The organism is Enterobacter sp. MF024 (genome assembly GCF_005843915.1).
GTDB classification, from domain to species: domain Bacteria; phylum Pseudomonadota; class Gammaproteobacteria; order Enterobacterales; family Enterobacteriaceae; genus Enterobacter; species Enterobacter barmai.
In genome coordinates this window covers 222,544-337,886 of sequence record NZ_VCBB01000001.1, presented here as the reverse complement: position 1 = coordinate 337,886, position 115,343 = coordinate 222,544, and the positions used below count along the sequence as shown (strand labels likewise).

Annotated in this window: 105 protein-coding genes, 2 pseudogenes and 1 other annotated feature (2 of these 108 only partly in view); of the genes and pseudogenes, 43 read left to right on the top strand and 64 right to left on the bottom strand. The window is 57.0% G+C overall.

The features are described from left to right. Positions 1–1,881: the 5' portion of a phosphoenolpyruvate synthase gene (gene ppsA / locus FFB58_RS01780; RefSeq protein WP_039029089.1), read on the bottom strand. 498 nt of this gene lie to the left of the window's left edge; the window shows 1,881 of its 2,379 coding nt (coding positions 1–1,881); the start codon lies at positions 1,879–1,881; its stop codon lies off the left edge, out of view. A 338-nt stretch (positions 1,882–2,219) separates the two neighbouring features. Here ppsA and FFB58_RS01775 point away from each other — a divergent pair, with 338 nt between their 5' ends. The 8 genes from FFB58_RS01775 to FFB58_RS01740 all read left to right on the top strand — a co-directional run bounded on the left by FFB58_RS01775 (position 2,220) and on the right by FFB58_RS01740 (position 10,364). Beyond that, positions 2,220–3,053, top strand: a complete 834-nt coding sequence (locus FFB58_RS01775; RefSeq protein WP_039029088.1) for a pyruvate, water dikinase regulatory protein — start codon at positions 2,220–2,222, stop codon at positions 3,051–3,053. A 153-nt stretch (positions 3,054–3,206) separates the two neighbouring features. Beyond that, positions 3,207–4,253: a 3-deoxy-7-phosphoheptulonate synthase AroH gene (gene aroH / locus FFB58_RS01770; protein WP_138368794.1), complete on the top strand. Its 1,047-nt coding sequence runs from the start codon at positions 3,207–3,209 to the stop codon at positions 4,251–4,253. Positions 4,254–4,416: 163 nt separating this feature from the next. Then, positions 4,417–4,653, top strand: coding sequence for a hemin uptake protein HemP (gene hemP, locus FFB58_RS01765; protein WP_039029087.1), 237 nt, complete (start codon positions 4,417–4,419; stop codon positions 4,651–4,653). A 69-nt stretch (positions 4,654–4,722) separates the two neighbouring features. Further along, positions 4,723–6,708: a TonB-dependent hemoglobin/transferrin/lactoferrin family receptor gene (locus FFB58_RS01760; protein WP_138368793.1), complete on the top strand. Its 1,986-nt coding sequence runs from the start codon at positions 4,723–4,725 to the stop codon at positions 6,706–6,708. 45 nt (positions 6,709–6,753) lie between these two features. Beyond that, positions 6,754–7,782, top strand: coding sequence for a hematinate-forming heme oxygenase ChuS (gene chuS / locus FFB58_RS01755; protein ID WP_138368792.1), 1,029 nt, complete (start codon positions 6,754–6,756; stop codon positions 7,780–7,782). Beyond that, positions 7,779–8,600, top strand: coding sequence for a hemin ABC transporter substrate-binding protein (locus tag FFB58_RS01750; protein WP_138368791.1), 822 nt, complete (start codon positions 7,779–7,781; stop codon positions 8,598–8,600). The genes chuS and FFB58_RS01750 overlap by 4 nt, the downstream gene beginning before the upstream one ends. Then, positions 8,600–9,592 (top strand): iron ABC transporter permease, encoded by a 993-nt coding sequence (locus FFB58_RS01745; RefSeq protein ID WP_138368790.1) that lies wholly within the window; start codon positions 8,600–8,602, stop codon positions 9,590–9,592. Before FFB58_RS01750 ends, FFB58_RS01745 begins: the two co-directional genes overlap by 1 nt. Next, positions 9,585–10,364: a heme ABC transporter ATP-binding protein gene (locus tag FFB58_RS01740; protein ID WP_138368789.1), complete on the top strand. Its 780-nt coding sequence runs from the start codon at positions 9,585–9,587 to the stop codon at positions 10,362–10,364. The genes FFB58_RS01745 and FFB58_RS01740 overlap by 8 nt, the downstream gene beginning before the upstream one ends. Here the strand turns inward: FFB58_RS01740 and selO are convergent. From selO to thrS, 14 genes are all read right to left on the bottom strand, one after another. Further along, positions 10,361–11,803 carry a protein adenylyltransferase SelO gene (gene selO / locus FFB58_RS01735; protein WP_138368788.1) on the bottom strand — a complete coding sequence of 481 codons (1,443 nt, stop codon included), beginning with the start codon at positions 11,801–11,803 and terminating at the stop codon, positions 10,361–10,363. The two genes, FFB58_RS01740 and selO, sit on opposite strands and share 4 nt — an antisense overlap. A 61-nt stretch (positions 11,804–11,864) precedes the next feature. Continuing rightward, the gene (locus FFB58_RS01730) at positions 11,865–12,578 is read right to left on the bottom strand and encodes an EAL domain-containing protein (RefSeq protein ID WP_138368787.1); all 714 of its coding nucleotides are present in this window, start codon (positions 12,576–12,578) and stop codon (positions 11,865–11,867) included. A gap of 286 nt (positions 12,579–12,864) precedes the next feature. Next, positions 12,865–13,329 carry an NlpC/P60 family protein gene (locus FFB58_RS01725; RefSeq protein WP_138368786.1) on the bottom strand — a complete coding sequence of 155 codons (465 nt, stop codon included), beginning with the start codon at positions 13,327–13,329 and terminating at the stop codon, positions 12,865–12,867. Between the two features lie 72 nt (positions 13,330–13,401). Then, on the bottom strand, positions 13,402–14,157 hold the full coding sequence (btuD, locus tag FFB58_RS01720) for a vitamin B12 ABC transporter ATP-binding protein BtuD (protein ID WP_138368785.1): 756 nt from the start codon (positions 14,155–14,157) through the stop codon (positions 13,402–13,404). Further along, complete coding sequence (locus tag FFB58_RS01715) at positions 14,157–14,708, bottom strand: glutathione peroxidase (RefSeq protein ID WP_138368784.1); 552 nt, start codon at positions 14,706–14,708, stop codon at positions 14,157–14,159. The genes btuD and FFB58_RS01715 overlap by 1 nt, the downstream gene beginning before the upstream one ends. A gap of 35 nt (positions 14,709–14,743) precedes the next feature. Beyond that, positions 14,744–15,724: a vitamin B12 ABC transporter permease BtuC gene (gene btuC / locus FFB58_RS01710; RefSeq protein ID WP_138368783.1), complete on the bottom strand. Its 981-nt coding sequence runs from the start codon at positions 15,722–15,724 to the stop codon at positions 14,744–14,746. A 101-nt stretch (positions 15,725–15,825) separates the two neighbouring features. Continuing rightward, entirely contained in the window at positions 15,826–16,125 is a 300-nt protein-coding gene (ihfA, locus tag FFB58_RS01705) for an integration host factor subunit alpha (RefSeq protein WP_006820203.1), read from the bottom strand. A gap of 4 nt (positions 16,126–16,129) precedes the next feature. Next, the gene (pheT, locus tag FFB58_RS01700; RefSeq protein WP_138368782.1) at positions 16,130–18,517 is read right to left on the bottom strand and encodes a phenylalanine--tRNA ligase subunit beta; all 2,388 of its coding nucleotides are present in this window, start codon (positions 18,515–18,517) and stop codon (positions 16,130–16,132) included. Between the two features lie 15 nt (positions 18,518–18,532). Next, complete coding sequence (pheS, locus tag FFB58_RS01695) at positions 18,533–19,516, bottom strand: phenylalanine--tRNA ligase subunit alpha (protein ID WP_039029074.1); 984 nt, start codon at positions 19,514–19,516, stop codon at positions 18,533–18,535. Between the two features lie 40 nt (positions 19,517–19,556). Beyond that, positions 19,557–19,680: a sequence feature (Phe leader region), on the bottom strand. After that, positions 19,631–19,675, bottom strand: a complete 45-nt coding sequence (gene pheM, locus FFB58_RS01690; protein ID WP_001386830.1) for a pheST operon leader peptide PheM — start codon at positions 19,673–19,675, stop codon at positions 19,631–19,633. (Overlaps the previous feature by 45 nt.) 117 nt (positions 19,681–19,797) lie before the next feature. Further along, positions 19,798–20,154, bottom strand: a complete 357-nt coding sequence (gene rplT, locus FFB58_RS01685; protein WP_000124850.1) for a 50S ribosomal protein L20 — start codon at positions 20,152–20,154, stop codon at positions 19,798–19,800. Between the two features lie 52 nt (positions 20,155–20,206). Next, the gene (gene rpmI / locus FFB58_RS01680) at positions 20,207–20,404 is read right to left on the bottom strand and encodes a 50S ribosomal protein L35 (RefSeq protein ID WP_003030583.1); all 198 of its coding nucleotides are present in this window, start codon (positions 20,402–20,404) and stop codon (positions 20,207–20,209) included. A gap of 97 nt (positions 20,405–20,501) precedes the next feature. Next, the gene (gene infC / locus FFB58_RS01675) at positions 20,502–21,044 is read right to left on the bottom strand and encodes a translation initiation factor IF-3 (protein WP_023616141.1); all 543 of its coding nucleotides are present in this window, start codon (positions 21,042–21,044) and stop codon (positions 20,502–20,504) included. A 3-nt stretch (positions 21,045–21,047) separates the two neighbouring features. After that, positions 21,048–22,976 carry a threonine--tRNA ligase gene (thrS, locus tag FFB58_RS01670; RefSeq protein ID WP_138368781.1) on the bottom strand — a complete coding sequence of 643 codons (1,929 nt, stop codon included), beginning with the start codon at positions 22,974–22,976 and terminating at the stop codon, positions 21,048–21,050. A gap of 333 nt (positions 22,977–23,309) precedes the next feature. Between thrS and yncL (FFB58_RS01665) the strand changes: the two genes are divergently transcribed. Together yncL (FFB58_RS01665) and yniD are read left to right on the top strand one after the other, a co-directional pair. Continuing rightward, a complete protein-coding gene (gene yncL / locus FFB58_RS01665) occupies positions 23,310–23,402 on the top strand; it encodes a stress response membrane protein YncL (RefSeq protein ID WP_072036629.1) in 93 nt (30 codons plus the stop codon). A gap of 100 nt (positions 23,403–23,502) precedes the next feature. Beyond that, positions 23,503–23,610: a small membrane protein YniD gene (gene yniD / locus FFB58_RS01660; protein ID WP_138368780.1), complete on the top strand. Its 108-nt coding sequence runs from the start codon at positions 23,503–23,505 to the stop codon at positions 23,608–23,610. A gap of 189 nt (positions 23,611–23,799) precedes the next feature. Here yniD and FFB58_RS01655 read toward each other — a convergent pair whose 3' ends face one another. Then, positions 23,800–24,033, bottom strand: a complete 234-nt coding sequence (locus FFB58_RS01655; RefSeq protein WP_072036628.1) for a hypothetical protein — start codon at positions 24,031–24,033, stop codon at positions 23,800–23,802. A 255-nt stretch (positions 24,034–24,288) separates the two neighbouring features. Next, positions 24,289–25,047, bottom strand: a complete 759-nt coding sequence (locus FFB58_RS01650; RefSeq protein WP_039029072.1) for a YdiY family protein — start codon at positions 25,045–25,047, stop codon at positions 24,289–24,291. Positions 25,048–25,339: 292 nt separating this feature from the next. Between FFB58_RS01650 and pfkB the strand changes: the two genes are divergently transcribed. The 3 genes from pfkB to FFB58_RS01635 all read left to right on the top strand — a co-directional run bounded on the left by pfkB (position 25,340) and on the right by FFB58_RS01635 (position 27,618). Continuing rightward, positions 25,340–26,272 carry a 6-phosphofructokinase II gene (gene pfkB / locus FFB58_RS01645; protein WP_039029071.1) on the top strand — a complete coding sequence of 311 codons (933 nt, stop codon included), beginning with the start codon at positions 25,340–25,342 and terminating at the stop codon, positions 26,270–26,272. An 89-nt stretch (positions 26,273–26,361) separates the two neighbouring features. Continuing rightward, a complete protein-coding gene (gene ghoS, locus FFB58_RS01640) occupies positions 26,362–26,652 on the top strand; it encodes a type V toxin-antitoxin system endoribonuclease antitoxin GhoS (protein ID WP_039029070.1) in 291 nt (96 codons plus the stop codon). A gap of 105 nt (positions 26,653–26,757) precedes the next feature. Then, a complete protein-coding gene (locus tag FFB58_RS01635; protein WP_039029069.1) occupies positions 26,758–27,618 on the top strand; it encodes a fructosamine kinase family protein in 861 nt (286 codons plus the stop codon). Positions 27,619–27,660: 42 nt separating this feature from the next. On the opposite strand, the gene FFB58_RS01630 is transcribed toward FFB58_RS01635, so the two are convergent. Then, positions 27,661–28,197, bottom strand: a complete 537-nt coding sequence (locus tag FFB58_RS01630) for a YniB family protein (protein WP_039029068.1) — start codon at positions 28,195–28,197, stop codon at positions 27,661–27,663. A gap of 145 nt (positions 28,198–28,342) precedes the next feature. Between FFB58_RS01630 and hxpB the strand changes: the two genes are divergently transcribed. From hxpB to FFB58_RS01610, 4 genes are all read left to right on the top strand, one after another. Beyond that, a complete protein-coding gene (hxpB, locus tag FFB58_RS01625; protein ID WP_039029067.1) occupies positions 28,343–29,011 on the top strand; it encodes a hexitol phosphatase HxpB in 669 nt (222 codons plus the stop codon). A 148-nt stretch (positions 29,012–29,159) separates the two neighbouring features. Continuing rightward, entirely contained in the window at positions 29,160–29,921 is a 762-nt protein-coding gene (kduD, locus tag FFB58_RS01620) for a 2-dehydro-3-deoxy-D-gluconate 5-dehydrogenase KduD (RefSeq protein ID WP_138368779.1), read from the top strand. Positions 29,922–30,013: 92 nt separating this feature from the next. Then, positions 30,014–30,604, top strand: a complete 591-nt coding sequence (locus FFB58_RS01615) for a metal-dependent hydrolase (protein WP_039029065.1) — start codon at positions 30,014–30,016, stop codon at positions 30,602–30,604. A gap of 129 nt (positions 30,605–30,733) precedes the next feature. After that, the gene (locus FFB58_RS01610) at positions 30,734–32,125 is read left to right on the top strand and encodes an L-cystine transporter (protein ID WP_039029064.1); all 1,392 of its coding nucleotides are present in this window, start codon (positions 30,734–30,736) and stop codon (positions 32,123–32,125) included. Positions 32,126–32,187: 62 nt separating this feature from the next. Here the strand turns inward: FFB58_RS01610 and FFB58_RS01605 are convergent, their stop codons facing one another. Further along, positions 32,188–42,036 (bottom strand): autotransporter outer membrane beta-barrel domain-containing protein, encoded by a 9,849-nt coding sequence (locus tag FFB58_RS01605; RefSeq protein WP_171029917.1) that lies wholly within the window; start codon positions 42,034–42,036, stop codon positions 32,188–32,190. Positions 42,037–42,475: 439 nt separating this feature from the next. After that, the gene (gene cedA, locus FFB58_RS01600; RefSeq protein WP_072036627.1) at positions 42,476–42,730 is read right to left on the bottom strand and encodes a cell division activator CedA; all 255 of its coding nucleotides are present in this window, start codon (positions 42,728–42,730) and stop codon (positions 42,476–42,478) included. A 197-nt stretch (positions 42,731–42,927) separates the two neighbouring features. Between cedA and katE the strand changes: the two genes are divergently transcribed. Continuing rightward, positions 42,928–45,186 carry a catalase HPII gene (katE, locus tag FFB58_RS01595; RefSeq protein WP_138368777.1) on the top strand — a complete coding sequence of 753 codons (2,259 nt, stop codon included), beginning with the start codon at positions 42,928–42,930 and terminating at the stop codon, positions 45,184–45,186. A gap of 97 nt (positions 45,187–45,283) precedes the next feature. Here katE and chbG read toward each other — a convergent pair whose 3' ends face one another. The 7 genes from chbG to osmE form a co-directional block, all read right to left on the bottom strand. Continuing rightward, on the bottom strand, positions 45,284–46,039 hold the full coding sequence (gene chbG / locus FFB58_RS01590) for a chitin disaccharide deacetylase (protein ID WP_138368776.1): 756 nt from the start codon (positions 46,037–46,039) through the stop codon (positions 45,284–45,286). 11 nt (positions 46,040–46,050) lie between these two features. Further along, positions 46,051–47,406, bottom strand: coding sequence for a 6-phospho-beta-glucosidase (locus tag FFB58_RS01585; RefSeq protein WP_138368775.1), 1,356 nt, complete (start codon positions 47,404–47,406; stop codon positions 46,051–46,053). 103 nt (positions 47,407–47,509) lie between these two features. Beyond that, positions 47,510–48,328: a transcriptional regulator ChbR gene (gene chbR, locus FFB58_RS01580; protein ID WP_039029058.1), complete on the bottom strand. Its 819-nt coding sequence runs from the start codon at positions 48,326–48,328 to the stop codon at positions 47,510–47,512. Between the two features lie 28 nt (positions 48,329–48,356). Beyond that, complete coding sequence (gene chbA, locus FFB58_RS01575; RefSeq protein WP_039029057.1) at positions 48,357–48,710, bottom strand: PTS N,N'-diacetylchitobiose transporter subunit IIA; 354 nt, start codon at positions 48,708–48,710, stop codon at positions 48,357–48,359. A 46-nt stretch (positions 48,711–48,756) separates the two neighbouring features. Further along, positions 48,757–50,115 (bottom strand): PTS N,N'-diacetylchitobiose transporter subunit IIC, encoded by a 1,359-nt coding sequence (gene chbC, locus FFB58_RS01570; RefSeq protein ID WP_039029056.1) that lies wholly within the window; start codon positions 50,113–50,115, stop codon positions 48,757–48,759. Positions 50,116–50,199: 84 nt separating this feature from the next. After that, positions 50,200–50,517 (bottom strand): PTS N,N'-diacetylchitobiose transporter subunit IIB, encoded by a 318-nt coding sequence (chbB, locus tag FFB58_RS01565; protein WP_039029055.1) that lies wholly within the window; start codon positions 50,515–50,517, stop codon positions 50,200–50,202. Positions 50,518–50,792: 275 nt separating this feature from the next. Further along, a complete protein-coding gene (gene osmE / locus FFB58_RS01560; RefSeq protein ID WP_039029054.1) occupies positions 50,793–51,134 on the bottom strand; it encodes an osmotically-inducible lipoprotein OsmE in 342 nt (113 codons plus the stop codon). 231 nt (positions 51,135–51,365) lie between these two features. Here osmE and nadE point away from each other — a divergent pair, with 231 nt between their 5' ends. After that, the gene (gene nadE, locus FFB58_RS01555; RefSeq protein ID WP_039029053.1) at positions 51,366–52,193 is read left to right on the top strand and encodes an ammonia-dependent NAD(+) synthetase; all 828 of its coding nucleotides are present in this window, start codon (positions 51,366–51,368) and stop codon (positions 52,191–52,193) included. Between the two features lie 85 nt (positions 52,194–52,278). Beyond that, positions 52,279–53,166, top strand: coding sequence for an excinuclease Cho (gene cho, locus FFB58_RS01550; protein WP_138368774.1), 888 nt, complete (start codon positions 52,279–52,281; stop codon positions 53,164–53,166). Here cho and ves read toward each other — a convergent pair. The 7 genes from ves to FFB58_RS01515 form a co-directional block, all read right to left on the bottom strand. Beyond that, on the bottom strand, positions 53,135–53,692 hold the full coding sequence (gene ves, locus FFB58_RS01545; protein WP_138368773.1) for an environmental stress-induced protein Ves: 558 nt from the start codon (positions 53,690–53,692) through the stop codon (positions 53,135–53,137). The two genes, cho and ves, sit on opposite strands and share 32 nt — an antisense overlap. Positions 53,693–53,986: 294 nt before the next feature. Then, a complete protein-coding gene (gene spy / locus FFB58_RS01540; protein WP_039029050.1) occupies positions 53,987–54,475 on the bottom strand; it encodes an ATP-independent periplasmic protein-refolding chaperone Spy in 489 nt (162 codons plus the stop codon). Between the two features lie 338 nt (positions 54,476–54,813). Beyond that, complete coding sequence (gene astE, locus FFB58_RS01535) at positions 54,814–55,779, bottom strand: succinylglutamate desuccinylase (RefSeq protein WP_138368772.1); 966 nt, start codon at positions 55,777–55,779, stop codon at positions 54,814–54,816. Positions 55,780–55,789: 10 nt separating this feature from the next. Next, positions 55,790–57,115: an N-succinylarginine dihydrolase gene (gene astB, locus FFB58_RS01530; RefSeq protein ID WP_138368771.1), complete on the bottom strand. Its 1,326-nt coding sequence runs from the start codon at positions 57,113–57,115 to the stop codon at positions 55,790–55,792. Next, positions 57,102–58,589, bottom strand: a complete 1,488-nt coding sequence (gene astD, locus FFB58_RS01525; RefSeq protein WP_138368770.1) for a succinylglutamate-semialdehyde dehydrogenase — start codon at positions 58,587–58,589, stop codon at positions 57,102–57,104. The genes astB and astD overlap by 14 nt, the downstream gene beginning before the upstream one ends. Beyond that, a complete protein-coding gene (gene astA / locus FFB58_RS01520) occupies positions 58,586–59,620 on the bottom strand; it encodes an arginine N-succinyltransferase (RefSeq protein ID WP_138368769.1) in 1,035 nt (344 codons plus the stop codon). Before astA ends, astD begins: the two co-directional genes overlap by 4 nt. Then, on the bottom strand, positions 59,617–60,837 hold the full coding sequence (locus FFB58_RS01515; RefSeq protein ID WP_138368768.1) for an aspartate aminotransferase family protein: 1,221 nt from the start codon (positions 60,835–60,837) through the stop codon (positions 59,617–59,619). Before FFB58_RS01515 ends, astA begins: the two co-directional genes overlap by 4 nt. 444 nt (positions 60,838–61,281) lie before the next feature. Between FFB58_RS01515 and xthA the strand changes: the two genes are divergently transcribed. The 6 genes from xthA (at position 61,282) to FFB58_RS01485 (ending at position 67,498) form a co-directional block, all read left to right on the top strand. Next, positions 61,282–62,091, top strand: a complete 810-nt coding sequence (xthA, locus tag FFB58_RS01510; RefSeq protein ID WP_138368767.1) for an exodeoxyribonuclease III — start codon at positions 61,282–61,284, stop codon at positions 62,089–62,091. Between the two features lie 6 nt (positions 62,092–62,097). Beyond that, on the top strand, positions 62,098–62,778 hold the full coding sequence (locus tag FFB58_RS01505; RefSeq protein WP_171029930.1) for a VTT domain-containing protein: 681 nt from the start codon (positions 62,098–62,100) through the stop codon (positions 62,776–62,778). A 33-nt stretch (positions 62,779–62,811) separates the two neighbouring features. After that, entirely contained in the window at positions 62,812–63,963 is a 1,152-nt protein-coding gene (locus tag FFB58_RS01500; RefSeq protein ID WP_286172533.1) for an ABC transporter substrate-binding protein, read from the top strand. Continuing rightward, complete coding sequence (locus FFB58_RS01495) at positions 63,936–65,471, top strand: thiamine ABC transporter permease (protein WP_138368764.1); 1,536 nt, start codon at positions 63,936–63,938, stop codon at positions 65,469–65,471. Before FFB58_RS01500 ends, FFB58_RS01495 begins: the two co-directional genes overlap by 28 nt. Next, positions 65,471–66,103 (top strand): ATP-binding cassette domain-containing protein, encoded by a 633-nt coding sequence (locus FFB58_RS01490; protein WP_138368763.1) that lies wholly within the window; start codon positions 65,471–65,473, stop codon positions 66,101–66,103. The genes FFB58_RS01495 and FFB58_RS01490 overlap by 1 nt, the downstream gene beginning before the upstream one ends. Positions 66,104–66,190: 87 nt before the next feature. Beyond that, on the top strand, positions 66,191–67,498 hold the full coding sequence (locus FFB58_RS01485) for a sulfurtransferase (RefSeq protein WP_138368762.1): 1,308 nt from the start codon (positions 66,191–66,193) through the stop codon (positions 67,496–67,498). On the opposite strand, the gene FFB58_RS01480 is transcribed toward FFB58_RS01485, so the two are convergent. Both FFB58_RS01480 and FFB58_RS01475 read right to left on the bottom strand, forming a co-directional pair. After that, complete coding sequence (locus FFB58_RS01480; RefSeq protein ID WP_138368761.1) at positions 67,499–68,122, bottom strand: CDP-alcohol phosphatidyltransferase family protein; 624 nt, start codon at positions 68,120–68,122, stop codon at positions 67,499–67,501. Then, positions 68,115–68,615, bottom strand: coding sequence for a carboxymuconolactone decarboxylase family protein (locus tag FFB58_RS01475; protein ID WP_138369233.1), 501 nt, complete (start codon positions 68,613–68,615; stop codon positions 68,115–68,117). Before FFB58_RS01475 ends, FFB58_RS01480 begins: the two co-directional genes overlap by 8 nt. A gap of 139 nt (positions 68,616–68,754) precedes the next feature. Between FFB58_RS01475 and FFB58_RS01470 the strand changes: the two genes are divergently transcribed. Next, positions 68,755–69,180, top strand: a complete 426-nt coding sequence (locus tag FFB58_RS01470; RefSeq protein ID WP_138368760.1) for a pyrimidine (deoxy)nucleoside triphosphate diphosphatase — start codon at positions 68,755–68,757, stop codon at positions 69,178–69,180. Here FFB58_RS01470 and FFB58_RS01465 read toward each other — a convergent pair. Then, positions 69,131–69,406, bottom strand: a complete 276-nt coding sequence (locus tag FFB58_RS01465) for a YnjH family protein (protein ID WP_138368759.1) — start codon at positions 69,404–69,406, stop codon at positions 69,131–69,133. The two genes, FFB58_RS01470 and FFB58_RS01465, sit on opposite strands and share 50 nt — an antisense overlap. A 236-nt stretch (positions 69,407–69,642) precedes the next feature. Here FFB58_RS01465 and gdhA point away from each other — a divergent pair, with 236 nt between their 5' ends. After that, entirely contained in the window at positions 69,643–70,986 is a 1,344-nt protein-coding gene (gene gdhA / locus FFB58_RS01460; protein ID WP_039029036.1) for an NADP-specific glutamate dehydrogenase, read from the top strand. Positions 70,987–71,079: 93 nt separating this feature from the next. On the opposite strand, the gene FFB58_RS01455 is transcribed toward gdhA, so the two are convergent. The 3 genes from FFB58_RS01455 to FFB58_RS01445 form a co-directional block, all read right to left on the bottom strand. Next, on the bottom strand, positions 71,080–72,984 hold the full coding sequence (locus tag FFB58_RS01455) for a DNA topoisomerase III (RefSeq protein WP_138368758.1): 1,905 nt from the start codon (positions 72,982–72,984) through the stop codon (positions 71,080–71,082). A 4-nt stretch (positions 72,985–72,988) separates the two neighbouring features. Next, entirely contained in the window at positions 72,989–74,032 is a 1,044-nt protein-coding gene (gene selD / locus FFB58_RS01450) for a selenide, water dikinase SelD (protein WP_138368757.1), read from the bottom strand. Between the two features lie 117 nt (positions 74,033–74,149). Then, entirely contained in the window at positions 74,150–74,701 is a 552-nt protein-coding gene (locus FFB58_RS01445; RefSeq protein ID WP_039029033.1) for an NAD(P)H nitroreductase, read from the bottom strand. Between the two features lie 165 nt (positions 74,702–74,866). On the opposite strand from FFB58_RS01445, the gene sppA reads away from it, so the two are divergent. The 4 genes from sppA to FFB58_RS01425 all read left to right on the top strand — a co-directional run bounded on the left by sppA (position 74,867) and on the right by FFB58_RS01425 (position 79,943). Further along, complete coding sequence (sppA, locus tag FFB58_RS01440; RefSeq protein WP_138368756.1) at positions 74,867–76,723, top strand: signal peptide peptidase SppA; 1,857 nt, start codon at positions 74,867–74,869, stop codon at positions 76,721–76,723. A 59-nt stretch (positions 76,724–76,782) separates the two neighbouring features. After that, positions 76,783–77,799 (top strand): asparaginase, encoded by a 1,017-nt coding sequence (gene ansA, locus FFB58_RS01435; protein WP_039029031.1) that lies wholly within the window; start codon positions 76,783–76,785, stop codon positions 77,797–77,799. Positions 77,800–77,808: 9 nt separating this feature from the next. After that, entirely contained in the window at positions 77,809–78,450 is a 642-nt protein-coding gene (gene pncA / locus FFB58_RS01430; RefSeq protein WP_039029030.1) for a bifunctional nicotinamidase/pyrazinamidase, read from the top strand. A gap of 239 nt (positions 78,451–78,689) precedes the next feature. Then, the gene (locus FFB58_RS01425; protein WP_039029029.1) at positions 78,690–79,943 is read left to right on the top strand and encodes a glycoside hydrolase family 18 protein; all 1,254 of its coding nucleotides are present in this window, start codon (positions 78,690–78,692) and stop codon (positions 79,941–79,943) included. A 47-nt stretch (positions 79,944–79,990) separates the two neighbouring features. On the opposite strand, the gene FFB58_RS01420 is transcribed toward FFB58_RS01425, so the two are convergent. Together FFB58_RS01420 and msrB are read right to left on the bottom strand one after the other, a co-directional pair. Beyond that, a complete protein-coding gene (locus FFB58_RS01420) occupies positions 79,991–80,269 on the bottom strand; it encodes a YeaC family protein (RefSeq protein WP_039029028.1) in 279 nt (92 codons plus the stop codon). Positions 80,270–80,311: 42 nt separating this feature from the next. Continuing rightward, positions 80,312–80,725 (bottom strand): peptide-methionine (R)-S-oxide reductase MsrB, encoded by a 414-nt coding sequence (gene msrB, locus FFB58_RS01415; RefSeq protein ID WP_039029027.1) that lies wholly within the window; start codon positions 80,723–80,725, stop codon positions 80,312–80,314. Between the two features lie 341 nt (positions 80,726–81,066). Here msrB and gapA point away from each other — a divergent pair, with 341 nt between their 5' ends. Together gapA and FFB58_RS01405 are read left to right on the top strand one after the other, a co-directional pair. Then, positions 81,067–82,062, top strand: coding sequence for a glyceraldehyde-3-phosphate dehydrogenase (gapA, locus tag FFB58_RS01410; protein WP_039029026.1), 996 nt, complete (start codon positions 81,067–81,069; stop codon positions 82,060–82,062). A gap of 75 nt (positions 82,063–82,137) precedes the next feature. After that, positions 82,138–83,022 (top strand): D-hexose-6-phosphate mutarotase, encoded by an 885-nt coding sequence (locus FFB58_RS01405; protein WP_138368755.1) that lies wholly within the window; start codon positions 82,138–82,140, stop codon positions 83,020–83,022. Between the two features lie 41 nt (positions 83,023–83,063). Here FFB58_RS01405 and FFB58_RS01400 read toward each other — a convergent pair whose 3' ends face one another. Together FFB58_RS01400 and FFB58_RS01395 are read right to left on the bottom strand one after the other, a co-directional pair. Beyond that, entirely contained in the window at positions 83,064–83,918 is an 855-nt protein-coding gene (locus tag FFB58_RS01400) for an aldo/keto reductase (protein ID WP_138368754.1), read from the bottom strand. A 90-nt stretch (positions 83,919–84,008) separates the two neighbouring features. Further along, a complete protein-coding gene (locus FFB58_RS01395; RefSeq protein ID WP_039029023.1) occupies positions 84,009–84,755 on the bottom strand; it encodes a MipA/OmpV family protein in 747 nt (248 codons plus the stop codon). A gap of 434 nt (positions 84,756–85,189) precedes the next feature. On the opposite strand from FFB58_RS01395, the gene yeaG reads away from it, so the two are divergent. Both yeaG and FFB58_RS01385 read left to right on the top strand, forming a co-directional pair. Next, entirely contained in the window at positions 85,190–87,124 is a 1,935-nt protein-coding gene (gene yeaG / locus FFB58_RS01390) for a protein kinase YeaG (RefSeq protein ID WP_039029022.1), read from the top strand. Positions 87,125–87,245: 121 nt separating this feature from the next. Then, positions 87,246–88,529 carry a YeaH/YhbH family protein gene (locus tag FFB58_RS01385; RefSeq protein ID WP_039029290.1) on the top strand — a complete coding sequence of 428 codons (1,284 nt, stop codon included), beginning with the start codon at positions 87,246–87,248 and terminating at the stop codon, positions 88,527–88,529. A 47-nt stretch (positions 88,530–88,576) separates the two neighbouring features. Here FFB58_RS01385 and FFB58_RS01380 read toward each other — a convergent pair whose 3' ends face one another. Together FFB58_RS01380 and FFB58_RS01375 are read right to left on the bottom strand one after the other, a co-directional pair. Then, positions 88,577–90,607 (bottom strand): TonB-dependent copper receptor, encoded by a 2,031-nt coding sequence (locus tag FFB58_RS01380; protein ID WP_138368753.1) that lies wholly within the window; start codon positions 90,605–90,607, stop codon positions 88,577–88,579. Between the two features lie 242 nt (positions 90,608–90,849). Next, positions 90,850–91,746: a diguanylate cyclase gene (locus FFB58_RS01375; protein WP_138368752.1), complete on the bottom strand. Its 897-nt coding sequence runs from the start codon at positions 91,744–91,746 to the stop codon at positions 90,850–90,852. A gap of 311 nt (positions 91,747–92,057) precedes the next feature. Between FFB58_RS01375 and FFB58_RS01370 the strand changes: the two genes are divergently transcribed. Beyond that, positions 92,058–92,504, top strand: coding sequence for a DUF441 domain-containing protein (locus FFB58_RS01370; RefSeq protein ID WP_039029019.1), 447 nt, complete (start codon positions 92,058–92,060; stop codon positions 92,502–92,504). Here FFB58_RS01370 and FFB58_RS01365 read toward each other — a convergent pair. Next, complete coding sequence (locus FFB58_RS01365; RefSeq protein WP_138368751.1) at positions 92,488–93,276, bottom strand: helix-turn-helix transcriptional regulator; 789 nt, start codon at positions 93,274–93,276, stop codon at positions 92,488–92,490. The two genes, FFB58_RS01370 and FFB58_RS01365, sit on opposite strands and share 17 nt — an antisense overlap. Positions 93,277–93,375: 99 nt before the next feature. On the opposite strand from FFB58_RS01365, the gene FFB58_RS01360 reads away from it, so the two are divergent. After that, on the top strand, positions 93,376–94,563 hold the full coding sequence (locus FFB58_RS01360) for a CynX/NimT family MFS transporter (protein WP_138368750.1): 1,188 nt from the start codon (positions 93,376–93,378) through the stop codon (positions 94,561–94,563). 7 nt (positions 94,564–94,570) lie between these two features. Here the strand turns inward: FFB58_RS01360 and FFB58_RS01355 are convergent, their stop codons facing one another. Then, positions 94,571–95,281: a CTP synthase gene (locus tag FFB58_RS01355; RefSeq protein ID WP_138368749.1), complete on the bottom strand. Its 711-nt coding sequence runs from the start codon at positions 95,279–95,281 to the stop codon at positions 94,571–94,573. A gap of 100 nt (positions 95,282–95,381) precedes the next feature. On the opposite strand from FFB58_RS01355, the gene FFB58_RS01350 reads away from it, so the two are divergent. Next, a complete protein-coding gene (locus FFB58_RS01350; protein WP_138368748.1) occupies positions 95,382–95,726 on the top strand; it encodes a DUF488 domain-containing protein in 345 nt (114 codons plus the stop codon). A gap of 1 nt (position 95,727) precedes the next feature. On the opposite strand, the gene FFB58_RS01345 is transcribed toward FFB58_RS01350, so the two are convergent. Then, positions 95,728–96,033 carry a hypothetical protein gene (locus FFB58_RS01345; RefSeq protein ID WP_039029014.1) on the bottom strand — a complete coding sequence of 102 codons (306 nt, stop codon included), beginning with the start codon at positions 96,031–96,033 and terminating at the stop codon, positions 95,728–95,730. A gap of 353 nt (positions 96,034–96,386) precedes the next feature. Between FFB58_RS01345 and FFB58_RS01340 the strand changes: the two genes are divergently transcribed. From FFB58_RS01340 to yoaJ, 3 genes are read left to right on the top strand one after another with little or no spacing between them, the layout of a single operon-like run. Further along, positions 96,387–97,415, top strand: a complete 1,029-nt coding sequence (locus tag FFB58_RS01340) for a sensor domain-containing diguanylate cyclase (protein ID WP_138368747.1) — start codon at positions 96,387–96,389, stop codon at positions 97,413–97,415. 44 nt (positions 97,416–97,459) lie between these two features. After that, positions 97,460–97,558: a YoaK family small membrane protein gene (locus FFB58_RS01335; RefSeq protein WP_032617670.1), complete on the top strand. Its 99-nt coding sequence runs from the start codon at positions 97,460–97,462 to the stop codon at positions 97,556–97,558. Next, the gene (gene yoaJ, locus FFB58_RS23125; RefSeq protein ID WP_073885218.1) at positions 97,559–97,633 is read left to right on the top strand and encodes a protein YoaJ; all 75 of its coding nucleotides are present in this window, start codon (positions 97,559–97,561) and stop codon (positions 97,631–97,633) included. A gap of 50 nt (positions 97,634–97,683) precedes the next feature. Here yoaJ and FFB58_RS01325 read toward each other — a convergent pair whose 3' ends face one another. Next, complete coding sequence (locus FFB58_RS01325; protein ID WP_032617669.1) at positions 97,684–97,932, bottom strand: GlsB/YeaQ/YmgE family stress response membrane protein; 249 nt, start codon at positions 97,930–97,932, stop codon at positions 97,684–97,686. 261 nt (positions 97,933–98,193) lie between these two features. On the opposite strand from FFB58_RS01325, the gene yncL (FFB58_RS23120) reads away from it, so the two are divergent. Then, positions 98,194–98,388, top strand: coding sequence for a stress response membrane protein YncL (gene yncL, locus FFB58_RS23120; protein WP_353620492.1), 195 nt, complete (start codon positions 98,194–98,196; stop codon positions 98,386–98,388). A 36-nt stretch (positions 98,389–98,424) separates the two neighbouring features. Here yncL (FFB58_RS23120) and FFB58_RS01315 read toward each other — a convergent pair whose 3' ends face one another. From FFB58_RS01315 to FFB58_RS01255, 14 genes and pseudogenes are all read right to left on the bottom strand, one after another. Then, the gene (locus tag FFB58_RS01315) at positions 98,425–98,682 is read right to left on the bottom strand and encodes a hypothetical protein (protein ID WP_138368745.1); all 258 of its coding nucleotides are present in this window, start codon (positions 98,680–98,682) and stop codon (positions 98,425–98,427) included. 68 nt (positions 98,683–98,750) lie between these two features. Further along, positions 98,751–98,921: pseudogene (locus tag FFB58_RS01310) on the bottom strand (isocitrate/isopropylmalate family dehydrogenase); the annotation flags it as partial. 306 nt (positions 98,922–99,227) lie between these two features. Then, positions 99,228–100,019 carry a hypothetical protein gene (locus FFB58_RS01305; protein ID WP_138368743.1) on the bottom strand — a complete coding sequence of 264 codons (792 nt, stop codon included), beginning with the start codon at positions 100,017–100,019 and terminating at the stop codon, positions 99,228–99,230. Positions 100,020–100,070: 51 nt separating this feature from the next. Beyond that, a complete protein-coding gene (locus tag FFB58_RS01300; protein ID WP_138368742.1) occupies positions 100,071–102,047 on the bottom strand; it encodes an alkyl sulfatase dimerization domain-containing protein in 1,977 nt (658 codons plus the stop codon). A 623-nt stretch (positions 102,048–102,670) separates the two neighbouring features. Beyond that, the gene (locus FFB58_RS01295) at positions 102,671–103,669 is read right to left on the bottom strand and encodes a tail fiber domain-containing protein (protein WP_138368741.1); all 999 of its coding nucleotides are present in this window, start codon (positions 103,667–103,669) and stop codon (positions 102,671–102,673) included. Positions 103,670–103,678: 9 nt separating this feature from the next. Next, positions 103,679–103,981: a hypothetical protein gene (locus FFB58_RS01290; RefSeq protein WP_138368740.1), complete on the bottom strand. Its 303-nt coding sequence runs from the start codon at positions 103,979–103,981 to the stop codon at positions 103,679–103,681. Beyond that, positions 103,981–105,729, bottom strand: a complete 1,749-nt coding sequence (locus FFB58_RS22925; protein WP_138368739.1) for a LamG domain-containing protein — start codon at positions 105,727–105,729, stop codon at positions 103,981–103,983. The genes FFB58_RS01290 and FFB58_RS22925 overlap by 1 nt, the downstream gene beginning before the upstream one ends. A 150-nt stretch (positions 105,730–105,879) precedes the next feature. Further along, the gene (locus tag FFB58_RS22990) at positions 105,880–107,010 is read right to left on the bottom strand and encodes a DUF1983 domain-containing protein (protein ID WP_286172532.1); all 1,131 of its coding nucleotides are present in this window, start codon (positions 107,008–107,010) and stop codon (positions 105,880–105,882) included. A gap of 1,326 nt (positions 107,011–108,336) precedes the next feature. Beyond that, positions 108,337–110,877 (bottom strand): annotated as a pseudogene (locus tag FFB58_RS22985) (phage tail protein); the annotation flags it as partial. Positions 110,878–110,930: 53 nt separating this feature from the next. Then, complete coding sequence (locus FFB58_RS01275; protein ID WP_138368737.1) at positions 110,931–111,545, bottom strand: tail assembly protein; 615 nt, start codon at positions 111,543–111,545, stop codon at positions 110,931–110,933. Continuing rightward, on the bottom strand, positions 111,523–112,269 hold the full coding sequence (locus FFB58_RS01270; protein ID WP_138368736.1) for a C40 family peptidase: 747 nt from the start codon (positions 112,267–112,269) through the stop codon (positions 111,523–111,525). Before FFB58_RS01270 ends, FFB58_RS01275 begins: the two co-directional genes overlap by 23 nt. A gap of 2 nt (positions 112,270–112,271) precedes the next feature. After that, entirely contained in the window at positions 112,272–113,009 is a 738-nt protein-coding gene (locus tag FFB58_RS01265) for a phage minor tail protein L (protein WP_138368735.1), read from the bottom strand. Positions 113,010–113,066: 57 nt separating this feature from the next. Then, positions 113,067–113,405, bottom strand: a complete 339-nt coding sequence (locus tag FFB58_RS01260) for a phage tail protein (RefSeq protein WP_138368734.1) — start codon at positions 113,403–113,405, stop codon at positions 113,067–113,069. 2 nt (positions 113,406–113,407) lie between these two features. Continuing rightward, positions 113,408–115,343 carry the 3' portion of a phage tail tape measure protein gene (locus FFB58_RS01255; protein WP_138368733.1) on the bottom strand. It continues 560 nt past the right edge of the window, so the window shows 1,936 of its 2,496 coding nt (coding positions 561–2,496); its start codon lies beyond the right edge, outside the window — the gene reads right to left on this strand; it ends in the stop codon at positions 113,408–113,410.

Here is a 115,343-nt window from a genome sequence, read left to right as displayed (position 1 = left end):
CTCGCACTCCAGGGCAAAACAGTCGCGGAAGCTGTCAGAGACATAACGACCGGCGCCACGGAAGCCCAGCATCGGGTTCTCTTCTTCCGGCTCGTAACGCTCGCCGCCCACCAGGTTGGCGTATTCGTTCGATTTGAAGTCAGAGAGACGCACGATCACGCGTTTCGGGAAGAACGCAGCGCCAAGGGTCGCGATCCCTTCGGTCAGACGGCCGACGTAGAACTCTTTCGGCGAGTCGTAGCCCTTCATCATCTCGCGAATTTCTTTCTGCAGCTTCGGATCCTGGTCATCGAACTCCAGCAGCGCACGCGGGTGGACCCCGATCATACGGTTGATGATGAACTCCAGACGCGCCAGGCCAACGCCTTCGTTAGGCAGACAGGCGAAGTCGAACGCGCGGTCCGGGTTGCCGACGTTCATCATGATCTTCAGCGGCAGATCCGGCATGGTATCCACGCTGGAGCTCTTCACGCTGAAGTCCAGCAGTTCCGCGTAGACGTAACCGGTGTCGCCTTCGGCACAGGAGACGGTGACGTTCTCATCGTCTTTCATGCGTTCGGTGGCGTCGCCGCAGCCAACAACCGCCGGAATACCCAGCTCACGGGCGATGATTGCCGCGTGACAGGTACGGCCGCCACGGTTGGTGACAATCGCTGCCGCCTTTTTCATGATCGGTTCCCAGTCCGGGTCGGTCATGTCGGTGACCAGCACGTCGCCCGGCTGGATACGGTTCATTTCGCTGATGTCGTGGATCACTTTCACCGGACCTGCGCCGATGCGGTGACCGATGGCACGGCCTTCAGCGATGATTTTGCCCTGCGCATGCAGGGTGTAACGCTCCATCACCTGGCCGCGGGAGCGGACGGTTTCCGGACGCGCCTGGACGATAAACAGCTTGCCGGTGTTACCGTCTTTGGCCCATTCGATATCCATCGGACGGCCATAGTGCTTCTCAATCTGCACCGCCTGCTTCGCCAGCTCCTGCACTTCGGCATCGGTCAGCGAGAAGCGATCGCACTGTTCCTGCGGCACATCTTCAATCCGGACCTGCTTGCCGTGCTCCTGGGTCGGGGCGTAGATCATGCGGATTTTTTTCGAACCCATGGTGCGACGCACGATAGCCGGGCGATCTGCTGCCAGGGTTGGCTTGTGTACATAGAATTCGTCAGGGTTGACCGCACCCTGCACCACCATCTCGCCCAGACCCCAGGCGGAGGTGATAAAGACCACCTGATCGAAACCCGATTCGGTATCAATAGAGAACATCACGCCTGACGAGGCCAGATCCGAACGCACCATGCGCTGCACGCCCGCCGACAGCGCAACGCCGCGGTGGTCGTAGCCCTGATGCACGCGATAGGAGATGGCGCGGTCGTTAAACAGGGAAGCAAACACGTGTTTAACCGCCACCAGCACCGCATCGTAGCCCTGTACGTTAAGGAAGGTCTCCTGCTGACCGGCAAAGGAGGCATCCGGCATATCTTCTGCGGTGGCGGAGGAGCGCACGGCAAAGGAGGCCTGAGCATCATCAGCGGAGAGCTGGTTATAGGCGTCGTGGATGGCTTTTTCCAGTTCAGGCTGGAAAGGTGTGTCGATGATCCACTGGCGGATCTGCGTCCCGGCTTTGGCAAGCTCGGAGACATCATCAATGTCCGTGTTATCCAGTAGTTCGTAAATGCGCTGGTTTACGCCGCTTTGATCCAGAAAATAGTTAAAAGCATCGGCGGTGGTAGCAAATCCATTCGGTACGGAGACACCCATACTGGACAGATTTGTAATCATTTCACCCAGGGAGGCATTTTTGCCTCCAACTCTGTCTACATCATTCATGCCGAGTTGGTTATACCAAAGCACCAGCGGTGACGAGCCATTGTTGGACATCGAAACAATCCTTTTATGATATATGAACGGGTTTTAAGAAACTCCTTACTGCGTATTTATACTGTCATATTTAATCGCGCTAAAAAAACGGTGAATCGTGTAAGCACTTTTATTTTTTCGCTTTTCAGACTGTTCCCGCTTAAATGCTAACCCGATGATTCCTATGGATTCCCACAAAAAAACTCAGACTTTAGGGTGATTTTGAAAAATGAAACACCCCTTTCATTAAAAATAAAAATAGCGTTTCATTTTGAATTTCCCGCCCCCGTTGACTGTTGTAATTTACTTTTTTAATTTATGCTTTCAGTCAATTACATCTGATATACCGAGTGTGCAAAATGGATAATGCTGTCGATCGCCACGTTTTTTATATTTCCGATGGTACGGCGATCACCGCCGAAGTGCTGGGCCATGCGGTGATGTCGCAATTCCCGGTTTCCATCAACAGCATCACCCTGCCGTTTGTGGAAAACGAGAGCCGCGCCAGAGCGGTGAAAGATCAAATTGATGCCATTTTCCAGCAGACCGGCGAGCGTCCGCTGGTGTTCTACTCGATTGTGATCCCGGAAATCCGCAATATCATTCTGCAAAGTGAAGGTTTCTGCCAGGACATCGTCCAGGCGCTGGTGGCCCCGCTGCAGCAGGAGTTGAAGCTGGACCCTACCCCGGTGGCGCACCGTACCCACGGTCTGAACCCGGCGAATATCATTAAGTACGACGCCCGTATCGCCGCCATTGATTACACCCTCGCCCACGATGACGGCATCTCGATGCGTAACCTCGATCAGGCCCAGGTCATTCTGCTCGGCGTTTCGCGCTGCGGCAAAACCCCCACCAGCCTCTATCTGGCGTTGCAGTTCGGCATCCGCGCGGCAAACTACCCCTTTATTGCCGATGATATGGATAATCTGGTTCTCCCGGCGGCGCTGAAACCGCTCCAGCACAAGCTGTTTGGTCTGACCATTAACCCGGAACGTCTGGCGGCCATCCGCGAAGAGCGCCGGGAAAATAGCCGCTATGCGTCGATGCGCCAGTGCCGGATGGAGGTGGCTGAAGTGGAAGCCCTGTACCGGAAGAACAACATTCCGTGTCTCAACAGTACCAACTATTCGGTAGAAGAGATTGCCACCAAGATCCTCGACATAATGGGGCTGAACCGCCGCATGTACTAACAGGCTAGTACATTGGTTCGCAATCCTTTATACTCGCTACCCATAACAGGGCACGCTTGTGCCCTGCACTTGAAATCAGCGGGGATTGGTTTAAGGTGATGCCCATCACTTCCCGGTAAGTTACCGATGAAGCACTACATTCTGAGAAATACCATGAATAAAACCGATGAACTCCGCACAGCGCGTATCGACAGCCTGGTGACGCCAGCAGAACTGGCCCAGCGATACCCTGTTTCTGCGGCAGTGGCCGACCACGTGACAACGTCACGTAAGCGTATTGAAAAAATCCTGAACGGGGACGATCGCCGCCTGCTGGTGATCGTAGGCCCCTGCTCCATTCACGATCTTGATGCCGCGATGGATTACGCCCAGCGCCTGAAAGGGCTGCGGGATAAGCACCACGCGCGTCTGGAGATCGTGATGCGCACCTACTTTGAGAAACCGCGCACCGTGGTGGGCTGGAAAGGGCTGATCTCCGATCCCGATTTAAACGGCAGCTACCGGGTCAATCACGGCATTCAGCTGGCGCGCAAACTGCTGTTGCAGGTTAACGAACTTGGCGTGCCGACCGCCACCGAATTCCTGGATATGGTGACCGGACAGTTTATCGCCGATCTCATCAGCTGGGGGGCGATTGGCGCACGCACTACGGAAAGCCAGATCCACCGTGAAATGGCCTCGGCGCTCTCCTGCCCGGTGGGCTTCAAAAACGGCACCGACGGCAATACCCGCATTGCGGTGGATGCCATCCGCGCCGCCCGCGCCAGCCATATGTTCCTGTCTCCGGACAAGAACGGCCAGATGACCATCTATCAAACCAGCGGCAACCCGTACGGCCACATCATTATGCGCGGCGGTAAACAGCCGAACTATCATCCGCAGGATATCGCCGAAGCCTGCGACACCCTGCGCGAGTTCGACCTGCCGGAGCAGCTGGTGATCGATTTCAGCCACGGCAACTGCCAGAAACAGCACCGCCGCCAGCTGGACGTCTGCGACGAGGTGTGCCAGCAGATCCGCAACGGCTCCAGCGCCATTGCCGGGATTATGGCCGAAAGTTTCCTGCGCGAAGGCACGCAAAAAGTGGTGGTCGGCCAGCCGATTACCTACGGTCAGTCCATTACCGACCCCTGCCTGAGCTGGGAAGATACCGAAGTGCTGCTGGATAAACTTGCGGTGGCGGTGGACTCTCGCTTCTGACATTTCGCCCGGTGGCGCTTCGCTTACCGGGCCTACGTACCACACTTTGTAGGCCGGGTAAGCGAAGCGCCACCCGGCTTTTTTCATCCCGCACAACCCTTTAACGTTCCCTCAGTCACTGTTTTTTCATAAAACGCTTGCCGTTAAAAATGATTTGTTGATAATGATTATCATTGTTACATTGATTGCTATTTTGAAAAACATTATGTCACGTATGGATAACACCGCAGCAACGCTCACTCGTCCTGAAGACAAAACACAGCCTGCCCCGGACGCGAACGATCGTCGCATTAACAGTAAACAGCTGTTGGGCGAGGAAGGACGCGTCATTATCGAGCATGACGGCCAGCACTACCTGTTGCGCCAGACACATGCCGGAAAATTAATCCTCACAAAATAAGCACCTTCGCCAGCCACCCAGGTTCCCCCAGGCAGCCAGCGCTTTTCACTTTTAAATGGAGAGTGGCTCATGCCATACCTGAATACCGCGTCTTTACGCCCGTCGCTGCTGGCGCTGGCCATTACCACCGCCCTGCCGGGAATAGCCCTTGCCGCCACCGACGACATGACGGTGACCGCCACCGGTAACGCCCGCAGCGCCTTTGAAGCGCCGATGATGGTGACCGTCATTGACGCCACCGCCCCGGAAAATCAAACCGCCAGCTCTGCCGCCGATCTGCTGCGCCACGTCCCGGGCCTGACCCTTGACGGCACCGGGCGCACCAACGGCCAGGACGTCAATCTGCGCGGCTACGATCGTCGCGGCGTGCTGGTGCTGGTGGACGGCGTCCGTCAGGGCACCGATACCGGCCACCTGAACAGCACCTTCCTTGACCCGGCGCTGATCAAGCGCATTGAGATCGTGCGCGGCCCGTCCGCCCTGCTGTACGGCAGCGGTGCGATGGGCGGGGTGATCGCCTATGACACCGCCGATGCAAAAGACCTGCTCCAGCCCGGCCAGAGCAGCGGCTTCCGCGTGTTTGGCACCGCCGCTACCGGCGATCACAGCCTCGGCATGGGGGCCAGCGCCTTTGGCCGGACCGATACTCTCGATGGTCTGGTGGCCTGGTCGAGCCGGGATCGCGGGGATATCCGCCAGGGCGGCGGCGAGACCGCGCCGAACGACGAATCAATCAACAATATGCTGGCAAAAGGCAGCTGGCAGATGGATCAGGCCCAGTCCCTGAGCGGCTCGCTGCGCTATTACAACAACGCGGCGCAGGAGCCCAAAAACCCGCAGACCATCGAGGCCGACGACAGCAGCAACCCGATGACAGACCGCTCCACCATCCAGCGTGATGCGCAACTGGGGTATCACATCGCCCCGGAAGGCAACGACTGGCTGAACGCCGATGCCCGGATCTACTGGTCTGAAGCGCGAATTAATGCCCAGAACATCGACGGCACCGGGGAGTACCGCGAGCAGACCACCAAAGGCGGCAAAGTGGAAAACCGCACTCGCCTGTTTGCCGACTCTTTCGCCTCGCACCTGCTGACCTACGGCGGCGAGTATTACCGTCAGGAGCAGTCGCCTTCTGGCGCCACCACCGGCTTCCCGGATGCGAGCATCGACTTCAGCTCCGGCTGGCTGCAGGATGAGATCACCCTGCGCGATCTGCCCGTCACCCTGCTGGGCGGCACCCGCTACGATAATTACCGCGGCAGCAGCGACGGCTACGAGGACGTGGACGCCGATAAGTGGTCATCACGCGCCGGGATCACCGTCTCCCCGACCGACTGGCTGATGATGTTCGGCTCTTATGCCCAGGCCTTCCGTGCCCCGACGATGGGCGAGATGTACAACGACGCGAAGCACTTCTCCATTGGCCGGTTCTACACCAACTACTGGGTGCCGAACCCGAATCTGCGCCCGGAAACCAACGAAACCCAGGAGTACGGATTTGGCCTGCGCTTTGACGATCTGATGCTCGCCAACGATGCGCTGGAGTTCAAAGCCAGCTACTTTGATACCAACGCCAAAGATTACATCTCCACCACCGTCGATTTCGCCGCCGCGACCACCATGTCGTACAACGTGCCGAACGCCAAAATCTGGGGCTGGGACATGATGGCGAAATACTCCGCCAGCCTGTTCAGCCTGGATGTGGCCTATAACCGCACCCGGGGCAAAGACACCGACACCGGGGAGTACATCTCCAGCATCAGCCCGGATACCGTCTCCAGCAAGCTCGACATCCCGCTGGCGCAGAGCGGCTTCAACGTGGGCTGGATTGGCACCTTCGCCGATCGCTCCACCCACGTGAGCAGCAGCTACAGCCACCAGCCGGGCTACGCGGTGAACGATTTCTACGTCAGCTATCAAGGCCAGCAGGCGCTGAAGGGCGTCACCACCACTCTGGTGCTCGGCAACGCCTTCGACAAAGAGTACTGGTCGCCGCAGGGCATCCCGCAGGATGGGCGCAACGGCAAGATTTTCGTAAGTTATCAGTGGTAATCCCCTTGCCCCGGCTGCGGGGCATTTATCCGGAAGGAAGAGACAATGAATCACTACACACGCTGGCTTGAACTAAAAGAAGAAAACCCGGGGAAATACGCGCGTGATATCGCCGCGCTGATGAACATCAGCGAAGCCGAACTGACCTATGCGCGGGTGGGCCACGATGCCTGGCGTCTGCATGGCGACATTCGTGAGATCCTCGGCGCGCTGGAAGCGACGGGCGAAACCAAATGCATCTGCCGCAACGACTATGCGGTTCACGAGCAGGTGGGCACCTTTACCAACCAGCACCTGAATGGCCATGCCGGGCTGGTGCTCAACCCGCGCGCACTGGATCTGCGCCTGTTCCTCAACCAGTGGGCGAGCGTGTTCCATATCAGCGAAACCACTGCCCGCGGCGAACGTCAGAGCATCCAGTTTTTTGACCATCAGGGCGATGCGCTGCTGAAGGTTTACACTACCGACAACACCGATATCTCCGCCTGGGGCGACGTGCTGACCCGCTTTATCTTTGCCGATAACCCGCCGCTGGCGCTGAAGGCTGCCGAGGTGAGCGCTGAGGTGGCAAACGCCGATGCCGCAACGGTAGACAGCGAGTGGCGCGCCATGACCGACGTACACCAGTTCTTCGGCCTGCTTAAGCGCCACGGCCTGACCCGTCAGCAGGCGTTCCGCCTGGTGGGTGACGATCTGGCCTGTCAGGTGGATAACCGCGCCCTGGCGCAGCTGCTGGACACCGCCCGTCAGGACGCCAACGAGATCATGATCTTCGTCGGCAACCGCGGCTGCGTGCAGATCTTCACCGGCAAGGTGGAGAAAGTGGTGCCGATGAAAGGCTGGCTGAACATCTTTAACCCGGCCTTCACCCTGCATCTGCTGGAAGAGACCATCGCCGAGACCTGGGTGACGCGTAAACCGACCGCCGACGGCCACGTTACCAGCCTTGAGCTGTTTGCCGCCGACGGGACGCAGATCGCCCAGCTGTACGGTCAGCGTACGGAAGGCGAGCCCGAGCAGCGCCAGTGGCGTGCCCAGATTGACGCCCTGACGGTGAAAGGGCTGGCCGCATGAGAAAACTGCTTGCCCTGATTGCCGCGCTGCCGCTGGCCGCTTTTGCCGCCCCGCAGGAGAAGATCGTTGCCCTTGGCGGGGACGTCACGGAGATTGTCTACGCTCTGGGCGCCGGGGATTCACTGGTGGCGCGCGACAGCACCAGCCAGTGGCCGGAACAGGCCAACTCGCTGCCGGACGTGGGCTACCTGCGCCAGCTCAATGCCGAGGGGATCCTGGCGATGCGCCCGACGGTGGTGTTAGCCAGCGCCCAGGCGCAGCCTTCCCTGGCGCTCAAACAGGTCGGGCAAAGCAACATCAGGGTGGTGACGGTGCCGGGCAGCAATGCGCTCAGCGTCATCGACGAGAAAGTGCGCCTGATAGCGCAGGCGACGCACCGCGTCTCCGAAGGGGAAGCCCTGCGCCAGCGTCTGAATCAGGAGCTGGCCGCGATGCCCTCCTCCCCGCTTAACAAGCGGGTGCTGTTCATTCTCAATCACGGCGGGATGACCGCCATGGCTGCCGGGCAGAATACCGGCGCCGATGCGGCGATCCGCGCCGCGGGTCTGCAAAACGCCATGCAGGGGTTCTCCCGTTACCAGCCGCTCTCTCAGGAGGGCGTGATCGCCAGCCAGCCCGATTTGGTGGTGATTTCGCAGGCCGGGGTAAAAGCGATGGGCGGAGAAGAGAATCTGTGGAAGCTGCCAGGTCTGGCGCAAACCCCTGCCGGGCGTAATAAGCAGGTGTTACAGATTGACGATATGGCGCTGCTCGGGTTCAGCGTGCGTACCCCGCAGGCGATTGGCCAGCTGCGCAGCAAAGCTGAGCAACTGCCCTGATGCCTCGCCGTATTCTCTGCTCGCTGTGGGGGCTGGCGCTGGCGCTGGCCCTGATGACGCTGCTGGCCACCGGTTTTGGCGCGTTGCGCCTGCCGGTGAACCTGCTCTGGAGCGGCACCGACGAGGCGCTACGCCAGATCTGGCTCACCATTCGCCTGCCCCGGGTGCTGCTGGCCCTGGTGATTGGCGGCTCGCTGGCGCTGGCGGGCTGCGTGATGCAGGGCCTGTTTCGTAATCCCCTCGCCGACCCCGGGTTGCTTGGGATCAGCAGCGGTGCCGCCTGCGCCGTCGCCCTGTGGGTGGTGCTGCCCATCACCCTGCCCGCCCTGCTGATGCTCTATGCCCCGATGCTGGCGGCCTTTCTTGGCGCGCTGGCGGCAACGGTCGTCATTTTTCTGCTTAGCCAGCAGCGGGAGAATTCCCTCTCGCGCCTGCTGCTGGTGGGGATCGCCATCAATGCCCTGTGCGGCGCGGCGGTGGGCGTGCTCTCCTGGGTAAGTAACGACGCCCAGCTGCGCCAGCTCTCCCTGTGGGGAATGGGCAGCCTCGGCCAGGCCCAGTGGTCCACCCTGCTGGCGGTGACCTCGCTGATGATCCCGACGGTGCTGGTTATCTGGCGGCTGGCGGCAGCCCTGAATCTGCTCCAGCTTGGCGAGGAAGAGGCGCACTATCTGGGCGTCGATGTGCGGATCGTCCAGCGCATCCTGCTTTTATGCAGCGCCCTGCTGGTGGCCGCCGCGGTGGCGGTCAGCGGCGTGATCGGTTTTATTGGCCTGGTGGTGCCGCACCTGATCCGCATGTGGCTGGGGTCGGATCACCGGGCGGTGATCCCCGGCTCGGTGCTGGCGGGGGCTTTTTTGCTGCTGATCGCCGATACCGCCGCGCGCACGCTGGTGGCTCCGGCGGAGATGCCGGTGGGATTGCTGACCAGCATTCTTGGCGCGCCCTGGTTCCTGTGGCTTATTTTTCGTCGTGGAGGCCAGCATGGCTGAATCCCTGGTTGCCGACGGTTTGACCTACAGGGTGGCAGGCCGGACGGTGGTGCGCGACGTCTCGCTGTCCCTTTTGCCGGGAGAGCTGGTGGCGCTGATCGGCCCAAACGGCGCGGGCAAATCCACCCTGCTGCGCCTGTTAACCGGATTTCTCAAACCGGATTCAGGGCGCTGCCTGCTGGACGATAAAGCGCTGGACGGCTGGAGTACACAGAGTTTATCCCGGATGCGGGCGGTGATGCGCCAGCAAACCCAGCTCGGTTTTGACTGGCCGGTTGCGGCGGTGATCGGCATGGGGCGCTCGCCGTGGACGCAACATCCCGAGCCGCAGATCGTCAGCGAGGTGATGCAGCTTACCGGCTGCCAGCCGCTTGCCGGTCGCCAGTATGCGGCCCTCTCGGGGGGAGAGCAGCAGCGGGTGCAGCTGGCCCGGGCGCTGGCTCAGCTCTGGCATGGCGGCGCACCGCGCGGCTGGCTGTTTCTCGATGAGCCCACCTCGGCGCTGGATCTCTATCACCAGCAGCATCTGCTGCGCCTGCTAAAGGCTCTCGTTCAGGAAGGAAAACTGCACGTCTGCGTGGTGCTGCACGATCTCAATCTGGCGGCCTTATGGGCAGATCGGATCGTGCTCCTGCACGACGGCAGAATCGTGTCGCAGGGGACACCACAGGAGGTGTTACAGGCTGACGACCTGACGCGCTGGTACGGCGCACAGGTGCAGGTGGGGCAGCATCCGCTTAATGCCAGCCCCCAGGTTTTTCTCAAACCTTAACTGGAACAACTTACTTCCAGCCGTTTGCCCCAGTCCGGCGGGCGGCTGATGTAGTCGTCATTACGATCGGCAAACGGCGTACGCAGGGCTTCGTGCAAGCGGTGAAGCTCGGCGTAATCGCCTTTCTCCGCCTGCTCGATCGCCCGCTGCGCCAGCCAGTTGCGTAATACCATGGCCGGGTTGACTGCGTTCATCTGCGCCTGACGCACCTCGTCCGCCACGTTCTCCTGCTGCAGACGCGCGCGGTAGGTCGCAAACCAGTCATCAAACGCCTGACGATCGATAAACTCATCGCGCAGCGGTGAGGCGGCGCTGTGCTGCTCGGTCTGGCCCAGCATGCGCAACGTACGGGTGTAGTCGCTGCCTTCCCGGGCCATCAGCGCAAACAGGTTATTCAGCAGCTCGTTATCGCCCTTCTCCTGCGTCATCAGCCCCAGCTTGCGGCGCATCAGCTTGCCGTACTGCTGGAGCAAGACGTCCTGATAGCTGTCCAGCGCGTCGTTAAGCGCGTCAACGTCGATAAAGGGTGAGAGCGATTGCGCCAGACGCTGCAGGTTCCACAGGCCCACCGCAGGCTGGTTATCAAAACTGTAACGCCCCTGATAGTCGGAGTGGTTGCAGATATAGCCCGGCTGATAGTCGTCGAGAAAACCGTAAGGACCGTAATCGATGGTCAGGCCGAGGATCGACATGTTGTCGGTATTCATCACGCCGTGCGCAAAGCCCACCGTCTGCCAGCAGGCGATAAGCGATGCGGTACGTGCCACCACGTCGCGGAACCAGAGGATGTACTTATCGGCCTCGTCCTGCCACTGGGGCCAGTGATGGCGAATGATAAAGTCCGCCAGCTGGCGCACTTTCTCCGGCTCGCGGCGATAGTAGAAGTGTTCGAAATGGCCGAAACGGGCGTGGCTCTGAGCTACGCGGATCAGCATCGCGCCCTGCTCCATGCTCTCACGCGCCACCGGGGTGTCGCTGGTGACAATCGACAGCGCGCGGGTGGAGGGAATTCCCAGGGCGTGCATCGCTTCCGAGGCCAGGCTTTCGCGGATGGTGGAGCGCAGAACGGCGCGGCCATCGCCCATACGTGAGTACGGCGTGAGCCCGGCGCCCTTCAGGTGCCAGTCCATGGTTTGTCCGTTGGCGAGCTGCTGTTCGCCGAGCAGGATCCCTCGCCCGTCACCTAATTGACCGGCCCAGACGCCAAACTGATGTCCGCTGTACACCTGCGCCAGCGGCTGCATGCCGGGCAGCAGCGTTTCGCCGCCAAAAACGCCAGCACCCTGCTCCGGCCTGAACAGCGATTCCGGGATCGCCAGTTCGGCGGCCAGCGCCGAGTTATGCCAGATCAGGCGGGCATTATTCAGGGGAGTGGGTTTCAGTGCCGTATAAAAACCGGGTAATTCATCATGCCAGTGCGCGGTAAAAGACAGGGTCATAGGTCCTCCTGCTTTTAGTGTAGTGGGTTTGTCAGCGGTTAAACACCGGGTAAGACAAGGGTTATACCTGCACCAGGGAGGTTATACGCTCAAGGGGAACGGCAGGCCACAGGCTGCCCTGCATGGCGCTAAAGCCGTACACCGACAGCCGCCGCAGCGCAACGTCATCATCCACGCCCGCCACCATCAGTGACTGACAGTACGGCGATATCTGGATAAAGATCGCCCGTAAGAAAGGATCGAAGGTATTTTGAGTGAGCTGTTGCTGAATGAAGTTTTTATCCAGCGCCACGCGTTTAAACATGCCGTCAAAAATGGCTTTGGTTGAGGCATCCCCGGCACCAAAATTGCCCAGCACCAGCGGAAAACGCAGTGCGAAATTCATTAGCGAGGTATTCAAATTGCCTTTATTGAGATCCGGATAGTTTTCATAAATGGTGAACTCCAGCCACGGATGACGTTCACATATTGAAACACCTTCTTCTTCTGTTAGCAGATATTCAACAATCACCGGGGAGATATTTATCCACGCCAGGAGCTGTTGCTGAATAAAAAAGAGTTTGCAGGTTTCAAGCAGCGCAAGTTGCTCATGAAAAAGCATCAACTCTTGCGCAGGCGTTAACAAAGGACGCACCAGTTCAGTAGGAATGCGCACAAGGCTGTTAACACCAACAAAATTGACGTTTATTTCAAGACCTTTAAGCGCCCCTGAATCATGGCGCGCGGGGACTAATAAAAATTCTGTTTGATAAGCAATATCCAGCATCACAATCATGGCGTCCGTCCTGATTTAAAGACGATACAAGACATCCTGAGACATATGCTGAAGTAATTCAACCATTTGGATTTTATAAAGAATAATCTCATTCGTTCCATTTAATTTTCGGATTTTCCTTAGTCCTGAAAATAATCTTATCCTGGATAAAGCTTAATAGCCAGTTTTCCCTAACTGCCAGAATTGATTCAAATTAATTCCACCTGCTGCAGATTCAGAATTAATGTCCTGAAACGAATCTCATTTAAACAAAGGATCGGCGTCGCGCCAGGCCGGCGCGACGAGATTAAATGCGTCGGGCTTGCCAGAAGTTTTTGCGCCAGTAAACATTATTGAGAGAGGAGCGCATCACGCCGCGACTGGTCGAGGCATGAATAAATTGATTATCGGTATCGTATATCCCGACGTGCAGGCCGCTTTCGCCAGAGCCGGTTTTAAAGAACACCAGATCGCCAGGCAACAGATCGTCTTTATCAATCTCGGTGCCTATTGTCGCCTGCTGGCGCGTTTCTCGCGGCAACTGCAACGCAAACTGGTCGCGAAACGTCAGCAAGACAAACCCCGAACAATCAATACCACCGCGCGTCATGCCACCGTAGCGGTAAGGCGTACCGCCCCAGTTGTGCAGTTGATCGTTGAGACCCGCAATCACCGCGATAGAATCAGACAGCCGCGCGTTCGGCGGCGGTGCGCGATGGCTGCTGCATCCTGCAAGAAATAGCGCGGCTACCAATAGAAAACAGAATCGCATTCCCGACGAATCCTCTGATTTTTTGGATTTTCCGTAATTTAGCCTGTGAATATGTCGCTGTGCAACAAGCGGTTATTCCTGAGACGTCGAAATGATCATTCTGTGACCTTCGATGTCCAGACGGCGGAAAGACATATCATAAGCTTTAGCCAGATTGGGCGGCGTCAGAACGCTGTCACGCGCCCCGCTGGCAATCAGCTGGCCCCGCTTCAGCAGCCAGACGCGATGCGCATGACGCAGGGTATGGTTGAGGTCATGACTGCTCATCACCACCGCAATACCCTGCTGCGACAGAGCGCTTAACGCTCTGTCCAGCGCCACCTGCTGGGCAACATCGAGACTGCTCATCGGCTCGTCCAGCAACAGCAACTGACCGTGCGGATTGCCCTGGGGATGAATTTGCAGGATCACCGCCGCCAGCCGCACGCGCTGCCACTCTCCGCCGGAGAGCTGGCTGACGTGCCGGGACAGTTTATCCTCAATACCCAACATGGCTGCGACGTCACTTAACAGCGCTTTTTGCTGACTATGGTGCTGATGCAGCGTCAGATAGTGCCAGACCGGCATGGCGAACGGCGCAGTTTGCTGCTGCGCCAGATACGCCCTGCGGCTCGCCAGCGACGCGGAGGACCAACGGGATAGCGATTCCCCCTGCAACAGGATTTCGCCCTGCCCGCTACTCAGCCCGGCCATACGGGCAAGCAATGTGCTCTTACCTGCCCCATTCGGGCCGACCAGGTGCAGGATCTCCCCCGCATTAACCTGTGCGGAAAGCGGCTGCAGACGACCGGATTCCGACACCCCATTGAGCTGCATCAGGATCGACATTACTTCGCGAGCGCCAGCTTGATCGCTTCCATCAGGATCGGATCTTCAGGCGTCATATCCGGCGCAAAACGCTGAACCACTTCGCCATCGCGACCGATCAGGAATTTTTCAAAATTCCATAAAATGTCATCAGGATAGAGCGGCGCACGGCCTTTGCTCGCCAGACGCTCATAAAAACCGCTGCTTTCAGGCGCAACAGCCACCGGGGCTGCGGCAATCAGCTTTTGATACAGCGGATGACGCGCTTCGCCGTTGACCTCGACTTTGCTGAACATCGGGAAGGTGATGCCATAGGTGGTGCTGCAGAAGGTTTTGATCTCCTCTTCGCTACCTGGCTCCTGGCCGAGAAACTGGTTACACGGGAAACCGAGCACGGTAAAACCGTCCTTTTCCCATGCTTTGTGAATGTTTTCGAGCTGCTCATACTGCGGCGTCAGACCGCATTTCGATGCCACGTTCACCACCAGCAGAACCTTGCCCTTATAGCCTTCCAGGGTGGTCTTTTCTCCATCGATGGTCGTCACTTCGGTGTTCAGAATATCGTTCGGCATAGCATTCCCTCAGGTTGTGGTTCAGACTGGCAGCCTTAGCGGCCAGCTTTTAATAATAGCCAGATAAATACCGGTGCACCCAGCGTAGCGGTGACAACACCGATCGGCAACTCTGCCGCCGTTAACGCCAGGCGCGCGATGATGTCGGCGATAAGCAGCGTCGCGCCGCCCGTCACGGCCGCAGCAGGCAGCAGCAGCCGGTGATCGGTTATGCCGCATAAACGCAGCATATGGGGGATAACGAGGCCGACAAAGCCGATGGCACCGGCCAGCGCCACGCTTACGCCCACCATCCAGCCGATAGCGACCACCAGGATGTTGCGCCAGAAGGTGAGCGGCAGCCCCAGCTGGCGGGCCGAAATCTCACCCAGCACCAGGACGTTCAGGGGGGCGGCCTGAAAACAGGCCCAGACGATAACCGGTACCAGCAGCAGCATCAGCCAGCCCTGCCCCCAGTCCACGCCGCCGAAGCCGCCCATCATCCAGTACATCAGCTGGCGCAGATCAAAGGAGGTGGAAAAGTAGACCGCCCAGGTCATCAGGGCGCTGCAGATAATTCCCAGCGCCACCCCGGCGAGCAGCAGGCGACTGACCGAGAGATGACGGCGGGCAAAGCGCAACAGAATAAGGGTAACAATCAGCGCCCCGGCAATGGCGCAGAGGCTCAGTTCCCATCCGGACAGCACGCCTCCGCCCAGCATGACGGCGGCAATCAGCCCGACGCCTGCCCCGTTTGATACGCCTAACAACCCCGGCTCGGCGAGTGGGTTATCAAACAGCGCCTGCATGATGGTGCCGCTCAGCGCCAGCGCCGCTCCCACCAGCACCACGGCCAGGGTCCGCGGCAGACGGATCTGCCAGATAAACAGCTCCCCCTGCGGGCTAAACCACGACGGCGGCCCGATCCATTGATCGCCCGCGCACAGGCTCAGCCCCAGCGCGAGAACCAGCGCCAGCAGCAGGAAGAGCACTTTACGCAGGTCGGAACGGTACTGCAGACGGGCAAATTCAGGCATTGGAATCATTTTGCGGGTGAATGATGTGATTGATTTTACGGTGGGTTCAGAGCAGCGCAAAGAAAAAAGGCCGCGAATGCGGCCTTTTTGGTTAGATCATCTCACTCTGCTTTGGGTGAAGCGTTTTCGACACGGCTTTTTAACTTCTGTCCGGGTCTGAAGGTCACCACGCGGCGAGCTGTAATGGGAATATCCTCACCCGTCTTCGGGTTACGACCCGGACGTTGATTTTTGTCGCGCAAATCAAAGTTACCAAAGCCGGAGAGTTTTACCTGCTCACCATTTTCCAGAGCGCGACGGATCTCTTCGAAAAACAGCTCAACCAGCTCTTTGGCATCCCGTTTGCTAAGCCCAAGCTTATCAAACAGATATTCGGACATTTCAGCTTTTGTAAGCGCCATAGGTTCAATCCCTCAATGATGCCTGGAATCGCTCTTTTAATGCCTCTACACATTTGGCGACGGTAGCGGCAATCTCCTCTTCTTCGAGTGTACGGCTGGTATCCTGAAGGATCAGGCTGATAGCCAGGCTCTTAAAGCCCTCTGCTACGCCCTTGCCGCGGTACACGTCAAATAAGTTTACGCCAACTACCTGATTTACGCCAACTTTCTTACATTCGGCCAAAATATCTGCGGCAGGCACATTTTCGGCCACCACGACGGCGATATCACGACGGTTTGCCGGGAAGCGAGAAACCTCCTGAGCCTGAGGAATGACGCGGTCTGCGACCTTGTTCCACTCCAGCTCAAACGCCAGCGTGCGGCCATTGAGATCGAGCTTGCGCTCCAGTTCCGGATGCACAACACCAATGAAACCAACGCGTTCACCTTTCAGATAAATCGCGGCGCTCTGGCCCGGATGCAGGGCCGGAATGGCTTCTGCGCGGAACTCAATTTCAGACAATTTACCGGTCAGATCGAGGACTGATTCCAGATCGCCTTTCAGATCGTAGAAATCAACGCTGTTTTTGCTCAGATCCCAGTGCTCTTCATAGCGGTTGCCGCAGATTGCACCCGCCAGCATCAGATCCTGACGGATGCCGAGGTTTGCCTGGGTATCCGGAACAAAGCGCAGACCGGTTTCGAAGATGCGCACGCGGCTCTGCTGACGGTTCTGGTTGTAGACGATGGTGCCCAGCAGGCCGGTCAGCAGCGACAGCCGCATGGCGGACATTTCGCTGGAGATAGGGCTTGGCAGGATCAGCGCTTCCTGGCCTGGATGGATCAGCTGCTGCACCTTCGGGTCAACGAAGCTGTAGGTGATCACTTCCTGGTAGCCTTTGTCGTTCAGCATGGTTTTCACACGCTTCAGGGAGAGGTCGGCTTCGCGATGGGAACCCATCACCAGGCCTGCCTGTACCGGCTCATCAGGAATGTTGTTGTAGCCGTATACGCGGGCCACTTCTTCCACCAGATCTTCTTCGATCGAAATGTCGAAACGCCAGCTCGGCGCGACAGCGGTCCACTCATCCTGACCTTCGGTCACGTCGCAGCCCAGACGGCGCAGAATGTCGCTCACCTGCGCATCGGCAATGTGATGACCAATCAAGCGGTCCAGTTTGCTGCGGCGCAGGGTGATGGTCGCAGGCTTCGGCAGATGCGCCTCGCTGGTCACATCGATAACCGGACCGGCTTCGCCGCCGCAGATGTCGATCAGCAGGCGGGTAGCGCGCTCCATCGCTTTGTACTGCAGGGCTGGATCCACGCCGCGCTCATAGCGGTGAGAGGCATCGGTATGCAGGCCGTGACGGCGCGCGCGACCGGTAATGGACAGCGGGCTGAAGAAGGCGCACTCCAGCAGCACGTTCTGGGTTTCATCATTCACGCCAGAGTGGTCGCCACCGAAGATACCGCCCATGGCCAGCGCCTGGCCTTGATCGGCAATAACCAGGGTATCGGCACCAAGTTTGGCTTCGCTACCGTCGAGCAGAACCAGGGTTTCGCCCTCTTTCGCCATACGCACCACAATGCCGCCTTCGATACGATCTTTATCGAACGCGTGCATCGGCTGACCCAGCTCCAGCAGGACGTAGTTAGTCACGTCAACCACCGCATCGATAGAGCGGATGCCGCAGCGGCGCAGCTTCTCTTTCATCCACAGCGGAGTGGGCGCCTTAACGTTGATGCCTTTGACCACACGGCCGAGGTAGCGCGGACAGGCGTCTGGCGCGTCAACCTGAATCGGCAGCGTGTCGTTGATGGTGGCGGCAACCGGGGCAATCTCTGGCGCGTTCAGTTCGGTCTGATTCAGGACCGCCACGTCGCGGGCCACGCCGATGATGCCTAAGCAGTCGGCACGGTTCGGGGTCACGCTGATTTCGATGGTGTTGTCATCGAGATTCAGGTATTCACGCAGATCGGTACCAATTGGCGCATCCGCTGGCAGCTCAATGATGCCAGAGTGGTCGTCGGAAATACCCAGCTCAGAGAAAGAGCACAGCATGCCTTCAGACGGCTCGCCGCGCAGTTTCGCCGCTTTGATTTTGAAATCGCCTGGCAGCACCGCGCCCACGGTCGCCACGGCCACTTTCAGGCCCTGACGGCAGTTTGCCGCGCCGCAGACGATATCCAGCAGGCGTTCGCCGCCCACGTTCACTTTCGTCACACGCAGTTTGTCGGCGTTCGGGTGCTGGCCGCACTCCACGACTTCGCCGATAACAACGCCATTAAACGCGCCCGCAACCGGCTCAACGCCGTCCACTTCCAGGCCTGCCATGGTGATCTGGTTAGAGAGCGCCTCGCTGTCGAGCGCAGTGTTCACCCATTCGCGTAACCACAGTTCACTGAATTTCATTGTTCTGTCCTGCCCTTATTTAAACTGTTTGAGGAAACGCAGATCGTTTTCGAAGAAAGCGCGTAAGTCGGTTACGCCGTAACGCAGCATGGTCAGACGCTCCATGCCCATACCGAATGCAAAGCCGGAGTAGACTTCCGGATCAATGCCAACGTTACGCAGGACGTTCGGGTGCACCATGCCGCAGCCCAACACTTCCAGCCACTTGCCGTTTTTACCCATCACGTCAACTTCGGCAGAAGGTTCTGTGAACGGGAAGTAGGACGGACGGAAACGAATCTGCAGATCTTCTTCAAAGAAGTTGCTCAGGAAGTCGTGCAGGGTACCTTTCAGGTTGGTAAAGCTGATGTTTTTATCAACGATCAGCCCTTCCATCTGATGGAACATTGGGGTGTGGGTCTGATCGTAGTCGTTACGATAGACGCGGCCCGGGGCAATAATGCGGATTGGCGGCTGCTTCTCTTTCATGGTGCGGATCTGCACGCCAGAGGTCTGGGTACGCAGCAGACGGGTAGCATCGAACCAGAAAGTGTCGTGGTCAGCACGCGCCGGGTGGTGGCCTGGGATATTCAGGGCATCGAAGTTATGGTAATCGTCTTCGATTTCCGGGCCGGTCGCCACGGTAAAGCCGAGCTCACCGAAGAAACTTTCAATGCGGTCGATAGTGCGCGTAACCGGGTGCAGGCCACCGTTTTCAATGCGACGACCCGGCAGGGAGACGTCGATGGTTTCTGCAGCCAGACGCGCATTCAGCGCGGCGCTTTCCAGCGCGTTTTTACGCTCGTTCAGCACCTGCTGAACCTGCTCTTTGGCTTCGTTAATTACCGCACCTGCAGCCGGGCGCTCTTCTGGCGGCAATTCACGCAGGGTAGTCATTTGAAGGGTCAGGTGCCCTTTCTTGCCCAGATATTCGACGCGGACGTTGTCTAACGCGGCAACATCTGAGGCCTGGTTAATGGCGGCCGTTGCACTGGCAACCAGCTCTGCGAGATGTGACATGGTTTTCCTCGTTATGTAGCGATATTTACAAGCGGCAGATACGAAAAAAGCCTCCATCAGGAGGCTTTCTGGCGCTGTTTTCCGTTTCGTCTTTCACGCGCTAGCCTCCTGATGTCAGGTGCTAAAGTAAAAGAAGAAGCGGAAAATAGCAGCATTCATGCTTGCGTTACCTTGTGTTATACGGAACCTGTCGCCTTATTGAAAAGGGTCGCCAGAAAATTGTCAATGTTTTGATGCTGTTGAAACGAAAAGAGGGAGCAAAGCTCCCTCTTCCAACTGGCTTATGCCAGTGCTGCTTTCGCTTTTTCGACCAGAGCGGTGAACGCTACTTTGTCGAATACTGCGATGTCAGCCAGGATCTTACGGTCGATTTCAACAGAGGCTTTTTTCAGGCCGTTGATGAATTTGCTGTAAGAAATACCGTTCTGACGTGCTGCCGCATTGATACGTGCAATCCACAGCTGACGGAACTGACGTTTACGTTGACGACGGTCACGGTAAGCGTACTGACCAGCTTTGATAACAGCCTGGAAGGCAACGCGGTATACGCGAGAACGCGCACCGTAGTAGCCTTTAGCTTGTTTCAGAATTTTTTTGTGACGTGCACGAGCAATTACACCACGTTTTACGCGAGCCATGTGAGCTCTCCTGTATCTATATTCTTAGTAAAAAAAATTAAACGTTAACGGCTTATGCGTACGGCAGGCACGCGATAACCAGACCCAGATCGCCTTTAGACACGAGGCCTTTTGGACGCAGGTGACGTTTACGTTTAGTAGATTTTTTGGTCAGAATATGACGCAGGTTTGCGTGCTTACGCTTAAATCCACCACCACCGGTTTTTTTGAAGCGCTTAGCAGCACCGCGTACGGTCTTAATTTTAGGCATCTTAATAACTTCCACTTCGCATTGTTAAATAAACGAAACGTAGGCGAACAAAACCTGCGAAGCCTGTAGGCTCCACAGGAATTGCTACTTGAAGGCCTTACTGTTTCTTCTTAGGAGCGAGCACCATGATCATCTGGCGGCCTTCGATCTTCGTAGGGAAGGATTCGACTACTGCCAGTTCACTCAGATCGTCACGGACGCGGTTAAGCACTTCCATACCGATCTGTTGGTGGGCCATCTCACGACCACGGAAACGCAGTGTGATCTTGGCCTTATCGCCATCTTCCAGAAAGCGAATCAGGCTGCGGAGTTTTACCTGATAATCGCCATCGTCGGTACCAGGACGGAATTTAATTTCCTTAACCTGGATAACTTTTTGCTTCTTCTTCTGTTCCTTAGAAGACTTACTCTTTTCATAAAGGAACTTGCCGTAGTCCATGATACGACAAACTGGCGGTTCGGCGTTAGGGCTGATTTCAACTAAATCTACTCCAGCTTCTTCAGCCTTTTCGATTGCTTCTCTCAGACTCACAATCCCCAGCTGCTCGCCTTCCAGACCTGTTAAGCGAACTTCCTGGGCGCGAATCTCGCCATTGATACGATTCGGACGTGCCGTTTGAACTCGTTTTCCGCCTTTAATACCTTATTCCTCCAGTTGTTGAAGACTGCGGCTGCGAATCTCTTGTTGCAGCTTCTCAATCACTTCATTTACGTCCAGGCTGCCCAGGTCTTTACCACGGCGGGTGCGAACGGCAACTTTGCCTGCTTCCACCTCTTTATCACCACAGACCAGCATATACGGGACACGACGTAAAGTGTGCTCGCGGATTTTAAAGCCAATCTTCTCATTTCTCAAGTCCGCTTTTACGCGAATGCCCGCATTTTGTAGTTTCTGCGTCAATTCTTTAACGTATTCAGACTGAGAATCGGTAATGTTCATCACAACTACCTGCACCGGCGCAAGCCAGGTTGGGAAGAATCCAGCGAACTCTTCGGTCAGGATGCCGATGAAGCGCTCCAGTGAACCGAGAATCGCACGGTGAATCATTACCGGAACCTGACGCTCGTTGTCTTCGCCAACGTAAGAGGCGCTTAAACGCTGCGGCAGGGAGAAGTCCAGCTGTACCGTTCCGCACTGCCATGCACGATCGAGGCAGTCATACAGGGTAAATTCAATTTTCGGACCGTAGAATGCACCTTCGCCCAACTGGTATTCAAACGGGATACCGTTCTCTTCCAGGGCGACGGCCAGGTCCGCCTCAGCACGATCCCAGGTCTCGTCGCTGCCGATACGTTTTTCAGGACGAGTTGAGAGTTTGACCACGATCTTCTCGAAGCCAAAGGTGCTGTACATATCGTAGACCATACGAATACAGGCGTTAACTTCATCACGCACCTGATCTTCAGTACAGAAGATGTGCGCGTCATCCTGCGTAAAGCCACGAACACGCATCAGACCATGCAGCGCGCCTGACGGCTCGTTACGGTGGCAGCTACCGAACTCCGCCATACGCAGCGGCAGGTCGCGGTAGGATTTCAGACCCTGGTTGAAGATCTGAACGTGACCCGGGCAGTTCATCGGCTTGATGCAGTATTCACGGTTCTCGGAAGAGGTGGTGAACATCGCATCTTTGTAGTTGTCCCAGTGGCCGGTTTTTTCCCACAGCACACGGTCCATCATGAACGGGCCTTTCACTTCCTGATACTGGTACGCTTTCAGCTTGGAACGCACGAAGGTTTCCAGTTCACGGAAGATTGTCCAGCCGTCGTTATGCCAGAACACCATACCCGGCGCTTCTTCCTGCATGTGATACAGGTCGAGCTGTTTACCGATTTTACGGTGGTCACGCTTCGCCGCTTCTTCCAGACGCTGCAGGTACGCGCTCAGGGCTTTTTTGTCGGCCCAGGCAGTACCGTAAATACGCTGCAGCATCTTGTTGTTGCTGTCGCCACGCCAGTAAGCGCCTGCGATTTTCATCAGCTTGAAGTGATGGCAGAAGCGCATATTCGGCACGTGCGGTCCACGGCACATGTCGACGTATTCTTCATGGTGATACAAGCCAGGCTTGTCATCATGAGCAATGTTTTCATCAAGAATAGTGACCTTGTAGCTTTCGCCACGCTTCACGAAGGTTTCACGCGCTTCGTGCCAGCTCACTTTCTTCTTGATGACGTCATAGTTGCTCTCAGCCAGCTCGTGCATACGCTTTTCGAGGGCTTCGATATCTTCCTGGGTCAGCGTGTGGTCAAGGTCAACGTCGTAGTAGAAACCGTTGTCGATAACCGGGCCGATAGCCATTTTGGTGTTAGGCCACAGCTGTTTGATCGCATGACCGAGCAGGTGTGCGCAGGAGTGACGAATGATCTCCAGACCTTCTTCGTCTTTCGCGGTGATGATCGACAGCTTCGCATCGTTTTCAATTAAATCGGAAGCATCAACCAGCTCACCGTTTACGCGGCCAGCAATAGTGGCTTTCGCCAGACCCGGGCCGATATCCAGCGCAACATCCATTGGGCTGACGGCACGGTCAAAATGGCGTTGGCTGCCATCAGGAAGAGTAATAACAGGCATTTTATGTCCTTATTTGCAGTGATGCCCCACACATAAGAGCATATGCAAAGAAAATAATCTTTAATTTACAGTGAATTGCAAAACCATCTGACCAACAATCGTCAAATTGGCTCGCAACCATGCACAGGATCGAAATCAGATAAATGACAATTTACGATCAGCCTGTAGATGGTAACACTAACAAAAGGGTGAAAACACCCTCCACAGGCAGAATGCATGCGTTAGTACTTTTGCATGACTTTACTTTGATGTGGAATTTCAGACAGTTTCTCGCAATACCGGGTTGCTGAGCTATTCTTGAACAGGTCCTTCAACACTTTATTGGGGCGAATTATGAACGTATCAAGCAGAACAGTCGTTATCCTTAACATTCTTTCTGCCACCGCACTACTCGTGATTCTGGCAGATAAGTTTCACTGGTTCTGAAGCGCGTTGTTGCAAGCACCTGAAGCTGTAGCATTCCGGCGATGCGCAATTATCATTGCTCTTTGGTAAACTGCTTTCACCAAAGAACAAGGATGACGTGATGCCGACGAAACGCTTTTCAAAAAAACACTGGAAGATGGTGATTGTCTTAATCGCCATATGTGCCGCTATGCTGTTATTACGCTGGGCGGCGATGCTTTGGGGTTAATCTCATCTTCCCTGCCCCTGCAGATCAGGATATTTATCGACTGGTTTGCACAACCAGCACAAATATAAACTTACGTTTTATTTATCTTTACACAAATTACAGAAATAAAAAAACCGGTACATCAGGATCCGGTTTTTTTTTAGCGGCAATAAGTGGCCGAAAATGCATTTATCACATCTGACAAATCCATCAGGACCATTCACCGGCAACCAGTTTATGCACGTCGAACGCGTCATCCATGGATTGCCCGGTCGATTGTGAGCCCGGGGCGATGTTCGAACCGGCTTCTACATCAGAGGCTTTGGTAATGCCAATTTGTGTAGAGGTGTCACTGGCAGAGTTATATACAGAGTCAGCGGCAAAGACGCCGAATGACAATGCAGAAAGTACTAATGCTGCAGATGCAGTTGTGATTTTATTCATAATGTTTTTCTCTTACTGAATTAATACAGACCAACTTAGGCAATATCTAGCCTGTATTCACAGTTTAGATCTGGATCACACTTTTGCATAGTCAAAATATTTATCAATTCGTGTCAAATAAACTGAATGGTTAACAAAACGAGGGATTATGGAGAGAATATGGAGATATCGGCTACCGCTATATTTTAAAACAGTGTTTATTATTTATCAGCACAAAAATTAAAAACGGGCCAATATATTATTGGCCCGCGGTAATTACATTTTGTAGCCCAGAGAGACGACGGTTCTGCGATCGGTGTGTTCCGGTGCAGACGCTGGCGGCTCGGAGTTCCAGGTCACGTTATATGCAACTTTCAGCCCGAAATGCGCGTTGATCGCCACGTTGAGGGCGGTCTCGGAGTTGACGGTGGTATCGTCAGCGCCAAAGACGGAGACGCCCTGGCTGAACTTCGCGTTATCGGTCATCTGCCAGGCGTAGGTTCCGGATGCGTAACCCAGCGGCTGGGTTTCCGTATCACCGTCGGTGTATTCGTCATAGCGAACACCCGGACCAAATTCAAAGCGGAAGCTGTGTACCGGACCATTCAGGAACTGGCGACCGTAACCGGCGGTTGCCACATCACGCTCGCGGTAGCCGTTGTAGCGATCGGTTAACCAGCTCGCCTGACCAAACAGATAGTCATAGTCAGTCATGTTGTAACGGCTACGTCCGCCCACCGCATATTTCTCGGAAGAGCGCTCATCGTTAGAGGAGGTGTTGCTGGCGTTACCCCACAGCGACCAGGCTGTGGTGTTGCCGTACCATGTCAGGGTGGTATCGGCAGTCAGGGAAGAGCTTTTCGTATTGCCCGATTGCGCCAGATAACCTGCGTTAAGGGTGCCTTCGAAGGGTTTCTGTGCAGTGGAGGGATCGTCCATGACAGTAAAAACGGAATCATCGGCTGCCGCATTCAGTGACGCAAGCAGGCCTCCCGCCAACATCATCGCGGCGGGTACTGTCTTTAAGAGCTTCATTTATAAAGAGTCCGTACAACAAAAAAAGAGACCATTACGGTCCCGGAAACTTTCTTGCGGATCAATGCCATGGGATCCTTAGAAAGGTTACAAATTATAAAAAGGCTCAAATAACATAGCAATGATTTCTTGTTTCATTTTTGGAATAAGAACGATCTTAAACCAGCCCGATATTTATAAATAAAAGTCAGGGTACGTAAAGGTATTTATATTGAAAATCATATTGTTAATACTTTCGCTTCTGTGGGTTCGGTGCCAGGCTTAATGCGAACCTCACTGACAGGAGATAAGCATGGATCGTATCTTTACGTTGACGCTCTCCCCTTCTCTGGACAGCGCAACCCTGACGGCACAACTCTATCCTGAGGGTAAACTCCGCTGCAGCGTGCCGGTTTTTGAGCCCGGCGGCGGCGGCATTAACGTCGCCCGCGCTATTACCCACCTTGGCGGCAAAGCCACCGCCATCTTTCCCGCAGGCGGCGCGACGGGGGAACATCTGGTCTCGCTTCTTGCTGACGAGCAGGTAGCCGTCGATACGGTCGAGGCCCAGGACTGGACCCGGCAAAACCTGCACGTCCACGTTGAATCCACCCACGAGCAGTACCGCTTTGTCATGCCAGGCGCGACGCTGAGTGATGATGAGTTCCGCCAGCTCGAAGAGAAAGTGCTGGCTATCGAGAGCGGCGCTTTGCTGGTTATCAGCGGCAGTCTGCCGCCCGGGGTGAAAACCGAAAAACTGACGCAGCTGATCCGCGCCGCCCAGCAGAACGGCATTCGTTGCATTGTCGACAGCTCCGGCGAGGCGCTCAGCGCCGCGCTGACGCTCGGCAACATCGAGCTGGTCAAACCCAACCAGAAAGAGCTGAGTGCGCTGGTCAATCGCGATCTTAGCCAGCCTGATGACGTGCGTAAGGCCGCCGAGGAGCTGGTGAAAAGCGGTAAAGCGCGGCGGGTGGTGGTCTCCCTGGGTCCTCAGGGCGCGCTGGCCGTTGATGAGACCGGCTCGGTGCAGGTTGTGCCCCCGCCAATGAAAAGCCAGAGCACCGTCGGCGCGGGCGACAGCATGGTGGGCGCAATGACCCTGAAGCTGGCGCAGGGGGCCTCATTACGGGAGATGACCCAGTACGGCGTGGCGGCAGGCAGCGCGGCGACCATCAATCATGGCACCCGCCTGTGCTCGCTGGAGGACACGCAGAAGATATTCACCTATCTGGCCAGTGTGTAATGACTGCCCTCCCGGTTACCCGGTGAGGGCGACAAATGGCATGAATCAACTATGCTAAAAAAACTTTCGGGATAACAACGAGGTGAATTATGAGCAGCGGAGATATCGCGCGCTACGTGGTAACCATAAAGGTTCATGAAGACACGCTGACAGAGCTCAATGAAATCAATAACAATCTTACCCGCGGTGGTTTTTTAATGACCATGACTGATGATGAGGGCAACCTGCACGAGCTGGGCACCCATACTTACGGCCTGGTCAGTCCGCTGAGTGAAGATGAGGTAAAAGCGCTGGCGTCAGGGCTCGTGGAGAGCGCAACCGGAAAAGAGCCGCAGGTTGAGGTGACGCGCTGGGAAACCTGGCAAAAAGCGCAACAATAAGTGCCCCCGGGCCAGCCAAACGGCCCAACTGTGCGTTAGCTCGTATTTTTTAACCATAGTTTCACGCTAACTTTATGATCTGGCAGACAACATGGGAGAGCGATCATGTGGCAGGCTATCAGTCATCTTTTAAGTGAACAACTGGGCGAAGGTGAAATTGAACTGCGTAACGAGCTGCCAGGGGGTGAGATCCACGCCGCGTGGCATCTGCGCTATGCGGGTCGTGAACTTTTCGTAAAGTGTGACGAACGCGAACTGTTACCTATCTTCACGGCAGAAGCTGACCAGCTGGAACTGCTCTCCCGCAGCAAAACCGTACATGTTCCCCAGGTCCGGGCCGTCGGCAGCGATCGCGACTACAGCTTTCTGGTGATGGACTATCTTCCGCCCCGCCCGCTGGATGCCCATAACGCCTTTATTCTGGGGCAGCAGATCGCCCGCCTGCACCAGTGGAGCGATCAGCCGCAGTTTGGCCTCGATTTTGACAACGATCTCTCCACCACCCCGCAGCCCAACGCCTGGCAACGACGCTGGTCGACCTTCTTTGCCGAGCAGCGTATTGGCTGGCAGCTGGAGCTGGCGGCGGAAAAAGGGCTGGAGTTCGGCAACATCGACGCCATTGTCGATCATATTCAGCAGCGTCTGGCCTCGCACCAGCCGCAGCCTTCCCTGCTGCACGGCGATTTATGGTCAGACAACTGCGCGCTGGGTCCAAACGGTCCCTATATCTTTGACCCGGCCTGCTACTGGGGAGACAGAGAGTGCGACCTCGCCATGCTGCCGCTCCATCCTGAGCAGCCGCCGCAGATTTACGACGGCTATCAGTCGATATCCCCGCTCCCGGCTGATTTCCTGGAAAGACAGCCGGTTTATCAGCTCTATACACTGATGAACCGAGCCATTCTGTTTGGCGGCGAGCATCTGGTGAAGGCGCAGAGAGCGCTGGAGAGAGTGCTGGCGGCATAGCGCGCAGGCTGCCGGGCGTCCTGACCCGGCAGCGAAGAACGTTTACAGCAGGCCGAGCAGGGTAAACAGGAAATACCCGGCGACAATCATCAGCACCGGCAGCACGTAGAGCGTAAAGATTTGCAGGAAAATGGTGTTATTCGGCACCACAATGCGTGATTCGATCTGCTCGCGGGTTAACCCCTCTTCCCCTCTCGCGTTCTCCAGAATCAATTGAGCTTCTAACCCCTCGCGGATCATGCGGGTCTGACGGCGCATCTTCGCGCCAGAGGCCTGCAGCGCCAGGGCAATGAAGACCAGAGCAAAAATAATCCAGAAGGCGATGTTCATCCCCTGACGGAAGTCGGGCGTCGGCGAGTTGTACCAGAAGAAATTCAGGAACGGCGTATTGAATCGCATCATCTCAATCATGACATGGGCAAAATCAAGCATCACGGCGTTGATGCCCGCCTGTTTCTCGCTGTGGTCATAGATAAATTTCAGGACGGAAATAATGGTCGAGATCACTGACGGAATAAAAATCACCCATCCAGCGACCTGTTTCAGTATCGCGATACGTCCAGCTTGTTGATATGTCATTGATTCCTCATTTTCAAATTACATCCTTTGAGGCTAAGTCTACCTGCTGGTTGTCATTTTCGCCCGCTCTTTACGGGTGATATGCTAAATTGCCAGGGTGAGGTAGCGCTTACCCCCTGCTAAAACCAACGAAAGGAGAGGTTGCATGTCGACGCCGCGTCAAATTGTTGCTGCCATTTTTGATATGGATGGATTACTGATTGATTCCGAGCCGCTGTGGGATCGGGCTGAACTGGATGTGATGGCCAGCCTGGGCGTGGATATCACCCGCCGCCACGAGTTGCCGGATACGCTCGGCCTGCGCATCGATATGGTGGTTGAGCTCTGGTACGCCCACCAGCCGTGGGTCGGCCCGGGGCGTGATGAGGTGACCGATCGCATCATTAACCGCGCCATTACCCTGGTGGAAGAGAATCGCCCGCTGCTCAAAGGCGCGCGTGAAGCCGTGGCGCTGTGCAAAGAACAGGGACTGAAGGTCGGACTGGCTTCCGCTTCGCCGCTACATATGCTGGAAAAAGTGCTGATCATGTTCGATCTGCGCGACAGTTTCGACGCCATGGCCTCGGCTGAAAAGCTGCCCTACAGCAAGCCGCACCCGCAGGTGTACATGGACTGCGCCGCGAAGCTGGGCGTTGATCCGACAGCCTGCGTGGCGCTGGAAGACTCGGTGAATGGCATGATCGCCAGCAAGGCGGCGCGGATGCGTTCTATCGTCGTCCCTGCTGAAGAGAACCAGCACGACGCCCGTTACGCGCTGGCGGATGTAAAACTGACCTCCCTGCAGGAACTCACCGTGGCGCATCTGCGCGGGTGAGTGTCAATGGCGGGCAGCGCACCGTTGCCCGCAAATACGATCGCATTTCAAATTTTTAAAACGCCATTTCATTTTAGTTTGATCTTATTTCCAACTGCTTCTATGCTTATCTCAGAACAATAATACCCCCCTACACTCTGAGGTCCGTATGATACAGGATGCCTTTAATCTTTCAGGAAAAGTTGCCATCGTTACCGGCTGTGATACCGGCCTCGGCCAGGGCATGGCGCTGGGTCTGGCGCAGGCTGGCTGCGACATCGTCAGCGTCAACCGTCGCATCCCCGAAGAGACCGCCGCAGGCGTTAAGGCGCTGGGACGTCGGTTTCTGGCTATTCAGGCCGACCTTAGCAAGCAGGATGCCATCGACAGTATTGTCGAACAGACGGTTGCCGGAATGGGACGCGTGGATATTCTGGTGAACAACGCTGGAACCATTCGTCGGGAAGACGCGCTGACCTTCAGCGAAAAGGACTGGGATGACGTGATGAACCTCAACCTGAAATCGGTCTTTTTCCTCTCGCAGGCCGTGGCCCGCCAGTTCATTGCCCAGGGTCAGGGCGGCAAAATCATTAATATCGCTTCCATGCTGTCGTTCCAGGGCGGGATCCGCGTTCCCTCTTATACCGCCTCCAAAAGCGGCGTGCTGGGGATCACCCGCCTGCTCGCCAACGAGTGGGCGCACCACGGCATCAACGTCAACGCCATCGCGCCGGGCTATATGGCGACCAATAACACCCAGCAGCTGCGCGACGACGAACAGCGCAGCAAAGAGATCCTCGACCGCATCCCCGCGGGGCGCTGGGGTAAGCCGGACGATCTGCAGGGCCCGGCGGTCTTTCTCGCTTCATCCGCGTCGGACTATGTGAACGGCTACACCCTGGCCGTCGATGGTGGCTGGCTGGCGCGTTAACAGCTTTGTGACAAAGAGTTACACCGTCACTACTTCCGTATACTGTATAAAATCCCTATACTGGATGCATCGACAGTTTAGTGGGTTTTATCATGACGGCGGAAGGTCATCTGCTCTTTTCTCTCGCCTGCGCAGTGTTTGCCAAAAATGCGGAGCTTACACCGGTGCTGGCGCAGGGTGACTGGTGGCATATCGTGCCATCGGCGGTTTTGACCTGCCTGCTGCCGGATATCGATCATCCCAAGTCGCTGCTCGGGCAGCGGCTGAAGTGGATCTCCAAACCCATTGCCCGCGCCTGCGGGCATCGCGGCTTTACCCACAGCCTGCTGGCGGTGTTCGCTGCCCTGACCCTTTTCTACTTAAAAGTGCCGGACAGCTGGCTGATCCCGGCGGACGCTATCCAGGGAATGGTATTGGGCTATCTGAGCCATATTCTGGCCGACATGCTCACTCCGGCGGGCGTTCCCCTGCTGTGGCCCTGCCGCTGGCGTTTTCGCCTGCCGATCCTCCGCCCGCAAAAAGGTAACCAGCTGGAGCGCGCCCTGTGCATGGCGCTGTTCGCCTGGGCGGTGTGGATGCCGCAGACGCTACCGGAAAACGGTGCCGTGCGCTGGTCCTCGCACATGATCAATTCCCTGCAATTTCAGTTCAACCGCTTTATCCATCATCAGATTGAGCGCTAATTCGACAAAGTTAGCGCGTTTGGAATAAACCATTCCATTTGGATATAAGCGACGGGATCACACTTCTGCTAACCTTGCGCCAACAAGGTCGGACTGATACCGATCTGATATTAAATCAGGAGAACGGGGATGAATTTTCCATTAATCGCGAACATCGTGGTGTTCGTCGGCTTACTGCTGTTGCTGGCGCAGGCGCGTCATAAACAGTGGAGCCTGGCCAAAAAAGTGCTGGTCGGTCTGGTGATGGGCGTGGTCTTTGGCCTGGCGCTGCAGGCCATTTACGGTTCCAGCAACCCGGTGCTGAAAGAGTCTATCCAGTGGTTTAACGTGGTCGGCAACGGCTATGTGCAGCTGCTGCAGATGATCGTCATGCCGCTGGTCTTCGCCTCTATTCTGAGCGCGGTGGCCCGTCTGCATAACGCCTCACAGCTGGGTAAAATCAGCTTCCTGACCATCGGTACGCTGCTGTTTACTACCCTTATCGCGGCGCTGGTCGGCGTGCTGGTCACCAACCTGTTTGGCCTGACGGCAGAAGGCCTGGTGCAGGGCACCGCGGAAACCGCGCGTCTGACCGCCATCGAGACCAACTATGCGGGTAAAGTGGCGGATCTCACCGTTCCGCAGATGCTGCTCTCCTTTATCCCGAAAAACCCGTTTGCCGATCTGACCGGTGCCAACCCGACGTCCATCATCAGCGTGGTGATCTTCGCCGCCTTCCTCGGCGTGGCTGCACTGAAGCTGCTGAAAGATGACGCCCCGAAAGGCCAGCGCGTGCTGACCGCCATCGACACCCTGCAGAGCTGGGTGATGAAGCTGGTGCGTCTGGTGATGCAGCTGACCCCGTACGGCGTCCTGGCGCTGATGACCAAAGTGGTTGCCGGCTCTAACCTGCAGGACATCATCAAGCTGGGCAGCTTCGTGGTTGCATCTTACCTCGGTCTGGGCATCATGTTTGTGGTTCACGCCATTCTGCTGACTGTGAACGGCGTAAGCCCGCTGAAATACTTCCGCAAAGTGTGGCCGGTGCTGACCTTCGCCTTTACCAGCCGCTCCAGCGCAGCCTCCATTCCGCTGAACGTGGAAGCGCAGACCCGTCGTCTGGGCGTGCCGGAATCCATCGCCAGCTTCTCCGCCTCCTTCGGCGCGACCATTGGTCAGAACGGTTGTGCAGGTCTCTACCCGGCCATGCTGGCGGTAATGGTTGCCCCAACGGTAGGCATTAACCCGCTGGATCCGGTGTGGATCGCAACTCTGGTCGGGATTGTGACCGTGAGCTCTGCCGGTGTAGCCGGTGTGGGCGGCGGCGCAACCTTCGCGGCGCTGATTGTCCTGCCTGCGCTGGGTCTGCCGGTAACGCTGGTGGCGCTGCTGATCTCCGTTGAACCGCTGATCGACATGGGCCGTACCGCGCTGAACGTCAGCGGCTCCATGACCGCCGGGACGCTGACCAGCCAGTGGCTGAAGCAGACCGACAAAGCCGTTCTGGAAAGCGAAGACGACGCGGAACTCGCGCACCGTTAATCGCTCCCGGAACGAAAAAAGCCCATTAGTTTCCTGATGGGCTTTTTTTATGCCTGCGGAATTTACCAGGTGTATTTCACCCCGAGACCACCCTCAATGCTGCGGTAGTCACTGCCGCCCTGCTGGGTGCCGACGTTCGCCCACATGCTCCACTGGTTATTGAATTTCGCTTCCACGCCACCCTTCACTTCGTAGCGGTGTTTCGGCGTATCAGATTCCAGACGGGTGCTGTCCATTTTTACGCTGTCGGTATAGCCGTTATAGAGCCAGTTGGCTTCGATGAACGGTTGCCACTGGCGACCCTCGCGGTCGGAAGAGTAGCCGTACACCCTCACCCCGAGACGGTTGCTGAACCCACCATCGTTCATTTTGACTTTAGTACCGTTGTCCTCTTTCACGTCGTCCGCATCGTAATGGGTGTAGATCACCTGCTCCTGCGGCTGAATGAAGAAACTCATCAGCTCCGTGTTATAGACGTTAAAGGCCCAGCCGCCTTCAACTGACACGGCCTGGGTGGTGCTGTCGTATTTCTGTTCCGGCAGCCCCTGCCCGTTCACTTTGTTGTTGTACCAGCCATACTGCGTCCAGGTATCGATGTACGGCCCGGTCCCCTGTGGCCGCCCGTCGGCAAACCAGGTGCCGTACAGCCCTACGCTGTAACCGTCCACTTCGCTGCGCGCCACCGTGTCCTGGCCATCGCTCTGGTTACGGGTTCTCGCCGAGCCGTAGCCCGCCATCACCCCCACCTGCCAGCGGTTCTGCACCTGCAGGTTGCTGGCGAGATCGAACCCGAGCTGCAGGCCGTTGCTCCAGGTGTCCTGACCAATCTGGCCCGCGCTGCGGCTGTCGGTACGGCTGCCGAAGGTGCGGATCCACGCCGACGGGGCGTCAACCTGCTGCCCGTTCCCGGTGACGAACAGGCTCTCCCCCAGACGATCGTGCAGGCTGTGGGTAAACATATCCATCGCCGCACTCTGGTTACCCAGATACGCCCCCGCTTCCGGACGAATCGGCACTACCGGCTGCTCAACGGGCACCCGCAGATACCAGTCGCCGTCGTTGCTGGTCGGTGTGCCTTTTAACAGCTGATAGTCATAGGTACCGGCCACCACACGGTTGGCGAGGGTGAAGTCGCCGTTCGACGCGCCGTTTACCTCAATCACCTGGATGCCGTTGACGGTCGGGGCCCCGCTTCCGCCTCTGTTGTTGACGATAACATCGGTATGACCGCTGGTATCGCCCTGCACAATCAGCTTGTCGGTTTGCGAATCATCGCCGCCGAGCACCGTATTGAGCACCAGCGTACTCTGGGCGGCGTAGTTCCCGGTCACCGTCAGGGTGTTGCCGACGGTATTGCCCGCCAGATTGACGACGTTGAAGTTGTTCAGGTTGCCCTGAATCGTCAGATTGCCTGCACCACCGGTCAGCGACGTAATGGCATCACCCGCGGAGACAGTACCCCGGCTGGTGACATCGCCCACAATGGTGCCGTAACCGCCAAGCGTTGCCCCCTCATCCACAGTGACCGCACCGCCGCCGGAGAGCGCCGCCGCGCTGTTATCCAGCGCCAGGGTACCGGCTTCGACGTGCGTTCCGCCGGTATGGGCATAATCGCTGCCAAGCGTGACCATCCCGGTGCCCGCTTTGGTTAACAGACCGCTGCCGCTCATGGCATTCGCGAACGCCCAGGTATCACTCGCGTCCAGCACCAGTTCGCCATCGTTGGTGATAGCGGCGCTGCCGAGGTTCGACGGCTGCTGCACCGTCAGACGGTTGGCGGCGTCAATATCGACGGTGCCGTTAAACCCGGCATTATTCCCGGTGAGCGACACATCGCTGCCGTTGGCCAGGTTCATCGTGCCCGCACCCTGCACCGCATTGGCGAAGGATCCGCTTACCGTATCCAGCACCAGCGTGCCGTCAAGGGCGACATCACCGCTGCCAAGCGCGCCGCCGTCTTTCAGCCGCGCCGTGGCACCGCTGGCAATATCTACCGCCGCGCTAAGGTCGTCGTTGGCATTGCTGATAGTCAGTTCACCGCCGGTCAGGTTCAGATTGCCGCCGCCGGTCAAGGCCCCGTCGCTCTGCCCGCCGTTGGTGATGGTCAGCGCGCCACCATCCAGCGCCAGGGTACTGCCCGCCGCACCGTTCAACGCCCCGATGGTCTGGCTAAAGCCGTTGAGATCCGTTGTGGCGTCAGCCGCGATATTCAGGGCGCGGGTTTGTCCGAGGGTGTTATTTCCCCCGAGCTGAACAGTGCCGCTGGTGACGGTGGTTTGCCCCTGATAATCGTTGGCGGTATTGGCAAGCGTAAGGGTGTCATCGTTGGCCCGGAACTCGAAATCACCCACCCCGGTCAGTTTCGCACCGAGGGTGTTGTCCGTCGCGCCCGTAGTGTCAATCACCGCCGTCGACTGGCTGTTCAGCACCTTCAGCATATAGCCCGCGTAGAGTCCCGGGCCGCCAGGGGCATTCGCCCCCGCAGTCATGACGGCGGTATATCCATAGGTGGCCAGCACATCGTCGTGACCAAAGCCGTCGGAGACCTGATCGACTTCATCCGCCGGGGCGGCCCCGTCCAGCAGCAGGGTAAGTTGCGTCCCTTCCGAGCTGACGGTTGTGGCTTTCACCACCTGAATGCCGTTATCCACCTCGTTATCCTGATCGAGGAAGTTATCGTCCGGTTTTGTTGATGGAGGCAACTCGCCGGCCCGCAGATTCACCACGCCCACCTCAGACGTGCTGGTGGCCGGATCGACGTTCAGGTTATTGACCGTCAGAATATCGGCCGTCGATGGCGTCTTCATCGCCACATCCAGCAGCCCGCCATTAAAGGTCAGGTTGCCGATAGTCTGGTCGCTGGTCAGAGTGGCCGTGGCATCAGCCCCCAGGAAGAGCGTTGCAGCGGATAAGGCGCTGGTATTGTCGCCTTCCAGCGCCAGCGTGCCACGAGCCAGCGCCAGAGTACCGCTAAACGCGTTGCCCGCCGTGGCCGCGAAATTAAAGGCGTCGCTGACGCTGCCCATGGTCGCGGCGAGCAGGCCGCTGCCGGTCAAGGCATTAACAAAGGTAAACCCGCCGCTGGCCGGACTGACGTTCAGGATGCCGTCTAACTGCACCGGCGAAGCACCGAGATTCTCCTGGGTGGTGATGGTCGCCCCGCCGCTGGAGGTGATATCCCAGCTACCGCTAAAGCCGCTGTTGTCCCCGGCAAGAGTGGTTTGATTAGCACTGACGCGGTTGATCCCCGAGCCGGTAATGTTGGTCGTAAGGGTATTGCCAGCGCCGAGCACATCCAGCACGCCGTTATTGGCGACCGCATTGCTAAAGATGCCATCAGCGAACGAGAGCGCCAGCGTCGCGCCGCTGTTTACTGTGGCGGCGCTGGTGCCGAGGGCGGCAACATTCGCCGCGTTCAGCGTACCCGCGCTTACCGTTGTCGCCCCGCTGTAGCTGTTCGCGCCGGTGAGGGTGGTCTGGCTGCCGCTTACCTGTTCAACGGTCCCCGTACCGCTAATTTCTCCGCCGTAGCTCCAGTCGCCGCGGTTGAACTGCAGCGCGCCGTTGTTAACGATATTTCCGGCGACGCTGCCGTCGGCAGTGCCTTCCCCGATGCTGACCGTCCCGGCGTTGATCACCACCGGCCCGGTGACGGCAACGTCATTGTTGATAAACAGCGTCCCGGCCCCGTCCTGATGCAGTTCCCCGCTGCCCACCACCGCACCCGGCAGGACGACGTCATCGCTGCGATTAAAGGTCAGAATGCCGTTGTCAACGATCGGCCCGGCAACGCTGCCTGTGGTTCCGCCTGCCCCCACCTGCATCGTTGCCCCGGTGTTGATGTTGGTTAAGCCGGTGTAGGTATTGGCCCCCGTCATGATCAGCGTGCCGCCGGAGAGGGTCAGGTTGCCGAGCGCGCCGCTGGCGACCCCGCCAAAGGTCCCACCGTTGCTGATGGTCAGGTTACCGCCGTCAATCGCCAGCCCGCCGTCGCCCGCCAGCGCGCCGATGGTCTGGGTCATCCCGTTGATGTTGGTACTGGTGCCGCTGTTGATGGTGAGCAGGCTGGTGTTACCCAGCGCCTGGTTGCTGCCCAGACGCAGCGTTCCCCCGGAGACAGTGGTTGTCCCGGTGTAGTTGTTGCCGCTGTTACTGAGCGTGACGGTCTGCAGCCCCGCCGCGCTGGCGTTCACGTCCAGGTTTCCGCTGCCGGTCACCTGCGCCGAGAGGGTGGCCGCTGCGCCAACGGTGCCCGCATCCGCCGCCAGGTGCAGGGTCTGGGCGTTGATCAGATCCAGCGTGGTTAAGCCGTACTGGATATAGAGGCCGTCGTTATTGGTTCCGGTGCTCAGGGCATAGTTGTAGGTGGCATTCGCCACGGCGGTGCCCCCTTCGGTTACCGCAAACTGCTGCGGATCGCTGATGGCGTTACCGTCGTGATCGGTCAGGGTCAGGTTGCCTGCCGTTCCGGTTACCGTGCCGGAGGCGGAGACCAGCTGAGAGAGGATCGCCTGGTCATCCTCTTCCATCAGGTTCTGCCCCGACGGTGCCGGGTTAGGCACGCCGGATGTGGGCGCTTCGGTGCGGATCTGGCCGCTGGTCAGGGTTAAATTGCCCACCGCCACCGAGCCATCCGGCTGGCCTGGAGGCACCTGGCCGTTGAAGACCAGCGCCCCGCCGTTCATCGTCAGATTTCCGATGGTCTGGGTTCCCGTGCCGACGGTCGCCAGGCTGTTAGCGTCGAGCTGCAGCGTGGCCCCGGTCAGAGTAGTGGTGTTGTCTCCCGACAGGTTAAACAGGCTTTGCCCCAGCTGGAGCGTGCCGGTATAGGCACTGCCCACGGCGTTATCAAACGCAAAGGTGCTGCCGCTGGCGAGGGCGACGTTCATCAGACCGTTGCCGGTCAGGGTGTTAGTAAAGGTGTAATCGCCGGTCGGTGGCGCAATATTCAGCGCGCCGTTCAGCTGCACTGCGGCATCGGCCAGATTTTGCGAGGCCGCCACGTTCGCCGACGCGCCGCTGGTGATATCCCAGGTGCCGGTAAAGAGGGTGTTATCCCCGCCGAGGGTCGTATTTTGCGCGCTGATGCGGTTAATCCCGGCCCCGGAGATGGCCCTGTTGAGGGTATTTCCCGCTCCCGTCACGTCCAGCAGCCCGGCATTAGCAATGGCGTTGGCAAAGGTGCCGTTAGTGAACGAGAGCAGCAGCGCCGCGCCGCTGTTGACGGTCGCCGCCCCGGTTCCCAGCGCGCTGGCGTTTGTCGCGTTTAGCGTGCCCGCTTCAACGGTGGTTCCGCCGGTGTAGGCATTGGTTCCGACGATCAGGGTTGTTCCGCTGCCCCGCTGCACCACGTTGCCGTCTCCGCCAAGGGTGTTCGCCACGGTCAGGAGATTACTGCGATTGAATGCCAGGGTTGCGCCGGTGTCGATCGTCACCGCGCTCCCGGCGGCAAGCCCGCCGCTGGTGCCGCCGTCGCCCAACTGCAACGTACCCTGCTGCACGGTGGTCGCGCCGGTATAGGTGTTTGTTCCGGTCAGGGAGGTGGTGCCGGTCGCGGAGCTGTTCTGGGTCAGGGTGCCGGAGCCGCTTATCGCGCCCGCCAGCGTCACGTCGTCAGAACGGTTAACCACCATGGCCGCGTTGTTGACCACGTCGCCCACAATCGAGCCGCTGGTGCCGCCCGCCCCCAGCTGCAATGTGCCGCCGCTCAGCGTGGTGCCGCCGGTCCAGGTATTGTCGCCGGTGAGGATCCAGGTGCCGGTCCCCGCAGAGGTAACCGGCCCGGAACCGCCGATCACACCCGCGTAAGTGACGTCTCCGGCGGTGTTCACCGTCAGGGCATTCGCCCCCAGCGTGACGTTACCCGCGCCATTGAGGTTATTCACGCTCTGGTCAAAACCGTTCAGATCAAATGCCGTTCCCGCGTTCAGCGTGAGCTGGCTACTGTCATCAATGATGTTAGCTGCGCCCGCACGCAGTATGCCGCCCGTAACCGTGGTGGCCCCGGTATAAGCATTGCTGGCATTGGTGAGGGTGATGGCGTCGGTGGCATTAATCGCCAGATCTCCGCTGCCGATGATGGCCGCTTTCATGTCCGCCGCCCCGGCAGGGGTGGTGGTATCGCCGGAGAGGGTCAGGGTCTGGCCCGCCTGCACATCAAGCTGGTTGAGGGTAAACCCGACGCCCAGCCCGTTGGTATTGTTCAGGCTGTAACCGTAGGTGCCGATGGCAACCGTGGCCCCGTTCTGAGCGATATTCACCTGCGAGCTGCTGAGCGCGTTGCCCAGCAGATCCGTCAGGGTCAGATTCGCCGCAGAACCGCTGGTGTTGGCGGCGGTAATCAGCTGCTCGCCTGCGCCTTCATCCTCGATCAGCAGATTGCCGCCGCTGGCTGCCACCTGTGTGGGGTCGATCTGCACCGTCCCGGCGGTCAAGGTTAGCGCACCGGTGTTTACCACGCCGGTGGGCATATTGGCGAAGATCATCGTGCCGCCGTTCAGCGTCAGGTTGCCGATATTCTGCGTCCCCGCGCCGACGGTAGTGGTGTTGCCGCTATCCAGCTGCAGGGTGGCGTTGGTCAAGGTGCTGGTGTTATCGCCCGAGAGGGCAAAATTGCTCTGCCCGAGCCGGAGTGTCCCGGTATAGGCGCTGCCGACGGCGTTATCAAAGTTAAAGGCACTGCCGCTGGTCAGCGTGGCGGTCATCAGCCCGGCCCCGGTCAGGGGACTGGTGAAGGTGTAAGGCCCGCTGGCGATATTCAGGGTGCCATCAAGCTGAACCGCAGCAGTATCACCCAGGTTCTGCGCAGCCGTGATGTTTGCGGCGGCACCCGTGAGAATATTCCAGTTGCCGGTAAATCCGCTGTTATCGCCTCCCAACACCGTCCCTGCCGCGCTGATGCGGTTTTCTCCTGCCCCGGTAATGGCGCTGTTGAGGGTGTTATTCGCGCCGGTCACCTTAACAAGCCCGGCGTTGGCGATGGTGTTGGTCAGGGTCCCGCCGGTAAAGGTGAGATTGGCCGTTGCGCCGCTGCTGACCGTTGCGGCACCCGTCCCCATGGCGGTGGCATTGGCCACGTTCAGCGTCCCCGCGTTTACCGCGGTGCCACCGGCATAGCTGTTCGCCCCGCTTAAGGTCGTTGCCCCGGTGCCGTTCTGAGTAACCGTACCCGAACCACTGATGGTGCCATCAAGGGTGAGGGCATCGGAGCGATTGACGATCAGAGCGCCGCTGTTGGTAATATTCCCGGTGATTGCCCCGCTGGTTCCGCCCGCGCCCAGCTGCAAAACCCCTGTATCTATGGTTGTACCGCCGGTCCAGTTATTGTTACCCGTCAGGATCCAGGTTCCCGCCCCCGCTGCGGTGACCGCCCCGCTGCCGGTAATGGTCCCGGCGTAGGCAACGCTGCCGGTGGTATTTTCCGTCAGGGCATTGGCCCCCAGCGTGACGTTACCCGCCCCGGTCAGATTATTCACGCTCTGATCGAAACCATTCAAATCGAAGGCTGTGCCGCTGTTTAAATTCAGCTGGCTGCTGTCGTCAATCACATTGACGGCACCAGCGCGAAGTACGCCACTGTTTACCGTCGTGGTGCCGGTAAAGGTGTTGCCTGCATTGGTCAGGGTAATCGCATCGGTGGCGTTGATCGCCAGATTGCCCGCCCCGGTTATTAGCGCCTTCATATCCGCCGCACCGGCCGGGGTGGTGGTATCCCCGGAGAGGGTCAGGGTCTGCGCCGCCTGCAGATCGAGCTGGTTCAGGGTATAACCGACGCCCAGCCCGTTAGTGTCGTTGAGGCCGAAATTGCCATAGGTGGCAATCGCAACGGTGCTACCGCCCTGGGTGATGTTCGCCTGTGAGGTTGAGGAAGAGTCAATCGCATTTCCCGCCAGATCCTGCAGTGTCAGATTGGCCGACGAGCCGGTATTGCCGGTCGAGGTGATTAACTGGGTGCCCGTGCCCTCGTCAGCCAGCAGTAAATTGCTGGTATTGTTAGCGGCGATGACCGTCGGATCAACGCGCACCGTTCCGGAGGTCTTATCCAGCTGTCCGGTATTAATCACCCCTGTCGGCAGGTTATTGAAGCTGAGAATACCGCCGTTAAGGGTCAGGTTGCCGATAGCCTGGGTGCCGCTGCCCACCGTCGTGATGCTGCCGGTATCCAGCTGCAACCGGGCGTTGGTTAATGCCAGGGTGTTGTTACCGGCGAGGTTGAAAGTGCCCGGCCCCATCGCCAGCACCCCGGTAAACAGCGTTCCGACGCTACTGGCGAAATCAAAGGGAGTGCCCCCTACAAGCGAAACGGTTAACGTACCCGCCCCGGAAAGGGCGTTCGCCAGGGTGAAGCCGCCCGCCGTCGGCGCAATGTTCAGAATGCCGTTTAACTGCACGGCCCCGGTGCCGAGGTTATTACTGGCTGTGATATCCATCGAACCACTATTGAGGATATTCCAGAGGCCGGAAAATCCGCTGTTATCTGCCGCAATGACGGTATCAGTCGCGCTGATGCGGTTCTCGCCCGCCCCGGTAATCACGCTGTTGAGCGTGTTCCCCGCGCCGGTGACGTTCAGCAGCCCGCCGTTGGCAATGGCGTTGGCAAAGGTGCCAGCACCGAAGGAGAGCACCAGCGTCCCGCCGCTGTTGATTGCAACATCGCCCGTGCCCAGGGCTCCGGCATTGCCTGCATTCAGAGTGCCGCCATCAACAGTCGACCCGCCCGTATAGGTGTTCGCGCTGCTGAGAATGGTTTCGCCGCTTCCCGCCTGGTTAACCAGCCCGTCTCCACTTATCACGCCAGCAAAGGTGGAACTGTCCGTGCGGGAGAAACGCAGCGTGCCGTTATCAATGATATTGCCCGTGACGCTGCCGCTGGCGGAATTATTCCCCAACTGGAATATGGCGTCCGGGTTAATAGTTGTACCGCCCCCTGTTCCGCTGTGGGTCAGGGCGCCATTCAGAATCAAGGTACCACTTTGAATCAGCAGTGAATCTGCCGTGGTGCCGGATGTACTGTAGGTTGTACCGTTCAACAGCCAGGCAAGACCTGGATCCGCCGCGCTGGTAATACTTGCCAGACCCGTGACGTTCCCGCCCAGTGCACCTTGCCCGTTTAACGTTAATGTATTTCCGCTGCCGCTTGAGGTGATATTTCCCCCGATTTCGGTGCCGGTATTAAAAATGACAGTATTATTGTTACCGCCCAGCGAGATTGCCGTGCCGCCGGTACCGGTGATCGCGCCGCTATTGGTGAGCGTATTGCCAGCCGATCCTATGTAAATACCGGCATTGCCGCTGATGATTCCCGCATTGGTAATATCAACCGTACCAGAACTACCAATATCAATCCCATTATTAGAAGTACTGGTTGAATTGATAACCCCGCCAGCCTGGTTATTAATGACGGCATTTCCACTATCACGTACCCAAATTCCGTTATGAAGCACATTAATATTACCGGCATTGGTCAGGGTCCCAGTACCGCTATCAACAATAATGCCGTATCCTCCGCCAATCGACGACGATGCATCACCGTTATAGACGGTTGTGCCGGAGCTTAAATAGACCGAAGTGCCGCCACCGGTACCGCTTACCGATCCGCTGCTATTTATTGTGCCGCCGTTGGTGAGAAATATCCCGTCACTGCTGCTGGCCACGGACCCGGTGCTTAGTATGTTTATCGTTCCGCCTTGATTGAGCTTAATACCTGCAGCGTTGCCGCCGGATCCGCCCCCGGTAGTGGTGACATCTCCGCCGAGATTAAGCACGGTTCCCCCCGTCAACGATCCCAGGTTCAGACCAAAACCTGCTCCGTTAACCGTTGCGCCATCATCAACGGTCACCTGCCAGTCCTGCGTGACATCGCCGGTAATAGCACTACCCGATGTGACGGTAATTGCATTAGGCGAAGGCATCACAAAGGGTTCAGTTCCGGATAGGGTAAAAGTCGTGCTTTGACTGGGAATAATAGTGTCGGCGTACACGGGCAGGGATGCCAGGACCAATACAGGGATCGCGTTTCGGATCGCGACAGTGAGACGAGAAAGAGTAAATCCCGTCATCATTGAGGTGTGGGTTTTATTCATTTTTCTGTCCAGATAGTATTAGAAAAAGACGCAACACTAAAAGGATAGAATTAAACGCATGAAATATTACATTATATTTCCCAATGTAAATCAAAAAGTTAAATCACGCGCTAAAAAAGCCATTGAAAAGATTACCAAAAGTAAATAGAGAGAAGGTATGAATTTAAAAAAATAATTAATGCCCAATGGGAATAAAACAATAATTTGCTATAGACAATAATTATCCTGTAATCCCGTTAATTAACGGGATCACCATGACACAGAATAATTAATCCTGAATATCTTCGTCCTGCCGGACCTGAACCGCCCAGCGCTGGGCAGACTCCGGCACAGTAAACGCCGGGGAACGACGAAAACGTTCGCCGATCAGTACAAAAGCCACATATTTACCGCGTAACAGCCAGACGTCACGAAAGCCATCCATTTTAGTGGCGTGGTCGGGCGGCGCGGGTTCAACGCGGGGCTGATAGCTGATTACAGGACGATTTTGTTGGCGAAGAGGTTTCATAAGCAGCGGGTTCACTAAACAAACTTAAAAATCAGTAAATTCCTATCATAGCCGATTGCCCCTTCTGCGTCGCGCCCCACGTGCCAGCTGAAGCGTAAGCGGTAGTCCGAAATTGGGTATTCACCCAGCTTATAACCCTTAATGTTCTATAGTTATTGGGTTTTAAGGCAAATACGACCGCGTTTCAGCAATGAAAACAGGAGACGAGTGCAATGTCGCAAAATGATAAGACACATAAACCCGAACAATCCCCGCTTCACGACGCCCATGAAGCAGAGCCCGGAATGGACTCGCTGGCCCCGGCGGACGGTTCTCACCTCGCCAGCCCGGTCCCTACGCCACCGGGCCAGGAGCCCACAGCGCCCGGCAGCCTGAAGGCACCCGATACCGGCAACCAGAAACTGAATGCGCTGGATGAAGTCCGCAAAGGCGGCGAGAACTTCCCGCTGACCACTAACCAGGGGGTGCGCATCGCGGACGATCAGAACTCCCTGCGCGCCGGAACCCGCGGCCCGACCCTGCTGGAAGACTTTATCCTGCGGGAGAAGATCACTCACTTTGACCATGAGCGCATCCCGGAGCGTATTGTGCACGCCCGTGGTTCGGCCGCGCACGGCTATTTTCAGCCGTATAAAAACCTGAGCGATTTAACTAAAGCCGATTTCCTCTCCGACCCGGATAAAATTACCCCGGTCTTTGTCCGTTTCTCTACGGTGCAGGGCGGCGCAGGCTCCGCCGATACGGTGCGTGATATTCGCGGCTTCGCCACCAAGTTTTACACCGAAGAGGGCGTTTTTGATCTGGTGGGCAACAACACGCCGATCTTCTTTATTCAGGACGCACACAAGTTCCCCGATTTTGTACACGCGGTAAAACCAGAGCCGCACTGGGCGATCCCGCAGGGTCAGAGCGCGCACGACACCTTCTGGGATTATGTCTCCCTGCAGCCGGAAACCCTGCACAACGTGATGTGGGCGATGTCTGACCGCGGTATTCCGCGCAGCTATCGCACCATGGAAGGCTTTGGCATCCACACCTTCCGCCTGATCAATGCCGAAGGCAAAGCCACCTTTGTGCGCTTCCACTGGAAGCCGGTGGCCGGTAAAGCCTCGCTGGTGTGGGATGAGGCGCAGAAGCTTACCGGGCGCGATCCGGACTTCCACCGCCGCGATCTCTGGGAATCCATTGAGGCGGGCGACTTCCCGGAATTTGAGCTCGGTTTCCAGTTGATCCCGGAAGAGGACGAGTTCAAATTCGACTTTGATCTTCTCGACCCTACCAAGCTGATCCCCGAAGAGCTGGTGCCGGTGCAGCTGGTGGGCAAAATGGTGCTCAACCGTAACCCGGACAACTTCTTTGCCGAGAACGAACAGGCCGCCTTCCACCCGGGGCATATCGTTCCGGGGCTGGACTTCACTAACGACCCGCTGCTGCAGGGGCGTCTGTTCTCCTACACCGATACGCAGATCAGCCGCCTCGGCGGGCCAAACTTCCACGAAATCCCGATCAACAAACCAACCTGTCCCTACCATAACTTCCAGCGGGACGGGATGCACCGCATGGAGATCGACACCAACCCGGCCAACTACGAGCCGAACTCGATCAACGACAACTGGCCGCGCGAAACACCGCCGGGGCCAAAACGCGGCGGCTTTGAGTCGTATCAGGAGCGCGTGGAAGGGACCAAAATCCGCGAGCGCAGCCCCTCCTTCGCCGAATACTACGCCCACCCACGCCTGTTCTGGCACAGCCAGACGCCGGTGGAGCAGGAGCATATTATCGGTGCCTTCAGCTTTGAGCTGAGCAAGGTGGTGCGCACCTACATCCGCGAGCGGGTGGTGGATCAGCTGGCACATATTGATATCACCCTGGCCCAGGGCGTGGCGGACAATCTGGGTATCACCCTGACCGACGAGCAGCGCAACCTTGTTCCGCCGCAGGATGTGAACGGCTTGAAAAAGGATCCGTCCCTCAGCCTGTATGCCGTTCCCGGCGGCGATATCAAAGGTCGCGTGGTGGCCGTGTTGCTGAACGATAAGCCTCGCGCCAGCGATGTGCTGGCGGTGCTGCAGGCGCTGAAGGCCAAAGGCGTGCATGCGAAGCTGCTCTACTCGCGAATGGGTGAAGTCATTGCCGACGACGGCTCGGTGCTGCCGGTGGCCGGAACCTTCGCCGGTTCTCCGTCGCTGACCGTGGATGCGGTGGTGGTGCCGTGCGGGGATATTCAGAGCCTTCTCACTAACGGCGATGCGGCCTATTACCTGCTGGAAGCCTATAAGCACCTCAAGCCGATTGCGCTGGCAGGCGATGCCCGTCAGTTCAAGCCGCTGCTGAAGGTGGCGGATCAGGGCGAAGAAGGGATTATCGAAGGCGATACGGCGGCAGGCGCGTTTATGGATGAACTGACGCTGCTGATGGCGGCGCACCGGGTGTGGTCCCGCAGCAGTAAAATCGCGGCCATTCCGGCGTAAAAAAAGCCGGGTGGCGGCTACGCCTTACCCGGCCTACGTTTCGGTGCTTTTGTAGACATTGTAGGCCGGGTAAGCGCAAGCGCCACCCGGCGTTTCCTCACAGATCCCTGAACGTTCCCAACCGGTACCCGCGCTCGGCAATGGCATATTTCAGCGATGTCGAGGTGAGCACGTCCAGCTCCGTCAGTCGCGGCCAGCAGTAGGCGCTTTTACGGATGGTGTTATCGATAAACGCCGGATGTGCCATCACCTCCAGCGAGCGCTCTCCCTTCTGCACTGACTCATCCAGCACGCGTAAAAACAGCGCTTCACTGATGTCATCGCCATAGAACGCGCTGCTGAAACCGTCCGTGGTGCGCGGCAGGCCGGCATCCCGTTCGATCCCTTCAACCTGAGGATCCACCCGTAATGCCACCCCTTTGCGACGGGCAAATTCGGCCACCAGCGGGAAGATGGCCGGGATCATGTGCACATGGTGATGGCTGTCGATATGGGTCGGTTCGCGCCCGAAGAGATCGACGAAGCGATTGAACTGACAGTCCAGCTCGCGGGCGATCTCCTCCAGCGGCAGCGTCCCCTGCTCTGCCATCTCCCAGATCCACTTGCCGAGCACGCCGTCCCGGGTCAGCCCCGGCATGGAGGTCAGCGGCATGCCGAGGGTCAGCACAAAGTGCATGCCTACCCCCAGCTCAGGCAGATCCCGGCTGAGCGCCGCAGCGTGCTCAACGGCATCGCCGTTAACCATCGCGGTGGTGGAGGTCACCACCCCATTCCGGCAGGCGTCCAGGATGCCGTAGTTCTGCCCTTTTGAGAGGCCAAAATCATCGGCATTGACGATCAGCAGATATTCCATAGCGATCCCTCTCAGTGCTGCTCGCTTTTCAGTTTATCGACGGTGCCAGCGAAGTTCGGCAGCCATTTTTCATGGGCCAGAATCAGGTCGCGCGCCAGCTTCTCGGCATCGCGATCGGATTGCACCAGCGGGCTCAGGTTCAGGGCCAGCAGCACGTCGTTCAGCTCGCCGCTGATGGCCGCCTGGCTTGCCGCCACCTCAAAGCCCTTGATGGTGTGGATAAGCCCCATCACCTTGTCATCGAAATGGGTCAGGCGAGGATGCGGTTTTGCCCCGTCGCGGCCCAGAATACAGGTCATCTCCACCGCCCAGTCCGCCGGAATGTTATCAATATGGCCGTGGTGCGGCACGTTGACGTAGTGTTCCGCCTGCTTGTCGTTGTAGATGGCGTTGATCACTTCACAGGCCGCGTCGGAGTAGTAAGCCCCGCCGCGCTGCTCCAGCTCTTTCGGCTTCACGTTCAGATCCGGGTTCTTATACAGATCGAAAAGCTGTTTTTCTACCTTCTGTACGACCTGCGCGCGGGCACCGCCTTTGTAGTACTCGCCCATCTCAATCGCCAGCATCTCTTTCAGCTTGAAGTAGTAAAGCAGATAGGAGCACGGGAGCAGGTTCAGGGAGCGGATCAGCCCTTCGCTGAACGGCAGGTCGAAAATGTTCTTCACCGAGCTCGCTTTCAGGGTGCCGCTCGCCACGCCGTCCAGCAGCTCCGCGAAGCGTGACTTGCCGTTAACCAGCACGTCTTTGATGAACACCATGTGGTTCAGGCCAAACAGGTCGATGGAAAGCTCGTCGCTGTCGGTCAGGGCCAGCACGTCGCGAATAAACATCTTCATGCCGATAGGAATGTTGCAGACGCCGATAAAGCGTTTGAAATCCGTGTGGCGATAGACCGCTTCGGTCACCATTCCGGCCGGGTTGGTGAAGTTGATTACCCACGCCTGCGGGCAGATCTCCTGCACGTCTTTAATGATGTCGAACACCACCGGAATGGTACGCAGCCCTTTGAACAGGCCGCCTGCCCCGTTGGTCTCCTGGCCCAGATAGCCATAGCTCAGCGGGATACGCTCATCCAGCTCGCGGGCCTTCAGCTGGCCGACGCGCAGCTGGGTGGTGACGAAATCGGCATCCTTCAGCGCCTGGCGGCGGTCGAGGGTTTTATGCACGGTCATCGGCACGCCCGCTTTTTTCACCATGCGCTGGCAGAGGTCAAAAATAATATCCAGCTTCTCCTGGCCCTCGGCCACGTCAACCAGCCACAATTCGCTGACCGGCAGTTCATGGTAACGCTTGAGGAAGCCTTCCAGTAATTCCGGGGTATAGCTGCTTCCGCCGCCGATGGTCACTACTTTAAGTTTCTTTTGCATAATATTCTCCCTGGGCGATCCGCCTTTTGAGTATAGCGGTCCCTTCCCATCTATTTTGGGCAATCATTTAAATCAATATTCCCGGCGGTAATACCGCCGGACGTTAATTAATAACCGTGAGGTTTTTCCGGTAGCTGTTAGGTGTAAATGAGGTCAATTTCTTAAAGGTCTTAATAAACAGACTCGGACTGCTGTAACCGGATTCGTAAGCAATATCCGTCACCGAATAGTTGGTAATTTCCAGCTGTTTTCTGGCGAAATTGATCCGTATTTCATTAATAATCTGCACCGGCGTTTTCTGATAATAACGCTGGGTCGCACGGGTCAGGTATTCCTGCGATTTACCCGACAGCGCCACCATATTTTCCAGCGCGTTTTCACCAAAACGCAGCTTGTCGTGCATCATTTCAACGGTGGTGCGCAGCCATTGGGGGATATCGTCAGTTGCCTGCTGCTCTTCGCGATAGTGGCGAAGGCGGTTGACGACGTAAAAGGTCACCGTTTCAATAAATTCATCGAACTCATTGTCACGGAAGTTAAGCGAGGCAATCACGGTGTCGATCCAGTTCAGGAATTCACTTTTAACATGATAAACCTGCGAGGCCACAAAGCAGAACGGCAGCAGCGGCGAGTAGTGGGTTTCGAAGAAGCGTTTACTGATGCCGACGTTGAGAATGCGCGTGGCGCCAAAATCATAAAAGCTCTGATGGTGCGACCCCATCGGGATAAAGACAAAGTCCCCGCGCTCCAGCAGCACCCGCTTGCCGTTGATCTCCTGGAAATAGCGGCCGGTCAGCACAATGGTGAACTCATAGTAGTCATGCTGATGCAGACCGCTGATGCTCTCCACCTTGTTGTAGATAAACACATGAAAATTTTTACCATTGAACAGCTGTTGTTCCCGGGCGGTAGTGATTTCCATGGCGCTGACCTCCTGCTATCAGACTGATTTACTGCATTTTCTCGTGAAGTTCGATGAGTTCCGCCACCAGCTCACGGGCCAGCATGGAGGTCATCAGATGGTCCTGGGCGTGTACCAGCACCAGGCTCACCTTCATTTTACCTTCACCCTGATCGCTTTCGATCAGTTTTGTTTGCACCAGATGGGCTTCATTCAGTGCGGTGCGCGACTGGGCCATCATCTCTTTGGCGGAATCGAAATCGCCCTGCTTGGCTTTTTTCAGCGCCGCGTATGCCAGGCTGCGCGCCTGTCCGGAGTTGATGATAAGCCCCATCACCACTTCTTCAAGATCGTTCTCTGCTACGTCTTCTGGCTCTGCTACAACATTCTCTAAATCAAACATCTCTTGTTCTCCTGTACTGACGCGGGTTGCCCCGCGTCATACGACATCAGAATTTCAGTGCGAGGGCGATATCTTCTTCGCTCTCTTCTTCATCAATGGTGGTCTGGGCCTTGTTGGCGATGGCGACAAACGGCATGTAGAGCAGGGTTGCCACACCAAGGTTGAATATCGCTAACAGGAATGCCGCGACGCTGCCGTTGGTGTTGAAGAAGGCGCCCAGACCGGCTGGCATGGTCCACGGTGCGATGTTAGTGATAGGCGGGATAATGCCCAGGTAGTACGCCGTCAGGGTAATGGCGGCCAGCAGCGGCTGCACCAGGATGAACGGAATGAACATAACCGGGTTCATGATGATCGGCATACCGAACAGGATGGGCTCGTTAATCTGGAAGATGCCTGACGGCAGGGCCAGTTTCGCCACCTGACGGTGATCCGCACGACGGGAGGTGATAAACACCGCGATAATCAGACCCAGCGTCGCCCCGGTACCGCCCAGGAAGATGTAGGAGTCGAGCATCGGTTTCGCCCAGACGTGGAAGGTCTTGCCTGCCGCCAGCGCCGCGTCAACGGAGCCGTACTGCTGGTAGAGTGCCACGTTTTCCAGCGCCCATGGGGTCATGATGCCGCTGTCCAGCGCGGCCAGCGCCAGGGAACCGTGAACACCGAAGAACCACAGCAGGGAGGTGAAGATGACGTAAGCCCAGCCCACGACCCCACCCATGGATGCCAGCGGTGTGGAGATGGTATCCATAATGATCTGGTGGAAGTTGGTGCCCCAGTGAGAGAGCGCCCAGGCGATGGTCCCCATGATGGAGAGAATAATGAAGCCTGGGATCAGCGCTGAGAAGGAGCGCGACACCGATGCCGGGACGCTGTCCGGCAAGCGGATCACCCAGTTGCGACGAATAATAAAGGTAAACATTTCCGCCACGACCAGACCGATCACAATACCGGAAATAATGTTCGCCCCGCCCAGCCAGTTGGCACCCACCGCGTAAGCTTCACCGACGCTGTAAGGGGTCACGGTCATAAAGGCAGCGACAGATAATAAACCGGCGGCCAGCGAGTCGACTTTACGCTCTTCCGCCAGCGCCATCCCGATAAAGAAAGGCGCCATCAGCGACATAATACCCAGCGTACCGTTGTACACATTGCCGCCGATGGCCTTGAAACCATTTAACGTTTCAATAGTTGAGGGATCTAAACGAACACCTAATGAATAGAAAAATGAACCATCACCGAAGCTCAGAAAAACGTTGTTAATTAAAACGAACATGGCACCGGCCAGGGTTAACGGCATTACCTTAATAAAACCGTTTTTAATGGCGTTGACATGCGGTTGCTTTCCTATTTTAACTGCAAAAGGAAGGAGTACCTTTTCAAGCGCAGCAATAAATCTACTCATAGAAAATGCCCTTAAATGCCGCAATAATATTGCGGCGTAAGTGTGTGTGAAATTGCTCTTTGACGGGAAAAATAAAAAATTAAATTAATTAGCAGCTTTTTTAATTGCCGCTACAGCAGCTTTAAGAACACCCAAACCATCCACTTTGCCGTACAGCACAGAGTCGATCACTTCCACCGGTTTATTCGGTAACAGACGTTGAATTTCCGGCAACATATACGCAATTTGCGGACCCAGCAGCACGACGTCTGCGCTGGTGCCCTTCTCACCCGCCAGGGTTTCCGGGAAGGCTTCAATCACAACCGGCACTTCGTACTTCTCTGCCTGCGCGCGCATCTTTGACACCAGCAGTGACGTTGACATGCCCGCTGAGCAAAACAGATAGATATGTTTCTTTTCCATAATGACTTCCCTCTTATATGGCCACCGCGTTAGCCGCGATATCAGCGCCGTTACCTGGCGTCTCGTCTCGCTGGCCTGTCTGATGGGATGAGTATACGGCAAGGGAATTGCTGGGGATAATCCAGAATGTTTTGGAATTGTCTCTCATTGACCTGCGGTTATGACTGCCTTCACATTTCAGGCAAATAATTCGCGATAAGAAATAAGATTGCGGGGCGGCAAAAAGAAAACCGGCCAGAGGGCCGGTTTGTCTGTCTGCTCAGGAAGGAGCCTGATTAGGCTTTAGGCGCCTGTGGATCGGTGTCGTATTCGGCACAGGTCTGATAGCCGGAGTTCATAACGTGACCTGTGTCATCTAATGCAACAAAATAGGTCTCGGTTTTACCATCCCGTTGACCCAGGATGTAGGTCTGGCAGGTACCGCGAGCGTGTATCATCGTCACCTCTGATGACGGCTTGCCGGCCAGTTGCTCAACCTGAGCACGGGTCATCCCTTTTTTAACGTCTTTTACTACTGGCTCTTTAAACTGATCTGTTGTGCGGTCATAGGCGGTACAGCCCGCCAGTAAAGTCAGTACAGCCGCTGCGCCTAACATTCCTGCTACGTTCTTGTTCATATTCCGTCCTCTTGTTTATCAGCGTGTTAAGTAAGCCTGGAATAGAAAACCACATTTTTCAACCCTAAGCGTGACGGCAGAGTTTTTTAGGAAAATTCCTGTAAAACCAATATAACCTGCTGAATCGCTCTAATTCGCTGCATTCAAATCTGTGATCCTTGTCGTTTTCCGCATGACAGGTTAGCTTTAACAGAACATTCATCAGGCAAATTTGTGTAACGGAGGGGCCAGATGGCTCTACAACAAGAGATTATCCAGGCGCTGGGTGCCAAACCCACCATCAATGCGGAAGACGAGATCCGCCGCAGCGTTGATTTTTTGAAATCCTATCTAACCCGCTTCCCGTTCCTGAAGACGCTGGTGCTGGGCATCAGCGGCGGACAGGACTCCACGCTCGCCGGTAAACTCAGCCAGATGGCTATCAGCGAACTGCGTGCAGAGACAGGCAACAACGACCTGCAGTTTATCGCCGTGCGCCTGCCTTACGGCGTACAGTTCGACGAGCAGGACTGTCAGGATGCCATCGCCTTTATTCAGCCCGATCGCGTGTTGACCGTAAACATTAAAGAAGCGGTGCTGGCCAGCGAAAAAGCGCTGCGTGAAGCCGGCATTGAGCTGAGCGATTTTGTCCGCGGCAACGAAAAAGCCCGCGAGCGTATGAAAGCCCAGTACAGCATCGCCGGGATGACCAGCGGCGTGGTGGTGGGTACCGACCATGCCGCAGAGGCGCTGACCGGCTTCTTCACCAAATATGGCGACGGCGGCACCGACATCAACCCGCTGTTCCGTCTCAACAAGCGCCAGGGCAAACAGCTGCTGGCCGCGCTGGGCTGCCCGGAGCATCTGTATAAGAAAGCCCCAACCGCGGACCTGGAAGACGATCGCCCTTCCCTGCCAGACGAAGCCGCGCTGGGCGTGACCTATGAAAACATTGATGATTATCTGGAAGGCAAGACCCTGGACGAAGGCACCGCCCGCATTATTGAAGGCTGGTACCTGAAGACCGAGCACAAACGTCGCCCGCCGATCACGGTATTCGACGACTTCTGGAAACAGTAATTCTGCAGGGGCGGCGTCTGCCGCCTCTTTTTTAACCACATAACTGCTGCTACACTGTATGCCTGAACAGTATCAGGAGTATGTTGTGAGCAGGCGTCAATCGGCACCGCGGCTTGAATTCGAAGCGGCCGCCATCTATGAGTATCCCGAACATCTGCGCCCGTGGCTTGAGGCTCTGCCCAAACAGCCTGGCGTCTACTTCTTTCATGGCGAAAGCGACGCCATGCCCCTGTATATCGGCAAGAGCGTCAATATTCGCAGCCGGGTGCTGTCGCATCTGCGCACCCCGGACGAGGCCGCCATGCTGCGCCAGTCCCGGCGGATCACCTGGACGCAAACCGCCGGTGAGCTGGGCGCGCTGCTGCTGGAAGCGCGTTTAATCAAGGAGCAGCAGCCGCTGTTCAATAAACGGTTACGCCGCAATCGCCAGCTCTGCTCGCTGCAGATCACCGAGGGCAAACCGCAGATTGTGTACGCCCGGGAGGTGGATTTCTCCCACACCCCAAACCTGTTTGGCCTGTTTGCTAACCGCCGGGCGGCGCTGCAAACCCTGCAGGCGCTGGCCGATGAGCGCCAGCTCTGTTATGGCCTGCTCGGGCTGGAGTCGTTAACCCGCGGGCGGGCCTGTTTCCGTTCGGCGCTGAAGCGTTGTGCGGGGGCGTGCTGCGGAAAAGAGAGCGTTGAGGATCACCAGCAGCGGCTGGTTGAAGGGTTGCAGGCGATTGGCGTCACCTGCTGGCCGTGGGACTGCGCCGTGGCGCTGAAAGAGTCGCGCCCGGAGATGACCCACTACCATATCATCCATAACTGGCTCTGGCTGGGCGCGGTGGAAAGCCTCGACGAGGCGGCGGAACTGCTGCGCGCCCCCGCCGGTTTTGATCAGGATGGGTATAAAATTCTCTGCAAGCCGCTGCTGGCCGGGAACTATGAGATCATTCCGCTCAGTGACCTGGAAGCCAGAAAATCTCGCTGAACAGCAGGGTGCCCTCTGCCTTGAGCAGCCGCAGGGTGTGATCGCCGTCATGCCAGTACGCGCCCTGGTCGGCGGTGAGCAATTTGTCGCCCAACTGCCAGGCCCCGCTCAGCACAAAGACCACCCCGCCGCGTGACGCAAAGGTGGTGAAGGTGCGATCCGCCACCCGCACCTTCGCCCGACAGATGTCCCGGCGGGTCATGATGTTAAAGTCCATCGACATCTGCCCTTCCAGCAGCTCCGCCTTGACAGGCAACTCTCCGGCAAAGCTGAAGGGCTGATGACGTCGCAGGGTGTGGTTAAACGCCTGCCCGCCATCCAGCTTCACTTCACCCCCTTCCAGCAGGGTAATCACCCGGTCGATGCCGGGCGAAACGGAAAAATCGCCGTTGCTGGCAAGGGACGCAATACTGGCGCGCCAGGTAAAGTCCCGGGTTGCCGGAGGGAAACAACATATTTCGCGCGTCTCGCCTGCGCCGTTGCGCCAGAGGTTAACCGGCATTTTGCGGATATCAAAAAAGTCCATCACCACTCCAAATGGCGCAATGCGCGCCAGAGCACCCCGCCGGGGGCGGTTGCTTATTGTTTGTTATCATTAGGTCGCTGCGGATCAATATCGGCAGATGTGCGGGTGGGCCTTAGTCCGACGATGAAAAAAAGTAACGTCAGACATTTCAAACACATTCTGCAGATCGATAACAGGAGAATACCGGGATGGCGGCGGCTGGCAAGAGGCAGGAAAAGAAAAAACCGCCGGACCTGTCCACAGCGAATACGCTTGGGTGAACAGGACTCCGGCGGTCTTGAATGGCTGAACCGATTATTCGGCTGGTGGGGTCATTTTACCTTCCGGCGCTGAACGTTCTGTCAGACGCTTCTCAAAATTGGCATTAAACTGCTTTTTCTGTTCCGGGGTAAGAATGTTGTAGATCTTGTTCTGGGTTTCCATGTGCGCCAGCATGCGGGCTTTATGCTGCTCGGCCATCTTATCCACCTGCGCCTCTGCTTTCGCTTTATCGAAGCTGTCGCTGGCGATGATGTCATGCATTGCGCGGCGCTCTTCTACCGGCGGACGCTTCATCTGGTCACGCTGGCTTTTCATGATGTCGCGAACCTGCTGTTTCTGCGCATCGGTCAGGTTCAGGTCTTTAAACATCATGTCGTGATGCATACCCGGCTTACCTTTATGATGCATCATTTTGCCTTCGGTCGGTGCTGCCGTGGTGGTGGCGGTATCTGCGGCGAACGCCGCGCTGGTAGCGCCCAGAGCCAGGGTAGAGGCAACAAACAGTGCAGTTAATTTACGCATAATTTTGTCCTTCCTTTCAGTTATTCTTCGGCGCTATGCCGTGTTGACGAGATTCACTTTACGGGGTTTATCGTCAATTAGTCAGAGCAACAGTAAAACAATGAAAGTGTAAAAAACAAATTATCGTCAAATATGGAGAAAATAAGGATAAAGCGTGGAGAGTTGAAACAGAAATATGCAATAACATGATTTTAAAGAGATTGTGAAGGAGTATACCGACAAACAGATTAATAATAAAGCAAACAGCCAGGAATAATCTGTAATAAAAGCAGTGATAAAGAAATGAGTGCGTGAATAACCGGCCCCGCCGCGTTGCGCTTATTGGGGCCAGGTATTTATCAGCCGATTTTTTCCAGCATCAGCCCGGCGCGTAAGCCAAAGGCCACTGCCGGATTGGGGAACAGCACGTACTCGGTCGGCTTTTGCACCTCGTAGCGCTCGTCCCCGTCCTCTGCCAGTAAAACGCCCTGGCGGAAAGGGGTAAAGTTGAGGGTATGCCCGGCCATATGCAGGACAAAGGCCTCGCTGCGCCGGGTGATCTGCTGCACCACCCGATACTGTTCCACCGGCTCAGCGTGCGGCGTCGAGGCCACACCGCTCAGCAACGCCCGCAGCGCCTGATGGGTGGTGGCAAATCGCGTCAGATCGTTATGCCCGAACGGCAGCGCTTTCCCCAGCTCCAGCGTGCATGCCAGCGCGCCAAAACGTTCGCAGGTGAAATGGGTAAAGGTACCGCCAGGTGCCTGATGAAACACCAGCGCTTCAAGCCCGGCATCCCCCAGCCACTCAATAAAGGCCTCGTCCCAGGGCTGACTGCGCTGGGGCAGCACGCCAAATCGCTCATGATAAGAGGCACGAATGGCGGTATGCAGATCGAGGTGCCAGCGATCGGCCCCCGCCTGCTGGTAAAAGGCTTCAACCAGCGTCTCCAGCAACGCCGCCCGTTCGGTCTCATCGCAGGCCGGGAACTGCGCTCCGCGCCCGCTGAACAGGCGATTGATGTCGCAGGTCAGGTAGCGCTTGTCGGCCCGCAGCGCCGGAGGATTGCCGTAGATGACCAGCAGACGGCAGCGCAGGGTCAGTTCACCGCGAAACAGCGCCCTGACCAGCAGATCGACAATCTCCACCGGGGCCGTTTCGTTGCCGTGGATCCCGGCGGAGAGCACCAGCGCACGCTCGCTTGCCACCTCCGGGATTAGCTCCAGCACGCCGCGTGCCAGCCAGCGCCAGTGAAACGACGCCCCGTTGCCTTCGCGCTGGGCGGGGATTTCATCGGCTATCGTCAGCGCCAGAAAGTTTTCCATAACGCCTCCTTTATTGCTGGAACGGATAGACGGAGCCGAGCTGCAAAATGCGCGTCAGGGCATCCAGCGCCTCGCGCCCTTCCCGCAGCAGCAGAGGGTCGATCAGGTCGGCCTGGGTCAGACGGTCGCGATAGTAGCGGTCCACCCAGTCGTTAAGCGTGTTAAACAGGGTATCGTTCATCATCACCGCCGGGTTCACCGCCCGCTGCTCTTCGGCGGTCAGCACCACGCGCAGGCGCAGACACGCCGGACCGCCACCGTTGGCCATGCTTTCACGCAGATCGAACACCCGCAGCTCGCTGATGGGGTTATCCTCTGCCACCAGCTGGCTCAGGTAGCGCCAGACGCCCGGGTGGTTCTGCGACTCCTGGGGCAGGACCAGCATCATGCTGCCGTCGTCGCGGCTCAGGAGCTGGCTGTTAAACAGGTAGGTTGCCACCGCGTCCTGCACCGAGACCGCCCCGGTCGGCACCTCTATGGGCATAAAGCCGGGCACACGATCGCGCAGGGACTGCAACAGCGCGGGCTGATCGACAAACGCCTGCTCGTGGCAGAACAGCACCTGGCGATTCGAAACTGCAATCACGTCGTTATGGAACACCCCCTGGTCAATCACCAGCGGGTTTTGCTGGGCAAACATCAGCTGCCCCGGATTGACCTGATTCAGGCGGGCCACGGCCTGGCTTGCGGCCAGGGTCTGACGGGCCGGGTAGCGGGCAGGCGCGCGGCCAGCCCCCTCGTCACGGCCATAGATAAACAGCTGCAGGCCCGGCTCGCCGTAATCGCCGCCGAGACGGTTATGGTTGGCCGCCCCTTCGTCGCCGAGCATTGCCACCTGCGGCAGCGCCGTATGCACGCTGAAGCGGGATTCATCGCGGAAGATGGCGCGCAGTACCTGTTCCGTGGTGCCGGCCTCACTGGCGCGGTGGAACTTGTTATTGAGGTTCGCCACCGTCAGATGCACTTTCCCGTCGAGCGTATCCGCAGACGGGGCCACCGTGGCGGCGTTGGCCACCCACATAGAGGAAGCCGAGCTGGCGGCGGAGAGCAGCTGCGGCATCTGGGTGCCCGCCTTTTCCACCACCTGCTCGTCCGTGCCGGTAAAGCCAAGCTGACGCAGCACACCGACGTTGGGCCGCTCCTGGGGCGGGATCACCGCCTGAGGGAAGCCCGCATCGGCCAGCGCCTTCATCTTTAACAGACCCTGCTTTGCCGCCAGCCGCGGGTTGGAGATCTGAAAGCGGTGCTTTGTAGAGGCCTCATTGCCGAACGACAGCCCGGCGTAGTGGTGGGTCAGCCCCACCAGCCCGTCGAAGTTAACTTCACGCGCTTTCATGACGCTTCTCCCGTGTAAAATCGAGACCCGGATTCAGCTGCTCCGGCAGGACGATGGCGGCGGTCTCGAGGCTCGCCATCGGCCAGGCGCAGTAATCTGCCGCATACCAGGCGCTGGCGCGATGGTTGCCGGAGGCCCCCACCCCGCCAAAGGGTGCGGTACTGGCCGCGCCGGTGAGCGGTTTATTCCAGTTGACGATCCCGGCGCGGGCCTCCAGCAGCAGCTGGTCAAAGCGCTCGCGATCCGGGGAGATCAGCCCGCACGACAGGCCGTAGCGCGTGGCGTTTGCCATGGCGATGGCCTGGTCAAAATCGTCGTAGCGCCAGACGCACAGCAGCGGGCCAAAGACCTCTTCATCCGGCACGTCGCGCACGCCGGTCATCTCAACAATGGCCGGGGTGAGTAAAGAGGTGCCCGCTTTCACCAGACGCGGTTCCAGCAGCGACTGGCCGCCACGGGCAACATGCTCCCGCCAGGCGTGATAGACATTTTTTGCCGCCTGCTCGGAGATCAGCCCGCCGATAAACGGCTGGTCGCTGGCATCCCACTCGCCCGGCAGCAGGCGTCCACTCACCTCAACCAGACGGGCCAGGAAGGCATCGCCTTCTGCCCCGCTTTTCACCAGCAGGCGACGGGCGCAGGTGCAGCGCTGCCCGGCGGTTATAAAGGCCGACTGGATGGTCAGGTGTACCGCGGCGTCGATATCCGCCGGGTCGTCAACGATCAGGGCATTGTTGCCGCCCATCTCCAGTGCCAGAATTTTTTCCGGCTGACCGGCGAGCTGGCGGTGCAGCTGATAGCCGGTCCCGGCGCTGCCGGTAAACAGCAGCCCGTCGATGTCGCCGAGGGCGCTCAGGGCCTGGCCGGTTTCACGTCCGCCCTGTACCAGGTTCAGCACGCCCGGCGGCAGCCCGGCCTGCTCCCACAGTTTGACCACCGCCTCACCGCTCCACGGCGTCAGCTCGCTCGGCTTGAAGATCAGGGTATTGCCCGCCAGCAGCGCGGGCACGATGTGGCCGTTCGGCAGATGGCCGGGGAAGTTATAGGGGCCAAACACGGCCAGCACGCCGTGCGGGCGATGGCGCAGCGTGGCGGCACCGTCGGCCATCTCGGTGCGCTGCTCGCCGGTGCGGGTGTGGTACGCCTTTATCGAAATGGCGACCTTGTTGATCATGGCGGTGATTTCGGTCGCCGCCTCCCAGCGCGGCTTGCCGGTTTCGCGGGCAATGATGCTGGTCAGCTCCTGCTTATTCGCCTCCAGCAGGGCCGCAAATTTCTCGACAATCGACTGGCGGGCGCTGAACGGCAGCTTTGCCCAGCCGGGGAAAGCGCCGCGCGCCGCGCGGCAGGCCTGTTCAACCTGCGCCGGACTGGCGTCCGCCCCCTGCCAGAGCAACTCCTGGCCTACCGGGTTGTGCTTGCTGCGTAGTTCACCTTCGCCGGTGACCCAGTCGCCGTTAATCCATAAGTTCATACCGATTTCTCCTCGGGGCACAGGCGCACCATGCGAATACGATCGCCAGCGCGGCATTTCAGGGCATCCAGCTGCGCAGGGGTCAGCACCAGACGTTCACAATCAGGATCCACGCGGATCAGCGTGGCGCGGAAATGGTCATACTGCTCGTTTGCCACCAGGCAGGCCGGAAATTCCCCCGGCGCAGGCTGGCCCTCGGCCACCTCCACCAGACGGCTTTTACGGATCGCCCGCACCCGGTCAATATCGCACTCCAGGGTCGGGCCGCCGTCGAAGATGTCGACATAGTTGCGGTAGCGGAAGCCCTCTTTTTCCAGCACCGCGCGCGCCGGGGCAGTGTGCGGATGCACTTCGCCAATCACCGCCTGCGCCTCGGGGCTGAGGAAATGGGTATAGATGGGGTGTTTCGGCATCAGTTCGGCGATAAAGGCTTTCTGCCCGGTGCCGCACAGGTAGTCCGCCTTGCTGAACTCCATGGAGAAGAAGCGCTCGCCCAGGCTTTTCCAGAACGGTGAGAAGCCGGTTTCGTCGATCACGCCGCGCATCTCGGCGACCACTTTTTCGTTAAAGCGATCGCGGAAAGCGGCCATAAAGAGAAAGCGCGATTTGGAGAGCAGATAGCCGTTGCCCTCCTTGCGCCATGACGGGTCGAGAAACAGCGAGCACAGTTCGCTGCTGCCGGTGTGATCGTTACTGAGAAACAGCGTCGGCAGCGCGTTGTAGACGTTCAGCTCTTTCGAGGCATGCACCAGCGTGCCCACGCGGTAGTTGTACCAGGGATCGTTCAGGCCCACCGCCACCTCAATGGCGCAGATCCCCGCGACGGTGCCGGTGTCGGACTCTTCCAGCACAAACACATAACCCTGTTCGCCTTTCGGCAGCGTCCCTTGCCAGGTCTCGATGGAGCGCTCGATGCGCGCCGAGAGCGTATTTTCATCAACGGGAAGCGAGGTCAGCCCGCCTCCCGTCTTACCGGCAAGCTGCATGAGGGCGGGTAAATCACCGCGCTCAATGGGACGGATGACCATCATGATGACACCCCGGACTTCACCTGTTCACAGGCCAGCGCAAAGCGATCTAACCCGGTCCGCACCTCTTCTTCGCTGACAATCAGCGCAGGCGCAAACCGCACCACGTTAGCCCCGGCGATCAACACCATCACGCCCGCTTTTGCCGCTTCCTGTGAAATAAGTTTAGCTTTTCCGGCGAATTCGTCCGTGAGTACACAACCGATCAGCAGCCCCAGACCGCGAATTTCTTTGAACAGGCCGGTTTTGCTGTTAATGGCCTGCAGACGCTCGACGAACCAGTCGTGACGCTGCTTCACGCCGTTCAGCACTTCCGGGGTGTTGATGATATCCAGCACCTGACCTGCCACCGCCGACGCCAGCGGGTTGCCGCCGTAGGTGGTGCCGTGGGTACCGACGGTCATCACGCGGGCAAATTTGTCGGTGGTCAGCATCGCCCCGACCGGGAAGCCGCCGCCCAGCGCCTTGGCGGTAGAGAGCACATCCGGCGTGACGCCATAGTGCATATAGGCATACAGCTCGCCAGTGCGCCCGACGCCGGTCTGCACTTCGTCAAAAATGAGCACCGCGTTGTGACGATCGCACAGTTCGCGCAGCCCCTGCAGGAAGGCTTTATCCCCGGGCAGCACGCCGCCTTCACCCTGCATCGGCTCGACGATCACCGCGCAGGTGGTATCGTCAATCAACTCGCTGGCAGACTGCAGATCGTTATAGACCGCGTGGCGGATATCCGGCGGCAGTGGCGCAAAGTCCTGGGAATAGGAAGGCTGCCCGCCGGCGCTGACGGTAAACAGGGTGCGGCCGTGGAAGGCATTTTTGAAGGCGACGATGCCGCTTTTCTGGCTGCCGAAGTTATCGTGAGCATATTTGCGCGCCAGTTTCAGCGCGGCTTCGTTGGCCTCCGCGCCCGAGTTACAGAAGAACACTTTTTCCGCAAAGGTGGCGTCGATCAGTTTTTTCGCCAGACGCAGCGCGGGTTCGTTGGTGTAGCCGTTGCCGGTATGCCAGAACTTCGCCGCCTGGTCGTTCAGCGCCTGACGCAGCGCCGGATGGGCGTGTCCCAGGGCATTGACCGCAATACCGCCGGCGAAGTCGATATACTCTTTACCCTGTTGATCCCACAGGCGCGAGCCCTCTCCCCGTACCGGAATAAAAGCCGCCGGGGCGTAAACCGGCATCATCCATTCATCAAAGTTTTCACGCGTAATTGACAGAGACATAGCGACCTCATCCGGTAAACAAAAAGTTGATTAAATGTTAAATATTTATGTGTTTGCCCTGTGAATGTAGATTGCAGCGTTCGTGCCAGCCAGCGATAAAAATGCATAAACGGGATGAGACAACGAAATATCAACAGGTTACAATATGGAGTTATTCACTGTTATTGCATAAAAAGTGAATATTTTTACAACAAGCGGCGCTTTACCGAAGGAAAAACAGAAATATTATGCATAGGCCAAATATAATTCTGGAATTGTGATCGCTCGCGAAATTTGTATAGCTTTTACGCGCCATCAGAGGGCGTAATGCGCCAGAACGGTGCAGAAATTGCACCGTTGATACAAGCTGTCGCAGTAATTGGCCGAACATACGCAGCGGCGGGAGTCAGCCGTCGGAAATTCTGCTACCATCCTTGCACTATTCACCTTGCACTGGCAGCGACTATGAAATTTGTCTCTTTTAATATCAACGGCCTGCGCGCCCGTCCTCATCAACTGCAAGCCCTCGTCGACCAGCATCAGCCTGACGTGATCGGCCTGCAGGAGACAAAAGTTCACGACGATATGTTCCCCCTCGAAGAGGTGGCAAAACTGGGTTACAACGTCTTCTATCACGGCCAGAAAGGCCATTACGGGGTGGCCCTGCTCACCAAAGAGACGCCGGTTTCGGTGCGCCGCGGCTTCCCGGGTGACGGTGAAGATTCCCAGCGCCGCATCATCATGGCGGAAATTCCCTCACCGCTGGGCAACATCACCGTGATCAACGGTTACTTCCCGCAGGGCGAGAGCCGCGACCATCCCCTGAAGTTCCCGGCGAAAGAGAAGTTCTATCAGGATCTGCAGACCTTCCTCGAAACCGAGCTGAAAAAAGAGAATCCGGTGCTGATCATGGGCGACATGAATATCAGCCATACCGATCTGGATATCGGCATCGGCGAGGACAGCCGCAAGCGCTGGCTGCGCACCGGGAAGTGCTCCTTCCTGCCGGAAGAGCGCGAGTGGATGGGACGTCTGCTGGACTGGGGTCTGGTGGATACTTTCCGCACCGCCAACCCGGAAACCCAGGATCGTTTCTCGTGGTTTGATTACCGCTCTAAAGGCTTTGATGACAACCGCGGCCTGCGCATCGACCTGCTGCTGGCAAGCGGCCCACTGGCGGAGCGCTGCATCGAAACCGGGATCGACTACGAGATCCGCAGCATGGAAAAACCCTCTGACCATGCCCCGGTATGGGCAACCTTCGACGTGAAGTAGATGCGGATAAATCGCGGTAAATTTCTGCTTATATGCGCCCTTCTGGGCGCTTTTAGCATCATCTTTACGCAACTGCCTCCCGGCGCCCTGACGCTGGAAAATCTTCAGGCGCAGCACCAGGCCCTGCTGCTTTACTGCCAGCAGGCACCGTTAAAAAGCGCCGCGCTCTTTTTTATTGTCTATGTGCTGGTCACCACCCTGTCGCTGCCGGGCGCAGCGCTACTGACCCTGCTCGGCGGGGCGCTGTTCGGCCTGTGGCCGGGGATTGTGCTGGTCTCGTTCGCCTCGACGCTTGGCGCGACGCTGGCAATGCTTACCAGCCGCTACCTGCTGCGTGACTGGGTGCAGCGCCGCTTTGCCGGGCCGATGCGCACCGTCAACCAAGGCGTCTCCCGCGACGGGGCGTTTTATCTCTTTGCCCTGCGCCTGGTGCCGCTGTTTCCGTTCTTTATGGTCAACCTGCTAGCCGGAGTGACTACACTTGGCGTGAGACGCTACTGGTGGGTCAGCCAGCTCGGCATGCTGCCGGGGGCGATTGTCTATCTGAATGCCGGGCACCAGTTGGGGCAGATCGCCTCGCTGCGTGATATCCTCTCGCCCGGCGTGGTTTTAGCCTTCACGCTACTGGGGCTGCTGCCGCTCATCACCCGCTGGCTGCTGGCCCGTTTTTCCCGCACTTCTCCATAACAGGGAGGCATTATGCGCCGTGTGCGTTTTTGCATGTTGTTAACGGGCCTGCTGATGGCAGGACAGGCGCTGGCCGATGACGGCTGGCAGAAAATCAAACAGGACGCCCGGGGCCAGACCGTCTGGTTTAACGCCTGGGGCGGCGATGAGGCGGTGAACCGCTACCTGGACTGGGTGAGCGGCGAGATGAAAAGCCACTACGCCATTAACCTGAAGATTGTCCGTCTGGCGGATGCCGCCGACGCGGTGAAGCGGATCCAGACCGAAGCCAGCGCCGGGCGCAAAACTAACGGCTCGGTGGATCTGCTGTGGGTGAACGGGGAGAACTTCCGCACCCTGAAAACCGCCGGACTGCTGCAGACCGGCTGGGCGCAAACCCTCCCCAACTGGCGCTATGTGGATACAACCAAACCGGTCAGCGAAGATTTCGCCATTCCAACCGAAGGGGCTGAATCCCCCTGGGGCAGCGCCCAGCTCACCTTTATTGCCCGTCGCGAACAGCTTGCTGAGCCGCTGGCGGACGCCGGGGCGCTGCTGGAATACGCCAGCAAACATCCCGGCACCGTCACCTACCCCCGCCCGCCCGACTTTACCGGCACCGCGTTCCTGGAACAGCTCCTGCTGACGCAGACCACCCAGCCGGAGGCGCTGAAACAGCCGCCGGACAGCGCCACCTTTGCCCGCGTTACCGCCCCCCTGTGGGCCTATCTGGATAAGCTGCATCCTTATCTGTGGCGCGAGGGCAAAGACTTCCCGCCGTCTCCGGCGCGGATGGATGCTTTGCTGGCGAGCGGAAATTTACGCCTGTCGATCACCTTTAACCCGGCCCACGCCCGGCAGAAAGTCGCCAGCAAGGAGCTGCCAGCGGACAGCTACAGCTTTGGCTTCCGCCAGGGGATGATCGGCAACGTCCATTTTGTGGCGATCCCGGCTAACGCCTCGGCCAGCGCGGGGGCAAAGGTCGTCGCGAACTTCTTACTCTCGCCAGAGGCGCAGATCCGCAAGGCGGACCCGGCCAACTGGGGCGATCCAAGCGTGCTGGACCCGCAGAAACTGCCTGCCTCCCAGGCAGAAAAGCTGCGCCAGTTTATTCCGGCGGATCTTCCACCGACCCTTGGTGAGCCGCATGCCGCCTGGGTTAACGCGCTGGAGCAGGAATGGCTTCGTCGCTACGGCACTCACTAAGCGCCCTGGCCTGGCTGCTGCTGGGCGCGGTGTATCTGCCGCTACTGCCCGCCTTCGGCCTGCTGCTGCCGCCGATTTTTTCTGCGGATAGCTGGCGGGCGCTGGCGGCCGATCCGCAGCTGCCGCAGGCGCTGATCGCCACTCTGGTTTCTACCCTGATTGCCGCCGCCGGGGCGCTGATGCTGGCCCTCGCGGTGGTGGCCGCCCTGTGGCCCGGCAGCCGCTGGCGGCGGCTGTGCAACCATCTGCCTTGGCTGCTGGCGATCCCGCACGTGGCTTTTGCCGTTAGCGTATTGCTGGTTTTTGCCGAAGGCGGCGCGCTCTATCGCGTCTGTACGATCTGCTCCCCGGTGATGGATCGCTACGGGATCGGGCTGGGCCTGAGCCTCGCCGTCAAGGAGAGCGCCTTCGTGATGTGGGCGATTTATGCCTCGCTGCCGGAGAAGGAACTGGCACAAAAAGTGACGATCCTGCGATCGCTGGGCTACGGCCGCTGGCAGGCGCTGCGCTGGCTGATCCTGCCCGCCATTGCCCCGGCGCTGGGGGCGGTAATGCTGGCGGTGATCGTCTGGTCGCTGTCGGTGGTGGATGTCGCCCTGATCCTCGGGCCCGGTAATCCCCCCACCCTGGCGGTGCTGGCCTGGCAGTGGCTGACGCAGGGCGACAGCGTCCAGCAGGCCAAAGGGATGCTGGTATGCGCGATCCTGCTGGTGCTGCTGGAACTGATCGCCATCGCGGTGTTTATCGGCTGGCGGCGCTGGCGGCGCACCATCCCGGCGGTGTCCGGGGAGCGCCCGACGCCGCGCCCGCTTGTGATGGGACAAGCCTGCGGGGTGCTGCTCCCCCTGGCCGGTCTCGCCAGCATCGCGGTGCTGGTGCTGGTGGCGGGCAATGCCAGCGTCACGCGCGAGACGGCCGGGCTGAGCCTGACGCTGGGGCTGCTCTCTGCGGGTATTGCGCTGGGGATGATTCTGCTGTGGCTCGAGTGGGGCCCGCAGCGCGGCGCGTTCTGGGTCTGGCTGCCGCTGGCCCTTCCCGCCCTGCCGCTGGTGGCCGGGCAGTATCGGCTGGCGCTGCTGTTACAGCTGGACGGACAGTTTATCGCCGTGCTGTGGGGGCATCTGCTGTGGGTGCTGCCGTGGATGCTGCTGGTGATGCAACCGGCCTGGCGCAGGCTCGATCCGCGCCTGATCCTGACCGCCCGCACGCTCGGCTGGGGATCGCTTAAAATTTTCTGGCTGATCAAATGCCCGCAGATGAACCGCCCGGCGCTGACGGCGTTCGCGGTCGGCTTTTCCGTCAGCGTGGCGCAGTATCTGCCCACCCTGTGGCTGGGGAGCGGACGGTTTGCTACCCTCACCACCGACGCCGTCGCGCTCAGCAGCGGCGGGAGCAGCGCGGTGCTGGCGGCGCAGGCGCTGTGGCAGCTGCTGCTGCCGATGCTGGTTTTCGCCGCCTGCATTGTACTTTCCAGGCTGATTGGCCGTTTTCGACAGGGGTTACGTTAATGCTGATGGTCAAGGATGTTTCGCTCTCGCTGCGCCAGACAACGCTGCTGCACAACGTCAGTTTTATCGTGCAGCCAGGGGAGATCCTCACCCTGATGGGCCCCTCCGGCAGCGGGAAATCCTCGCTGTTTGCCTGGATGGTGGGGGCCCTGCCCGCGGATTTTCGCGCCGAAGGGGAGCTGTGGATCAACGCCCGGCGCTGCGACACCCTGCCCACCGAGCAGCGGAGCCTGGGGCTGCTGTTCCAGGATGCGCTATTGTTCGATCACTTCAGCGTCGGGCAGAACCTGCTGCTGGCGCTCCCGGCGTCGGTCAAAGGCGCGGCGCGCAAACAGCAGGTCAACGACGCGCTGGACGCCGCCGAACTGAGCGGATTTTTTCATCGCGATCCCGCCACGCTTTCCGGCGGGCAGCGCGCCCGGATCGGCCTGCTGCGCGCCCTGCTGGCGCAGCCGCAAGCGCTGCTGCTTGATGAGCCGTTCAGTCGTCTGGATAAAACGCTCCGCGATCAGTTTCGCCGCTGGGTGTTTGCCGAAGTGCGCAGCCTGGGCATTCCGGTCATACAGGTGACCCACGACGAGGACGATGTACCGTCCGGCGGTCGGGTGCTGGCGATGGAGAAGTGGCAATGAATCGAAGGGCAACCTGCGCAAACGCAACGTTTTTAGTCGGGAGGGTTGCCACAATCACGGCTCTTTTCTCTTACGACGGGCATTTCGATGAAACGTGTTTCTCAACTGACCGCGCTGACCGCCGCTTTAGGTCTCGCCGCTTTCTCTTCTTTCGCCGCTGATATGACGCACTCCCTCACCCTGGCTGAGCTTCAACAGCAAAAAGGCGCGGTAATTGATACCCGCGTCAGCGCCTTTTACAACGGCTGGCCCCAGGCACTGAACGGGACCTCCGGGCATGAACCTTCGGCTCTTAATCTTTCTGCCAGCTGGCTGGGCGCGATGAACGAGGCGCAGCTGAAAGCCTGGGCCACGCAGCATCAGTTAACTCAAGCAACCCCCATCGCGTTATACGGCAGCGACAGCGATAACCAGGCCGTGAAGGCGCGGCTGAGCGAGGCGGGCTTCAGCCACATCGCTTTGCTCGGTGACGCCCTGCAAATCCCGGCGCGCCTGCAGCGCCTCGCCCACTTCGAACAGCTGGTTTATCCCCAGTGGCTCAGTCAACTTCAGCAGGGTAAACCCGTGACCGCCGCCCCTGCCGGGGAGTGGAAAGTGATTGAGGCCGCCTGGGGCGCGCCGAAATTTTATCTGCTGAGCCACATTCCCGGTGCGGACTATATCGACACCAACGAGGTAGAGAGCGAACCGCTGTGGAACAAGGTCTCCGATGACGCGCTCAAAGCCATGCTGGCGAAACACGGCATTCGCCATGACACCACGGTGATCCTTTACGGACGCGACGTCTATGCCGCCGCACGCGTGGCGCAAATCATGCTGTATGCCGGGGTGAAAGATGTCCGCCTGCTGGATGGCGGCTGGAAAGCGTGGGACGAAGCCGGCCTGCCGGTTGAGCGCGGCACGCCGGGCAAAGTGACCCCCGCCGCCGATTTTGGCGCGCCAATTCCCGGTCAGCCGCAGCTGATGCTGAATACTGAACAGGCGCGCGGCCTGCTGCATCGTAAGGACGCCTCGCTGGTGAGCATCCGCTCGTGGCCGGAGTTTACCGGCGTCACCAGCGGCTACAGCTACATCAAGCCCAAAGGTGAGATTCAGGGCGCTCGCTGGGGCCATGCGGGGAGCGATGCCACCCATATGGAAGATTTCAAGAACCCGGACGGCACCATGCGCAGCGCGGACGATATCGCGGGGATGTGGAAGCAGTGGCATATTCTGCCGGATCAGCAGGTGGCGTTTTACTGTGGCACCGGCTGGCGGGCGTCCGAAACCTTTATGTACGCCCGGGCGATGGGCTGGAAAAACGTCGGCGTCTATGACGGGGGCTGGTATGAGTGGAGCAGCAACCCGCAGAACCCGGTGGTAACCGGTGAACGCGGGCCAGACAGTACGCTGTGATCACGGCTGGCGCTGAACGTTTTTCAGCGTCAGATACCCGCTCCAGATGCGCGTTGCGGTGGTGAGCCAGCACAACGCGCCAAACACCCACGCCAGCCAGCCGAAATACGCCGGGAACAGGCAAAAAAGCAGAAACAGCAGTAGCGTTTCCGTCCCCTCCGTCAGGCCCCCCAGATAGTAAAACGACTTATGGGCATAGCCCGGATTATCAATCTCATGCTTCGCGGCCAGCGCCGCAAACGCCAGAAAACTGCTCCCGGTGCCGATAAAGGCAAACAGCAGCCAGGCGGCGGGCAGCGCGTTCTGAATGGGATCGGCGAGGGCAAAACCAAAGGGCACCAGGGCGTAGAACAGGAAGTCGAGAGAGATATCGAGAAAACCGCCAGCATCGGTCAGCCCGCGCCGCCGGGCCAGCGCCCCGTCCAGCCCGTCAAGCAGACGGTTCAGCACAATGGCCACCAGCGCCGCCAGATACCAGCCCAGCGCCAGAAACGGCAGCGCCAGCAACCCGATGGCAAAGCCAATCAACGTAATACCGTCCGGGGTGATGCCCGGTTTATCAAGGGTGTTCACCAGCCGGTTAAGCAGCGGCTTGATGCGCGGGTGAAGGTGACGGTCAAGCATCGCGTTTCTCTCCTGCCACTGCACACAATCCCTGCGAGGGGATCTCCAGCGCCGCGTTAAAGCGGGCCGACAAATTCTGGAAAGCGATCAGGGCCGTCATCTCGGTGATCGCCTCCTCGTCAAAGTGACGGCGCAGCGCCGCTTTGGTGGTCTCATCAACCGTCGGCGGCGTGGCGGTCACCGCCTCCGCATAGGCCAGCGCGGCGCGCTCTTTATCGTTGAACAGGCTGCTGTCGCGCCATGTTGCCACCGCCTGCACCTTATCCAGCCCGCCGCTGCGTTCTGCCAGGCGCAGCGCGTTGGCGTCGATGCAAAAGGCGCAGTGGCAGATCTGCGAGATACGGGTCATCAGCAGCGAACGCAGCCCCGGCTCGAGCGGCGATTTTTTACGCTCCAGAAAGCCGACAAACAGCGCCACCAGCCAGAAGAGCCGGGGCATGCGTCCCCACCAGCGCAGGGGATTAAGCACCGCGCCATAATGTTTTTTCTGCATCGAGGCAACTGGCGTTAGAATGGCGGGGATGGATTCGATGGGTTTAACCCAGACTGGCGGTATCTCTTTCACAGGATGCTCCCTGGCGTGTTAAGTGCGCAGATCCTAACTCTTTTTCTCTCAACCATTATTGACGATCATGCTAAAAACACTCGATGTTGTCTGCGCTATTCTCGAACGGGATGGCAAAATTTTACTGGCGCAACGCCCTGAGCATGCGGATCAGCCGGGTTTGTGGGAGTTTGCCGGGGGTAAAGTGGAAACCGGGGAGACGCAGCCCGACGCGCTGGTGCGTGAGTTGCGCGAGGAGCTTGGCATTGAAGCCCGCCCTGCCCGCTACGTCGCCAGCCATCAGCGGGAAGTGTCGCAGCGACTCATCAATCTGCACGCCTGGCACGTACCGGAATTTACCGGCGCACCCCAAACGCACTACCACAGCCAGCTGGTGTGGTGTTCACCGCGCGAGGCGCTGGAGTACGATCTCGCCCCGGCGGATATCCCTTTGCTGGAAGCGTTTATTCTCTTACGCGACGCCACACCAGCGGATTCGTACTCAGGGCATTAGGATCGCGCTGGCACTGCAACAGTACACCTTCGGCTTTTACCACCGCCCCTTCTGAATAGTTCTGATCCTGATAGATGCAGCACTGGTTGCACGGCGGCGGACGCTGACCGCTGGAGCTGAAGATCTCCGGCGGGATATTCACATCCACGCCGGTGCCAAACCGCTGGTCGGCCTGACTGCCGGCCGAGAAAACCCCAAGCAAAACAGCCATCACAATACGCTTCATAGACGTCTCTTCCTGTTGTGTCCTGATAATCACTATAACGGTAAAAAGTGGCCGAAGCTTTAATCCCTCCGGTCATCGTTTTTTGTTATGACCCGGCGCGTTTAATGAATTTATCTGGACGGCGAAATTTCGCTTGCATTCAAAAGGCCATCGGGTGGTATAGTCGAAAAACACAACAACATGTATATATTTGTAACAAACAGAATAATCCCAATATATAAGAGGAACTTATAGTTATGGACCAGGCTTGCTCCCTTGAATCCTTTTTGAATCGTGTTCAACAGCGTGACCCGCACCAGAGCGAATTTGCTCAGGCAGTACGTGAAGTAATGACCACCCTCTGGCCATTCCTGGAACAAAACCCCCGCTATCGTCAGATGTCCCTGCTTGAGCGCCTGGTTGAACCTGAACGCGTGATCCAGTTCCGCGTGGTATGGGTCGATGACCGCAATCAGGTGCAGGTCAACCGTGCCTGGCGCGTGCAGTTCAGCTCCGCGATTGGCCCGTTCAAGGGCGGGATGCGTTTCCACCCGTCGGTGAACCTGTCGATCCTGAAGTTCCTCGGCTTTGAGCAGACCTTTAAAAATGCCCTGACCACCCTGCCTATGGGCGGCGGTAAAGGCGGCAGCGATTTCGATCCGAAAGGCAAAAGCGAAGGCGAAGTGATGCGTTTCTGCCAGGCGCTGATGACTGAACTCTATCGTCACCTGGGCGCGGATACCGACGTACCGGCCGGGGATATCGGCGTGGGCGGTCGCGAAGTGGGCTTTATGGCCGGGATGATGAAAAAACTCTCCAACAACAGCGCCTGCGTCTTTACCGGAAAAGGCCTCTCCTTCGGCGGCAGCCTGATCCGCCCGGAAGCCACCGGCTATGGTCTGGTCTACTTCACGGAAGCGATGCTGAAGCGTCACGGTATGAGCTTTGACGGGATGCGGGTTGCGGTTTCCGGCTCCGGCAACGTGGCCCAGTACGCAATCGAGAAAGCGATGGAGCTGGGCGCGCGGGTGATCACCGCCTCTGACTCCAGCGGTACCGTGGTTGACGAAGCGGGCTTCACTACCGAAAAACTGGCGCGCCTGTGCGAGATCAAAGCCAGCCGCGACGGCCGCGTGGCCGATTATGCCCGTGAGTTCGGGCTGGTCTATCTGGAAGGCAAACAGCCGTGGGCCGTACCGGTGGATATCGCCCTGCCGTGCGCCACCCAGAACGAACTGGACGTGGATGCCGCGCACCAGCTGATCGCCAACGGCGTGAAAGCGGTGGCCGAAGGGGCCAACATGCCAACCACCATCGAAGCCACCGACCTGTTCCTGCAGGCTGGCGTGCTGTTCGCACCGGGTAAAGCGGCGAACGCCGGCGGTGTGGCAACCTCAGGTCTGGAGATGGCGCAGAACGCCGCGCGTATGGGCTGGAAAGCGGAGAAAGTGGATGCGCGTCTGCATCACATCATGCTGGATATTCACCACGCCTGCGTCGAGTACGGCGGCGAGGAGAAGCAGACCAACTACGTTCGCGGCGCGAACATTGCCGGGTTTGTGAAAGTGGCGGATGCGATGTTGGGTCAGGGTGTGATCTGATTCTGTGGCTGTGCCGGGTGGCGCTGCGCTTACCCGGCCTACGGTTCGTGCTTTTGTAGGCCGGGTAAGGCGTAGCCGCCACCCGGCAATTTCTCAGGCCGCACTCTTCTTCTTAAACTTTTTCTTCTTGTCGCCGCCCGGCGCCACCATGCCGCGAAAATCCCTCACCGAGGTGTTGCGCGCCTGGTTGATCAAATCAAATAAGGTGCCCACCAGCGGCTGCATAAAGTCCTGATAGCGACACTGCTTCTCGCTGATCTGGGTCAGCACCGACTCCCAGTGCGCGGTCATGTCCGGTCTGGCAGCCATCTCCGGCAGAGAGTGGATCAGCGCCCGGCCCGCATCCGTCGAGTGGATATAGCGCCCTTTCTTGTGCAGAAAACCGCGTTTGAACAACAGCTCGATAATCCCGGCGCGGGTCGCTTCCGTTCCCAGCCCGTCGGTGGCGCGCAGGATCTTCTTCAGATCTTTATCCTGCACAAAGCGGGCGATCCCGGTCATGGCAGAAAGGATTGTGGCGTCGGTGAAGTGGCGCGGTGGCTGGGTCTGTCGCTCCACCACTTCGCCTTTCTCGCACAGCAGCTCGTCGTTTTTCGCCACCACCGGCAGCGGCGTACCGTCGTTCTCCTCGTCCCGCTCTTTATTGCCCAGCAGCGTGCGCCACCCGGCTTCCGCGAGGAATCGGGCTTTAGCGATAAACTTGCCTTTGGCGATCTCCAGCTCAATAACGCACTTGCGGAACACCGCATCCGGGCAGAACTGCATCAGATACTGGCGGGCCACGAGGTTATAGACCTTCGCTTCGTTATCCGTCAGGTTGACGGAACTGCTGCGCGCCGTCGGAATGATGGCGTGGTGAGCATCCACCTTTTTATCGTCCCAGCAGCGGTTGCGGGTGTCCGGGTTGACCACCGGCTGCGGCACCAAATCGGGAGCGTGCGCGGCAATGGCGTTCAGTACCGCGTGACGCCCGGCGAAATGCTCTTCCGGCAGGTAGCGGCTGTCGGAACGCGGATAGGTAATCAGCTTGTGCGTCTCATACAGCTTCTGGCAGATATCGAGCACGTTTTGCGCGCTCAGGCCGTAGCGTTTTGCCGCTTCAATCTGCAAAGCAGAAAGCGAGAACGGCAGCGGCGCAGGTTCTGATTCCCGTTTATCGTTATAGCTGGTGACCACAGCGGGCTGACCCTGGATGCGGGTCACCACGTGATCGGCCAGCGGTCGATGCAGCAGACGCCCCTCTTCATCCTGATAGGGTTCGCAGGCCTCGCTAGGCTGCCACACCGCGGTAAAGCGTTCGTCTTTCGGGGTGACGATATGGGCTTTCACCTCGAAGTAGTCTTTGGCGACAAAGTTCTCGATCTCCTCATCGCGACGCACCACCAGCCCCAGCACCGGGGTCTGCACCCGGCCCACCGAGAGCACACCCTGATACCCGGCGTTACGCCCGAGAATGGTATAGGCGCGGGTCATGTTGATGCCGTACAGCCAGTCGGCGCGGGCACGGGCGAGCGCCGAGACGCACAGCGGGACAAACTCGCTGTTGGATCGCAGACGCGAAATGGCCCGCTCGACCGCCTGCGGGTTGAGATCGTTAATCAGACAGCGCTGCACCTGCTGGCGTTTTTCCGGGGCCAGACTCAGGTAATCCAGCACTTCGTCCACCAGCAGCTGACCTTCACGGTCCGGGTCACCGGCGTGGATCACTTCCGTCGCCTCATTCAGCAGCCGCTTAATCACGTTCAGCTGTTTGGTCACCGACGGGCGCGGCTGCAGCTGCCACTTTTCCGGCACGATGGGGAGATCGTTCAGATTCCAGCGCGCGTAGCGGCTGTCGTAGGCGTCCGGCTGGGCCTGCTCCAGCAGGTGGCCGATACACCAGGTCACCACCTGCCCGTTTCCGCACTCAATATAGCCATCGCCCTTGCGATGCGGTTTGGGTAAAACATCCGCAATCGCCCTGGCGAGGCTCGGTTTTTCGGCAATAAATAACCGCATTGAATTAACGGATCTCAATCATCGGACGGCCGCCGCGGGCGGTCACCAGCTCGCCAATGGCGGTGAGGGTGATGCCGTACTCGGCGGCTGTCGCGCGGACGTCGTCTTCGGCGTCTGGGGTTACTGCCAGCAGCAGGCCGCCGGAGGTCTGCGGATCGCACAGCAGATCGCGCCACTCGGCAGGCATCTCGCCCATCAGATGGCCGTAGCTGGCGAAGTTACGCTGCGTGCCGCCCGGGACAGCGCCCTGGGTAATGTAGGCTTCGACGCCCGGCAGTTTAGGTATGTCCTGATACCAGAGCTGCGCCTGCACGCCCGCGCCCTGACACACTTCGCTGAGGTGGCCCAGCAGCCCGAAGCCCGTCACGTCGGTCATCGCCTTCACGCCGTCGATATTGGCAAAGGCGGCACCGGCCAGGTTCATCTGACACATCACTTCCGTCGCCAGCCCTTTGTGCTCTGGCAGCAGCAGTGATTTTTTCTCGGCGGTGGTGAGCACGCCGATACCCAGCGGCTTGGTGAGGAACAGCTTGCAGCCCGCTTCAGCGGTGCTGTTGCGTTTGACGCGTTCCGTGGGTACCACGCCCGTGACCGCCAGGCCGAAAATCGGCTCCGGGGCATCAATGGAGTGGCCACCCGCCAGGGCGATCCCCGCCTGCTGGCAGGCAAAACGCCCACCCTCGATCACCTCGCGGGCGATCTCCGGGGCCAGGGTATTGATCGGCCAGCCGAGGATCGCAATCGCCATGATCGGCTTGCCGCCCATGGCAAAAATATCGCTGATGGCGTTGGTGGCCGCGATGCGCCCGAAGTCGTACGGGTTGTCGACGATCGGCATGAAGAAATCGGTGGTGCTGATGATGCTGGTGCCGTTGCCCAGATCGTAGACGGCGGCATCGTCGCGGGTTTCGTTGCCCACAAGCAGGTTCGGGTCGACAAACTTCGCCTGCTCGCTGTGCAGGATGGTCTCCAGCACTTTAGGTGAAATTTTACAACCGCAACCGGCTCCATGGCTGTATTGCGTTAAACGAATGGCTTGCTCGCTCATGACAATCTCCTTTCATTACAATTGCACTATGTTAGCGCTCATTCCATTAAGTGATAAGTATGACTGTCTGAATTCTGCTGCGCTTGCTCAGGATCCAGACAGTTTTTATGAGGATGTTCAGAATCGGGTGACGAAAGGCGCGGTGTCGGGCACGGAAACGGTGGTCGAGGCTTTAAGCTGCGGGGTGCCCAGATAGAGGAAACCGACGATTTTATCGTCTGCGCCGCAGTCGAGGCCTTCACGCACCACCGGGCTGTCGGTTAACGCGCCGCTGCGCCAGATACCGTTGTAGCCTTGTGCAACCGCCGCCATCTGCATCGCCATCACCGCGCAACCGGCAGACATCTCCTGCTCCCACACCGGTACTTTGTGCTGCGGCTGGCATTTGGCGACCACGGCGATGATCATCGGGGCGCGGAACGGCGCGTTGCGGGCTTTCTCAATCGCCTTCTCATCCTGGCCGGCAGCGATGGCACCTTTTTCCAGCAGCGTGCTGAAGCGATCGCGTCCGTCACCCTCGATGATAAAGAAGTGCCACGGCTGTAAGGTGCCGTGGTCCGGGGCGCGCATCCCGGCGCGGAGAATGTTGTCCAGCTGTTCGCCAGCCGGAGCAGGCTCCGCCAGGCGCGAGGCGCTACGACGGTTAACAAGCAGTTCGAGTGCATCCATTGGGTTAACTCCTGTCTTGAAATTTACTCAAAATTAACACGACGGCAGATTTTGTTACAGCGTAGCAGGCGATTCCTGCTGACAAGTGACGGTCGGGTCATTACGATAGCCCGACAACACCGTCCAGTCTGGACGGACAGGTAATTATCTGGACAGGGAGAATACATGCGAACCCTCTGGCGACTGCTTGCCGGTTTTTTTAAATGGACGTGGCGACTGCTTAATTTCGTCCGCAACCTGGTGATGAACCTCTTTTTCATCCTTATTGTGATGGTTTGCGTCGGTGTCTGGATGCACCTCAGCGCCACCAGCCAGAGCCAGAACGCCGGGCGCGGCGCGCTGCTGCTGGATATTACCGGCGTGGTAGTGGATAAACCGTCCACCAGCAATCGACTTGGCGTACTGGGCCGCCAGCTGTTTGGCGCTACCAGCGACCGTCTGCAGGAGAACTCGCTGTTCGATATCGTCGACGCCATTCGTCAGGCGAAGGACGATCGCAACATTACCGGCATCGTGCTGGATCTGAAAAACTTTGCCGGGGCGGATCAGCCTTCAATGCAGTACATCGGTAAAGCGCTGCGCGAGTTCCGCGACAGCGGCAAACCGGTGATTGCGGTGGGCGATAACTACAGCCAGGGGCAGTACTATCTGGCGAGCTTTGCCAACAAAGTATGGCTTTCGCCGCAGGGCAGCGTGGATCTGCACGGCTTTGCCACCAATGGCCTCTATTACAAATCGCTGCTCGACAAGCTGAAGGTCACCACCCACGTCTTCCGCGTCGGGACCTATAAATCCGCCGTTGAGCCGTTTATCCGCGACGATATGTCCCCTGCCGCCCGTGAAGCGGACAGCCGCTGGATTGGCGAGCTGTGGCAGAACTACCTGAGCACCGTTGCCGCGAACCGTCAGATCACCGCTGAGCAGGTGTTCCCGGGCGCGCAGGGCGTCCTGGACGGGCTGCGTAAGGTGGATGGCGATACCGCGAAATATGCTCTGGACAACAAACTGGTGGATGCTCTGGGCTCCAGCGCCGAGGTTGAAAAATCCCTGACCAAACAGTTCGGCTGGAGCAAAGAGGAGAAGAACTTCAGCGCCATCAGCTTCTACGATTATCAGGCGAAAAAACCGGCCGATACCGGGGACAGCATCGCCGTGGTCTTTGCTAACGGGGCGATTATGGATGGCGAAGAGACGCCGGGTAACGTCGGGGGTGATACCACCGCCGCACAGATCCGCGACGCGCGTCTCGATCCGAAAGTGAAAGCCATCGTCCTGCGGGTCAACAGCCCGGGCGGCAGCGTCAGCGCATCAGAAGTGATCCGCGCTGAACTGGCAGCCGCGCGCGCCGCCGGTAAGCCGGTGGTGGTTTCGATGGGCGGTATGGCGGCATCCGGTGGCTACTGGATCTCCACCCCGGCGAACTACATCGTGGCGAACCCGAGCACCCTCACCGGCTCGATTGGCATCTTCGGGGTGATTAACACCGTTGAAAACAGCCTCGACTATCTGGGCGTGCACACCGACGGCGTCGCCACCTCACCGCTGGCCGATATCTCCGTAACCAAAGCGCTGCCGCCGGAAGTGTCGCAGATGATGCAGCTCAGCATTGAGAACGGTTATAAGCGCTTTATCACCCTGGTGGCGGACTCCCGTAAGCGAACCCCGGAGCAGATCGACCAGATTGCGCAGGGTCACGTCTGGACGGGCCAGGATGCGAAGAACAACGGTCTGGTGGATAACCTGGGCGACTTCGACGATGCCGTGGCGAAGGCCGCTGAACTGGCGAAACTGAAGCAGTGGCACATCGATTTCTATCAGGATGAGCCGACCTTTATGGATCTGGTGATGGACAGCTTCTCCGGCTCGGTAAAAGCCATGCTGCCGGACGCGCTGCAGGCTTACCTGCCGGCCCCGGTCGCCACGGCGGCGAAAGCGGTCAAAGCGGAGGGCGACAAGCTGGCCGCCTTTAACGATCCGCAAAACCGCTACGCGTTCTGCCTCACCTGCGCTAACGTACGTTAATCCTCATCCCCTCTTCTGCGAAGAGGGGATTTTTCTTTGAAGCAAACGAACATAACATCATGCAAAAGAAATCAATTTATGTGGCCTATACCGGCGGTACCATCGGTATGCAGCGCTCGGAAAATGGCTACATTCCGGTATCCGGCCACCTGCAGCGCCAGCTGGCGTTAATGCCCGAATTCCATCGCCCGGAGATGCCGGACTTCACCATCCACGAGTACGATCCGCTGATGGACTCTTCCGACATGACCCCGGAAGACTGGCAACATATCGCTGACGACATCAAGGCGCACTACGACGACTACGATGGCTTCGTGATCCTGCACGGCACCGACACCATGGCGTTTACCGCCTCGGCGCTGTCGTTCATGCTGGAAAACCTCAGCAAGCCGGTGATCGTCACCGGGTCGCAGATCCCGCTGGCAGAGCTGCGCTCCGACGGACAGATCAACCTGCTCAACTCCCTGTACGTGGCGGCCAACTTCCCGATCAACGAGGTGAGCCTGTTCTTCAACAACCGGCTCTATCGCGGGAACCGCACCACCAAAGCCCATGCCGACGGCTTTGACGCCTTTGCCTCACCGAACCTTACGCCGCTGCTGGAAGCGGGGATCCATATCCGCCGCCTCGGCACGCCGCCAGCGCCGCATACCTCCGGCGAGCTGGTGGTACATCCCATTACCCCGCAGCCCATCGGCGTGGTGACAATCTATCCGGGCATCTCCGCCGAGGTGGTGCGTAACTTCCTGCGCCAGCCGGTGAAGGCGCTGATCCTGCGCTCCTACGGCGTGGGCAATGCGCCGCAGAACGGCGAATTCCTGAAAGAGCTGCAGGAGGCGAGCAGCCGCGGAATTGTGGTGGTGAACCTGACCCAGTGCATGTCCGGCAAGGTGAATATGGGCGGCTATGCCACCGGTAACGCCCTGGCCCATGCGGGAGTGATCAGCGGGTTCGATATGACGGTCGAGGCGACGCTGACTAAACTTCACTACTTACTCAGTCAGGATCTGGATGTGCAGGCGATCCGCACCGCAATGATGCAAAACCTGCGTGGCGAACTGACGCCAGACGAATAAGGAGCCCCTATGAAGCAACGAGCCCTGTTACTGGTCGATTTACAAAATGATTTTTGCGCCGGCGGCGCGCTGGCGGTAGCCGAAGGCGACAGCACGGTAGATGTTGCCAACGCGCTGATCGGGTGGTGTAAAGCACGCGGCGAAGCGGTGGTTGCCAGCCAGGACTGGCATCCGGCGGATCACGGCAGCTTTGCCAGCCAGCATAACGTTGAGCCCTTTACCCAGGGCGAGCTGGACGGCCTGCCGCAAACCTTCTGGCCCGATCACTGCGTGCAGCACAGCGAAGGCGCAGAGCTGCATCCCCTGCTCAACAGCAAAGCCATTGACGCGGTGTTTCAGAAGGGCGAAAACCCGAACATCGACAGCTACAGCGCCTTTTTTGATAACGGCCACCGGCAGAAAACCGGGCTGGATCAGTGGCTGCGCCATCACGAGATCGTGGAGCTGATCGTGATGGGGCTGGCGACGGACTACTGCGTGAAGTTTACCGTGCTGGACGCGTTGCAGCTGGGCTACCGGGTGAATGTGATCACCGACGGCTGTCGCGGGGTGAACATTCAGCGTCAGGACAGCGCCCAGGCCTTTATGGATATGGCGGCGGAAGGCGCCACGCTGTATACCCTGGCAGACTGGCAGGAAACGCAGGCGTAGCGCGCCTGTTCGCCGGGTGGCGCTGACGCTTACCCGGCCTACAAAATCAACAACCGGCATCGGACACGTAGGCCCGTGCAAGCGCAGCGCCGCCGGGCAATCCGGCAACCCGCACGATCTCCCATAAAGTGAACTCCCTCCCACTCTCAGCGTAGCGGTAATGCTATTCTTTTTCGGCTGTTTTTTCGCCACGCCTTTCCGTGGCGTGGTTATTTTTATTCAGTCAAAGAGGAACTTGTATGAAACGTTTGCCATTGCTGGCAGCTTTACCCCTGCTCTGCGCCTCGGTTGCTTCCGCCAGTTCGATGATGTCCGTCGGCTATTTCAACGGTGGCGGCGATGTCACTGCCGGACCGGGCGGGGATATCAATAAACTGGACGTGCGCCAGATAACCCACCTGAATTACTCCTTTGGCCTGATCTATAACGACGAGAAAGACGAAACTAACCCGGCGTTAAAAGATCCAGCCAGGCTGCACCAGATCTGGTTATCTCCTAAGGTGGAAGCCGATCTGGCCCTGCTCCCTGTCCTGCGTAAGCAGAACCCCAACCTTAAGGTGCTGCTCTCCGTCGGCGGCTGGGGCGCTCGTGGATTCTCGGGCGCGGCATCAACCCCGGAGACCCGGGCGGTGTTCATCCGCTCCGCCGACGCTATCGTTGAGAAATACGGACTTGATGGGATCGATCTGGACTGGGAGTATCCGGTCAACGGCGCGTGGGGACTGGTCGCCAGCAAGCCTGAAGATCGGGCTAACTTTACCGCACTGCTGAAAGAGCTGCGTGCCGCGTTCGGCGATAAAAAACTGGTGACCATCGCCGTTGGTGCCAATGCAGAAAGTCCGAAAAGCTGGGTGGACGTGAAAGCGGTGGCCCCGCTGCTCGATTACATCAACCTGATGACCTACGACATGGCGTACGGCACTCAGTACTTCAACGCCAACCTGTATGACTCCAGCGCCTGGCCGACCGTTGCCGCCGCGGATAAATACAGCGTCGATTTTGTGGTGAACAACTATCTGGCCGCCGGGCTGAAACCGCAGCAGATGAACCTGGGCATCGGTTTTTATGGTCGCGTGCCGAAGCGCGCCGTTGAGCCGGGCATCGACTGGAGCAAACCGGATGCGCAGAAAAATCCCGCAACGCAGCCTTACTTCAGCGCACAGCAGATCGAACTGTTCAAATCCCTGGGCTACGATCTGACCAAAGATACCTACGTGAAGTACAACGACATCGTGAAGACTTTTTTAAACGATCCGCAGAAACGCTTTACGGAACAGTGGGACGATGAGGCCAAAGTGCCGTGGTTATCGGTGAAGTCTGATGACGGCAAGCCGCTGTTCGCCCTGTCGTATGAAAACCCACGCTCGGTGGCGATCAAAGCGGACTACATCAAAGAGAAAGGACTGGCAGGCGCCATGTTCTGGGAGTACGGCGCGGATGATAATAACCAGCTGGCGAAGCAGTTAGCTGACTCGCTGGGGATCAAACACTAACGGCATCAAAAAGGCCCGGTGAGAGGATCGCCGGGCCGCAGTCGCCATCAATGCATTTTCAGCGTCGCGATGGATTTCGGCGCAATACCAAAATCTTCTTTCAGCTGCTGTTTGCTCTTCATCACCATCTGACCCTGGGTGTCGATGGTCATGTGCTGCGCGTCGGTGTTATTGCGCGCCTGCCACAGCATCACCAGCTGCAGGCAGTTCTCTTTCTGCTCCGGGGTCAGCGCCACGCCATCGGCCCATTTGCCCAGCTCAACCGCCGTGACCAGACGCTGATAAACTTCCGGCGTCATGCCGTTAATCATCTCTTCAATGTTCATGTTTTATCCTGAGGTGAAGGAATAATTTGCTGAATCGATTTTTCAACCTTTGGTCTGGTCGCCGTTCTGGTCATCGGTGAAGCTTAATGAGGCGGAATTGACGCAAAAACGCTCCCCTGTCGGCTGAGGGCCATCCGGGAAGACGTGACCGAGATGCGCGTCACAGTTTCCACAGCGGATCTCAATGCGCTCCATACCGTGGCTGGTGTCCTTCAGATAATGAATCGCCTCTTCACTGACCGGTTCATAGAAGCTCGGCCAGCCGCAGCCAGAATCGTATTTGCTCTGGGAGTTAAACAGGGCCGCGTCACACACCAGGCAGTGGTAAACACCATCCCGCTTATTATGCAGCAGACGCCCGGTAAACGGGGGTTCCGTACCGTGGTGCTGGGTTACGTAGAACTGCATTTCTGTGAGGTTTTTTTTCAGTTCATCGGAGTTATGTTGATTCGACATAGGCTTACATCTCGCAGTTGAAACAGACTACTTTTACCGTCGATTCTAACAAAACATTAACACTGAAGTATGAACTTTTGTTCTAAACTTACTCGTTGCGCAGAGGTGCTCAGACAAATGTGATCCAGTCCACGTTTTTATGTGGGCAGCCCTTTAAAATTCCGTGCGCAGGCCCCATATGGGTGCAAGCTCCAAGGGAATGTGAGGTAGGTCAATCGAGCAAAGCTAGTGCGAAGGATTGATTTGTCGCAATGATTGACACGATTCCGCTTGACGCTGCGTAAGGTTTTTGTAATTTTACACGCAACCTTTTATTCACTAACAAATAGCTGGTGGAATATATGACTATCAAAGTAGGTATCAACGGTTTTGGCCGTATCGGCCGTATTGTTTTCCGTGCTGCTCAGGAACGTTCTGACATCGAAATCGTTGGTATCAACGATCTGTTAGACGCTGAATACATGGCGTACATGCTGAAGTACGACTCAACTCACGGTCGTTTCAACGGCACCGTTGAAGTGAAAGACGGCCACCTGGTTGTCAACGGCAAAACCATCCGTGTTACTGCTGAAAAAGATCCAGCTAACCTGAAGTGGGGCGAAATCGGTGTTGACGTTGTTGCTGAAGCAACCGGTATCTTCCTGACTGACGAAACTGCGCGTAAGCACATCACCGCTGGCGCGAAAAAAGTTGTTCTGACTGGTCCATCCAAAGACAACACCCCAATGTTCGTTAAAGGCGCTAACTTCGAGAAGTATGCTGGCCAGGACATCGTTTCCAACGCATCCTGCACCACCAACTGCCTGGCGCCACTGGCTAAAGTTATCAACGACAACTTCGGTATCGTTGAAGGCCTGATGACCACCGTTCACGCTACCACCGCAACTCAGAAAACCGTTGATGGCCCGTCTCACAAAGACTGGCGCGGCGGCCGCGGCGCAGCTCAGAACATCATCCCTTCTTCTACCGGTGCTGCTAAAGCAGTAGGCGTAGTTCTGCCAGAACTGAACGGCAAACTGACTGGTATGGCGTTCCGCGTTCCTACTCCAAACGTATCTGTTGTTGACCTGACCGTTCGTCTGGAAAAAGCAGCAAGCTACGAAGAAATCAAGAAAGCAATCAAAGCGGCTTCTGAAGGCGCAATGAAAGGCGTTCTGGGTTACACCGAAGACGACGTTGTTTCTACCGATTTCAACGGCGAAATCTGCACTTCCGTGTTCGATGCTAAAGCAGGTATCGCACTGAACGACAACTTCGTGAAACTGGTTTCCTGGTACGACAACGAAACCGGCTACTCTAACAAAGTTCTGGACCTGATCGCTCACATCTCCAAATAAGTGAGATGAGAAACTGATCCAAAAAGGCGACCTCGGTCGCCTTTTTTTATGGCATTAAAGACAGAGGATTGCGTAATGATTAAAACAATTTTTGCACTTCCGGTAGTCGAACAACTTACCCCTGTGCTTTCCCGCCGTCAGATTGACGATGTTGAAGTGATTGTGGTCGAACATCCGCAGGTTCAGGCTTCCGTTGCCCTGCAGGGCGCGCACCTGCTCTCCTGGCAGCCGGAGGGCGAAGTGGAAGCCCTGTGGCTGAGCGATATCACCTCGTTCAAAAAAGGCGCCGCTATTCGCGGTGGCGTGCCGATCTGCTGGCCGTGGTTTGGCCCGGCCGCTCAGCAGGGGCTGCCGTCACACGGTTTTGCCCGCAACCTGCCGTGGACGCTGAAAGCGCACAACGAAGATGAATCCGGCGTGGTGTTGACCTTTGAACTGCAAAGCGATGACGAGACGCGCAAACTCTGGCCGCACGACTTCACCCTGTACGCGCGCTTTAAGCTGGGTAAAACCTGTGAGATCGAACTGGAAGCGCACGGTGAATTTGAAACCACCTCTGCCCTGCACACCTACTTCAACGTCGGCGACATCGCTGCCGTCACCGTGAACGGCCTTGGCGATACCTTTATCGACAAGGTGGATAATGCGAAAGAGGGCCGACTGACCGACGGCGCGCAGACCTTCCCGGATCGTACCGACCGCGTCTATCTGAACCCGGAAGCCTGTAGCGTTATCGAAGATACCGCCCTGAACCGCGCGATTGAAGTTATCCATCACCATCACAGCAACGTGGTTGGCTGGAACCCTGGTCCGGCGCTCTCCGTCAGCATGGGTGATGTTCCGGATGACGGGTATAAAACCTTCGTCTGCGTGGAAACCGCCTGCGTCAGCGAACCGCAAAAAGCGACGGAAGATAAACCTACCCGTCTGGGACAAACCATTCACATCGTGAAGCGTTAATCCCTGCTCTTGCCCTCTCATGCTGAGAGGGCATTTCGTTGTCACACCACGTCCAACGGCGTTTTCTGCTGCGGTGCCGGGAAGGCCGCATCCAGCTGCTGCAAGGCTTCTGCTGAGAGTGAAATCTCCAGCGCCCCCGCATTCTCCTCCACGTGCGCTATCGATGACGCTTTCGGGATGGCAATCACCCCGCGGTGACGAATAACCCACGCCAGCAGAACCTGCGCCGCCGTGGCGTTGTACTCTCGGGCAATCGCATTGACCACCGGGTGATTCATCAGCCCGGTGCGCAGCCGCCCGGCCTGCGCCAGCGGGCAGTAGGCCATCACCGGCATATTTTGCTGCTGACACCAGGGCAGCAGGTCATATTCGATCCCGCGTGAGGCCAGATGGTACAGCACCTGATTGGTGGCGCACGCCTGGCCGCCCGGCGTCTGCCAGAGTTCATGCATATCCGCATAGTCAAGATTAGAGACGCCCCAGCGGCTAATTTTGCCCTGCTGTTGCAGCGTCTCCATCAGCCTTACGGTCTCTTCCAGAGGGTAATTTCCGCGCCAGTGCAGCAGATAAAGGTCAATACGATCGGTTCCCAGACGGCGCAGGCTGGCTTCGCAGGCGGCGATGCCTTTTTGTCCCCCGGCATTCCACGGGTACACTTTGGAGACCAGAAAAACCTTATCGCGCTGGCCTTTGATCGCCTCCCCCACCACCTCTTCCGCGCCGCCCTCGGCATACATCTCGGCGGTGTCAATTAGCGTTAGTCCCCGCTCAATACCTGCCCGCAGGGCATCGCTCTCCTGACGGCGTTGATTTGCCTTTTCACCCATATACCATGTGCCCTGGCCGATGGCCGGCAGCACTCTGTTGTCGCCAAAGGTGAGGGTTTTTTCGCTCATAATATGCTCCTGTTTGTCTGCACCACCCTAAAACAAACGGGGCCCGAAGGCCCCGTTATGATGCACAGATTGCACAGTGAAAATGCACAATCAGAAACTGTAGGTTACACCCACCGACATCAGCCCGGTCCAGGACTTGTCGACCATTGGGCTGTCTTTCACCTCATCGCTAAGACGGGCATAGCGGCCGGTGCCGTAGACGTTCCAGTCAGTCGCGAACTTGTAGCTGGCGGTCAGCTCCAGGTACGGCTTCCAGCTGTCGTCTGCATCATAGCTGTGCAGCCCGCTGCGACGTGCTTCGTCACGGGACACGCCATAATAGTAGTCGTTGTAGTTGTCGCTGTTGTACTCCACGCCGATGCCCGGCGTCAGCGTCAGACCGCCGTTGGTGTAGCGGTATAGCCAGGCCAGATCCCAGATATAACCGTTGCTGTTGTCGAGCGTGTCGCCCGCCAGCGCGGTACGCAGGAAACCGTACTCGGTGTTATGTACCCAGGAAATCCCGGCCATCATGGTGCTCTTACGCTTGTCGAGCTGACGCAGCTGACGGTTGTCGCTGTCGCCAGGTTTGAAGTGCGTCGGGTCGTAATAGGCCATGATGGAAAGTTTGTCGGTCTGGTCGTTCCACAGATAGTAGCCGCCGCCCAGTCCGCGGAACCAGAAGTTATCCCCTTCATAAGTGATAACCGGAACCGGGTAGAAATCGCGATCGTACTGTTTGTAAGGGCTATTGATTACGCCGACACCAGCACCAACAGACCACTGATTCTCCGCATATGCTGTACTCACTGAGGTGGCAACGATAATCCCCAGTGCCAGAAGTTTGAGTTTGGTCACAATCCATTCTTTCCTGTAGTCAAATAATCAGCGGGTGAAGTGTAACCGTCATTCCCCCTTTTGCTCAAAATTTTTTGTCTGCTAATCAATTCGATTAACCGATTATTGTGCGTGCGGCAGATGACGAAACGCTGTCACCAGGATTACCGTTCAGTGAAGGAAGTGTGTTTGGCGTTAAAGATTTGGCTGAATTTCTGGATGAGTTATTGATATGTCATTGAAATTGGTTTTGGCATACATGCAAGTTTTGCAAATGCCATCTACGCTTAATTTTAAGAAGCTGAATACCCGATCACCCCGCAGTTTCGGCCGCCCGACCTGGCACACGGGTTGCTGCTCTGGCAGTGAGGTGCAACGGATCCTGCTTCCGGGAGCCTCTACTATTCATATGAACGGCTCTTTTCCTGTGCTAAAAAACGAAAGGACGGCATGCCATGAATATATTCGATCACTATCGCCAGCGCTATGAAGCTGCCAAGGACGAAGAGTTCACACTGCAGGAGTTTCTTACCATCTGCCGGCAAGATCGCAGTGCTTATGCCAATGCGGCGGAACGACTATTGATGGCTATCGGTGAGCCAAATATGGTTGATACCGCCCAGGAGCCACGGCTTTCCCGTCTGTTTTCGAATCGGGTCGTCGCCCGATATCCTGCGTTTGAAGAATTTTACGGCATGGAAGATGCCATCGAGCAGATTGTTTCCTATCTGAAGCATGCTGCTCAGGGTCTGGAAGAGAAGAAACAGATCCTCTATCTGCTGGGTCCCGTCGGCGGCGGTAAATCGTCCCTGGCCGAGCGGCTGAAATCGTTGATGCAGCGCGTACCGATTTACGTACTTAGCGCCAACGGCGAACGCAGCCCGGTTAACGACCATCCGCTGTGCCTGTTTAACCCGCAGGAAGATGCGCAGATTCTGGATAAAGAGTACGGCATTCCCCGCCGCTATCTCGGCACGATCATGTCGCCGTGGGCTGCGAAACGCCTGAACGAATTTGGCGGGGATATCACCAAATTCCGCGTGGTGAAGGTGTGGCCATCCATTCTGGAGCAGATTGCGATTGCCAAAACCGAACCGGGTGATGAGAACAACCAGGACATCTCGGCGCTGGTGGGTAAAGTGGACATCCGTAAACTGGAAAACCACGCCCAGAACGATCCTGACGCCTACGGCTATTCCGGTGCGCTGTGCCGCGCCAACCAGGGGATTATGGAGTTCGTCGAGATGTTCAAAGCGCCTATCAAGGTGCTCCATCCGCTGCTGACGGCAACCCAGGAAGGGAACTACAACGGGACGGAAGGTATCTCCGCCCTGCCGTTTAACGGCATTATCCTGGCGCACTCCAACGAATCGGAATGGGTCACCTTCCGCAATAACAAAAACAACGAGGCCTTCCTTGACCGTGTTTACATCGTCAAAGTGCCTTACTGCCTGCGGATCTCCGAAGAGATCAAGATTTACGAAAAACTGCTGAACCACAGTGAACTGGTTCATGCGCCGTGCGCCCCGGGAACCCTGGAAACGCTGTCGCGCTTCTCGATCCTGTCGCGCCTGAAAGAGCCAGAAAACTCCAGCATCTACTCGAAGATGCGCGTGTACGACGGTGAAAGCCTGAAAGATACCGACCCGAAAGCAAAATCCTACCAGGAGTATCGCGACTACGCCGGTGTCGATGAGGGGATGAACGGTCTCTCCACGCGCTTCGCGTTCAAAATCCTCTCCCGCGTGTTCAACTTTGACCACGCCGAAGTGGCCGCCAACCCGGTGCATCTGTTCTACGTGCTGGAGCAGCAGATTGAGCGTGAACAGTTCCCGCAAGAGCAGGCTGAACGTTATCTGGAGTTCCTGAAAGGTTATCTGATCCCGAAATACGCCGAGTTTATCGGCAAAGAGATCCAGACCGCCTATCTTGAATCTTACTCTGAGTACGGGCAGAACATTTTTGACCGCTATGTCACCTACGCCGATTTCTGGATCCAGGATCAGGAGTACCGCGACCCGGATACCGGCCAGCTGTTTGACCGCGAGTCACTGAATGCGGAGCTGGAAAAAATCGAGAAGCCTGCCGGGATCAGTAACCCGAAAGACTTCCGTAATGAGATCGTCAACTTCGTGCTGCGCGCCAGAGCGAACTTCAGCGGACGCAATCCGAACTGGACCAGCTACGAAAAACTGCGCACCGTTATTGAGAAGAAAATGTTCTCCAATACCGAAGAGCTGTTGCCGGTCATTTCGTTTAATGCCAAAACCTCTACCGACGAGCAGAAAAAGCACGACGATTTTGTGGATCGCATGATGGAGAAAGGCTACACCCGCAAACAGGTTCGCCTGCTCTGCGAATGGTACCTGCGCGTGCGTAAATCGTCTTAACACTAAGCCCGGTGGCGCTGCCGCTTACCGGGCCTACAACTATGTTCCGCAGGCCGGATAGCGTTAACGCCATCCGGCACTTGCGGACAATGCAAGTTGGCAAATGCAGTACGGGGGGCATATGACCTGGTTTATTGACCGGCGTCTTAACGGCAAAAACAAGAGCACGGTGAACCGCCAGCGCTTCTTGCGTCGTTATAAAGCGCAAATCAAACAGTCGATCTCCGAGGCCATTAACAAGCGTTCGGTGACCGACGTAGACAGCGGGGAGTCCGTCTCTATCCCGACGGACGACATTAGCGAACCGATGTTCCATCAGGGACGCGGCGGTTTGCGCCATCGCGTTCATCCGGGTAATGACCATTTTGTCCAGAACGACCGTATCGAGCGTCCTCAGGGCGGCGGCGGTGGCGGCGGGAGTGGTCAGGGCCAGGCCAGCCAGGACGGTGAAGGACAGGACGAATTTGTCTTCCAGATCTCGAAAGATGAGTACCTGGATCTGCTGTTCGAAGATCTGGCTCTGCCAAATCTGAAGAAGAACCAGCATCGTCAGTTGAACGAATATAAAACGCACCGGGCCGGTTTCACCGCTAACGGCGTTCCGGCCAACATCAGCGTGGTGCGTTCGCTACAGAACTCTCTGGCGCGCCGTACCGCCATGACGGCGGGCAAAAAGCGTGAACTGCGCGAGCTGGAAGCCACCCTGGATAGCGTGGCAAACAGCGAACCCGCGCAGCTGCTGGAAGAGGAGCGTTTACGCAAAGAGATTGCCGAACTGCGCGCCAAAATCGAGCGCGTGCCCTTTATCGACACCTTTGACCTGCGTTACAAGAACTATGAAAAACGTGCCGAGCCTTCAAGCCAGGCGGTGATGTTCTGCCTGATGGACGTCTCGGGCTCGATGGATCAGGCCACCAAGGACATGGCGAAGCGCTTTTATATTCTGCTCTATCTGTTCCTGAGCCGAACCTATAAGAACGTGGAGGTAGTCTATATTCGCCACCACACTCAGGCCAAAGAGGTGGATGAACACGAGTTCTTCTACTCGCAGGAGACCGGCGGGACGATTGTTTCCAGCGCCCTGAAGCTGATGGATGAAGTGGTGAAAGAGCGTTACGACCCGGCGCAGTGGAACATCTATGCCGCGCAGGCGTCGGATGGTGATAACTGGGCAGACGATTCGCCGCTGTGTCATGAAATTCTGGCGAAAAAACTGCTGCCCGTGGTGCGTTACTACAGCTATATCGAGATCACCCGCCGCGCCCACCAGACGCTATGGCGTGAGTATGAACATCTGCAAACCACGTTTGATAACTTCGCGATGCAGCACATTCGCGACCAGGAAGATATCTATCCGGTATTCAGAGAGCTTTTCCACAAGCAATCTGCCACCAGCAACAGTTAACGCCACCGCCGGTCACTGACCGGCGGTTTTACGTTGGCTGTCACGCCTCAGAACGTCACGTTCATCTTCGCCCACACCGTGCGGCCCGGCTCATTCACCGGGGTGTCCGAGGAGTAACCAAAGCTACTGTTCCCCGCCAGGTTCAGGTGTTCGCTGTAGTTCTTGTCCAGCAGGTTATCGACGCCGGTACTGAGCTTCAGGTACTTATTCACCTTGTACGCCGCATTAGCGGAGAGGATCGCGAACCCGGCGCTCTGATCGAAATCTTTCCCGACCACGTTACCTTCGTTCATCGCCACCCGATGCTGCGGGCTGACCATACGGAGCAGCCCGGTTGAGCTCAGATCGCCCTTCTCCCACGTCAGTCCAAGACGCGCCTCCAGCGGCGGCATCTGCGGCAGCGGCTGGTGATCGTCGGTGTTCTGGCCCCAGGAGTAGTTCAGGGTCGCGTCGGTTTTCCATTGATCGCTCAGCTGATACGACGCGCCCATCTCACCGCCCATAATGGTGGCATCGACGTTGTCGGCCTGGCTGACGTGGGAGTCGTCCGGATCGTAGATGAACAGGATGTAGTCATTGATGCGCCCGACATAGGCGGAAACCCATCCGGTGGTGCGCTCGCCTTTGTACTGGGCTCCGATATCAAGCTGGGTGGTTTGCTCTGGCTTCAGATTATCAAACACGTCCGAGGTGCCGTCCGGACCATAGGTGGGCGAGAACAGCTCCCAGTAATCCGGGAAGCGTTCGGTATACCCCAGCCCGGCGTAAACCATCGCCGGCATAGTGCCCAGATTGTGCTCCACGCGCAGGAAGCCCGCCGGGAGCGTATCTTCCCGGCTGTCGCTGCCGATGCCGGTGTAGTTATCCACTTCGACTTTATCCAGACGCGCGCCGCCGATCACTTTACTCAGATTGGTCGCATTCCACGTCAGCTCGCTGAAGGCGCCGTAGTCGTGAAAACGCGCGTCCTCCTGCCAGCCTGTATTCTCGTCATCTTCATTGCTGCGGTGGGTGTTGGTTTGCATATCCAGCCCGCTCTGTAGCTGGAAATCTGACCACAGCCAGGTGCCCATCATTCTGCCGCCGACGGTGCGGCGATCGACCTGTTTCTCCATCGGCATCGACATATTCATCGACCCCATTGGCATCCCGTTCATGGAACCGGAGTCCGGAGAACGCATGGAATAGTTGTCCATGATGTGGTTGGCATAGTTGTAGTAGACGCTCATATCCAGCGAATCGAAGACCTCGCCGATATTCTCTTTCTTAAAGCGCAGGCCCAGGCTTTCGCGTTTGAACTGAGAGCCGTCCATACCGCGCCCGGCATAGCTGGCATCGCCGTTACCCTGCCCGGCGGTCAGTTCCAGCAGCGTATCGGCGTCCGGCGTCCAGCCAACCGCCAGATCGGTGTTCCACTTGTCCCACTTCGATGCCACGCGATCGCCGTTGCCGTCTTTGTAGTCGCCCGATTTCGATTTATTGCCGTTGAGGCGAACATAGCCGGTGTCGTTACCGAAGCTGACGTCGGCGTTCTCGTCGAAGCGATCGTTAGAGGCGGCGAGGAAGCTGGCGTCACCCTTGATGCCTGCGCTGTCAAAGCGCGGCGGTTCGCGATCAAAACGTACCGTCCCGGCAGAGTTACCTGGCCCCCAGAGCACCGTTTCCGGCCCTTTGGTGACCGTCAGCAGATCGTAACTTTCAGGGGAAATGTACGAGCTGGGGGCATCCATTCGTGCCGGGCAGGCACCGAGCATCTCGCTGTCGTTAGTCAGCAGGCGCAGGCGGGAGCCAAACATGCCGCGAAATACCGGATCGCCATTGCTGCCGCCGTTACGGATCTGACTAAAGCCGGGGATGGTTTTGAGGTAGTCCGAGCCGTCGCTGGCCGGGACCGGCTGGCGCGGCGTTTTTGGCGATGTCACCACTTCCAGAGGAGATAGCACCGGTGCCGTCACGGTGATCACATCCTGATCGTCTACCGGCGCCGTGCGGCTATTCTCTGCCGCCAGGCTGGTGCCGGAGATAGCGATCAGCAGCCCCACGGCCAGCGGATGGGGGGTAAATTTTACTTTTTTCATTTCTGTGCCTGAGCTAAGGATGGCGTGGTGTACCGCTGCAAACCGAATCCTTTCGCTACCGAAAGCGCTTAACGAGCAGGCACATAAACTGGAGTAAAATTTTGCCGAAGGGTAAGCGCCATAACAACGCCGGGTGAAGAGAATAAGAGGTACAGAAAAGAGTTGAAAAAATTAATACTGCCAGTTCAGGCAGACCGACCGCACAAATAAGCAAGCCAGTTAATTAATAACTGGCCTGTTCGTTAATCGCAATACTTCTGGGTTTGCAGATCCCTGTTAATTAAATGGGTGCAATTACGCCCGCTTTTTTTGCCGGTATATAACGCAATATCTGCTCGCTCAAGTACTTCCCTGAGCGTCTCCTCCTGATGAATACGCGTTAAGCCGCCGGTAAAAGTAATGCGAATAATATGCTCTCCAGCGATAGTTTCCAGACGAAAAATATCACGACGAAGCCGTTCGGCGATGGTAACCGCTTCCCGGTCGTTGGTGGCATGCAGAACAACAATAAACTCTTCGCCACCGTAGCGATACATTGACTCAGAGCGGCGAATATTATTGCTGACATTCATCGCCAGCGAACGCAGAACAATATCCCCGTTAAGATGACCGTAATTATCATTCACTTTTTTAAAGTGATCGATATCCAGTAATAGCAGGTATAGCCCCTCGGCACCCAGCTCTTTATTCATGCTGCAGAACGACTCATCAAGAATGCGTCGCAGCGGCAGACCGGTCAGGGCATCGTAGCTGGTACGCAGCTGCAGCAAATGTACTTTATAAGTGGTCAGGGCATCGGTAAAAGCCAGCAACGATTGTTCGAAAAGATCGAAATCTTCACTTTTTTGCCGCCGATGCTCAATGGCGGTAATCAGACTCCGACAGGTTTGATGCACGCATATATGCTTTTTGTTAATATCCAGTAAAAAGTTTGTGTCTTCCCGCTCCTCCAGTAAGCGAGTATTTAACCAGTGTCCAAACTCGCAATGCAGGTGGGCATCGTCATTGCATATTTCGGGTATATCGACATCACCGCTATCAATAAAGCGCAATAACTTTACCAACCACTTAAAGTGCGCATCCGTTGACTGGTTCAGCCCGCGAACGGTTTCATCAATCTCTTTGAATTTCCGGTTCATTGGACCTCGCAATTAACAAATTAATAACGAAAAAGATCATATCAAATTAAATCTCAATATTTGTAAGGGCATTTAAAGATTATATAGCCCGCTACTAATAAAGATACGAAATGAATGTTTCCAAATATCTGTAAATAACCTTCTGTAGTAGAAAGGGCTTATCGTCAACGAAACGGGTTCCCGCCGCGCTGCCCGGCCCCTTTCAGGCAATCGCCCAAATCAATACTTTTTTTTCCCATAACCCTTTTTACAGGCGTGCGAGGGCGTAAAGTAAGCAGGCTTACTTTTTTATTTTTGGCAAGGAATACAACATGTTTGACCCTACCCTGCTCATTCTTCTGGCTCTGGCCGCGCTGGGCTTCGTCAGCCATAACACCACGGTGGCGATCTCGATTCTGGTGCTGATCATTGTCCGGGTGACGCCGCTTAACACCTTTTTCCCGTGGATTGAAAAACAGGGGCTGACCATCGGGATTATCATCCTCACCATCGGCGTGATGGCACCCATTGCCAGCGGTACCTTACCGGCCTCGACGCTGATCCACGCCTTTATGAACTGGAAATCGCTTATCGCCATTGCCGTAGGGGTATTTGTCTCCTGGCTCGGCGGGCGCGGCGTCACGCTGATGAGCTCCCAGCCTACGCTGGTGGCCGGACTGCTGGTAGGTACGGTACTGGGCGTGGCGCTGTTTCGCGGCGTCCCGGTCGGGCCGCTTATTGCCGCCGGACTGGTGTCGCTGTTTATCGGAAAGTCGTAGCGAGGCTGGCGATATACCGGGCCGGGGTCTGGCCCAGCCCCTTTTTGAACATGGTGATAAACGCCGTGGTGGAGTCATAACCCAGATGATGCGCCACCTGCTGCACCGACTGCCCGCTAATCAGCCCCTGCAGGGCGACAATCAGCTGAAGCTGATGCCGCCAGCGGCGAAAACTGAGCCCGGTTTCGCTGACCACCAGCCGGGCGAGGTTGCGCTCGCTCATCGCAAAATGGCGCGCCCACTGGTGCAGCGTCTGCCATTCGGCAGGGGATTGCGCCATGGTGTCGCTCATCAGGCGAATTTTGGGGTGCGTGGATACCGGGAGCTGCAGCTGCTCCTGGGGCTGGCGGGGCAGTTCATCAAACAGCACCTCCACCAGCCGCCGGGTCGCCGGCTCCTGCACGTCCGGGCTGCGCTCGGCCAGGGTGAGGATCAGCTCCCGCACCAGGGGGGAAATTTTTAGCGTGCAGCAGCGATCCGGCAGCGACACGGCGTCGGGTTCGATAAATAAAAAGCAGAGTCGGGCGCTGGGTGTCGCCTTGTTACTGTGCGGTAGCTGGCCGGGGATCCAGACGGCAAACTGCGGCGGCACCATCCACATGGCATTTTCCACTTCGCAGGTGATTGCGCCGTGCAGGGCCAGAATGAGCTGTCCTTTGCGGTGCTGGTGGCGCGGGATGCGCTGCTCGTCTGCCACCACGCGCACATGAAACGCCACCGCCGGGTCGTGCTGGCTGTCGGGATCGTATCCCTCAAGGCCGAGGCCAATCATAATCTTGTCCGATATTAGCGATAATCTGTCATTTTAGCCTGATTTCAGCCAGCGTGAAAATGCGTATCCTGTAGGCTCATTTCGACGTAAGAGATACTCATGACCCTTGCCCTTTCTGCCACCGGTAAACAGCGAGCGCTGTTGATCGCCGGAATTTTGCTGATTGCCACCTCGCTGCGGGTGACCTTTACCGGGGCCGCGCCGCTGCTTGACGCTATTCGCGCCGATTACGCCCTGACCACCGCCCAGACCGGGCTGCTCACCACCCTGCCCCTGCTGGCCTTTGCCCTGATCTCCCCGCTGGCGGCCGGGCTCGCCCGGCGTATCGGGATGGAGCGCAGCCTGTTCATCGCCCTGTTGCTGATTATTGCCGGGATTGCCCTGCGTTCGTTGCCCTCTGCAGCGCTGCTGTTTGGCGGCACCGCCGTCATTGGCTGCGGCATTGCGCTGGGCAACGTGCTGCTGCCAGGGCTTATCAAGCGCGATTTTCCCGGCCAGGTGGCAAAACTGACCGGGGCGTACTCTCTGACCATGGGGGCCGCCGCCGCGTTGGGCTCGGCGCTGGTGGTGCCCGTCGCCCTGAGCGGCGCGGGCTGGCACGGGGCGCTGTTGATGCTGATGGCGTTTCCTTTGCTGGCGCTGTTGCTGTGGCTGCCGCAGTGGCGTCAGCGCCCCGCCGGCTCCCTGAGCGGCGCCCGCGCGCTGCAAAACCGGGGGATCTGGCGCTCTGCGCTCGCCTGGCAGGTGACGCTGTTTCTGGGGATCAACTCGCTGATTTACTATGTGATTATCGGCTGGCTTCCGGCGATCCTGCAGAGTCATGGCTACAGCGAAACCGAGGCGGGCTCCCTGCACGGGCTGTTACAGCTGGCGACCGCCGCGCCGGGAATTGTGGTGCCGTTGATCCTGCTTCGCCTGAAGGATCAGCGCGGTGTCGCCGGGCTGGCGGCAATGATGTGCGCGGTGAGCGCGGCCGGGCTGTGGTTTATGCCGGATATGGCGGTGATGTGGACGCTAATATTTGGCTTTGGCTCCGGTGCCACCATGATCCTCGGCCTGACCTTTATCGGCCTGCGTGCCAGCTCGGCTCATCAGGCGGCGGCGCTTTCCGGGATGGCGCAGTCGGTCGGTTATCTGCTTGCCGCCTGTGGTCCACCGTTAATGGGTAAAATCCATGATGCCAACGGCGACTGGCGGATCCCACTGCTTGCCTGCGCGCTGGTGTCAGTCATCATGGCGGTGTGCGGTATGCTTGCCGGGCGTGACCGGGAGATCACACCGGGCTAAGTTGTCTTCAGTAATTCTGCGCCGCGCGAAGCAGAGCCCGCACCAGCGGCGCAGGACGCCCGGCAAGGGCGGCGCGCTCGTGCTGGAACAGCGTCGCCACGAAGAACGGATGCGTTACCAGCTCAACGGCGCGGATCTCGCCCTGCGCGTCCCAGCCGGTGACGCGCATATCGCCTTTATCCAGCGCCTGCGCGAACTCAGGCGATACGCCGTAGTTGCAGTGATAGCCCTCCTCGATCTCTTCCTGACCATAGGCTTTAGCGATCAGGGTGTTGGCGCGCAGTTCGATGGTATCGGCGACCTCCACCAGCGAGCAGGTCAGCGGGGCAATCACCATCCGGCCTTCGGTATCGGTTTCCGCGTGGGCGGCATCTTCCCAGCCCAGCACGTTACGCGCATATTCTATGAGCGCATGCTGGAATCCACCGCAGGTGCCCAGAAACGGCACGCTGTTTTCACGGGCATAGCGCGCGGCAATGAACGCGGCTTCGGTGTTTTTATACGGACTTGCAGGAACCAGCCAGAGTGCGTCGTAGCCGACCAGGTCTTCCGGGCTGGTTAATTCGGTTGTCGCCAGCCAGTCGTAGTCGGCGGTAATGTCCAGCACCGCAGCGGCATCGTCAATGGCCAGAGGGATCGCCTGGTGAGCCAGCACGTCATGATTGTAGTCGCCGACCAGTGCAATTCGGAGGGTATCTTTTACCGGAGAGAGTTCCATAGAGTGATCCTTATGCCAGATAAATATCAGATAACATAAGGCGCGTCAGACTACCGATCTTTCGTTGTTATCACAACACCTTAAATTGAGGGGCAAGAGAATGATTCATTGCAAACGTCTTTATGACGAGGCCAGCCAGGGGGATGGTTACCGGATCCTGGTGGATCGGCTCTGGCCGCGGGGTATGAAAAAAGAGACGCTGGCGTGTGATGAGTGGTGTAAGACGCTGGCACCGTCAAATGAACTGCGCAAGGCATTTCACAGCGAGACGATCGACTTTGCCAGCTTCAGCGAAGCCTATCGTCAGGAGCTGGCATTACATGAGGATGAGGGACGGCGCATTGCCCGCCTGGCGGACAAGCAGACCGTGACGCTGCTCTACGGCGCAAAAGATCCGCAGCAGAATCACGCGCGGGTGTTAGCCGCCTGGCTGCGCGAGCTGTAAGTCAGTCCAGCATCAGGGCGTCGAGGGTTTCCGGCGCCTCTTCAGGCGTGAGCGGCATCAGGTATTCCGGGCGCACAAACGCAAAGCCGTGTTGATTATCCACCGACCAGACATCCCCGGTCACCAGCCACAGGGGGCGCTGTGCAGATGGCGGCAGCTCTGTCATCACGCCGTTGACCGGATTTAAAAACCGCTCTCCCGGATGGCAAAGGCTGAACAGCTCAACGGATTTGCCAATATTGCGACGCCCTGCTGGCGTGCGGGCACCAATAATCATCGCCAGGCTGCCCGGATTTAACTGAAACATGCTTCCTCGTGTCTGAATATTGTATATAAGAATTTTCTTAGTGCGGATTTTATCTCAGCCAAAAGGCTCTGTCACCAGGGTGAACAGGTGAATTTTTCTCCATGATTTCTTCATTATGCCGACATGTTTCATCGCTATAGTGAGGTCGTTCTCGCCTTGACCAGAGAACATCATTCCGTAATCAAGATGTTACTTTCCCCGGCCCTGCGCCGGGGCTTTTTTCCCTGCCAGAATTTGTCGTTCCTCGCCTGAATATATGAAATGTTTTCAATTCATGTTTTACTATCCGCCGTCGAATCTTTCAGCAAAACAGTCAGGTACAGAGGTCATCTGTAGGGGAGTTGAGCAGCGTCATGTCGGATATTATTCTTGCCCGTGTTTCAGAAACGCTCAGCACTGAGCAATCACTTGAAAGCCTGGTGCGTCAGCTGCTCGAAATGCTGGAGGTGGTGACGGATATGGAGTCCACCTACCTCACCAAAATTGATATCAACGCCCGTCTGCAGCACATTCTCTACGCCAGAAACAGCAAGCAGATGCACATTCCGGAAGGGCTAAGCGTTCCCTGGGACGAGACGCTGTGTAAACGGGCGATCGATTCCGACTGCTTCTACAGCGATAGCGTTCCCGAACGTTTTGCCGACTGCGACGCCGCAAAAGCGCTGGGTATCACTACCTACATGAGCATCCCCATTCATCTGACCGATGGTTCGCTCTACGGCACCCTGTGCGCCACCAGCACCCGCAAACAGGAGTTGAGCGAACGCGGTGAGCATGTCTTAAAGCTCTTCGCCGGACTCATCGCCCAGTACATTGAGAAAGAGTCGCTGGTGAATCAGCTGCGTGAAGCGAACGCCGCCCTGATTGCGTACTCCTATACCGATGCCCTTACCGGGCTGCCTAACCGCCGCGCCATCTTTGACAATCTCACCACCCTCTTTTCGCTGGCGCGTCATCTGAACCGTAACGCCATCATCGCGTACATCGATCTGGATGATTTTAAGCTCATCAACGATCGCTTTGGTCACGAGGCGGGCGACCGCTTTCTGGTTGAGGTGGGTAAACGGCTGAACGACGGACGCGACGACGATGATATCGTCGGCAGGCTGGGCGGGGATGAATTCCTGGTGGCCTGTCTGAGTCAGGATCGTGAGACCGGGGAGCAGATCCCGTTAACGGTAATGAAAACGCAGCTGAGCGCGCAGATTGCCGGTGAATACTGGCTCGGGGATGTGCATATCGTTTATCCGGGCGCAAGTATTGGCGTGATTGAGGTGGATCCGGCCCAACTGGATGCCGACAGCGCCCTGCGGGCAGCCGATGCGGCCATGTACAGCGATAAAAAAGGGAAAATGAAAACGCCCTTTCTCAATATCGATTAACCCCGTACACTCAACGGGTTTCGCATTTCAGGACAGGTGATAGCATGCGGCTTGGTATTCTGTTCCCGATCGTAATCTTTATTACGGCGGTGATTTTTTTAACGTGGTTTTTTGTCGGCGGCTACGCTGCGCCCGGGGGATAAATGAGAAAAACGACGATTATTATGCTGATTGTCGCCATTGTGGCCGTTGCCGGTAGCCAGCTAGGCTGGTGGTAAATCGCGTAAAAAGACCGCCCACTTGGCGGTCTTTTTTTTGCAATGTCGGGTTAGCTTCTCACCTTACGGTAAATGAACAGCACAACCAGCGCACCAATTACCGCGACCATAAAGCTGCCGAAGTTGAAGCCATCGACTCTGCCGAAACCGAAGAGGGTACTGATCCAGCCGCCGACCACGGCACCGATGATCCCCAGAATGACTGTAACGATGAATCCACCGCCATCTTTGCCCGGCATGATCCACTTAGCCAGAATACCCGCGATAAGCCCAAAGATAATCCAGGATATGATTCCCATAACTGCTTTCCTCTCTGTATGGTTTTTGTCGTCAAATCAAGTACACAGAAAGCTTAGCACAGGATTCAGAAATGCAAGTTTGTGATTACCATCACGCGAAAAAATTAAGAATTAGTCGGCAAACCTGTGTTCCGCACAAAAATTGGGGTTGCAATCGTTAATGAGAAACATTATCTTTCTCAACACTGAATAGTTGAGCAAAACACTCAGGTATTCAGTACGACATTGCTCACATTGCTTCCAGTATTTCTTGCCCACTTTATGTGGGCTTTTTTTTGTCCTTCATTCTGCCATTTGACGTTCTGGATTTTGCTATTACGCTTATTAACACAATCCCAGAACAGCCTTAATGGTATTGATAACATGAATGTTTCCAGCAGATTCGTGATTTGTATTAACCTTGTTTGTGCCAGTTCGTTGTTACTGATACTCTCTGACAAATTTAACTGGTTTTAATGTGAGCAGACCCGGCATCCCGCCGGGTTTCATCTTTTAATCATCCCCTTCGATGAAGAACCCTGCCCGACGTATCGCCTCTTTGCTGTCCGTGACGCCTGCAGCGTACCCTGCCTCAATATCGCATACCGGGCTTGCGCTGACGTAAGGGAGCTTTACTTCCGTCGCGAGAAGCTGTTTCAGGCGGGTATTTTCCTGACGCAGTGAGAGCAGTTCTGTGGCAAGCTCTGCTGCGGTTATTTTGGAAAGATCGCCTGCAGCGATGCGGCGCAGTTCAGTGTCATCAAGCATCATTCCTCCTCCGTATCCCAAAAAAAAACGGGAGCCTTTCGGCTCCCGTTCTTGTTTAATCCGATACCGGATTACATGTTTTCAATGATTGCGTCACCAAACTCTGAACATTTCAGCAGCTTAGCGCCTTCCATCAGACGTTCGAAATCGTAGGTCACGGTCTTGTTGTTGATCGCGCCTTCCATACCTTTAACAATCAGGTCTGCGGCTTCGAACCATTCCATATGACGGAGCAGTAGCTCCACGAAATCATTGTAAGCCATTGCTTTATAAAATAATTATAAAGAAAAATCAACTTTGAGGGCTTATTTGAGCTGCTTTCTAACTCCTTGTTTTTGCTATAGCGGCCCAAAGTTTTGATAACCACTTTTCACCATTAGGAGTGCTAAACCCGCTCAAAACTATTTATCTATTAAGTCCCAGAAGCGGACAATGCAAAACTAACGGGTGACCAGTGAGGATGTGGGTCACCCGCTATTGTCATCGCAAAAAGAAGTGACGTAATGCACAGTTAGCCATCGTCCTGCGTTTATTGGTAATGCAATGGATTAATTCATGAACTGAAGATTCAATCCAAAGAAAACCTGCCAGCGAGGCATTCCCGGCCCGTGGTCTGCAACCGAGCCCTGGGGCTCTACAAAAAAGTTATAGACGGTTTTACCTTGTTTAATTACCTGCCCTACCCCTAACCCCATCGGGACACTATAGCTGTCGTTCTGGAAGTTGTAGACCCAGATGGGTGCCGCTCGTAAATAGGTCCCCCCACCCAACTGATAAAATAAAAAGGGTTGGAAAGTGCCGAGGTTCACATCACTGCGGTTGTCTTCTCCGGCAAAGCTGTGTTGCCATGAGGCCAGATAGCCATACTGGAATTTCGGCGAACTGGCATTAAAGAGGACGTTAACCAGTCCTGCGGACCATTTTTCTGTTCCAAGTGCATCTTCCGTAGCGGTCGGAGCGGTAATTTGCGGACCAAAACCAAAACTTACAGCCGGATTACCGGTATCAATAAGCCAGGACGCGAATAAATTCAGATCACCCAGGCCTGTTTTATGCGCGCCTGTGGGCGCAACAGGATAGGTGTTAATCGGTAACGAACCACGTAATAGCCATTTACTTTCACCAAGAGAAAATGGCTGCGCATAACGGAACCAGAATTGATTTGCATCTTCATCCGTATCGCTGATATCTCCGATATAATAGTTCTGCATGTTAAATGCGGTCATATTCGCCAGAGGGTTGTTCGCTTGTGCCGCATCCGAGGCATGCTCTTGCGCAGCTAAGGCATAAGATGAAGCAAGGCATAATATTGAAGACAAAATCGAATATGAAACACGCATAGGATTACCTGAAGCAAGCCCCTGCAGCGCTGAAGCCGCAGGGGGAATTATTTATGGTGTTACGATATTGAACCAGAACTCGAACTTATCCATATAGCCCAGCATCGTATCCAGCTTCGCACCGTCACCGGTCACTTTTACCGCGCCGCTCTCCTCAGCCTGTTTCAGGGTGGTCTCCTTGAGGATAATTTTATTCAGCGTATCGCGGTTCAGGGTAATGGTGGCATCGGCATTGGTGGCTTCGGCGTTGGCGGTGTGGTTCAGCACCCCGTTCTCCAGCTCCAGTTTGTATTTGCCGCCGTCGCTGCCAAGGTCGATGTTAAACACCGATTTCGCCGTCCCGGCTTTCTCGCCGTTGATGTGCACCGCCAGATAGTCGAAGAACATCTCCGGCGTCATCGCCCGCACCGTATCCGGGCTGGCGGTGTTCGGGGTCGGGCCTTTCACCACGCCGTTACGCAGCTCCTGCGCGCCGGTGAGGTAGAAGTTACGCCACGGACCCGATTCGGCCTGATAGCCCAGCTGCTCCAGCGCATCCGCTTCAAGATTACGGGCCGCCTGGTTGTTAGGATCGGCAAACACCACCTTGCTCACCACCTGCGCTACCCAGCGGTAGTTACCCTGATCGAAGTCGGTTTTGGCCTTCTGCATAATTGCGTCAGCACCGCCCATGTACTCAACGAATTTCTTCGCGGCCTCTTCCGGCGGCAACTCATCCAGGGTGGCCGGGTTGCCGTCGAACCAGCCGAGATAGAGCACGTAGGTGGCTTTCACGTCGTGGCTCACCGAGCCATAGTAGCCCCGGTTGGCCCAGGTGTGCGCCAGCGAATCCGGCAGCTTAAAGTTGGCGGCGATTTCGTCCCGGGTCAGGCCCTGGTTCGCCATGCGCAGGGTCTGGTCATTGATGTAACGGTACAGGTCGCGCTGGCTCTTCAGCAATTTATTGACGTTTTCATTACCCCAGGTCGGCCAGTGGTGCTGGGCCATCAGTATTTCGGCTTTATCACCCCAGCGCACGATGGCTTCGTTGATGTATTTCGACCACGGCAGCGGCTCGCGGATTTTGGCCCCACGCAGGGAGTAGGTGTTGTGCAGGGTGTGGGTCACATCTTCGGCAGATTCGATGAGTTTTTTCTCTTCGATATACCAGAGCATTTCCGACGGTGCTTCTGAGCCCGGGGCCAGCATAAAGTCATAGGTCAGGCCATCGATGGTCTCTTTCTGCCCGTCTTTTTCGATGATGTTGGTCGGGGCAAGCAGGGTCACGGTCCCGGCGGAGGTGGTGGTACCCAGGCCTGCACCCACCTGGCCCTTGGCATCCGGTTTCAGCAGGTTGCCGTACATATAGCTGGCGCGGCGGCTCATCACGTTCCCGGCCATAATGTTTTCTGCCACGGCCGCTTCCATAAAGCCAGCCGGGGCGTAGATTTTAACCTTACCGGCTTTCACGTCGGCCTCATCCACCACGCCGCGCACGCCGCCGTAGTGGTCAACGTGGCTGTGGGTGTAAATAATCGCCACCACCGGTTTTTTACCGCGGTTTTTATAATAGAGATCCATCCCGACTTTCGCCGTTTCAGCGGAAACGAGCGGGTCGACCACGGTAATACCGGTGGTGCCTTCGATAATGGTCATGTTCGACAGATCGAGGTTTCGAATTTGATACACACCATCGGTGACTTCAAACAGGCCGCTGATATTAATCAATTGAGACTGACGCCAGAGGCTGGGGTTGACGGTATCCGGTGCTTTTTCGCCTTCTTTGATAAATGCATACTGCTGCGGGTTCCAGACAACGTTTCCTTGTTCTCCGTGGATTATTTCAGTGGGAAGAGGAGCAATAAATCCTTTATGAGCATCGGTAAAATCAGTGTTGTCAGAGAATGGAAGTTGATTATAAAGCTGGTCATTAGTTTGTTTTGTTGCCGCTGTTGCATCTTTTGGAGAAACATCAGCATAGGCAGGAAGAATAAGGGTTGAAAGCAGACCGGCAAGAGCCAGCCCTCTCGCTATGGGTTTCAGTTTCATTTCATATCTCTCTATGTCGAGCGGAGCAACAAACAGAAGTATAGTCTTTCCCAAAAGTTACCATTTGTAACCTGCATTTAGAATATAACCCACTGTTTCTACCAGACAAGTAGTACAATAGAAAAAATGTAGGTGGAGAAAAACAAACCTCACTAGTTAATTTTTTCACTGTTTTTAATTAGTTAAATTTGGTAGCTCAATTAATGGGTTTGTCAAAAAATACGCCCATAATTTTATTCCTATGATTTCCTTGGTATTATTAGTCAGTTGCCAACACCAGAATTAGTATGAAGAGTTAATTTAACGTCACGAAACTACGCGAAACACTCAAAATACAACGCACATATAATTCGGAATAAATTGAACTAGTTATGCAAAAGATTCAGTATAACCGAGCAATATCTAAATAAAATTTTATTGCCTTTTAGAATTTAAACTACAGACCTTGTAAATATTAAATTTGTAGTCTAGCGAGGGAAGATAATCATGTTGTTGAGATAATCATGAATAGAGAAATGCCTCACATTATTATTTTTACTGTATTTATATGCAGTATTTTAAAGAATGGATTAGGGCAAGGCGGTTGTGCCTATTGATCATTGCCGCTGAATATCCACATGCCGTTATGCTTTCAGCGCCTGAACCTCAGACTGCAGCTGCGCGACCTGCGCGGTCAGTGTTTCGATTTTGGCAATCGCGTGATGCAGCGCCAGCGCCGTATCCATCATGACGACGTTGTTATCCAAAGCCAGTGTGTCATCTTTATCACAACGATTTCCCTCTTCGTCGAACTCAGGCGCCGCAGGAACCAGCTTCACATACTCGCTGTCGATATCCCGCAAAGCGTCCTGGGCGATTATCCCCCGGCGCACACGCTCTAGGTAATCGCCGTTATACACGAACGTGCAGGGTTTCAGCTTCTTGATGTTTTCGTAAGAGGCTTTCCCGTCGTCATATGCAATGTCGTGTTTCAACGTAGCATCTGATGTTGCGGCCTTCTGGAAGATATAACTTCCGGCGAACCCACCGTTCCCGCCAACCGTAGTCGATAAGTCCCCCGTGGTAGGAGTGAAATACCAGTAGCGCATCGCAGAACCGCCATCGGCGTATTGAGTCATGGACGTGTTAGCCCATCCGTTCGTACCGTTACCTACGTTGCCCCACATTGTTCGCAGGTTGTACCCGCCGCTATGCTGGTATCCCCACGACAGGGCCCCTATGGCGCTATTACCCGGATTGTCCTGCGTATAAGGCAGGTACACACCCGAGTAGTGCCCATTGGCCGCCGATATCCAGTCTCCCGGCGCAGGTGAGCCCAGATACAGTCGACCACCAAACGTCACGTTGCCATTTGACATGAAGTCGAAGTATGTGTTCTGGAGAGTGTCAGTGCCGCCAGCTATCTGGCTGACATAAAACCGGGCGATAGAGTAGTTCCATTCTGTACGTTTTACTATCTGCAGAGCGGCGGATACCCTTTCCACCCCGTTCACGGTGTATTGCGTTTTGAGTGAACCACCATAGACCGTGGAACTACCTGTGGGCCACGATGCCGCATCCACTACAGCAGACCACCCGTTTATTGCTCTGCTGAGCTCGGCCGTATCTATTCTGTTTGCCATAGTATTTCCTTACGCCCAGACGCGAGCCGGTGTTTTCGGTGTAACCACAAAGTCGTTCAGCCCACATAAATCGAGCGAGTCGCTCATGACGCGCAAATTGACGTGATAGCCGGGTTCGGTGGTGTACTTAATAATTTCGTTTTCTTCACCGGGATTGATAACTTCAACAGGGACAGTGATAACGCCAACGATATCCAGGCTGATATCAGGGTGATATAAACCACCCTGCCCTTCATCATCAACAAATCCCGCCGTGATTAATTGCGTGCGCATTTCGTTAGCGTCGGTAAATCGCAGATATAAATCCATCATTAGCGTAGTCCTTTAATTTGATTAAGAGTTAATGCCCGGTGCCATATGCGCAGATTACGAATGTGGCCGTTTAGCACTCTTTGCCCATATGCTGTTGAACCTGCGCCCCAGCCAATAAGTATTTTATCGGGGACTGTAGGGGCGGGATTTCCAGGTGTAGGTCTCGCCGCGGTGGCTATTTCAGTAATCTCCCCATCAAGGCTTAATCTATTTTTTATAAGGTCTGTCGAAAAAACAACGTTATGAATTAAATCATCATCTATGCGCTTGGAGCTTTGATTAAAATTCGAAGCTCCATACATACTTCTTAATTTACCTAAGGCCGACGACGATGAAGGGTCTACATATGTCATTACGTATTCAGCACTGGACGGATAGAAACTTAGAATCCCTCTACGTGCCGAGGTAGACGTTGCGGCAATCACCGGTCCGTTTAAGTGCACCTCCGCACTGTAGGTAAATGGGCCAAAGTAGTTTTCATTGCCTGAGCGCTGGATTGTAGGAATGTCTGCCGCTCGGGTAGCCGGGGAAGCCCCTGATATAATAAACGAACTTGCATTCGGACCTAATTCCACTTGGGGCATTTGTAGTGCGCAGGTTTCGCCAGTTGCAATATTATTATTTACGTTATTTAAATCATAAATCAAAAACTGTGCAAAAAATTCCGTACCTTCAACATCAGCTATATAAGTGGTTTTAATAGTTATATAGCCATCGGAACCAAGAATGGCAGAGCTAATAACTTTATCTATAGCACCGATTAATTCCCCTTGAGGGTTGTAATAACAGCCTCCTATGTAGCTCGTGCCATTCCCCACTCGTACTCGGAAGCGAAGATTTGCTGACAATTTAACACGACACGATATAGAAAGTGTTTCACCAATAGCCAGGGCAATAACGTTGGACCTGGAGTCCAGAAGATTCATGTTGGTTTTGCCAGTAGTGGTGGTGTACTGTCCTGTCGGTGCTTTTGTATTGCCATCAATAGCGCTAACAAGCGTTAGTGTTGAATCAACATTACTAACGCTTTTCCATTGCGAAGGATCGTTTGAATACCTGAAATAGTTAGTGCGCTGTCCCTCAATCAATAGCCCCTCTTTTTCAAAGCGCGGCTCATCAATTTTAGCGGTCTGCAACACACCGGATTTGTCGATATATGTCGCTTCGGTTGGCCGGATAATTGTCGCTGATTTTGTTGCCAACTCAAGCATCTGCCCGGAAATCGTCAGCTTGTCATATGGCGCAAATCCAGCCAGCAGGCGCAGGTCATCATTCAGCGGTAACCAGACATCAGGGAACGGGGCTTCTTCATAGGGTACAGATGTCAGCAGCTGCGCGGCGGCCAGTGATGCTGCGGCGTTCGTTTCGCTGGTTTTGGCGTTATTCTCTGAAGTGTTCGCGTTCGTCTCAGACGTTTTGGCGTTGGTTTCTGAGGTCTTTGCGTTCGTCTCTGAGGTTTTGGCATTTGTCGCAGACGTTGCCGCAGCAGTTTTGGAAGAGTTCGCGTTCGTCTCAGAAGTTTTAGCGTTTGTCGCAGACGTTGCAGCTGCTGCAGCGCTGGTTCCTGCTGCAGTCGCTGCAGCAATCAACTTTGACCAGCTCGGTCCGGTCTTTTTCGAACCGTCAGCCAGAGTTACGGTAACGTCACCGGTCCCGGATAAAATCAGGTCCTGGTTGATGATACTGCCTTGCGCCAGGCGAAATCCTTCCGAGACGGCTTTTGCTAAATCGTCATCAAGTGTGGCCATTCGTGATGTCCTTAAAAAGAAAAACCCAGCCGGAGCTGGGTTATAAGGGTGTAGTGAATATCAGGAGAACGAGCTAAGGCAGAGTCGTAATATTCATACCGGATTATTATTTCCAGTCCGATTTAAACAAACGCTCCATTCTGTTTAAATTTAACTGCCTGAATAACTGGAGAAGTTTGGTGAGTTTCTTTTGGTGATTAGCGCCATTGATGGCTGCATATTCATGAAAGCATTCCCGTTGGTAATTCCCCTAAGGCCGATACGTATAGTTACAGGGCCTGAATTTGCCGGAATATCCAGGCTACCTGTGACAGGTACATAAGTATTTACCTGACGATTATTGTTATTGACGTCCGTATACGACAGTTTTAAACCAAGAGTCACTACTGTAATATCTCTCCCATTTATATTGATGTATGCGCTCAGGTCGGCATTATAAGTATCACTTTCATTCCAGACTACAAATGTCGGAACAGCGATTGTGACGTCATATGGCACACCACCCGCCCAGGTAACCTGTCGATAAAAATCTTTTTGCTGGCCTGAATCCCCCCTGAATCTGCCACCAGGGAACGAGAACATATTAACGACATCGCCTACGATTTTGTTCGCGTAAACTGTGCCTTTGAAGTCTCCATCCGTAGCATAAACAGTGCCTCTGAACTCTCCGTTGGTGGCATAGATAGTCCCGCGAACGGTCACGTTGTTAAACACTGCATACCCGGATTTGTTGATATGCCATCCGACATTGCCGGTTCCATCCCACGTACTGGACTGGATGTAATTGCCGATTTTGGTGTTATCAATCGTGCCATCCTGGATAAACACCGATCGCAAAAACATCTGCCCGCCGGTAGCCGCAAACACCAGCTCCTGCCCGGTAGTGGTCGGGTTGTAAACCGCGAACGTATCGGCGCTGACAAGGAAATTAGAGGAGCCCGTGGCATCAATGCCCAGCTGGATACCCGCGATGCGTTTAATGCCGTTCGCCTCCACCTGGACTTTAACGCCCCACTGCGCGCTCAGCTTGCCGTTGATATCAGCAACAGCCTGGCTGGTCGTCTGGACGTTGGCGTTGGTTTGCCCAATCGATGCCGTCACCTGCTGAATGCTGGTTGCCGTGGCGCTCTCCAGATCCGCAACCGTCCGATCAATTCGCGTAATGGCAGCTGTGTTGGTCTGCCCGTTGGTCTCAACGGTCGCCTTAAGCGTAGTGACTTGCTCCGCCAGGGCACTGGTAGCATCCGCTGCGGTCTTACGGGCGTCGGTGATCTCGGCCATCGTTTTGGTTTCACCAACCGCAAAAGTGACTCGTTGATCCGAGAACGCCATGAAGTTGGCCAGAGCATTGGTGACGTTGCCGACAATACCGGCATCCCTGCTGGCAGTGTTGCCATCCACATCGACTTTCAGACTGTCGATGCGGCGGCCCAGCGCGCTGTCTCCATCCGTTCTGGCCGTAGTTTCCGTGCTGATGTCAGCCGTATTCTTGTCGGTCGTGGCCTTAACCGCAGCCAGCGCGGTAGTCTGCGCTTTGTTGTTATCGGCTACGGCTTTATCGATGCGCGTGATATCGCCGGTATTTTTCCCGACGGTGGTCTGCAGGCCCGACAGCGTGGTGGCCTGCGCCTCCTGCTCAGTCGTCAGCGTTGACAGTTCCTGGGTCACAGCGGCATGGTTGTCGTTTACGGTCGATTCCAGCTTCTTCCGCTCCGTCACCTCAGCTTCCTGCGCCGTGATGCGTGCCTGGCGCTCGGTGTACAGCAGGCCCGATGCCAGTTTTGACGGGTCATCACCGGTATAGCCGCCCCGGATCTGCGTCGCCAGCGTCTCGCGCGCCGTGGCTTCCGCCTGGTCGCCAGTGACACGGGCTGTCGTTTCCTGCTGCAGAGCCGCCATCCCGGCCCCAGGCGTTGGCCGTCCGACCGCTACCCAGTCAATCAGGTAGTAGTTTGTGGCGTCCTGTTTGGTGGAGAGGTCCAGTCGAATCTGGTTGATCGTCGTGTCGGCCAGCCAGGGGATATCATCACACTCAAGAGTGGCGACGCCGTCAGAGTTATAAGCGGGCTCCGCCACCGTGAATCGGTTGGTGTCGTTGAAACCAGCCGTGTTGCGCCAGCGAATTTCCCCCACCCAGGCGGGATTACCCACTTTCTTGATACGAAGCTTCAGAAAGCGATAAGCAGCAGCTGTTATGCCCAGCGAGCCCGGTGATGACACCCATGGATCAGAGGCATGGTTAGCAGGACGAAGCCAGCCATCAACAATGGTCGGCGTCCCGTTCCCGGACCAACCCTCGACTGATGTATCGAAATACCAGATTTTGGCCGGATCGAACTGCGAGCCGGTGCCGGCTGAAACCTGCGCGATCTGCTGCGCCAGCGATTCGGTACTGGTTTGAATCGTCTGGTTGACGTTGCTGATATCGGCAAGACGCTCGTTCTTCTCGGTCAGCAGCGCCTGCCCGCGCGCGGCGGCCTCGTCGGTGATAGCTTTCTTACGGTCCGTGACCTCCTGCGCCAGACCCGCTTTAGTCGCCGCCGACTCTGTCGTGACTGCGGTGATGTCATCGCGCGCAGACTGGATATCTTCACCCAGATCGGCAATGTCCGACACGAGGTTTTTATAGCCGTCAGTCTGTTCAAGCGTGTCGCCGATCATATCAAGATAATCACCGGCGTTAGAGCTGGACTGTCCTGCCGCCCACTCCGTCCAGTCGCCAGTGTTGCCAATACGATCAACCAGACGCGCGCGGTACCACTGACTGACGCCCGCCCGCATCGGGCCATGCTGGTAATGCGTGGCCGGATATGGCACCAGTGCCAGTAACTGCGGGTTAGCCTTGTCTTCGGTGGTCGCGCGCTGAATTTCGGTGTATGCCGTATCACCTGAACCCTCCGGAAAAGCCCAGGTGATGTCGATAGCCCAGACCACATCGTCGCTCGCCTGCAGGCTCTGCGGCGTGCCAGGTTTGCCGGTCTTACCCTTAAGGTAAGTCGTGTCAGCGTACCCCCAGGGCGAGCCTGAATCCTGAGCGTTCAGCGCACGCACCCGCACATCATAACTCCCGGTGCAAATCCCCTGCACCGTAAATCCCTGGGCGCTGCTCACCGGGACGTTTATCCAGTCGCCATTATCCTTGCGCCATTGCGCCTGGTAGCGGATAGCGCCGTCCACCCTGTCCCAGGACGCATTCATGGTGGCAACGGTAAGCCCCTGCTCGATGTGGTCGGTTTCGGTAAGGATGATGTTTTTCGGTGCCGGCAGAACGCTTACCGGCGTGACGGTGACCGGAGCCGGGGTAATGCGCACACCGTCATCGATATAGCGGTATTTATTCGGGTCATGCTGGACCGCGGTGATCGTGAAACCACCGTTGCTGTCGTCGTTCGCCCGGATGGATGTCACGCGAAAATACTGGATAGCCAGATTGTCGCTGTCAATGGCCCACACCGCGCCGGGTTCAGGCTGCAGTCTGAAAGAGGTAGCAACCGTCACTGTCTGCTTGTCCGCGCTGACCGCCGCGATTGTCCGCGTCTGCGCCCTGCCGTCAGGCAGATTGACCACCAGGCGGTCGCCGGCGGCATAGTCAGCAGGACGATCAAGCGTGACATTACGCCCGCTCACCGCCCGGATACGCCCGCCGTTCTGTTTGCCGGCACGGAACGGATCCGCGATACCGATAATTTCTGCAGGCAGGGGAATATAACCGTCCAGTCCCACGCCAAATGACACCGTTCCGTCGCGCGCATTAGACAGCAGCGCCCAGCGGCCCCGGCGGTGCGCTTCACTCTGTGATGTGCACCCAATCGCCGTCATCGACATCTGGTTGACCTTGTACCGCTTCACCAGGTCGGAATCGTAGACACTCTCAACAGTATCGCTGTAATGGTTCTGCGGATCAGACCAGGACACCAGGGCAGACGAGTAGCGGTTTTTGTAGCTGCCGCCGCCGTAGGTAAACAACCCGTCAATCACGTTTGATGCATGGTAGGTAAAATCCACTTCATCCTGCGGCACATCCGCGCGCACGTAAATCTGGTCGTTGCCCCAGAAGGTGATCCCCCGGAATACTGCAGCCAGATCGCTGAGAACGGTGTAGGCGTCCTGCTGGCTCTGGATGTAGACGTTGCAGGTGAAGCGCGGCTCGGTACCACCCGCCCCGTTCGACACCTTCTGATCGCAGTACTGCGCAATCGCGTACAGCTCCCACTTGTCGATCATGGCAGCATCGATGCGAGTACCCATGCCGTAAATCTCATCCAGCACCAGATCGTAAAACACCCAGGCCGGGTTGTTGGTGTAGGCCATTTTAAAGCCACCAGACCAGGCGCCGCTGTAGGTGCGCGTAATCGGATCGTAGGAGTCCGGGACACGTACCAGTTTGCCCTTCGGCCTGCAGGTCACCTTTGGGGCGCCGCTGGTAAACTGGCTGGCATCGACCTCGATATACAGCAGCGCGGTATTTGGATAGCGTAACTTGCTGTCGATCACCTCAGTAAACGAGAACACCTTGAAGGCGTTTATCAGTTTTGAGTTACCCACGGAATCAGGCGTGATGCGACGCACCCGCACCGCCCAGCCGGTAGTGGCCGCTGGCAGGTCTATGCGGATGTCGCGCTGGTATTCCGTGGTTGTCTTTCCGTCGAATTTGCCGTTAACCACCGTCTGCCAGGCCGCACCATCAGTCGAGAGATCAACGGCGTACTCCGTGACCGTGCCGACCATGTCGCCGTTGTCTTTATAGGTGTACTGTACGGGCAGGCTCAGCTTAATACGCACGGCATCCAGCATCAGGTCAGAGAACTGGCGTGTCCACGGTGCGGTGGTGGTCACTGTCACGTTTGCCGACATTTCGTTGTCGACCTCAGGCAATCCCTGAATGTAGTCCTGATCCTGAGTGCCCAGGCGAAAATCCCACTTCACGCCGGTGAAGTTGTAGCTGCCGTCGGCGTTCGCCAGCGGGGTGTCGTTTAGGAAGATGTTCTGTGCCGTCAGCTCACCCTGAATTTCACCTTCAGCGATCGCCAGCAACATTTTTAATTTCGCTGTCGACAGCAGGTCATCCGGATCCTCAACAGGAGTGTGCTGTTTAGCGCCACCGCCTTTACGTCCCTGAATAAGGGTTTCATCTTCGAGAAGTCGCATATTTCACCCATAAAAAAAGCCACCCGCAGGTGACCTGTAGCTGACAATAAATTTCACTGCTGGTCGCTGGAGAAGATCCCCGCGCTGATAACTGCCCCGCCGATTTCGCGCTCACCAAAAAACACAGGTACCGGATAACCCACAGCCACGGTATTCACCGGCGCGCCAAAGGCGTAGTTGGGTTTGTTGTCCGTGCTGGACGAGGCACCGACGTTGTATTTCGGCTGTGGGGTAAGCAACTGCACCACTCCGCCCAGCATCATCGACAGACCGAGTCCAGTCAGGGCCGTTGTTGTCGCGGTTGCGGCAGCCGTGCTCAGGCCTATCGCCGTCAGCGAGGCACCCGCGGTAAAATACGCGGCCACGAGAGCCACCGCCCCGATAACGATCTGCAGCACACCGCCGCGCTTTGAACCTTCGGTAATGGCTGAAATCCGGTACACCGTACCGCCGCGGGTCATGTCAAACTCGTCGAGGCCGATGTTGTTTTTGCCATTAAAGAAGGCAAAGCGGATCCCCTGCATATGTCCTTCTGACAGGTAGCGTTTGAAACCGGGAACCTGGCTGCACATGGCGCGCAGCATCTCGCACAGATCCTCAACGTGAAATTTGTGTTCGCGCCCGAACTTTTTCGCCATACGGCCTTCAAGAATCAGAGTTTTCAGCATTCATCAGCTCCCTGTGCCGGACCACACGAACGGTGCGGTCGCGGTAATATTTGCCGTACGGCACCCGGGCAGAGAGGCTGCCGAAATTATGGTGCAGCATGATGTTTCCCTGGTGCTCGTGATGACCGAGGTAAACAGCCGCGTGATTGGTTACCTGCGCCTGTATGCGCATCATGATCATATCGCCGGGACGCATATCAGCAGGGTCCACCTGAACAAAACCTTCTGCCTCCCAGTTATCGTCGTAGCGATTTTCGCCCTGCTCCCACCACTCGTACTGTACCGAGTAATCACCCAGGGTAATGCCGTGCTCACGCTGAAACCACTCACGGATCAGCGACCAGCAGTCAGCAAAACCCAGCACCCAGCGTCGCCCGGCGTAGTCCCGGTCCTCACGGGGTGCCAGCGTGCAAAAATCACCGTCCGGCCAGGTCATGATGCCCCATTCCACCCCGGACCAGTCGCACTGCACCCTGTCCATTTCGGACGGCACAAGCTGCACCACATCAGGATGCGAGTGGATAACCATAATGATTTCGCCCTGCTCCGATGCTGCCAGCTTATCCTCCGGCGAGATCGTGAAGGCCTCAGTGGGCGTTGCTGAAATATTCCGGCATGGAATGTACTGCTGCGCCCGTCCGGCCTGCACCACCACGCCGCAGGCCTCGTTCGGATATTCCGCGGCAACATGAGCGCGGATCGCATCCATCAGTTTTTTTCGCATGGTTATTTACCCTGAAGGTTTGCCGCCGGGAAGCCGCCAAACGGCAGCGGATTACCGGTTCCGAACCGCGCTTCGCAGTCCTGCATCTGGCCGCCGCACATATCCAGCGCCGGGTTATCCGTGGGGGTGCCATCCTTGAGAAAATAGCGGTTCCCGTTGTAGTCGCACCCGGTGCCGGTGCGGTACCAGCCGCGAGTGCACCAGGTGCAGACCGGCGTGATCTGCCGGGTGGGCAGCTGCAGGTTCTGGATGTCAAAGGGTGAGCACAGTTCAAAGTCGACCTGCACCCGCGTTTCAGCGGTTTTGGCATTGACGTAAAAAAGTTGTACGCGCTCGTCGGCCGGGCTGGCGTTCGGGTTGCCGGCTGTCCAGTTGGCCGCGTCCAGGTACTTCGCCAGCGTGGTGTGGATCTTCACCTTCGCCCTCGCAAGGTCGTCGTACTCTAGGCAAAGTGCAGTAACATAGTTGCCGACGTTCGACACGGAAAGCGTGGGTGTGGGCTGTGCCCCGGTGCTGGACAGCTCCAGGCCTTTCAGCTCGTAAGGGTAAGGGTCGTACTGCTGACCCTGCCAGATAATGGCAGGCAGGTTGTCAGCCGCGAATGCAGACCAGCCTGCAGAAGCAATATTGTGGGCATGGAAGCGCAAAATGGTATCCATGCCAAATTCGGTGCCGTCTATTTCAATCAGCTGGACTAGCTGGCCCGGTTCCAGCTGCTGAATATCCTGCGTGAAACTCATATTCACCCCATAAAAAAACCGCCCGGAGGCGGTAAGTCATTCTGGATTTGAAGATAATCAGGGAGCAAAGGACTGCTCGAACGTGAACGCTACTGTCGCTTTTTTTCCGGAGGGGAACGAAACACTGAAGGAATCAGCCTTCATCCGATAGAGCTTCTTCTCCCCCCAGGGGTTCGTCCACCAGAACGATTTTGTAATGTGCGACATAAGGAACGCACGCAGCACTGCGGCCTCGCTTCGTGTGCCCGTCCAGTCAAGTTCCCAGACTTCGGACCTGTCATTGATCCCCATCCCGGCGATCTGTTTATACCCGTCGCCAAACTGGGACTGAAGCGTCCGGGCGCTTTCTGTTCCCCGGGCTGATTTACGGGTGCGCCAGCTGAATGTGTCTGTCACTGCTACCTCCTCGGGTAAAGTACACCACCCGGCCCCATCTCCTTTTTAAGCCGGTCAGTGATGGTCTGCTGAACAATGCCCTGAAGCTGCCGCGCCGTTCCGATGGTGTCCGCCTGGCTGGACTCGCCGCCACCCTGCTGACTGACGCTGACTGGTGCATAAACGCTGATCCCTCCCGTGGCCGCAGCGGACATTCTGCCGCCACCGACCAGCCCGCCGGACGCGTAACCGCGCATCATGCTGTACAGATTCCCCACCCCGATCCGGCTGGTCGCCTCTTTGGTAAAAACGAACTCCCCGCGGTGCACCACCCCGGCAGGCTCATATTTACCGCCCGATCCGGTATAGCCGCCCCCGGCAAATCCGATGGCCGAACTGACTGCGCCCACGATCCCTACTCCCGCCTGTTTAAGGGCGATTTGCGCCAGCATCGAAAGCGTTGAGCGGGTGAAGTCACTCCACTTTGCTTTACCGGTGGTAAGCATGTCCGCAAGGTTTTGCGTCATTCCGTCAAAGGTGCTGGCCGCGACATTTTTCATCTGACCGTACGCGTCACCCGCAGAATCGGCGTAATCAGCCCAGGCGGATTTGCCACCAGACAGCCAGTCGCCGCGCACTTTATCCTGTTCCTGGTAATATCCCTGTAGCGCCTGCAGCTCTTTCTGGTAGCCCTGATCTTTTTCAGACCCGCCGCCGTTTTTCCAGCCCTGTAGTAACTGAGCCTCTTCATTGCGCCGCTGTGCCGCACGACTGCTCATCCCCGCGCTTTCCGCCAGCGCCCGGGTTTTCTCACCCATCTGGGTAACGTATTTTTGCGATGTATCCTGCAGACGGTTAAGGCGCTCCTGCGTGACGATCTGGTCACCCAGTTTTGCATTGATTTCAGCCTGCGCGAGCACCTTATCCTTGCTGGCGAGCAGGGACTTTTCATCTTCCGTCAGCGCCCGGGTTCTGGCGGCCTGTTCAAGGACCGTAAATCTGGCCTGCGCTTTCCACAATTGCTGGCGCTGCTGGCTAATCGTGTCATTGATATCACTGTGCTGACGCATAACCTCAAGCTGCGTCTGCAGCTCCAGTGTCTGCGCACTGGTGGTGTCGGTGAGTTTTGCACCCCCAGGTGTCCTGCTTTTCGTCGGCTTTTTCAGGGAGTCCTCGTACTCCTTTTTGGCCGCCGCCATGTTGATGTTGTAATCCGCCTGCAGGATCCGCCCATCTTTCAGCGCCTTATTCAGCTCATTCTGCCTGGCCGTGTATTTCTCCAGCGCTGACTGCGTTTTAGCGTAATTAGACTGCGCCTGTGAAGCATATTTCTGACGATCAGATTCCGCTACCGCTTCGCGCGAAGCATTCTCTTCATTAGGCCTGGAAATCCCCGCCTGCTGCTGCGCCATGTCCAGCGCCAGCCTGGCCGTTTCGCGGTCATTCCAGAACCGGGCACGGGCCTCATCATTTACATAACGGTCATCCTTTCGCAGATTCCAGATTTCATCGGCCTTTTTAAAAGCGGCTTGTGCTTTTGCCACCATTTCCTGCGCGGTATCGGGCCGACCGACATCAAGCGCCGCATCCCACATCGACTTAAATGCGCGTTTCAGCGTATCGGCAGCAGTTTCAATCGACCCCATATTGTCGCGGATGGATTTGGTCTGATCGTTGAATCCGGCGGTGGCCGCGTCGTTTGCCGCCTTAAGTGCCCCGGCTTCATCACCGGCACGCTGCAACTGGGCAACATGTGCGATTTGTTCGGCAGTGACGTTATGAAATTGCCGGGCCATGGCAATGAGCCCGGATGTCGGGTCAGTTGTCAGCTTGCCATACGCAGCGGCAACTTTATCGACTGGTACACCCGATGCTTCGGTGAAGCGGGCAACGGCCTGGCTCATGTCGTCAAAATGGGCACCGGCACGCACGCCCGCGTTGACAAGCCCGGTCAGGGCC

Bases quoted from the DNA above. Each gene is read 5' to 3' on its own strand.
- FFB58_RS01775 (WP_039029088.1), top strand. From the start codon at position 2,220: ATGGATAATGCTGTCGATCGCCACGTTTTTTATATTTCCGATGGTACG.
- aroH (WP_138368794.1), top strand. From the start codon at position 3,207: ATGAATAAAACCGATGAACTCCGCACAGCGCGTATCGACAGCCTGGTG.
- hemP (WP_039029087.1), top strand. From the start codon at position 4,417: ATGATTATCATTGTTACATTGATTGCTATTTTGAAAAACATTATGTCA.
- FFB58_RS01760 (WP_138368793.1), top strand. From the start codon at position 4,723: ATGCCATACCTGAATACCGCGTCTTTACGCCCGTCGCTGCTGGCGCTG.
- chuS (WP_138368792.1), top strand. From the start codon at position 6,754: ATGAATCACTACACACGCTGGCTTGAACTAAAAGAAGAAAACCCGGGG.
- FFB58_RS01750 (WP_138368791.1), top strand. From the start codon at position 7,779: ATGAGAAAACTGCTTGCCCTGATTGCCGCGCTGCCGCTGGCCGCTTTT.
- FFB58_RS01745 (WP_138368790.1), top strand. From the start codon at position 8,600: ATGCCTCGCCGTATTCTCTGCTCGCTGTGGGGGCTGGCGCTGGCGCTG.
- FFB58_RS01740 (WP_138368789.1), top strand. From the start codon at position 9,585: ATGGCTGAATCCCTGGTTGCCGACGGTTTGACCTACAGGGTGGCAGGC.
- selO (WP_138368788.1), bottom strand. From the start codon at position 11,803: ATGACCCTGTCTTTTACCGCGCACTGGCATGATGAATTACCCGGTTTT.
- FFB58_RS01730 (WP_138368787.1), bottom strand. From the start codon at position 12,578: ATGATTGTGATGCTGGATATTGCTTATCAAACAGAATTTTTATTAGTC.
- FFB58_RS01725 (WP_138368786.1), bottom strand. From the start codon at position 13,329: ATGCGATTCTGTTTTCTATTGGTAGCCGCGCTATTTCTTGCAGGATGC.
- btuD (WP_138368785.1), bottom strand. From the start codon at position 14,157: ATGTCGATCCTGATGCAGCTCAATGGGGTGTCGGAATCCGGTCGTCTG.
- FFB58_RS01715 (WP_138368784.1), bottom strand. From the start codon at position 14,708: ATGCCGAACGATATTCTGAACACCGAAGTGACGACCATCGATGGAGAA.
- btuC (WP_138368783.1), bottom strand. From the start codon at position 15,724: ATGCCTGAATTTGCCCGTCTGCAGTACCGTTCCGACCTGCGTAAAGTG.
- ihfA (WP_006820203.1), bottom strand. From the start codon at position 16,125: ATGGCGCTTACAAAAGCTGAAATGTCCGAATATCTGTTTGATAAGCTT.
- pheT (WP_138368782.1), bottom strand. From the start codon at position 18,517: ATGAAATTCAGTGAACTGTGGTTACGCGAATGGGTGAACACTGCGCTC.
- pheS (WP_039029074.1), bottom strand. From the start codon at position 19,516: ATGTCACATCTCGCAGAGCTGGTTGCCAGTGCAACGGCCGCCATTAAC.
- rplT (WP_000124850.1), bottom strand. From the start codon at position 20,154: ATGGCTCGCGTAAAACGTGGTGTAATTGCTCGTGCACGTCACAAAAAA.
- rpmI (WP_003030583.1), bottom strand. From the start codon at position 20,404: ATGCCTAAAATTAAGACCGTACGCGGTGCTGCTAAGCGCTTCAAAAAA.
- thrS (WP_138368781.1), bottom strand. From the start codon at position 22,976: ATGCCTGTTATTACTCTTCCTGATGGCAGCCAACGCCATTTTGACCGT.
- yncL (WP_072036629.1), top strand. From the start codon at position 23,310: ATGAACGTATCAAGCAGAACAGTCGTTATCCTTAACATTCTTTCTGCC.
- yniD (WP_138368780.1), top strand. From the start codon at position 23,503: ATGCCGACGAAACGCTTTTCAAAAAAACACTGGAAGATGGTGATTGTC.
- FFB58_RS01655 (WP_072036628.1), bottom strand. From the start codon at position 24,033: ATGAATAAAATCACAACTGCATCTGCAGCATTAGTACTTTCTGCATTG.
- FFB58_RS01650 (WP_039029072.1), bottom strand. From the start codon at position 25,047: ATGAAGCTCTTAAAGACAGTACCCGCCGCGATGATGTTGGCGGGAGGC.
- pfkB (WP_039029071.1), top strand. From the start codon at position 25,340: ATGGATCGTATCTTTACGTTGACGCTCTCCCCTTCTCTGGACAGCGCA.
- ghoS (WP_039029070.1), top strand. From the start codon at position 26,362: ATGAGCAGCGGAGATATCGCGCGCTACGTGGTAACCATAAAGGTTCAT.
- FFB58_RS01635 (WP_039029069.1), top strand. From the start codon at position 26,758: ATGTGGCAGGCTATCAGTCATCTTTTAAGTGAACAACTGGGCGAAGGT.
- FFB58_RS01630 (WP_039029068.1), bottom strand. From the start codon at position 28,197: ATGACATATCAACAAGCTGGACGTATCGCGATACTGAAACAGGTCGCT.
- hxpB (WP_039029067.1), top strand. From the start codon at position 28,343: ATGTCGACGCCGCGTCAAATTGTTGCTGCCATTTTTGATATGGATGGA.
- kduD (WP_138368779.1), top strand. From the start codon at position 29,160: ATGATACAGGATGCCTTTAATCTTTCAGGAAAAGTTGCCATCGTTACC.
- FFB58_RS01615 (WP_039029065.1), top strand. From the start codon at position 30,014: ATGACGGCGGAAGGTCATCTGCTCTTTTCTCTCGCCTGCGCAGTGTTT.
- FFB58_RS01610 (WP_039029064.1), top strand. From the start codon at position 30,734: ATGAATTTTCCATTAATCGCGAACATCGTGGTGTTCGTCGGCTTACTG.
- FFB58_RS01605 (WP_171029917.1), bottom strand. From the start codon at position 42,036: ATGCCTTCGCCTAATGCAATTACCGTCACATCGGGTAGTGCTATTACC.
- katE (WP_138368777.1), top strand. From the start codon at position 42,928: ATGTCGCAAAATGATAAGACACATAAACCCGAACAATCCCCGCTTCAC.
- chbG (WP_138368776.1), bottom strand. From the start codon at position 46,039: ATGGAATATCTGCTGATCGTCAATGCCGATGATTTTGGCCTCTCAAAA.
- FFB58_RS01585 (WP_138368775.1), bottom strand. From the start codon at position 47,406: ATGCAAAAGAAACTTAAAGTAGTGACCATCGGCGGCGGAAGCAGCTAT.
- chbR (WP_039029058.1), bottom strand. From the start codon at position 48,328: ATGGAAATCACTACCGCCCGGGAACAACAGCTGTTCAATGGTAAAAAT.
- chbA (WP_039029057.1), bottom strand. From the start codon at position 48,710: ATGTTTGATTTAGAGAATGTTGTAGCAGAGCCAGAAGACGTAGCAGAG.
- chbC (WP_039029056.1), bottom strand. From the start codon at position 50,115: ATGAGTAGATTTATTGCTGCGCTTGAAAAGGTACTCCTTCCTTTTGCA.
- chbB (WP_039029055.1), bottom strand. From the start codon at position 50,517: ATGGAAAAGAAACATATCTATCTGTTTTGCTCAGCGGGCATGTCAACG.
- osmE (WP_039029054.1), bottom strand. From the start codon at position 51,134: ATGAACAAGAACGTAGCAGGAATGTTAGGCGCAGCGGCTGTACTGACT.
- nadE (WP_039029053.1), top strand. From the start codon at position 51,366: ATGGCTCTACAACAAGAGATTATCCAGGCGCTGGGTGCCAAACCCACC.
- ves (WP_138368773.1), bottom strand. From the start codon at position 53,692: ATGGACTTTTTTGATATCCGCAAAATGCCGGTTAACCTCTGGCGCAAC.
- spy (WP_039029050.1), bottom strand. From the start codon at position 54,475: ATGCGTAAATTAACTGCACTGTTTGTTGCCTCTACCCTGGCTCTGGGC.
- astE (WP_138368772.1), bottom strand. From the start codon at position 55,779: ATGGAAAACTTTCTGGCGCTGACGATAGCCGATGAAATCCCCGCCCAG.
- astB (WP_138368771.1), bottom strand. From the start codon at position 57,115: ATGAAAGCGCGTGAAGTTAACTTCGACGGGCTGGTGGGGCTGACCCAC.
- astD (WP_138368770.1), bottom strand. From the start codon at position 58,589: ATGAACTTATGGATTAACGGCGACTGGGTCACCGGCGAAGGTGAACTA.
- astA (WP_138368769.1), bottom strand. From the start codon at position 59,620: ATGATGGTCATCCGTCCCATTGAGCGCGGTGATTTACCCGCCCTCATG.
- FFB58_RS01515 (WP_138368768.1), bottom strand. From the start codon at position 60,837: ATGTCTCTGTCAATTACGCGTGAAAACTTTGATGAATGGATGATGCCG.
- xthA (WP_138368767.1), top strand. From the start codon at position 61,282: ATGAAATTTGTCTCTTTTAATATCAACGGCCTGCGCGCCCGTCCTCAT.
- FFB58_RS01500 (WP_286172533.1), top strand. From the start codon at position 62,812: ATGTTGTTAACGGGCCTGCTGATGGCAGGACAGGCGCTGGCCGATGAC.
- FFB58_RS01495 (WP_138368764.1), top strand. From the start codon at position 63,936: ATGGCTTCGTCGCTACGGCACTCACTAAGCGCCCTGGCCTGGCTGCTG.
- FFB58_RS01490 (WP_138368763.1), top strand. From the start codon at position 65,471: ATGCTGATGGTCAAGGATGTTTCGCTCTCGCTGCGCCAGACAACGCTG.
- FFB58_RS01485 (WP_138368762.1), top strand. From the start codon at position 66,191: ATGAAACGTGTTTCTCAACTGACCGCGCTGACCGCCGCTTTAGGTCTC.
- FFB58_RS01480 (WP_138368761.1), bottom strand. From the start codon at position 68,122: ATGCTTGACCGTCACCTTCACCCGCGCATCAAGCCGCTGCTTAACCGG.
- FFB58_RS01475 (WP_138369233.1), bottom strand. From the start codon at position 68,615: ATGCAGAAAAAACATTATGGCGCGGTGCTTAATCCCCTGCGCTGGTGG.
- FFB58_RS01470 (WP_138368760.1), top strand. From the start codon at position 68,755: ATGCTAAAAACACTCGATGTTGTCTGCGCTATTCTCGAACGGGATGGC.
- FFB58_RS01465 (WP_138368759.1), bottom strand. From the start codon at position 69,406: ATGAAGCGTATTGTGATGGCTGTTTTGCTTGGGGTTTTCTCGGCCGGC.
- gdhA (WP_039029036.1), top strand. From the start codon at position 69,643: ATGGACCAGGCTTGCTCCCTTGAATCCTTTTTGAATCGTGTTCAACAG.
- FFB58_RS01455 (WP_138368758.1), bottom strand. From the start codon at position 72,984: ATGCGGTTATTTATTGCCGAAAAACCGAGCCTCGCCAGGGCGATTGCG.
- selD (WP_138368757.1), bottom strand. From the start codon at position 74,032: ATGAGCGAGCAAGCCATTCGTTTAACGCAATACAGCCATGGAGCCGGT.
- FFB58_RS01445 (WP_039029033.1), bottom strand. From the start codon at position 74,701: ATGGATGCACTCGAACTGCTTGTTAACCGTCGTAGCGCCTCGCGCCTG.
- sppA (WP_138368756.1), top strand. From the start codon at position 74,867: ATGCGAACCCTCTGGCGACTGCTTGCCGGTTTTTTTAAATGGACGTGG.
- ansA (WP_039029031.1), top strand. From the start codon at position 76,783: ATGCAAAAGAAATCAATTTATGTGGCCTATACCGGCGGTACCATCGGT.
- pncA (WP_039029030.1), top strand. From the start codon at position 77,809: ATGAAGCAACGAGCCCTGTTACTGGTCGATTTACAAAATGATTTTTGC.
- FFB58_RS01425 (WP_039029029.1), top strand. From the start codon at position 78,690: ATGAAACGTTTGCCATTGCTGGCAGCTTTACCCCTGCTCTGCGCCTCG.
- FFB58_RS01420 (WP_039029028.1), bottom strand. From the start codon at position 80,269: ATGAACATTGAAGAGATGATTAACGGCATGACGCCGGAAGTTTATCAG.
- msrB (WP_039029027.1), bottom strand. From the start codon at position 80,725: ATGTCGAATCAACATAACTCCGATGAACTGAAAAAAAACCTCACAGAA.
- gapA (WP_039029026.1), top strand. From the start codon at position 81,067: ATGACTATCAAAGTAGGTATCAACGGTTTTGGCCGTATCGGCCGTATT.
- FFB58_RS01405 (WP_138368755.1), top strand. From the start codon at position 82,138: ATGATTAAAACAATTTTTGCACTTCCGGTAGTCGAACAACTTACCCCT.
- FFB58_RS01400 (WP_138368754.1), bottom strand. From the start codon at position 83,918: ATGAGCGAAAAAACCCTCACCTTTGGCGACAACAGAGTGCTGCCGGCC.
- yeaG (WP_039029022.1), top strand. From the start codon at position 85,190: ATGAATATATTCGATCACTATCGCCAGCGCTATGAAGCTGCCAAGGAC.
- FFB58_RS01385 (WP_039029290.1), top strand. From the start codon at position 87,246: ATGACCTGGTTTATTGACCGGCGTCTTAACGGCAAAAACAAGAGCACG.
- FFB58_RS01380 (WP_138368753.1), bottom strand. From the start codon at position 90,607: ATGAAAAAAGTAAAATTTACCCCCCATCCGCTGGCCGTGGGGCTGCTG.
- FFB58_RS01375 (WP_138368752.1), bottom strand. From the start codon at position 91,746: ATGAACCGGAAATTCAAAGAGATTGATGAAACCGTTCGCGGGCTGAAC.
- FFB58_RS01370 (WP_039029019.1), top strand. From the start codon at position 92,058: ATGTTTGACCCTACCCTGCTCATTCTTCTGGCTCTGGCCGCGCTGGGC.
- FFB58_RS01365 (WP_138368751.1), bottom strand. From the start codon at position 93,276: ATGATTGGCCTCGGCCTTGAGGGATACGATCCCGACAGCCAGCACGAC.
- FFB58_RS01360 (WP_138368750.1), top strand. From the start codon at position 93,376: ATGACCCTTGCCCTTTCTGCCACCGGTAAACAGCGAGCGCTGTTGATC.
- FFB58_RS01355 (WP_138368749.1), bottom strand. From the start codon at position 95,281: ATGGAACTCTCTCCGGTAAAAGATACCCTCCGAATTGCACTGGTCGGC.
- FFB58_RS01350 (WP_138368748.1), top strand. From the start codon at position 95,382: ATGATTCATTGCAAACGTCTTTATGACGAGGCCAGCCAGGGGGATGGT.
- FFB58_RS01345 (WP_039029014.1), bottom strand. From the start codon at position 96,033: ATGTTTCAGTTAAATCCGGGCAGCCTGGCGATGATTATTGGTGCCCGC.
- FFB58_RS01340 (WP_138368747.1), top strand. From the start codon at position 96,387: ATGTCGGATATTATTCTTGCCCGTGTTTCAGAAACGCTCAGCACTGAG.
- FFB58_RS01335 (WP_032617670.1), top strand. From the start codon at position 97,460: ATGCGGCTTGGTATTCTGTTCCCGATCGTAATCTTTATTACGGCGGTG.
- FFB58_RS01325 (WP_032617669.1), bottom strand. From the start codon at position 97,932: ATGGGAATCATATCCTGGATTATCTTTGGGCTTATCGCGGGTATTCTG.
- yncL (WP_353620492.1), top strand. From the start codon at position 98,194: ATGTGGGCTTTTTTTTGTCCTTCATTCTGCCATTTGACGTTCTGGATT.
- FFB58_RS01315 (WP_138368745.1), bottom strand. From the start codon at position 98,682: ATGATGCTTGATGACACTGAACTGCGCCGCATCGCTGCAGGCGATCTT.
- FFB58_RS01305 (WP_138368743.1), bottom strand. From the start codon at position 100,019: ATGCGTGTTTCATATTCGATTTTGTCTTCAATATTATGCCTTGCTTCA.
- FFB58_RS01300 (WP_138368742.1), bottom strand. From the start codon at position 102,047: ATGAAACTGAAACCCATAGCGAGAGGGCTGGCTCTTGCCGGTCTGCTT.
- FFB58_RS01295 (WP_138368741.1), bottom strand. From the start codon at position 103,669: ATGGCAAACAGAATAGATACGGCCGAGCTCAGCAGAGCAATAAACGGG.
- FFB58_RS01290 (WP_138368740.1), bottom strand. From the start codon at position 103,981: ATGATGGATTTATATCTGCGATTTACCGACGCTAACGAAATGCGCACG.
- FFB58_RS22925 (WP_138368739.1), bottom strand. From the start codon at position 105,729: ATGGCCACACTTGATGACGATTTAGCAAAAGCCGTCTCGGAAGGATTT.
- FFB58_RS22990 (WP_286172532.1), bottom strand. From the start codon at position 107,010: ATGGCCGAGATCACCGACGCCCGTAAGACCGCAGCGGATGCTACCAGT.
- FFB58_RS01275 (WP_138368737.1), bottom strand. From the start codon at position 111,545: ATGCTGAAAACTCTGATTCTTGAAGGCCGTATGGCGAAAAAGTTCGGG.
- FFB58_RS01270 (WP_138368736.1), bottom strand. From the start codon at position 112,269: ATGCGAAAAAAACTGATGGATGCGATCCGCGCTCATGTTGCCGCGGAA.
- FFB58_RS01265 (WP_138368735.1), bottom strand. From the start codon at position 113,009: ATGAGTTTCACGCAGGATATTCAGCAGCTGGAACCGGGCCAGCTAGTC.